At 71.7% G+C, this 110998-nt stretch carries 113 protein-coding genes (2 of these 113 running past the window's edge); 58 read left to right on the top strand and 55 right to left on the bottom strand.

The annotated features are described in order from the left end of the window. A protein-coding gene (locus O7614_RS12310) for a glycoside hydrolase family 9 protein (RefSeq protein ID WP_278138589.1) crosses the window boundary here: on the bottom strand, positions 1–1636 show its 5' portion. Its footprint begins 974 nt before the window's first position; the window shows 1636 of its 2610 coding nt (coding positions 1–1636); the start codon lies at positions 1634–1636; the stop codon falls past the left edge of the window. Between the two features lie 260 nt (positions 1637–1896). On the opposite strand from O7614_RS12310, the gene O7614_RS12315 reads away from it, so the two are divergent. Beyond that, positions 1897–2622, top strand: a complete 726-nt coding sequence (locus O7614_RS12315) for a protein phosphatase 2C domain-containing protein (RefSeq protein WP_278138590.1) — start codon at positions 1897–1899, stop codon at positions 2620–2622. A 67-nt stretch (positions 2623–2689) separates the two neighbouring features. Here the strand turns inward: O7614_RS12315 and hrpB are convergent, their stop codons facing one another. From hrpB to O7614_RS12330, 3 genes are read right to left on the bottom strand one after another with little or no spacing between them, the layout of a single operon-like run. Continuing rightward, positions 2690–5299 (bottom strand): ATP-dependent helicase HrpB, encoded by a 2610-nt coding sequence (gene hrpB / locus O7614_RS12320; RefSeq protein WP_278138591.1) that lies wholly within the window; start codon positions 5297–5299, stop codon positions 2690–2692. Positions 5300–5327: 28 nt separating this feature from the next. After that, positions 5328–5528: a DUF397 domain-containing protein gene (locus O7614_RS12325; protein ID WP_278138592.1), complete on the bottom strand. Its 201-nt coding sequence runs from the start codon at positions 5526–5528 to the stop codon at positions 5328–5330. 41 nt (positions 5529–5569) lie between these two features. Further along, on the bottom strand, positions 5570–6436 hold the full coding sequence (locus O7614_RS12330) for a helix-turn-helix transcriptional regulator (protein WP_278138593.1): 867 nt from the start codon (positions 6434–6436) through the stop codon (positions 5570–5572). A gap of 141 nt (positions 6437–6577) precedes the next feature. Here O7614_RS12330 and O7614_RS12335 point away from each other — a divergent pair, with 141 nt between their 5' ends. Genes O7614_RS12335 through O7614_RS12345 form a run of 3 tightly spaced genes read left to right on the top strand, consistent with a single transcriptional unit; the run spans position 6578 to position 9351 of the window. Next, complete coding sequence (locus O7614_RS12335) at positions 6578–7204, top strand: GPP34 family phosphoprotein (protein ID WP_278138594.1); 627 nt, start codon at positions 6578–6580, stop codon at positions 7202–7204. Positions 7205–7252: 48 nt separating this feature from the next. Then, positions 7253–8764: an APC family permease gene (locus O7614_RS12340; protein ID WP_278138595.1), complete on the top strand. Its 1512-nt coding sequence runs from the start codon at positions 7253–7255 to the stop codon at positions 8762–8764. Beyond that, positions 8761–9351, top strand: a complete 591-nt coding sequence (locus tag O7614_RS12345; RefSeq protein WP_278138596.1) for a GNAT family N-acetyltransferase — start codon at positions 8761–8763, stop codon at positions 9349–9351. Before O7614_RS12340 ends, O7614_RS12345 begins: the two co-directional genes overlap by 4 nt. Before the next feature lie 108 nt (positions 9352–9459). Here the strand turns inward: O7614_RS12345 and O7614_RS12350 are convergent, their stop codons facing one another. Continuing rightward, complete coding sequence (locus O7614_RS12350; RefSeq protein WP_278138598.1) at positions 9460–10284, bottom strand: SigB/SigF/SigG family RNA polymerase sigma factor; 825 nt, start codon at positions 10282–10284, stop codon at positions 9460–9462. Between the two features lie 379 nt (positions 10285–10663). Here O7614_RS12350 and O7614_RS12355 point away from each other — a divergent pair, with 379 nt between their 5' ends. Further along, complete coding sequence (locus O7614_RS12355; protein WP_278138599.1) at positions 10664–11413, top strand: hypothetical protein; 750 nt, start codon at positions 10664–10666, stop codon at positions 11411–11413. Here O7614_RS12355 and O7614_RS12360 read toward each other — a convergent pair. After that, positions 11362–12951: a phospholipase D-like domain-containing protein gene (locus O7614_RS12360; RefSeq protein ID WP_278142234.1), complete on the bottom strand. Its 1590-nt coding sequence runs from the start codon at positions 12949–12951 to the stop codon at positions 11362–11364. The genes O7614_RS12355 and O7614_RS12360 overlap by 52 nt on opposite strands. Positions 12952–13086: 135 nt before the next feature. On the opposite strand from O7614_RS12360, the gene O7614_RS12365 reads away from it, so the two are divergent. Further along, on the top strand, positions 13087–13215 hold the full coding sequence (locus O7614_RS12365; protein ID WP_269458274.1) for a hypothetical protein: 129 nt from the start codon (positions 13087–13089) through the stop codon (positions 13213–13215). A gap of 65 nt (positions 13216–13280) precedes the next feature. On the opposite strand, the gene O7614_RS12370 is transcribed toward O7614_RS12365, so the two are convergent. Together O7614_RS12370 and O7614_RS12375 are read right to left on the bottom strand one after the other, a co-directional pair. Next, complete coding sequence (locus O7614_RS12370) at positions 13281–14267, bottom strand: pirin family protein (protein WP_278138600.1); 987 nt, start codon at positions 14265–14267, stop codon at positions 13281–13283. Between the two features lie 9 nt (positions 14268–14276). Next, entirely contained in the window at positions 14277–14759 is a 483-nt protein-coding gene (locus O7614_RS12375; protein ID WP_278138601.1) for a MarR family transcriptional regulator, read from the bottom strand. Positions 14760–14917: 158 nt separating this feature from the next. Between O7614_RS12375 and O7614_RS12380 the strand changes: the two genes are divergently transcribed. Next, positions 14918–15451: a GNAT family protein gene (locus tag O7614_RS12380; protein WP_278138602.1), complete on the top strand. Its 534-nt coding sequence runs from the start codon at positions 14918–14920 to the stop codon at positions 15449–15451. Positions 15452–15507: 56 nt separating this feature from the next. Here O7614_RS12380 and O7614_RS12385 read toward each other — a convergent pair whose 3' ends face one another. Beyond that, a complete protein-coding gene (locus tag O7614_RS12385; protein WP_278138603.1) occupies positions 15508–15996 on the bottom strand; it encodes an FBP domain-containing protein in 489 nt (162 codons plus the stop codon). A gap of 75 nt (positions 15997–16071) precedes the next feature. On the opposite strand from O7614_RS12385, the gene O7614_RS12390 reads away from it, so the two are divergent. After that, positions 16072–16626, top strand: coding sequence for a WHG domain-containing protein (locus tag O7614_RS12390; RefSeq protein WP_347404345.1), 555 nt, complete (start codon positions 16072–16074; stop codon positions 16624–16626). Between the two features lie 54 nt (positions 16627–16680). Here O7614_RS12390 and O7614_RS12395 read toward each other — a convergent pair whose 3' ends face one another. Beyond that, positions 16681–17094, bottom strand: coding sequence for a VOC family protein (locus O7614_RS12395; protein WP_278138605.1), 414 nt, complete (start codon positions 17092–17094; stop codon positions 16681–16683). Next, a complete protein-coding gene (locus O7614_RS12400) occupies positions 17091–18095 on the bottom strand; it encodes a hypothetical protein (protein ID WP_278138606.1) in 1005 nt (334 codons plus the stop codon). The genes O7614_RS12395 and O7614_RS12400 overlap by 4 nt, the downstream gene beginning before the upstream one ends. A 94-nt stretch (positions 18096–18189) precedes the next feature. Here O7614_RS12400 and O7614_RS12405 point away from each other — a divergent pair, with 94 nt between their 5' ends. Both O7614_RS12405 and O7614_RS12410 read left to right on the top strand, forming a co-directional pair. Next, positions 18190–18594 carry a helix-turn-helix domain-containing protein gene (locus O7614_RS12405; RefSeq protein WP_278138607.1) on the top strand — a complete coding sequence of 135 codons (405 nt, stop codon included), beginning with the start codon at positions 18190–18192 and terminating at the stop codon, positions 18592–18594. Then, entirely contained in the window at positions 18591–19178 is a 588-nt protein-coding gene (locus O7614_RS12410; protein ID WP_278142235.1) for a DUF1684 domain-containing protein, read from the top strand. Before O7614_RS12405 ends, O7614_RS12410 begins: the two co-directional genes overlap by 4 nt. Positions 19179–19227: 49 nt before the next feature. Here the strand turns inward: O7614_RS12410 and O7614_RS12415 are convergent, their stop codons facing one another. Beyond that, positions 19228–19809: a general stress protein gene (locus O7614_RS12415; protein WP_278138608.1), complete on the bottom strand. Its 582-nt coding sequence runs from the start codon at positions 19807–19809 to the stop codon at positions 19228–19230. A gap of 119 nt (positions 19810–19928) precedes the next feature. On the opposite strand from O7614_RS12415, the gene O7614_RS12420 reads away from it, so the two are divergent. Next, positions 19929–21761 carry a glycoside hydrolase family 15 protein gene (locus O7614_RS12420; protein ID WP_278138609.1) on the top strand — a complete coding sequence of 611 codons (1833 nt, stop codon included), beginning with the start codon at positions 19929–19931 and terminating at the stop codon, positions 21759–21761. A 62-nt stretch (positions 21762–21823) separates the two neighbouring features. Next, complete coding sequence (locus O7614_RS12425; protein WP_278138610.1) at positions 21824–22324, top strand: YfcE family phosphodiesterase; 501 nt, start codon at positions 21824–21826, stop codon at positions 22322–22324. A gap of 125 nt (positions 22325–22449) precedes the next feature. Here O7614_RS12425 and O7614_RS12430 read toward each other — a convergent pair whose 3' ends face one another. Beyond that, positions 22450–22665 carry a DUF3072 domain-containing protein gene (locus tag O7614_RS12430; RefSeq protein WP_278138611.1) on the bottom strand — a complete coding sequence of 72 codons (216 nt, stop codon included), beginning with the start codon at positions 22663–22665 and terminating at the stop codon, positions 22450–22452. Positions 22666–22773: 108 nt separating this feature from the next. Here O7614_RS12430 and O7614_RS12435 point away from each other — a divergent pair, with 108 nt between their 5' ends. Then, a complete protein-coding gene (locus tag O7614_RS12435) occupies positions 22774–23712 on the top strand; it encodes an FAD-dependent oxidoreductase (RefSeq protein ID WP_278142236.1) in 939 nt (312 codons plus the stop codon). Positions 23713–23718: 6 nt separating this feature from the next. Here the strand turns inward: O7614_RS12435 and O7614_RS12440 are convergent, their stop codons facing one another. From O7614_RS12440 to O7614_RS12450, 3 genes are all read right to left on the bottom strand, one after another. Then, positions 23719–25014 (bottom strand): cation:proton antiporter, encoded by a 1296-nt coding sequence (locus O7614_RS12440; protein ID WP_278138612.1) that lies wholly within the window; start codon positions 25012–25014, stop codon positions 23719–23721. Positions 25015–25108: 94 nt separating this feature from the next. Next, positions 25109–25789 carry an HAD family hydrolase gene (locus O7614_RS12445; protein WP_278138613.1) on the bottom strand — a complete coding sequence of 227 codons (681 nt, stop codon included), beginning with the start codon at positions 25787–25789 and terminating at the stop codon, positions 25109–25111. Positions 25790–25818: 29 nt separating this feature from the next. Continuing rightward, on the bottom strand, positions 25819–27957 hold the full coding sequence (locus tag O7614_RS12450) for a SpoIIE family protein phosphatase (protein WP_278138614.1): 2139 nt from the start codon (positions 27955–27957) through the stop codon (positions 25819–25821). Positions 27958–28156: 199 nt separating this feature from the next. On the opposite strand from O7614_RS12450, the gene O7614_RS12455 reads away from it, so the two are divergent. Next, positions 28157–28966 (top strand): hypothetical protein, encoded by an 810-nt coding sequence (locus O7614_RS12455; protein ID WP_278138615.1) that lies wholly within the window; start codon positions 28157–28159, stop codon positions 28964–28966. 66 nt (positions 28967–29032) lie between these two features. On the opposite strand, the gene O7614_RS12460 is transcribed toward O7614_RS12455, so the two are convergent. Next, a complete protein-coding gene (locus O7614_RS12460) occupies positions 29033–29386 on the bottom strand; it encodes a DUF6401 family natural product biosynthesis protein (RefSeq protein WP_278138616.1) in 354 nt (117 codons plus the stop codon). 162 nt (positions 29387–29548) lie between these two features. On the opposite strand from O7614_RS12460, the gene O7614_RS12465 reads away from it, so the two are divergent. Next, positions 29549–29998: a hypothetical protein gene (locus O7614_RS12465; protein ID WP_278138617.1), complete on the top strand. Its 450-nt coding sequence runs from the start codon at positions 29549–29551 to the stop codon at positions 29996–29998. Between the two features lie 9 nt (positions 29999–30007). On the opposite strand, the gene O7614_RS12470 is transcribed toward O7614_RS12465, so the two are convergent. Then, positions 30008–30217, bottom strand: a complete 210-nt coding sequence (locus O7614_RS12470) for a hypothetical protein (RefSeq protein ID WP_278138618.1) — start codon at positions 30215–30217, stop codon at positions 30008–30010. A 157-nt stretch (positions 30218–30374) separates the two neighbouring features. Here O7614_RS12470 and O7614_RS12475 point away from each other — a divergent pair, with 157 nt between their 5' ends. Beyond that, entirely contained in the window at positions 30375–31676 is a 1302-nt protein-coding gene (locus tag O7614_RS12475) for an MFS transporter (protein ID WP_278138619.1), read from the top strand. Here O7614_RS12475 and O7614_RS12480 read toward each other — a convergent pair. The 4 genes from O7614_RS12480 to O7614_RS12495 all read right to left on the bottom strand — a co-directional run bounded on the left by O7614_RS12480 (position 31634) and on the right by O7614_RS12495 (position 34009). Beyond that, positions 31634–31894 carry a hypothetical protein gene (locus O7614_RS12480; RefSeq protein ID WP_278138620.1) on the bottom strand — a complete coding sequence of 87 codons (261 nt, stop codon included), beginning with the start codon at positions 31892–31894 and terminating at the stop codon, positions 31634–31636. The genes O7614_RS12475 and O7614_RS12480 overlap by 43 nt on opposite strands. 109 nt (positions 31895–32003) lie before the next feature. Beyond that, positions 32004–32465 (bottom strand): SRPBCC family protein, encoded by a 462-nt coding sequence (locus O7614_RS12485; RefSeq protein WP_278138621.1) that lies wholly within the window; start codon positions 32463–32465, stop codon positions 32004–32006. Positions 32466–32515: 50 nt separating this feature from the next. Continuing rightward, positions 32516–32932: a DUF2795 domain-containing protein gene (locus O7614_RS12490; protein WP_203149384.1), complete on the bottom strand. Its 417-nt coding sequence runs from the start codon at positions 32930–32932 to the stop codon at positions 32516–32518. Positions 32933–33022: 90 nt separating this feature from the next. Further along, on the bottom strand, positions 33023–34009 hold the full coding sequence (locus tag O7614_RS12495; RefSeq protein ID WP_278138622.1) for a YihY/virulence factor BrkB family protein: 987 nt from the start codon (positions 34007–34009) through the stop codon (positions 33023–33025). Between the two features lie 166 nt (positions 34010–34175). On the opposite strand from O7614_RS12495, the gene O7614_RS12500 reads away from it, so the two are divergent. After that, positions 34176–34577 carry a ChaB family protein gene (locus tag O7614_RS12500; RefSeq protein ID WP_278138623.1) on the top strand — a complete coding sequence of 134 codons (402 nt, stop codon included), beginning with the start codon at positions 34176–34178 and terminating at the stop codon, positions 34575–34577. A gap of 54 nt (positions 34578–34631) precedes the next feature. Here the strand turns inward: O7614_RS12500 and O7614_RS12505 are convergent, their stop codons facing one another. After that, positions 34632–36065: an aldehyde dehydrogenase family protein gene (locus tag O7614_RS12505; RefSeq protein WP_278138624.1), complete on the bottom strand. Its 1434-nt coding sequence runs from the start codon at positions 36063–36065 to the stop codon at positions 34632–34634. Positions 36066–36137: 72 nt separating this feature from the next. Here O7614_RS12505 and O7614_RS12510 point away from each other — a divergent pair, with 72 nt between their 5' ends. Further along, the gene (locus O7614_RS12510; RefSeq protein WP_278138625.1) at positions 36138–37745 is read left to right on the top strand and encodes an NAD(P)/FAD-dependent oxidoreductase; all 1608 of its coding nucleotides are present in this window, start codon (positions 36138–36140) and stop codon (positions 37743–37745) included. Between the two features lie 182 nt (positions 37746–37927). Here O7614_RS12510 and O7614_RS12515 read toward each other — a convergent pair whose 3' ends face one another. Further along, entirely contained in the window at positions 37928–38695 is a 768-nt protein-coding gene (locus O7614_RS12515) for a polyprenol monophosphomannose synthase (protein WP_278138626.1), read from the bottom strand. A gap of 294 nt (positions 38696–38989) precedes the next feature. Further along, positions 38990–39412: an SRPBCC family protein gene (locus O7614_RS12520; RefSeq protein ID WP_347404346.1), complete on the bottom strand. Its 423-nt coding sequence runs from the start codon at positions 39410–39412 to the stop codon at positions 38990–38992. A gap of 171 nt (positions 39413–39583) precedes the next feature. Between O7614_RS12520 and O7614_RS12525 the strand changes: the two genes are divergently transcribed. From O7614_RS12525 to O7614_RS12560, 8 genes are read left to right on the top strand one after another with little or no spacing between them, the layout of a single operon-like run. Next, entirely contained in the window at positions 39584–41275 is a 1692-nt protein-coding gene (locus O7614_RS12525) for an HAD-IIIA family hydrolase (protein WP_278138628.1), read from the top strand. Beyond that, on the top strand, positions 41272–42246 hold the full coding sequence (locus O7614_RS12530; RefSeq protein WP_278138629.1) for a glycosyltransferase: 975 nt from the start codon (positions 41272–41274) through the stop codon (positions 42244–42246). Before O7614_RS12525 ends, O7614_RS12530 begins: the two co-directional genes overlap by 4 nt. Further along, positions 42231–43448 (top strand): glycosyltransferase, encoded by a 1218-nt coding sequence (locus tag O7614_RS12535; protein ID WP_278138630.1) that lies wholly within the window; start codon positions 42231–42233, stop codon positions 43446–43448. The genes O7614_RS12530 and O7614_RS12535 overlap by 16 nt, the downstream gene beginning before the upstream one ends. Continuing rightward, positions 43445–44137 (top strand): SIS domain-containing protein, encoded by a 693-nt coding sequence (locus O7614_RS12540; RefSeq protein ID WP_278142237.1) that lies wholly within the window; start codon positions 43445–43447, stop codon positions 44135–44137. Before O7614_RS12535 ends, O7614_RS12540 begins: the two co-directional genes overlap by 4 nt. Positions 44138–44153: 16 nt before the next feature. Continuing rightward, on the top strand, positions 44154–45617 hold the full coding sequence (locus tag O7614_RS12545; protein ID WP_278138631.1) for a PfkB family carbohydrate kinase: 1464 nt from the start codon (positions 44154–44156) through the stop codon (positions 45615–45617). Further along, positions 45614–46315, top strand: coding sequence for an SDR family oxidoreductase (locus O7614_RS12550; RefSeq protein ID WP_278138632.1), 702 nt, complete (start codon positions 45614–45616; stop codon positions 46313–46315). The genes O7614_RS12545 and O7614_RS12550 overlap by 4 nt, the downstream gene beginning before the upstream one ends. Next, complete coding sequence (locus tag O7614_RS12555; RefSeq protein ID WP_278138633.1) at positions 46312–47265, top strand: glycosyltransferase family 9 protein; 954 nt, start codon at positions 46312–46314, stop codon at positions 47263–47265. Before O7614_RS12550 ends, O7614_RS12555 begins: the two co-directional genes overlap by 4 nt. Next, complete coding sequence (locus O7614_RS12560; RefSeq protein WP_278138634.1) at positions 47249–48232, top strand: DNA topoisomerase IB; 984 nt, start codon at positions 47249–47251, stop codon at positions 48230–48232. Before O7614_RS12555 ends, O7614_RS12560 begins: the two co-directional genes overlap by 17 nt. Before the next feature lie 155 nt (positions 48233–48387). On the opposite strand, the gene O7614_RS12565 is transcribed toward O7614_RS12560, so the two are convergent. Together O7614_RS12565 and O7614_RS12570 are read right to left on the bottom strand one after the other, a co-directional pair. Then, the gene (locus O7614_RS12565; RefSeq protein WP_278138635.1) at positions 48388–49422 is read right to left on the bottom strand and encodes a helix-turn-helix domain-containing protein; all 1035 of its coding nucleotides are present in this window, start codon (positions 49420–49422) and stop codon (positions 48388–48390) included. A 9-nt stretch (positions 49423–49431) separates the two neighbouring features. Then, the gene (locus O7614_RS12570; protein WP_278138636.1) at positions 49432–50193 is read right to left on the bottom strand and encodes a TetR/AcrR family transcriptional regulator; all 762 of its coding nucleotides are present in this window, start codon (positions 50191–50193) and stop codon (positions 49432–49434) included. Positions 50194–50275: 82 nt separating this feature from the next. Between O7614_RS12570 and O7614_RS12575 the strand changes: the two genes are divergently transcribed. Then, entirely contained in the window at positions 50276–51886 is a 1611-nt protein-coding gene (locus O7614_RS12575) for an MFS transporter (RefSeq protein WP_278138637.1), read from the top strand. Here the strand turns inward: O7614_RS12575 and O7614_RS12580 are convergent. From O7614_RS12580 to O7614_RS12595, 4 genes are all read right to left on the bottom strand, one after another. Further along, positions 51876–52379 (bottom strand): hypothetical protein, encoded by a 504-nt coding sequence (locus O7614_RS12580; protein ID WP_278138638.1) that lies wholly within the window; start codon positions 52377–52379, stop codon positions 51876–51878. The genes O7614_RS12575 and O7614_RS12580 overlap by 11 nt on opposite strands. A gap of 88 nt (positions 52380–52467) precedes the next feature. Next, positions 52468–54099, bottom strand: a complete 1632-nt coding sequence (locus tag O7614_RS12585; protein ID WP_278138639.1) for a RecQ family ATP-dependent DNA helicase — start codon at positions 54097–54099, stop codon at positions 52468–52470. A 71-nt stretch (positions 54100–54170) separates the two neighbouring features. Further along, positions 54171–55121, bottom strand: coding sequence for a TIGR03557 family F420-dependent LLM class oxidoreductase (locus O7614_RS12590; protein WP_278138640.1), 951 nt, complete (start codon positions 55119–55121; stop codon positions 54171–54173). An 87-nt stretch (positions 55122–55208) separates the two neighbouring features. Continuing rightward, complete coding sequence (locus O7614_RS12595; protein ID WP_255421242.1) at positions 55209–55334, bottom strand: hypothetical protein; 126 nt, start codon at positions 55332–55334, stop codon at positions 55209–55211. Positions 55335–55550: 216 nt separating this feature from the next. On the opposite strand from O7614_RS12595, the gene O7614_RS12600 reads away from it, so the two are divergent. Then, positions 55551–57038, top strand: coding sequence for a glycoside hydrolase family 3 N-terminal domain-containing protein (locus tag O7614_RS12600; protein ID WP_278138641.1), 1488 nt, complete (start codon positions 55551–55553; stop codon positions 57036–57038). A 24-nt stretch (positions 57039–57062) separates the two neighbouring features. On the opposite strand, the gene O7614_RS12605 is transcribed toward O7614_RS12600, so the two are convergent. Both O7614_RS12605 and O7614_RS12610 read right to left on the bottom strand, forming a co-directional pair. Continuing rightward, complete coding sequence (locus O7614_RS12605; protein ID WP_278138642.1) at positions 57063–57350, bottom strand: GNAT family N-acetyltransferase; 288 nt, start codon at positions 57348–57350, stop codon at positions 57063–57065. Next, positions 57347–58573 carry a cysteine desulfurase-like protein gene (locus O7614_RS12610; RefSeq protein ID WP_278138643.1) on the bottom strand — a complete coding sequence of 409 codons (1227 nt, stop codon included), beginning with the start codon at positions 58571–58573 and terminating at the stop codon, positions 57347–57349. The genes O7614_RS12605 and O7614_RS12610 overlap by 4 nt, the downstream gene beginning before the upstream one ends. 76 nt (positions 58574–58649) lie before the next feature. Between O7614_RS12610 and O7614_RS12615 the strand changes: the two genes are divergently transcribed. From O7614_RS12615 to O7614_RS12645, 7 genes are all read left to right on the top strand, one after another. Next, the gene (locus O7614_RS12615) at positions 58650–59015 is read left to right on the top strand and encodes a hypothetical protein (RefSeq protein ID WP_278138644.1); all 366 of its coding nucleotides are present in this window, start codon (positions 58650–58652) and stop codon (positions 59013–59015) included. Positions 59016–59074: 59 nt separating this feature from the next. Then, positions 59075–59896, top strand: coding sequence for a DUF1206 domain-containing protein (locus O7614_RS12620; RefSeq protein WP_278138645.1), 822 nt, complete (start codon positions 59075–59077; stop codon positions 59894–59896). An 83-nt stretch (positions 59897–59979) separates the two neighbouring features. Then, positions 59980–61167 (top strand): mechanosensitive ion channel domain-containing protein, encoded by a 1188-nt coding sequence (locus O7614_RS12625; protein WP_278138646.1) that lies wholly within the window; start codon positions 59980–59982, stop codon positions 61165–61167. A gap of 351 nt (positions 61168–61518) precedes the next feature. Then, complete coding sequence (locus O7614_RS12630) at positions 61519–61953, top strand: phage holin family protein (RefSeq protein ID WP_278138647.1); 435 nt, start codon at positions 61519–61521, stop codon at positions 61951–61953. Further along, entirely contained in the window at positions 61950–62324 is a 375-nt protein-coding gene (locus tag O7614_RS12635) for a DUF3618 domain-containing protein (RefSeq protein WP_278138648.1), read from the top strand. The genes O7614_RS12630 and O7614_RS12635 overlap by 4 nt, the downstream gene beginning before the upstream one ends. Continuing rightward, positions 62321–62593: a DUF4235 domain-containing protein gene (locus tag O7614_RS12640; protein ID WP_088990412.1), complete on the top strand. Its 273-nt coding sequence runs from the start codon at positions 62321–62323 to the stop codon at positions 62591–62593. The genes O7614_RS12635 and O7614_RS12640 overlap by 4 nt, the downstream gene beginning before the upstream one ends. Before the next feature lie 286 nt (positions 62594–62879). After that, entirely contained in the window at positions 62880–63083 is a 204-nt protein-coding gene (locus tag O7614_RS12645) for a cold-shock protein (protein ID WP_030338233.1), read from the top strand. Between the two features lie 121 nt (positions 63084–63204). Here O7614_RS12645 and O7614_RS12650 read toward each other — a convergent pair whose 3' ends face one another. Next, positions 63205–63402 carry a hypothetical protein gene (locus O7614_RS12650; protein WP_278138649.1) on the bottom strand — a complete coding sequence of 66 codons (198 nt, stop codon included), beginning with the start codon at positions 63400–63402 and terminating at the stop codon, positions 63205–63207. Between the two features lie 85 nt (positions 63403–63487). Then, on the bottom strand, positions 63488–64471 hold the full coding sequence (locus O7614_RS12655) for an aldo/keto reductase (RefSeq protein WP_278138650.1): 984 nt from the start codon (positions 64469–64471) through the stop codon (positions 63488–63490). A gap of 83 nt (positions 64472–64554) precedes the next feature. Between O7614_RS12655 and O7614_RS12660 the strand changes: the two genes are divergently transcribed. Then, the gene (locus O7614_RS12660; protein WP_278138651.1) at positions 64555–65376 is read left to right on the top strand and encodes a trans-aconitate 2-methyltransferase; all 822 of its coding nucleotides are present in this window, start codon (positions 64555–64557) and stop codon (positions 65374–65376) included. Then, positions 65373–66395: an adenosine deaminase gene (locus O7614_RS12665; RefSeq protein ID WP_278138652.1), complete on the top strand. Its 1023-nt coding sequence runs from the start codon at positions 65373–65375 to the stop codon at positions 66393–66395. Before O7614_RS12660 ends, O7614_RS12665 begins: the two co-directional genes overlap by 4 nt. Before the next feature lie 251 nt (positions 66396–66646). Here O7614_RS12665 and O7614_RS12670 read toward each other — a convergent pair whose 3' ends face one another. Both O7614_RS12670 and O7614_RS12675 read right to left on the bottom strand, forming a co-directional pair. Continuing rightward, positions 66647–68050, bottom strand: coding sequence for a HAMP domain-containing sensor histidine kinase (locus O7614_RS12670; RefSeq protein WP_278138653.1), 1404 nt, complete (start codon positions 68048–68050; stop codon positions 66647–66649). Positions 68051–68079: 29 nt separating this feature from the next. Further along, a complete protein-coding gene (locus O7614_RS12675) occupies positions 68080–68769 on the bottom strand; it encodes a response regulator transcription factor (RefSeq protein WP_030489108.1) in 690 nt (229 codons plus the stop codon). Positions 68770–68842: 73 nt separating this feature from the next. Here O7614_RS12675 and O7614_RS12680 point away from each other — a divergent pair, with 73 nt between their 5' ends. Next, positions 68843–69757, top strand: coding sequence for an ADP-ribosylglycohydrolase family protein (locus O7614_RS12680; RefSeq protein ID WP_278138654.1), 915 nt, complete (start codon positions 68843–68845; stop codon positions 69755–69757). Positions 69758–69878: 121 nt separating this feature from the next. On the opposite strand, the gene O7614_RS12685 is transcribed toward O7614_RS12680, so the two are convergent. Then, positions 69879–70865, bottom strand: coding sequence for a DUF1775 domain-containing protein (locus O7614_RS12685; RefSeq protein ID WP_278138656.1), 987 nt, complete (start codon positions 70863–70865; stop codon positions 69879–69881). 187 nt (positions 70866–71052) lie between these two features. Here O7614_RS12685 and thrS point away from each other — a divergent pair, with 187 nt between their 5' ends. Beyond that, the gene (gene thrS / locus O7614_RS12690) at positions 71053–73062 is read left to right on the top strand and encodes a threonine--tRNA ligase (protein WP_278138657.1); all 2010 of its coding nucleotides are present in this window, start codon (positions 71053–71055) and stop codon (positions 73060–73062) included. Between the two features lie 196 nt (positions 73063–73258). On the opposite strand, the gene O7614_RS12695 is transcribed toward thrS, so the two are convergent. After that, positions 73259–73987, bottom strand: a complete 729-nt coding sequence (locus O7614_RS12695) for a D-Ala-D-Ala carboxypeptidase family metallohydrolase (RefSeq protein WP_278138658.1) — start codon at positions 73985–73987, stop codon at positions 73259–73261. A 177-nt stretch (positions 73988–74164) separates the two neighbouring features. Here O7614_RS12695 and O7614_RS12700 point away from each other — a divergent pair, with 177 nt between their 5' ends. After that, a complete protein-coding gene (locus O7614_RS12700) occupies positions 74165–74677 on the top strand; it encodes an HIT domain-containing protein (RefSeq protein WP_278142238.1) in 513 nt (170 codons plus the stop codon). Positions 74678–74711: 34 nt separating this feature from the next. On the opposite strand, the gene O7614_RS12705 is transcribed toward O7614_RS12700, so the two are convergent. Then, positions 74712–75194: a hypothetical protein gene (locus O7614_RS12705; protein ID WP_278138659.1), complete on the bottom strand. Its 483-nt coding sequence runs from the start codon at positions 75192–75194 to the stop codon at positions 74712–74714. Positions 75195–75291: 97 nt separating this feature from the next. On the opposite strand from O7614_RS12705, the gene O7614_RS12710 reads away from it, so the two are divergent. Beyond that, positions 75292–76350 carry an aldo/keto reductase gene (locus tag O7614_RS12710; RefSeq protein ID WP_278138660.1) on the top strand — a complete coding sequence of 353 codons (1059 nt, stop codon included), beginning with the start codon at positions 75292–75294 and terminating at the stop codon, positions 76348–76350. A 159-nt stretch (positions 76351–76509) separates the two neighbouring features. On the opposite strand, the gene O7614_RS12715 is transcribed toward O7614_RS12710, so the two are convergent. Next, complete coding sequence (locus tag O7614_RS12715; RefSeq protein WP_278138661.1) at positions 76510–78666, bottom strand: elongation factor G-like protein EF-G2; 2157 nt, start codon at positions 78664–78666, stop codon at positions 76510–76512. A 250-nt stretch (positions 78667–78916) separates the two neighbouring features. Here O7614_RS12715 and pgsA point away from each other — a divergent pair, with 250 nt between their 5' ends. The 7 genes from pgsA to O7614_RS12750 all read left to right on the top strand — a co-directional run bounded on the left by pgsA (position 78917) and on the right by O7614_RS12750 (position 84965). Next, positions 78917–79546: a phosphatidylinositol phosphate synthase gene (gene pgsA / locus O7614_RS12720; protein ID WP_278138662.1), complete on the top strand. Its 630-nt coding sequence runs from the start codon at positions 78917–78919 to the stop codon at positions 79544–79546. A gap of 46 nt (positions 79547–79592) precedes the next feature. Beyond that, positions 79593–80525: a phosphatidylinositol mannoside acyltransferase gene (locus O7614_RS12725; RefSeq protein WP_278138663.1), complete on the top strand. Its 933-nt coding sequence runs from the start codon at positions 79593–79595 to the stop codon at positions 80523–80525. Positions 80526–80541: 16 nt separating this feature from the next. After that, positions 80542–81702, top strand: a complete 1161-nt coding sequence (locus tag O7614_RS12730; RefSeq protein WP_278138664.1) for a glycosyltransferase family 4 protein — start codon at positions 80542–80544, stop codon at positions 81700–81702. Positions 81703–81783: 81 nt separating this feature from the next. Further along, the gene (locus O7614_RS12735; RefSeq protein ID WP_278138665.1) at positions 81784–82287 is read left to right on the top strand and encodes a hypothetical protein; all 504 of its coding nucleotides are present in this window, start codon (positions 81784–81786) and stop codon (positions 82285–82287) included. A gap of 136 nt (positions 82288–82423) precedes the next feature. After that, a complete protein-coding gene (gene pdxS, locus O7614_RS12740) occupies positions 82424–83341 on the top strand; it encodes a pyridoxal 5'-phosphate synthase lyase subunit PdxS (protein ID WP_278138666.1) in 918 nt (305 codons plus the stop codon). A 7-nt stretch (positions 83342–83348) separates the two neighbouring features. Further along, a complete protein-coding gene (pdxT, locus tag O7614_RS12745) occupies positions 83349–83951 on the top strand; it encodes a pyridoxal 5'-phosphate synthase glutaminase subunit PdxT (RefSeq protein ID WP_278138667.1) in 603 nt (200 codons plus the stop codon). Positions 83952–84212: 261 nt separating this feature from the next. Next, positions 84213–84965 (top strand): YebC/PmpR family DNA-binding transcriptional regulator, encoded by a 753-nt coding sequence (locus O7614_RS12750; RefSeq protein WP_145783932.1) that lies wholly within the window; start codon positions 84213–84215, stop codon positions 84963–84965. Positions 84966–85779: 814 nt separating this feature from the next. Here O7614_RS12750 and O7614_RS12755 read toward each other — a convergent pair. Further along, on the bottom strand, positions 85780–85998 hold the full coding sequence (locus O7614_RS12755; RefSeq protein ID WP_278142239.1) for a hypothetical protein: 219 nt from the start codon (positions 85996–85998) through the stop codon (positions 85780–85782). A 755-nt stretch (positions 85999–86753) separates the two neighbouring features. Between O7614_RS12755 and O7614_RS12760 the strand changes: the two genes are divergently transcribed. Both O7614_RS12760 and O7614_RS12765 read left to right on the top strand, forming a co-directional pair. Then, positions 86754–87620: a helix-turn-helix transcriptional regulator gene (locus O7614_RS12760; RefSeq protein WP_278138668.1), complete on the top strand. Its 867-nt coding sequence runs from the start codon at positions 86754–86756 to the stop codon at positions 87618–87620. Beyond that, positions 87616–87813: a DUF397 domain-containing protein gene (locus O7614_RS12765; RefSeq protein ID WP_278142240.1), complete on the top strand. Its 198-nt coding sequence runs from the start codon at positions 87616–87618 to the stop codon at positions 87811–87813. The genes O7614_RS12760 and O7614_RS12765 overlap by 5 nt, the downstream gene beginning before the upstream one ends. Positions 87814–88003: 190 nt before the next feature. Here O7614_RS12765 and O7614_RS12770 read toward each other — a convergent pair whose 3' ends face one another. Next, positions 88004–88660: a TetR/AcrR family transcriptional regulator gene (locus O7614_RS12770; protein ID WP_278138669.1), complete on the bottom strand. Its 657-nt coding sequence runs from the start codon at positions 88658–88660 to the stop codon at positions 88004–88006. A 57-nt stretch (positions 88661–88717) separates the two neighbouring features. Here O7614_RS12770 and O7614_RS12775 point away from each other — a divergent pair, with 57 nt between their 5' ends. From O7614_RS12775 to O7614_RS12785, 3 genes are all read left to right on the top strand, one after another. Further along, entirely contained in the window at positions 88718–89548 is an 831-nt protein-coding gene (locus tag O7614_RS12775) for an SDR family NAD(P)-dependent oxidoreductase (RefSeq protein WP_278138670.1), read from the top strand. Between the two features lie 59 nt (positions 89549–89607). Beyond that, positions 89608–89931, top strand: coding sequence for a nuclear transport factor 2 family protein (locus tag O7614_RS12780; RefSeq protein WP_278138671.1), 324 nt, complete (start codon positions 89608–89610; stop codon positions 89929–89931). 75 nt (positions 89932–90006) lie between these two features. Beyond that, positions 90007–90624, top strand: a complete 618-nt coding sequence (locus O7614_RS12785; RefSeq protein ID WP_278138672.1) for a DUF402 domain-containing protein — start codon at positions 90007–90009, stop codon at positions 90622–90624. Positions 90625–90703: 79 nt separating this feature from the next. Here the strand turns inward: O7614_RS12785 and O7614_RS12790 are convergent, their stop codons facing one another. The 7 genes from O7614_RS12790 to O7614_RS12820 form a co-directional block, all read right to left on the bottom strand. Next, on the bottom strand, positions 90704–91765 hold the full coding sequence (locus O7614_RS12790; protein ID WP_278138673.1) for an ABC transporter permease: 1062 nt from the start codon (positions 91763–91765) through the stop codon (positions 90704–90706). Next, positions 91762–92655 carry an ATP-binding cassette domain-containing protein gene (locus O7614_RS12795; protein WP_278138674.1) on the bottom strand — a complete coding sequence of 298 codons (894 nt, stop codon included), beginning with the start codon at positions 92653–92655 and terminating at the stop codon, positions 91762–91764. Before O7614_RS12795 ends, O7614_RS12790 begins: the two co-directional genes overlap by 4 nt. A gap of 81 nt (positions 92656–92736) precedes the next feature. After that, on the bottom strand, positions 92737–93456 hold the full coding sequence (locus tag O7614_RS12800; RefSeq protein WP_278138675.1) for a response regulator transcription factor: 720 nt from the start codon (positions 93454–93456) through the stop codon (positions 92737–92739). After that, entirely contained in the window at positions 93453–94790 is a 1338-nt protein-coding gene (locus tag O7614_RS12805; protein ID WP_278138676.1) for a sensor histidine kinase, read from the bottom strand. Before O7614_RS12805 ends, O7614_RS12800 begins: the two co-directional genes overlap by 4 nt. A gap of 143 nt (positions 94791–94933) precedes the next feature. Then, complete coding sequence (locus O7614_RS12810; RefSeq protein ID WP_278138677.1) at positions 94934–95881, bottom strand: permease prefix domain 1-containing protein; 948 nt, start codon at positions 95879–95881, stop codon at positions 94934–94936. Beyond that, a complete protein-coding gene (locus O7614_RS12815) occupies positions 95878–96219 on the bottom strand; it encodes a PadR family transcriptional regulator (RefSeq protein WP_088990384.1) in 342 nt (113 codons plus the stop codon). The genes O7614_RS12810 and O7614_RS12815 overlap by 4 nt, the downstream gene beginning before the upstream one ends. Positions 96220–96507: 288 nt before the next feature. Further along, positions 96508–97128, bottom strand: a complete 621-nt coding sequence (locus tag O7614_RS12820) for an L-threonylcarbamoyladenylate synthase (RefSeq protein ID WP_278138678.1) — start codon at positions 97126–97128, stop codon at positions 96508–96510. A gap of 108 nt (positions 97129–97236) precedes the next feature. Here O7614_RS12820 and O7614_RS12825 point away from each other — a divergent pair, with 108 nt between their 5' ends. Both O7614_RS12825 and dnaE read left to right on the top strand, forming a co-directional pair. Next, complete coding sequence (locus O7614_RS12825) at positions 97237–97845, top strand: GNAT family N-acetyltransferase (RefSeq protein WP_278138679.1); 609 nt, start codon at positions 97237–97239, stop codon at positions 97843–97845. Positions 97846–97980: 135 nt separating this feature from the next. Then, complete coding sequence (dnaE, locus tag O7614_RS12830) at positions 97981–101511, top strand: DNA polymerase III subunit alpha (protein WP_278138680.1); 3531 nt, start codon at positions 97981–97983, stop codon at positions 101509–101511. Positions 101512–101568: 57 nt separating this feature from the next. On the opposite strand, the gene abc-f is transcribed toward dnaE, so the two are convergent. The 3 genes from abc-f to O7614_RS12845 form a co-directional block, all read right to left on the bottom strand. Further along, the gene (abc-f, locus tag O7614_RS12835; protein WP_278138681.1) at positions 101569–103206 is read right to left on the bottom strand and encodes a ribosomal protection-like ABC-F family protein; all 1638 of its coding nucleotides are present in this window, start codon (positions 103204–103206) and stop codon (positions 101569–101571) included. 364 nt (positions 103207–103570) lie between these two features. Beyond that, a complete protein-coding gene (locus O7614_RS12840) occupies positions 103571–104266 on the bottom strand; it encodes a response regulator (RefSeq protein WP_278138682.1) in 696 nt (231 codons plus the stop codon). Next, complete coding sequence (locus O7614_RS12845) at positions 104263–105843, bottom strand: sensor histidine kinase (RefSeq protein WP_278138683.1); 1581 nt, start codon at positions 105841–105843, stop codon at positions 104263–104265. The genes O7614_RS12840 and O7614_RS12845 overlap by 4 nt, the downstream gene beginning before the upstream one ends. Before the next feature lie 97 nt (positions 105844–105940). On the opposite strand from O7614_RS12845, the gene O7614_RS12850 reads away from it, so the two are divergent. Next, positions 105941–107323 carry a cation:dicarboxylase symporter family transporter gene (locus O7614_RS12850; protein WP_278138684.1) on the top strand — a complete coding sequence of 461 codons (1383 nt, stop codon included), beginning with the start codon at positions 105941–105943 and terminating at the stop codon, positions 107321–107323. Positions 107324–107519: 196 nt separating this feature from the next. Here the strand turns inward: O7614_RS12850 and O7614_RS12855 are convergent, their stop codons facing one another. Further along, positions 107520–108506 (bottom strand): helix-turn-helix domain-containing protein, encoded by a 987-nt coding sequence (locus O7614_RS12855; RefSeq protein WP_347404347.1) that lies wholly within the window; start codon positions 108504–108506, stop codon positions 107520–107522. Positions 108507–108650: 144 nt separating this feature from the next. Then, a complete protein-coding gene (locus O7614_RS12860) occupies positions 108651–109523 on the bottom strand; it encodes a DUF4231 domain-containing protein (protein WP_278138685.1) in 873 nt (290 codons plus the stop codon). Positions 109524–109700: 177 nt separating this feature from the next. Between O7614_RS12860 and O7614_RS12865 the strand changes: the two genes are divergently transcribed. Both O7614_RS12865 and O7614_RS12870 read left to right on the top strand, forming a co-directional pair. Further along, complete coding sequence (locus O7614_RS12865; RefSeq protein ID WP_278138686.1) at positions 109701–109823, top strand: hypothetical protein; 123 nt, start codon at positions 109701–109703, stop codon at positions 109821–109823. 73 nt (positions 109824–109896) lie between these two features. Beyond that, positions 109897–110998: the 5' portion of an FAD-dependent monooxygenase gene (locus O7614_RS12870; protein WP_278138687.1), read on the top strand. It continues 311 nt past the right edge of the window; 1102 of the gene's 1413 nt are visible here — the first part of the coding sequence; its start codon is at positions 109897–109899; the stop codon falls past the right edge of the window.

Below are 110998 nucleotides of genomic sequence, written 5' to 3' on the forward strand. Positions count from 1 at the left end.
GGTGCGGCGACGCGGTCAGGTCGGTCAGGTAGGTCTGTGCCCCGGTGGTCAGGTACAGCTCGGCCGCCGCCCAGTAGAACTCGTCGGAGACGTTGCTGTCGTCGTACGCGCCGCCGCCGGTGCCGTCGGTCGGGCTGGCGTACACCGCCGGGTGGGCCTTGGCCGCGCTGTAGGCCGTCTTCGCCGCGGTGGCGCAGCGGTTCGCGAACGCCGCGTCGTAGGGGGCGAACAGGCGCGCGCACTGGGCGGCGGTGGCGGCCATGTTGAGGGTGGCCGCGGTCGACGGCGGGTGCAGCTCGCGCGGCTGCGGGTCGTCCTGCGGCGCGAGCGGCAGCCCGGTCCAGTTCTGGTCGTGGATCTTGTGGTGGACCATTCCGGCGAGCGGCTTGCCGGCCGGCACCTGCATGCGCAGCAGGAACTCCAGCTCCCAGCGGGCCTCGTCGAGGATGTCCGGTACACCGTTGCCGCGCTCGGGCACCCGCAGGGTGCTGTCGCCCAACGCCGCGCCGCCATCGGCGGTGGCCGCCGTCTTGGTCCGCTCGAAGGTGTTCAACAGCTGGTAGGTGGCGATGCCGCCGTTGACCACGTACTTGCCGTGGTCGCCGGCGTCGTACCAGCCGCCGCGCACGTCCAGTGAGTAGTCGCAGACGCCCGGCTGGCAGGGCACGCTGGTGTCGCCCTGGTTGGGTGCCACGCCGAGGTGACCGGCGGGGCGGGCGTACTCGTCGCCGATCAGGTCACCGTCGATGGCGATGCCGCTGCGCTGGGCGTAGAAGAACTGCAACGAGTCGGAGCGCAGCTGGTCGTAGAGGGTGCCGGAGATGTCGAACGGGTGGCTGGTCTCGCCGTCCACGGTGAGGGTCAGCCCGCTGGCCGGGGTGCGGTAGCTGGAGAAGTCGACGGTGTGCACGTTCTGCCCGGAGGCGGCGTCGACGCCGCGCGCGGTGGTGGTGCCGCTGGCCACGACGGCCCCGGCGGCGGAGCGCAGCTGCCACGGCAGCGCCGCGGTGGCCTCGGTGAGGACAGTGGCGTTCTTCGGGCCGCCCGGCAGGTAGCCGACCTGGTTGACGCGGACCCGTGGCCCGGTGTCCGGCACGTACGGCTCGGGTGGCTCGCCGCCGCGCAGTGAGACGTCGTCCAGGCAGATCGTCTGCGCCTCGGCGGCGCCACCGACCTGGAAGATCAGTTGGGCGTTCGGGTTGGTGTCCGGCACGGTGAAGGTCTGCTCGACGCGCTGGGCGGTGCCGGTCGCGGTGGCGTCCACGGCCGCGTAGGTGGTGTAGGGGGCGCTGCCGAGCTGCAGCACGGCCTTGACGGCGGCGCCGGGGGTGGCGGAGACGGCGAAGCCGAGGGTGTATTCGGCGCCGGCGATCAGTGGTACGCCGTCCTGGCCGATGCCGGCGTCCCACGGGTTGGCGAGCCCACCCGCGACGGTGGTGCAGAGCCGGCCGTCGGTGACCGCGAGCGCGCCGGTGCCGAAGGAGAACCAGGGGCTCACTCCTTCGCTGAAGTCGCCGTTGTCGATCTGCTCGGGGGCGTCCGGTGGTGGGTCGGCGTGGGCGACGCCGGCGCCCACGGCGGTGAGGGCCAGAGTGGTCGCCGCTGCCAACAGGAGGCGGCGTCGGGATGACGTCACGGGGAGTCCTTCCGGGACGGAGACGGGGCGGTGGTGGCGAGAAGAAGCTGGGAGCGCTCCCAATATCAGTTCGATGTTTCCAGCGTCGGTTGCCGATGTCAATTGATCTGGTTGGATGGGTTGTGGCATCCGACGAGGGCCCTCGGCGCGATGGGCGTACCGACCCGCGGCGTCACCCGGACGTGAGATTGGCCGCGCCACGCCCCGTCGTCCTGATCTCCTAGAGACAACTGCGCCCTTCGCCTGGCAGGCTGCCTCCCATGACCCTGAAGCTGCGTTCCGTGGGAACGAGCGACCGTGGGCTGATCCGTAGCGGGAACCAGGACGCCCTGCACGCGGGCACCTGGCTCGTCGCCGTCGCCGACGGCATGGGCGGGATGGCCGCCGGGGACCTGGCCAGCGCCCTCACCATCGACGCGGTCGCCCCGCTGGACGTGGAGACACCCGAGGACGCCCTGGTGGCCGCGCTCGAAGGTGGCATCGCGCTGGCCACCTCCCGGATCCGGGCGGCGGTCGCCGAGGATCCCGAGCGTCAGGGCATGGGCACCACGCTGACCGCCCTGCTCTTCGCCCGTACCGGCAGTTGCCTGGCCCTCGCGCACGTCGGCGACTCCCGGGCCTACCTGTTCCGCGACGGCGTGCTCAAGCAGGTCACCCGGGACGACACGTTCGTCCAGATGCTGGTGGACCAGGGTGTGATCACCCCGGAGCAGGCCAGCAGCCACCCGCGACGTGCCGTGGTCACCCAGGCGTTGCAGGGCGACGAGGTCTCTCCGTCGTACGCGACGATGGTGCCCCGGGCCGGCGACCGGTGGTTGCTGTGCAGCGACGGGCTCTCCAACGTCGTCCGTCCGGACACCCTCACCGAGGTGCTGAGCGGTTATCCGGACCGGGCGGAGTGCGTCGGTAAGCTCATCGACCTGGCGCTGCACGCCGGCGCACCGGACAACGTCACGGTGGTGGTGGCCGACGTGTCGGAGGAGTAGGGCCGACGTTCAGCGTCAGCGATGAGTAGGGCCGACGTTCAGCGTCGGCGATGAGCAGGGCCGACGCTCAGCGTCGCCGTGGCGTGGCGTGCCGGGTGGGCGTCGCCGTGCCCGGGTCCTCCGGCCACGGGTGTCGCGGATAGCGTCCGCGCAACTCGGAACGGACCTGCGGGTAGCCGGTGCGCCAGAACGAGGCCAGATCGGCGGTGACCGCCACCGGCCGACCGGCGGGGGAGAGCAGGTGCAGGAGCACCGGCACCCGGCCGTCGCCGACGTGTGGTGCCACCGACCAGCCGAACGTCTCCTGGAGTTTCACCGCGAGCACCGGCGCGGCCGGGTCGGTGTAGTCCACCCGGATCCGTGAACCGCTGGGCACCTCGATCCGCTCCGGGGCCACCTCGTCCAGGCGGGCGGCCTGCGCCCAGGGCAGCAGCCGGCGCAGCGCCGACGTCACGTCCGCCCGGGCCAGGTCGGCGCGGCGCCGGGCGGCGGCCAGCTCCGGGCCCAACCAGGTCGGCGCCTCGTCGAGCAACGCCTCGTCGCCGACGTCCGGCCAGGGGGCGCCCAGGTGGTGCCGGAGGAACGCGAGCCGCTCGCGCAGCGCCCTGGCCGCCGGCGGCCAGGACAACAGCCCCAGGCCCTCCTGGCGCAGGCCGGTCAGCAACGCCGCGGCCACCTCGGCCCGGTCCGGTCGGTCCAGCCGCCGCTGGACCAGCTCGATCGCGCCCAGCCGGGTCACCTCCCGGGCCACCACGTCTCCGTCGGACCAGCCCACCTCCCGAACCGTGCGCAGCAGCGGGCCGGCCGCCTCCCGGGCCGTCGCCTCGTCCACCGGCGAGGCCCGGCGGATCCGCGCCGCCGGCGCGCCGGGCGTGCGGTCCGCGACGGCCACCGCCAGCCAGTCGGCACCGCTCAGGCCCGAGCCGACCGCCAGGTCCGCGGCGGTCCCGCCGGTCATCAGGTACGCCGAGCCGCCCGGCCGCCGCACCCGGGCCAACCGTTCCGGGTACGCCAGACCGACGAGCAGCCCGGCGGCGAGATCGTCGCTCAGCGCGCCTGCGGTGGCCCGTCCCACCGAGTCGGCGGTCGAACCGTGTCGCCCGTGGGCGTCGGTGCCGCCGACGTGGCCCGTCGGACCGGCTTCGGACCGGCCGTTGCGCGCGCGGCCCTCGGTAGTAGGCAGCGCGGTGCGCAGCCGACGTACCTCGGTACGCCAGCGGGCCGTCGCGCCCGCGTCGACACCGGCGCGTAGCCGCCGCCAGCCGGCTACCAGGTCGTCGCCGGGGCCGGCCACGCTCTCCTCGGCGAGCAGGGCGACCACCTCGGCCGCCCGGTCGGCGCCGACCCGTCCCGCGCCGTCGAGCAGCGCGCGGGCCAGCCGGGGGTGCGCTCCGGCGGCGGCGATCGCGCGTCCCCGCGCGGTGATCCGCCCCTCGGCGTCGACCGCGCCCAGGGTGTGCAGCGTGTCCCGGGCCACCGCCATCGCGGCGGCCGGCGGCGCGTCGGGCAGGGCGAGCCCGACGCCGTCCGGTCGACCCCAGGCGGCCAGTTCCAGCGCGAAGCCGGTCAGGTCGGCGGTGGCGATCTCCGGTTCGGGCCGCGCCGGCAGTCGCTCGTGGGTCGCGGCGGACCAGCACCGGTAGACGTACCCGGGCGCCTCCCGGCCGGCCCGGCCCGCGCGCTGGGTGGCGGCGGCTCGGGAGACCGGCACGGTGACCAGCGCGCCCAGCCCTCGGGCCAGGTCGATGCGGGGCACCCGGGACAGCCCCGCGTCCACCACGACCCGCACGCCCGGGACGGTCAGGCTGGTCTCGGCCAGCGCGGTGGCCAGCACGACCCGGCGTCGGTCAGCGGGACGTAGGGCGGCGTCCTGTTCGGTGCCGCGTTGACGGCCGTGCAGCGGCAGCAGCGCGACAGTGTCCCGTAGGTCGGCCAGTCGGCCGGTGACCGCGGCGATCTCGCCGGCTCCGGGCAGGAAGACCAGCACGTCGCCGTCGCGCTCGCGCAGCGCGCGCCGGATGGTGGCGGCCACGTGGTCGAGCAGGGCACGGTCCACCGGGCCGGCCCCGGGTGGCGCGATCGGGCGCGCCGGCGGGGACCAGATCCGCGTCACCGGGTGCAGTGCCGAGTCGGCTCGGACGACCGGGGCCGGGGTGGACCCGCCGAGCAGCGCGGCGAACCGGTCGGTGTCCGGGGTGGCGGACATCGCCAGCAACCACAGGTCCGGCCGGAGGGTGGCCCGCGCCTCCACGGTGAAGGCCAGCGCCAGGTCGGCGTCGAGTTGTCGTTCGTGGCACTCGTCGAGCAGCACGGCACCGGTGCCGGGCAGCTCGGGGTCGTGGTGCAGGCGCCGGAGCAGCAGGCCGGTGGTGACGACCTCCACCCGGGTGTCCGGCCCGACCCGGCGTTCGCCGCGGACCGCGTAGCCGACGCGTTCGCCCACCCGCTCGCCGAGCAGCTCGGCCATCCGCCGGGCGGCGGCGCGGGCCGCCACCCGACGGGGTTGGGCGATGACCACCCGGCCGGTGACCCGGTCGGCAACGGCCAGTGGCGCGAGGGTGGTCTTGCCGGTGCCCGGCGGGGCCACCAGGACGCCGGTGCCGGCCGCGTCGAGTTCCGCGACCAGCGCCGGCAGCACCGGCCGTACCGGCAGGTCCACTGTTACGTCGGAGAGCACGGCCCAGTCTCGCACCGGCGGGGACGCCTCAGTCGCGACGCACCTCGCCCACGCCGGACACGAAGGCCCGCCAGGCGGTCGGGCCGAAGGCGAGCACCGGGCCGGACCGGTCCTTGCTGTCGCGTACGGCGATCTGACCGTCGGCTGTCGCGACCTCCACGCAGTTGCCGTTGCCACTGCTGCGCATGCTGGTGCGCCAAGCCGCTCGGGTCAGGTCGTGCGCCGTCATCCGCGGTACCTCTCGTCTGCGTCGGCGTGCCGCCGAAGCGGTCACGCAAAGTTACGAGAAGCATGCTCAAGACGGGTCAAGGACGCCGTCGGATCGAGCGCCATCCGGCACAGCTCCTCGTGCAGAAGGCTATACCCGAGCACCTGGTCGGCCTCCTCCAGAGCCAGTCCCATCGTGAGGTTATCCAGGTAAACCACGGAAGCGTCGCCGGCATCGGCGAAGTTGAGGATCACGTACGGGGTGCTCATCGCGGGGTGGCCGCCGGCCGCGAAGGGAAGTACCTGAATTATTACGTTGGGTAACTGTGCGATCCGGCTCATGTGGACCAACTGTTCGGCCATCACCGCGGTGCCGCCGACCGGGCGCAGCAGCACGGCCTCGTTGAGTACCACCGAGAGTTGGACCGGGTTCTCGCGGCGCAGCACCTCCTGCCGGCGCAGCCGGGCCGCGACCTTGCGCTCCAGGCCGTCCTCGCCGGCGGTGCGCCGGAAGATCTCCCGGGCGTACGCCTCGGTCTGCAGCAGCCCTGGAACCGACTCGGCCTCGTACGTGCGCAACGCCGCCGCCTCGGCCTCCAGCCCCACGTAGAACTCGAACCACTCGGGTAGCACGTCGCTGTAGTTCTGCCACCAGCCGCGTTGCTGTGCCCCCCGGGCGATCTCGATCAGGGCCTCGGCGTCCGAACCGGTGACCTCGTACAGCGCGAGGGCGGCTCGTACGTCGCGCGGTTTGATGCCGATCTGCGCGGTCTCGATCCGGGAGAGGTTGCTCTTGGACATGTCGAGCTGGCGGGCGGCCACGTCGAGGGTCATGCCCGCGCGTTCCCGGAGCTGGCGAAGCTCCCGGGCGATGCGTCTGCGGCGGACGGTCGGGCTGGCGGCGGGTCGGTTGGTGGGGGTGGCGGTCACTGTCCGAGTCTGACAGAACAAGATCCGCAGGTCGTGCCTGCACGGAGTGCAACTTTCAAATCTGGGAGTTGCGTTGCAATAGCTCTCGGTGCATCCTTTCTCGGTCGCGATCACTGTGGACACACCTGTGCGGGAGGACCGTTGCTCATCGCCGACGAGTTCTTCCTGATCGCACACAACGACAGTCGCGGCAAGGCCAAGCTGCACCCGGCGGCGACCGGGCTCGGGCTGGCGGCGGGGCTGCTCGGCGAGCTGATCCTCTATGGACACATCACCGTGTCGGCCGGGCAGGTCACCGTCATCGACCGTCGCCCGCCAGCGGACGCGCTGGCGCACACCGTGCTCGACCAGTTGATCGGCGAGTCCCAGCACCAGGCGCTGCGGACCTGGCTCAGCTTCCTGGCGCAGAGCGCGACGACCTCGGTGGGGGAGCGGCTGGCCCGCGCCGGCGTGCTGCGTCGGCAGGAGAGTCGCCGGCTGCTGCGCACCTCAGTCAGCTACCTGCCGATCGATCTCAACGCGGTGGCCTGGCCGGCAACCCGGCTACGGGCACTGCTGGACCGGCCCGACCCGCCGAACGTGCCGGACGCGCTGCTGCTCGGCCTCGTCGTGGCCGCGGGACTGACCCGCGAGGTGCTGTGGAGCGCCGGCCCGCGCGCCCACCACCGACTGAACGTCCTCATCCCCGCACTGCCGGCACCGCTGAAGGAACTGGTCGGGCACACCGAGGCAGCCGTCGGCGCCGCCGTGCTGCGCGGCATTCCCTGATTTCCCCGGTAACCCCCTACCCCTCCCCTCTACGACCGGAGTAGTCGTATGCCCCCGACATCGACAGTCGACCGACCCAGCAACGTCTCCGACGCCCTGGCCCGAGGCCGCCTCGGCGTCCCCTCGGTGATCTTCTTCGTGCTCTCCGCAGCCGCGCCGTTGACAGTGGTGGCCGGCGTCGTCACCACCGGCTACGGCGTCATCGGGGTGACCGGCATCCCGCTGGCCTTCCTGCTGGTCGCCGCCGTGCTCGCCCTGTTCTCGGTGGGCTACGTCGCGATGTCGCGCCGGGTGGAGAACGCCGGCGCCTTCTACGCCTACATCTCCCGTGGTCTCGGCCGGCCGGCGGGAGTGGGCGCCGCCTGGGTCGCGCTGATCGCGTACAACGCGCTACAGGTCGGGCTGTACGGCACCATCGGCGCGGCGGCCGAGCCGGTCCTCGACCGGATCTTCGGTGGGCACCCGCACTGGGCCGTCGTGGCACTGGTGGCGTGGGCGCTGGTCGGCCTGCTCGGCCTGCTCCGGGTGGACATCAACGGCCTGGTTCTGGCCGCGCTGCTGGTCGCCGAGATCGTGGTGATCCTCGTCTTCGACCTGGGGCAGCTCGGCAACCCGGCCGGTGACCAGGTCAGCTTCGCCAGTTTCGCGCCGGACAACCTCTTCGTGCCGGGGGTCGGCGCGGTGCTGGTGCTGGCCATCCTGGGCTTCGTCGGCTTCGAGTCCGCGGTGGTCTTCAGCGAGGAGAGCAAGGACCCCAAGCGGACGGTGCCGCTCGCGACGTACCTGTCGGTGGCGATCATCGCCGGGCTGTACGCGCTGTCGTCCTGGACCATGGCGGTCGCCGTGGGGCCGGACCAGATCGTCGCGGAGGCCGGCGAGCAGAGTGTCGGTCTGATCTTCAACCTGGCTGCCGCGCAGCTCGGCGACACCGTGGTCACCATCGGGCAGGTGCTCTTCCTGACCTCGGTGCTCGCCGCGATGATCTCGTTCCACAACACGACGGCCCGCTACACCTTCGCGCTCGGCCGGGAGCGGGTGCTGCCGGCGGTGTTCGGGCAGACCTCGGCCCGTTCCGGGGCTCCCCGGGCGGCCTCGGTGGCACAGAGCGTCCTCGGCCTGGCGGTCATCCTGGTGTACGCGGTCAACGGCTGGGACCCGGTGGTCCAACTGTTCTTCTGGGGCGGCACGACCGGTGGGTTCGGCGTGCTGCTGCTGATCGCCGCCACCTCGGTGGCCGTGATCGCCTACTTCGCCCGCTCCGGGGGCGGTGAGAACGTCTGGCGGCGGGTCGTCGCCCCTGGCCTGGCCACCGTCGCGCTCTTCGTGATCATCTGGTTGGCGGTGTCGAACTTCGCCAACCTGCTCGGCGTCGCGCCGGACTCCACCCTGCGCTGGGCGTTGCCCGCCGTGTACCCGGTGGCCGCGCTGCTGGGCATCGGCTGGGCGCTGGTGCTGCGCGGCAACCGTCCGGACACGTACGCCCGGATCGGCCTGGGCGCGGCGAGCAGCGCCGCCGTCGTCAATCCGGCGGGGCAGGCCACCGCGGAGGCGACCCGATGAGCGTGGTCATCGAGCGCCTCGGGCCGGAGGAGACCACCCTCGTGGCGGGTCGGATCGCCGAGGCGTTCACCGTGCTGGAGGTGACGTACTGGCTGGTGCCCGACGCGAGTAAGCGGGAGGCCGTGCTGGCCGGGGACTTCGAGATCCTGGTCGGCCATGCCATGCGGTACGGCATGGTGCACGCCACCGAGGACCGGGCGTCGGTCGCGGTCTGGTTCCCGTCGGTCGGCGAGCCCGCGCCGCCGCCGGTGGACTACGACACCCGACTGGCCGCCGCCTGCGGTGAGTGGACCGACCGGTTCCAGCACCTCGACGACCTGTTCGCGGCGAACCACCCGCACCCGGACCACCACCACCTGGCCTTCCTGGCGACCCGGCCGGACCGACAGGGGCAGGGTTTGGGCAGCGCGTTGATGCGGCACCACCACGCCTGGCTGGACGCCAACGCGATGCCCGCGTACCTGGAGGCGAGCAGCCCGCGCAGCCGAGATCTATACGCCAGGCACGGTTACCTGGCGGGCGAGCCGTTCCGGGTGCCCGACGGCACGCCGTTCTGGCCGATGTGGCGGGAGCCGGCGGGAAACTGACCGCCCCCGGGCACTGTCAGAACCCGAACACTGTCACGTGAGTGGGACAGTGCAGACACGAGCGGAGGGCCGGGTCCACGGACCCGGCCCTCCGCTTTCGTCGACTGCTCAGTACGTGCCGTCCAGCTGCCCACGCAGCTTGGTCAGCGCCCGGGTCAACAGCCGGGAGACGTGCATCTGCGAGACGCCGATCTGGTCGGCGATCTGCGACTGGGTCAGGTTGCCGTAGAAGCGCAGCGTGAGGATCTTCTGCTCGCGCTCGTCGAGGGTGGCCAGCGCCGGGCCGAGGGCGACCCGCAGCTCGGCCAGCTCGAACTCGTTGTCCTCGCCGCCGAGCATGTCGCCCAGCTCGGTGGCCCGCTCGCCGTCGCCGGTCGGGGTGGACAGTGACACCGCGTTGTACGCGCGGGCGCCCTCCAGGCCCTCCAGGACCTCTTCCTCGGTGAGCTTGAGGTGCGCGGCGATGTCGGCGACCGTGGGCGAGCGGCCGAGGGTCTGCAGGAGCGAGCTGTTGGCGTCGGAGATGGCCAGCCGCAGCTCCTGAAGCCGGCGGGGGACGCGGATGTCCCAGGTGCGGTCCCGGAAGTGCCGCTTGAGCTCGCCGATGATGGTGGGGATCGCGTAGCCGGCGAAGTCGACACCGCGGGAGGGGTCGAACTTGTCGATCGCCTTGATCAGGCCGACTGCGGCGGTCTGGGCCAGGTCGTCGGTCGGCTCGCCGCGCCCGCTGTAGCGGTGGGCCAGGTGGTTGGCCAGCGGCAGCCAGGCCTCGATCGCGCGGTCCCGGAGGGCGGCGCGCGACGGGTGGTTGACGGGCAGTGCGGCCATGGCGTTGAGCAGGTCGGCGGCGCTGTCGGTGAGAGCGCGCGGGTCGAGCTTGGTGGTTGCCTTCACGGCGGTGCTCGGCTGCTCGGTGATCGTTGGCGCGGTCATGGGTGGTCCTCCCTGCACCTCGTCCGCGGACAAAAAAGGGTGTGACTCTTTGGTTTAGCTTCCTGTGGGCCGTTCGGGACTCACCTTAACCTGATCGTCTCGCGGAAATCTAGCCGAAAGGCTGATGTACTTAAGGTGTGCCGAGCAACGAAAGGTGCAAATCAGGCATGAATCGGGCCGCCTGTGGGGATCCGTACCGGTTCTACGTCAGGTTGCGTGCCCACCCGGTCATCCCGCCGGACTGACCGAGCGGTCCTTGTCCCGCGCCAACCGGTCAACATGAAATCCGACATCCGGGCAGGAGTGTCGCCTATCCGTCGTTGTCCCGCTGGCGGGACCGGCCGTAGCGTCGCGTGTACACACCCGGTTCGGAGGCACCGTGCTCGATCCAGCCGCTCCCCAGCTCGTCGTGAACAGTCGAACGCTCTACTTCAGTTGGCTGCCGGCGGACCCGGACGCGGTCGCCGCACTGGTTCCGCCGGGGCTGTGCCCCCGCCCCGACCGCCAGGTGTTCCTCAACCAGTACGTCGTGGATGACGAGACACAGACCAGCGGCTTCGGCGCGTACTCGCTGACCTACCTCGGCGTCTCACTCGTGGGCGTCGACGCTCCCGGCGGCCTCAACCCCGGTGGCTGGTGGAGCCACTACGTGGCCTCCAGCCGGCGGGTCCGTGAGTACGCTGCCGCCCGAGGCGCCCCGGTGCTCTCCGGGCGGACCAGGATCGAGGTGAGCGGCGAGGACCTGCTCTCCGAGACGGAGATCGACGGGAACCCGTTGATCCAGACGCGCTGCCGGGTGGGCGAGACCGGTCACGTGATCAGCAGCGGGCACCACCGCTACTTCACCCGTCGCGACGGCCAGTTCCTCAGCTCGGCCTACCCGTTCGTCGCCGAGCCGGTCTCCCCGTTCGAGATCGAGTCGGTGGAGTTCCTCCAGCCGCGGCACCCGATGTACGCGCTCCGCCCGGCCAACCCGCTGACCATCGGCTTCGGCTACTACTCTCCGCGCTCCTCGTTCGCCTACCCCGGCGGACTGACCGTCCACCCGGTCGCCGCGCCGGAGCCGGCCCGACCGGTTCACCAGGTGCCGGCCAGCCTCGCCCGCAGCGGCCGGCCGTCCGGGTCGTAGACCAGCCGGTACACCGGCACCGCCCAGGCCCGGGTGAACCACGGCAGCCGCTCGGGGCGGTGCGGGCGCAGCCGTCCGGGCGGCCGTTCGCCGACCTGACCGCCGTCGTACCACCGCTGGAGCGCGTCGGCGGCGGCGGTGACAGCCGCTACGGCGTCCGCCGGGTCGATCAGGTCGGCGTCGTCCGCACCGTCCGGGTCACGGTCCAGGTGTTCGCGCCAGAGCCGTAGCCGCATGTCCCGGGCGAAGACCCGAGCGCCGTCTCCCTGACCTGCGGGATCGGTGGGCTCTCGCTGATCGCGGGTGTCGTCGAGCACCGCGCAGGACAACTCGCTGTCGTGTGTCCAGGACCGGCGGTTGAAGTTGTCGCTGCCCACGCTGGCCCAGACGTCGTCGACGACGCACACCTTGGCGTGCACGTAGACCGGGTCGCCGGAGTGGTTCTCGACGTCGAACACGTGCACCCGGTCCGGTGCGGCGCGCTCGCACAGCGACAGCGCCTGTTCCCGCCCGACCATGTTCGGCGGTAGCGCCAGCCTGCCGTCCACGTCCGGGTGCCGCGGCACCACGGCGACCAGGTGCAGCTCCGGGTTGTCCCGCAGCGCGTGTGCGAACAGGTCCGCGACCTCGGTGGACCAGAGGTACTGGTCCTCCAGGTAGATGAGTCGGCGGGCGCGGCGTACCGCCTTGGTGTAACCCCGGGCCACGGTCCGCTCGCCGTCGGGCGCGAACGAGTAGCGGGGCCGCACGGCGGGGTAGGTGCGCAACACCTGGATCTGGTGCGGACCGCAGGGTGGGGGATCGGCCGGTTGCTCGGGCAGTGGGTCCGGGCGCAGGTCCGCGCCGCGCAGCCGATCCCGCAGGTAGGCGACCGGGTTCTCCGAGTCCAGCGGCATCGGGTCGGTCCAGCGTTCCCGGAACAGGGTGTCCAACGCGCCCACCACCGGGCCGCGTACCGCGAGCTGCACGTCGTGCCAGGGCGGGTTGGACCCGTAGCGGGGGGACATCTGCACCGGTTGCGGGTCACCATGATGATCGGCGTCGTCGCGGCGGCTGTGGCACAGGTCGATCCCGCCGGCGAACGCGATGTCCCGGTCCGGTGCGCCCAGGTGCCGCAACACCACGAGTTTCTGGTGGTGCGACCCGCCGCGCCGGACCCGCTGGTCGAGCAGCACCTCGCCACCGGCAGCCGAGATCGCCTCGCTGAGGTCGCGGTTCTCCGCCTCGCTGTAGGCCAGCACGTCGAGGTGCGAGCGCCAGATCAGCCCCTTGACCACCACGCCCCGCTGGGCGGCCTGGGCGAAGAGCTGGGCCACGGTCGGGCCGTCCGGGCGCAGCCGCTGGTCCGGGTCACCCCGCCAGTCGGTGAAGAACAGGTGGTCACCGGGACCGAGCGCCTGCACCTCGTCGACCAGCCGGTCGAAGTAGGCGGCACCGTGAATCAACGGCTCGGCGAGGTTTCCCGTGGTCCAGGTGGGTAACCCAGACACCGGGTTGGCGCGTTCCTCCGCGGTGAGAAACCAGTCCTGCAACGGCACCGTCCAGCCCTCCTGGAGGTCGGCAACGTCCTCACCGTAGGACGCCCGACCCGGGGCCGCACGCCAGGCCGACAGACCAGTGACCTGGTCAACGCCACCGAAGAGCGACGCGACGACAGCCGAGGAGGCCACACCATGCCCCGCGACACGACGAATCCCGTGACCGAGGACCGCGAGCCGGCGGTGGAGAGCGAACGGGGTGCGCTGGTAGCGGTGTTGCTGATGGTGATTCTGGGTGTCGCCGGGATCTTCGCGGTTTCCTGAGATCGGCGCCGACGCCTCGCGGGTGATGCGGAGGCGCCGGCGCCAGTCTCAGTCGTCACCAGTGGTCAGGGGCGGGTGCCCTGGTCGCCGGTGTGCGGCAGACGCTCGGTGGGGATCACGCCGAGCCTTCCGGCCTGGAAGTCCTCGAACGCCTGGATCAGCTCGTCCCGGGTGTTCATCACGAACGGGCCGTACTGCGCCACCGGCTCCCGGATCGGCTGGCCACCCATGATGTAGAGGTCCAGCGCCGGGGCGTTGCTGTCCTGCGCGGTGTCGGCGCCGAACCGCAGCGCGTCGCCCGGACCGTGCACCGCGAGCTGACCGGTGCGTACCGGCCGCCGGTCGGTGCCGACCGTGCCGCGCCCGCCGAGGACGTACACCAGGGCGTTGAACTCGGGCTGCCAGGGCAGGTCGACCTGCGCCCCCGGCTGCACGGTGACGTGCGTGATGGTGATCGGGGTGAAGGTCGAACCGGGGCCGCGGTGCCCGGCGATCTCACCGGCGATGACCCGGATCAGCGCGCCGCCGTCGGGCGTGGTGAGCAGTGCCGACTCCCCGCCTCGGATGTCCTGGTAGCGGGGCGGGTTCATCTTGGCCGACCGGGGCAGGTTGACCCAGAGTTGGGTGCCGTGGAAGAGCCCGCCGCTCATCACCAGGTGCTCCGGCGGCGCCTCGATGTGCAGCAGGCCGCTACCCGCCGTCATCCACTGCGTGTCGCCGTCGGTGATGGTGCCGCCACCGCCGTGCGAGTCCTGATGGTCGAAGACACCGTCGATGATGTAGGTGACGGTTTCGAAGCCGCGGTGCGGGTGCCACGGCGTGCCCTTAGGCTCGCCCGGCGCGTAGTCGACCTCGCCCATCTGGTCGAGGTGGATGAACGGGTCCAGGTCGGTGGTCGACACTCCGGCGAAGGCGCGACGGACCGGGAAGCCCTCGCCCTCGAAGCCGGTGGGAGCGGTGGTCACCGTGCGGACCGGACGGAAGGTGGTGGACTCCTCCAGCCGGGGCAGACGGGGGAGGACGAGAACGTTGTCGACGGTGATCGCGGGCATCGAAGGCTCCTAGCTCGTGGCAGGGGTTGTCGCACCGGACCGGGACGCCCGCAGGCGGTCCCCGATCCGGCCGAAGACCCGGGTGAGGCAGGCGACCTCGGCATCGTCGAGGTCGTCCATCAGGTGGGTGCGCACCGACGCCAGGTGGTGTGGTGCGGCGTCCCGTAGTGCGAGCAGCCCGGCGGCGGTGAGGACCGCCTCGCTGCCGCGTCGGTCGTCCGGACAGGGCTCCTTGCTGACCATGCCGCGGCGCTGCATGGAGGAGATCTGGTACGTCAGTCGGCTCGGCGAGAAGATGAGTCGGCTGGCCAGCTCGCCCATCCGCAGTCGCTGCCCCGGTGCCTCGGAGAGCAGGACCAGCACGTGGTAGTCGGCGAAGCTGAGATCGCTGTGGCCGCGCAGGTCTTCTTCCAGCTGGGTGTAGAGACGCTGGCTGGCCTCGATGTAGGCGCGCCAGGCGGCCTCTCGGGTGCTGTCCAGGCTCTCGGTCATGCGGTCGACGATAGCACTTGTTAAAAATTTAACTAGTGCTCTTCCGCGTTGCCTCGCTCACCTTTTCGGCGCACGATTCGGTGGTTCGTGCAGCTTTGAAGGAAGCGGACGCCAATTCGGCGGCGCCGCCGGGACGCGATGTGTCAGACTCCGGCCTCGTGGAACACGTGCAACTCACCGCCGCCGACCTGCTGCTGCGCCCCTGGCGGGACGAGGACGCCCCGGCGGTGCGCGACGCGCTGCGCGACCCGGCGATCGCCCAGTGGAACCCGCAGAGTGGCGGCCCGGTCGACGACGACGTCGCGCTGCAGTGGGTTCGTCGCCGGGCCGACTGGTCCACCGGCGGCCACGCCTCGATGGCGGTGACCTCGGCGACCGACGGTGACGTGCTCGGCTCGGTGTCGCTGCACCGCATCCACGACGGCGACGCGTCCATCGGCTACTGGACGGTGCCCGCCGCGCGCGGGCGTCAGGTGGCGGGGCGTGCCGTCGTCCGGCTCACCGCCTGGGCGTTCGCCGACCTCGGGCTGCACCGGGTGGAGTTGTGCCACGCGGTGGCCAACCCGGCCTCGTGTCGGGTGGCCGAGCGGGCCGGCTACCGGGCCGAGGGGACGCTGCGCGAGTCGTACCGGTACGGCGACGGCCGCCGCTACGACGAGCACCTGCACGCCCGCCTGGCCACCGACCGCTAGGGCGGCAGGGAACCGTTCACGCTTCGGCCCCCGGCCGCGCCGCTCGCCTCGACCCGTCAGTCGGTGACCTTGGCGAGAAATGTCGCGAGGGCGCTCCGCACGCGGTCGATCCGCTCCGGCAGGGGCAGCGGTTCGGGCGCGGGGGGCCCGGCGTGCTTCTTCCCCCGCACATACAGCGAGCAGGCCAGGTCGGAGCACAGGTACGTGCCCACGGAATCGCCCTGCCGTCCGCTCGGGCCGGCCTTGGGGGCGGTCATCAACGAGACGCCGCCGCCGAGGTGTGTGGTCAGGCAGAACGAGCACATGCTGTGCCGTACGCGCCCGGTCTGGTGCGTCGCGGCCCGCAGCACCACCCCGGCGAGCTTGCCGCCGGTCTCGGCGACCAGGTAGGCCCGCTGTGGCGCGGACGGATCCTGCCAGCCGAAGAAGTCGAGGTCGTCCCAGGGTCGCATTTCAAGATCGTTCGGTACGGCCAGCCGCTTCGCCTCGCCCTTGCTGCAGTTGACGAAGGATGTGCGGATGGCGGATTCGGTCAGGACCAACATAGGTAGTAGTCTAGCGCTCCTAGGCAAACGATTATTACGGCTAGGTTGGGAGTGTGCTGCGTGGCACGTGCCGGGGTGACTGTCGAGCGCCTGACGTTGGCCGCGGCCGAGCTGGCCGACGAGGTGGGCGTGGAGAACGTCACCGTCGCCGCGCTCGCCCGCCAGTTCGGGGTGAAGGACGCGAGTCTGTACTTCCACCTCAAGAACGCGCGGGACCTCCGGGTCCGGATCGCCCTGCTGGCGCTGGCGGAGCTGGCCGACCGGGTCGCCGCCGCGCTCGCCGGCCGGGCCGGCAAGGACGCGCTGGTGGCGTTCGCCAACGCGTACCGCGACTACGCGAGGCAGCACCCCGGCCGGTACGCCGCGATGCAGATCGACCTCGACCCGGAGACCGCCGCCGCGAGCGCCGGCCCCCGGCACGCCGAGATGACCCGGGCGATCCTGCGCGGCTACCGGCTCGCCGAGCCCGACCAGACCGACGCGGTGCGGATGATGCACAGCACGTTCCACGGGTTCGTGAGCCTGGAGAAGACCGGCGGATTCCGGCACACCCCGCGTACGACGGACGACTCGTGGGCCCGAACCTTGGACGCCCTCGACGCCGTCCTGAGCAACTGGCCGTCGCGCTGACGGCCGAGCGGGCATGCGGTGCCCACCCGGCCGGCGTCCATCGTTGTGTTCGGATCAGGGCGTCGCCGGTGCCGTGACGTTCACCAGCCAGTCGGTTCCGAATTTGTCGGTGCACCTGCCGTAGAGCGCACCCCACGGCGACCTGGCGAACGGCACGGTGACCGACCCACTCTCGGACAGCCGCTCCCAGTACGTGGCGAGTTCTGCCTCGTCGCCGCCGAGGGTGATCGACGTGCTGCCCCCGGCCACCTCGTCGCCCGGCGTTCGATCGGAGGCCATCAGCACCACCCCGGTCGTCCCTCGGAGCGTGGCGTGCGCGATCAGCTCGTCCTGCGCCGTGTCCGTCGACCCCTGGAGATCGCCGAACGTGGTGATGTCCAGGTCGCCCCCGAAGGCCGACTGGTAGAACCGCATCGCCTGTCGAGCGTTGCCGGCGAACGTGAGATAGGGACTGACCCGGGCGGTCATCGTCCCGCCTTGGCGGTGAGCGGGCGGCGTACGGCGGTCCGCTGTCGGAGCAGGACGAATCCGAGGCCCGCCAGGAACCAGGTGGTGAGGATGGCGAGGGGCGCCACTGTGTGCGCGCCGGAGAAGTAGCCGAAGCTGTTGACAGCTCGTACGGCTGCGCCCGGGGGAAGCTTTCCCGAGATCGCCTGCGCCCACTGCGGTAGCAGGTCGACCCCGATCGTGGCTCCGCTCGTCGCGTTGCCGATCGTCGTGAGGGTGAGGACGGCCAGGGCGATGCCGGCCGGCCCGAGCCATGCACCCAGAGCCTTCGTGGTGAAGGCGCTCGCGGCGGACAGGAGGATGAGCGAGAGGGCGAGCAGCGGGAACGGGGCCGTCAGCGAGCCGTAGAGCGGACCTGCGACGGTCGCCGCGATCACACCGATCGCGACGGCGAAGCCGCCCATCGCGTAGAGGCGGTGGCGCAGGCGGACCTTCGCGGCGGCGGCGGTGAGCCCCTGCGCGAGGACGAACGACGACAGGGTGACGCCGAACACCACGTAGAACGCGGACAGGCCTCGGCTGTCGTAGGTCGCCAGCGGCACGATGTCGTTCTCCTGGACTGTCGCCCCCGTCTTCGTGGCGAGGCCGGCCGCGAGTTGACGCGCGGCGCCGCTCTCGCTGAACCCGCTCGCGCCGGCGTAGTCGAGTGTCAACGTGGTGGGGGAGGACGCGCCGAGGACGGCGACGGCGTCGCCGTGTCGCACCATGGCCCGGCCGTCCGCGACGCTCGCGACCTCGGTAACGGCCACGGCGTTCCCGAACCCGGCCTGGGCGTTGTCCGACAGGTGCTCGCTGACCACGGCGATCGGCAGCCGGCTCGGCTCGGGGTGGCGTTGCAGTCCGACATAGATCGCGATGAAGGCGGTGCCGATGATCAGCCCGGTGATGACGAGTGTGGTCCAGGCTCGGCGTTGGTCGACGAGAGATCCGCCGTCGGTACGTGACTCGGGTGGCGATGTCATGGGTGCTTCCTCGGGTAGTGTGGTTTGAATGTCCAACCAAACGAACCGTAGCACCGACGGTTTGAAATCCAAACCAGAGCGGGATTCTCTCGCTGTGGCGCTGGACGCAGTCAACGACAGGTGGTCGCTGCACATCGTGCGAGCGCTCGCATTCGGCGCCTCGCGATACACCGAGATCCTTCGCGCCGTCGGCGCACCCAGGGACGTCCTCGCCGCTCGACTGCGCAAACTGGCCGAATCGGGCATCCTCCAGGCTCGTGCCATCGAAAACGGGAAGGCCGCGGGGTACGAACTCACCCAGAAGGGCAAGGACCTCGGGCAGGTCATCCTCGTGCTCAAGCGCTGGGGTGACACCTACAGCGAGGGCGACGTGCCCACTGTCGACCTCATCCACGACGTCTGCGGCCAGGTCTTCGTCGCCGAGGTGCGCTGCCGCGCGTGTGGCAAGCCCGTGCGGTCCGGAGAGCTGTCACTCGATCAGGAGGCTTCGGGATGCTGACCGACCTTGAGCTGGCCGACTGGCGGGAGCGGGTTGCCCGGCTGTACCTGTCCGACGTCGACCTGACCGGCTTCCGTGCCGGCCGCGACGAGCTGTTCGCCACCCACCCGCAGAGTCCGATCCCGCCGGCGGAGCGGGCCGACTTCACCGGGGTCCGCTATTTTCCCGCCAACCCGGAGGCCGTGGTGGAGGCGCCGCTGCGCCCGGCCAGCGGAGAACTGCGGATCGACACCGGCGGCCCGGACGGGGTGGTCGCGTACCGGCGGGTGGCGGTGGCCGAGACCCCGTGGGGGCCGCTGACCCTGTGGTGGATCGAGGCGTACGGGGGTGGACTGTTCGTGCCGTTGCGCGACGGCACCTGCGGGCAGGACACCTACGGTGGCGGGCGGTACCTCACCGACACGGTGAAGGGCACCTTCGGCCGGGGCGTCGAGCTGCTGCCCGGCGACCGGGTCCGGCTGGACGGCAACTATCTCTACAACCCGAGCTGCGCCTACGACGACCGCTGGGCCTGCCCGCTGGCGCCGCCGGAGAACCGGGTCGAGGTCGACATCCGGGCCGGCGAGCTGGCGTACCACGACTGACCGGCCGCCCCGGCGTGTTGCCGGGACGGCCGGTCGTGTCGATCGTGGCTCAGCGGGCGTTCGCGCCGGGCACCTGCATCCGGGCCAGCAGTTGGCGGGCCTGGTCGGCGAGTTGCGCGTCGACGGTCACCGCGTACTGGCCGGCGCGCAGTGAGCTGGCCGAGGTGAAGTCGCGCTGCCCGCCGGTCATGGCGTGGGCGACCGCGCCGAACACGGCACCCCAGATCGCACCGATGACCAGTCCGACCAGGATCACCGCCAGCCAGTTGCCGACGGTGAAGATGCCGAACAGCAGCCCGATGAAGAGCCCGAACCAGGCGCCGGTGCCCGCGCCGAGCAGGCCGGCGCGACCGGTGGTCATCCGCCCGAGCACCGTCTCCACGAGCGTGAGGTTGGTGCCGACGATGGCGCTGTGTTCCACCGGGAAACGGTTGTCGGCCAGATAGTCGACAACCCGCTGGGCGGCCGGATAGTCCGGGTACGAGCCGATCGTCACGGTTGGCGAGCCGGCCTCCGGCCCGTGGCCGTCACCGGCCGGTGTCGACAGGCGGCCGGCCGGACCGGACGGAAGCAGGTCGCCACCCTGTGTGCCCGGCCGCCATGCGGCGGTCGGTCCCGAAGCTGACGTCATGAGCATCCTCCCTCGTCAGCTTCCGGGGTTCCCGCCCACGGCCGGCGGTAACGCCGGCCGGCGTGCCTCGACGACCGCTGCATGTGGCATGGGTTCGACGCACCCGGGTAGGCACCCGGGTGCAGAGCGGACAGATCAGCGACTACGGCTTCCTCGCCGACGGCCGCAGCGCGGCGCTGGTGGACCACACCGGCTCGGTGAACTGGTGGTGCCCGGGCCGGTTCGACGCCCCGTCGGTGTTCGCGCGGCTGCTCGACGACGGCGCCGGGCACTGGTCGATCCGTCCGGAGGGCGACTACACAGTCGAACGCCGCTACCTCGACGACACCCTGGTGCTGCGGACGGTCTTCCGCACCCCACACGGGGACGTGGCGCTCATCGACGCGCTCGCCTTCGAGCCCGGTGCTCGTGGCCACGACATCGGGGTGGACTCACCGCAGGTGCTGGTCCGCTCGGTCCAAGGGCTGTCCGGTGAGGTGCCGATGCGGTCCTACTACCGGCCGCGCTTCGAGTACGGCCGCACCATCGCGTACCTGGTCGAGCGGGACGACATGCTGGAGGCCATCGCCGGCGCCGCCCGACTCACCCTGCGCTGCAGCACCGTGGGATTCACCCCCGGCGACGGCGAGGCCACTGCGACGTTCACCGTCCGCGCCGGCACGACACACAACTTCACCCTCGGGTACGCCCCGACCTACGACGCCCCGTTGCCCGAGGTGCCGGACGCCGACCAGACCATCGCCGACACCGTGGCCGGCTGGCGGTCCTGGGCCGACGAGCACGAGTACCAGGGCCTCTACGCCGAAGAGGTGCGGCGTAGCCGTCTGGTGGTGCAGGGCATGACGTACGGGCCCAGCGGCGCGGTGGTGGCCTCGGTGACCACCTCACTGCCGGAGGAACTCGGTGGGGACCGCAACTACGACTACCGCTATGTCTGGGTGCGGGACTTCACTCTCACCCTGCGGGCGCTGTGGCGTTCGACGTGCGTTGCCGAGGTGCAGCGGCAGTTCGCCTGGCTGGGCCGGGCAATGGGCCGGGTCGACGACAGGCCGGTGCCCATCATGTACGGGGTGCTGGGGGAGCGGGACCTCACCGAGCACCGTCTGGAGCAGCTCGGCGGGTACCGGGACAGCCCGCCGGTGGTGATCGGCAACGACGCCTGGCAGCAGCGGCAGACCGACATCTTCGGCGAGACGATGGACGCCGCCTGGTTGATGCGCGACAGGTTGGTGCCGCTGGACCAGGAGGTACGCCACGTTCTGCGGGTGCTCGCCGACCAGGCCGCGAGGGACTGGAATCTGCCCGACGCGGGGATGTGGGAGGAGCGTGGCGTCGAACACCACCACGTGTCGTCGAAGGTGCAGTGCTGGGTCGCGCTGGATCGGGCGGTCCGCTTCGGTGACCGGCTCGGCGATCCGCAGGACGTGGCCCGGTGGGCGGCCGCCCGCGACGAGGTCCGCGCGGAGGTGCTCGAGCGCGGGTGGAACGAGCGGATCCAGGCGTACACCGGACGTTTCGAATCCGCCGAACTGGACGCCTCGGTGCTGGTGATGCCGCTGGTGGGGTTCCTCCGGGCCGACGACCCGCGGATGCGCTCGACGATCCACGCGGTGGAGGACCGGCTGTCGCACGACGGCCTGTTGCGGCGCTGGGACGGCGACCCGGCCGGGTTTCTCATCTGCTCGTTCTGGCTGGTGAGCTGCCTGGCGCTGGCCGGCGAACGGGACCGGGCGCACACGCTGTTCAAGGAGTTGGCGGGGCGGGTCAACGACCTGGGCCTGTTCGCCGAGCAGATCGACCCGCTGACCGGCGAGCAGTTGGGCAACTTTCCCCAGGCGTTCTCCCACATCGGCCTGATCAACGCCGCCGGTGTGCTGACCGACGTCGAGCGGGATCCCGCGTTGCGCGGTCTCGGCATGCCGCCGGAGCACTTCAGTCCGGCGCGCTCCTGAACCGCCCGGCTGCCCGCGCGCGTCCCCGGGCGGACGGGCGGGGCGCGGGGAAGAATGCCGGCATGCGGTTGGTGCTCACGGCAGACACCCACGTACCGAAGCGGGCCCGGGACCTGCCCGGCCCGCTCTGGGCCGCGATCGAGGCGGCGGACGTGGTGGTGCACGCCGGCGACTGGGTGGACGAGACGCTGCTCGACGCGATGACCGCGCGTTCGCGCCGACTCGTCGGGGTGTACGGCAACAACGACGGGCCGGCGCTGCGCGCCCGGCTGCCGGAGGTGGCCCGGGTCGACCTCGACGGCCTGCGGGTCGCCGTGGTGCACGAGACCGGCCCTCGGACCGGTCGCGAGAAGCGGTGTGCGGCCCTCTTCCCCGACGTCGACCTGCTGGTCTTCGGGCACTCACACATTCCCTGGGACACCGAGGCGCCCGGTGGGCTGCGGTTGCTCAACCCCGGGTCACCGACCGACCGGCGCTCGCAGCCGCACGCCACCTACCTCAGCGCCACGATCAGCGCTGGCCGCCTGACCGAGGTGACCCTGCACCGGCTCACCCGCGACTGACCGCGCGATCGCCACCCGCCGTCGATCATGGAGTTGTGGTGGGTGACAAAGTGCTTGTATCACCTCAAGTCAGGCACCACCACTCCATGATCGACGCGGTCGGCCCGATGCTGCGGGGCCTTGCTCTACTGGCCTCGGCCGGTTCGGGCCTGGAGTTCGTCGATCTGCTTGGACGCCTCGGCCTTGGTCAGGTCGTCCGGGAGGTCGGCCTGCGCCTCGCGGGCGAGCGTGTGCAGGTAGGACTCCTGAGCTGCGGTGGGCGGCTCGTCACCAGTGACCCACTCGTCCGGGTCCTTGATCGCGGCGCTCTGGTCGGCCTGCTGGTTGTCGCGGTCGGTCATCGTCATCACCTTTCTTTCGAACAGGTGTGCCAGTACCCCGTTCGTCGGTGGTTCATGCGCCCCGGCCCCGCCGCCTACGATCACCAGATGACGGTGGACCGGTCGGGTGTGGTGGTGGTCGGAGCGGGCATCGCCGGGATGGCCTGCGCGGTGGAACTGGTTCGCGCGGGCGTGCCGGTGCGGGTCCGGGAGCGGGCGCACGTCTGCGGCGGCCGGATGGCCAGCAAGCGCTTCGGCGGGCGGCCCGCCGACATCGGCGCCGCGTACTTCACCGCCAGCGACCCGGACTTCACCGCCGTGGTCGAGCAGTGGCGCGCCGCCGGCCTGGTCCGCGAGTGGACCGACACCTTCCAGTCGTACGACCGCGACGGGCGTCGGGACGTGCCCGGACCGATGCGCTTCGCCGCACCGCGCGGTTTGCGTTCGTTGGTCGAGCACCTGGCCGGCGCGGTGCCGGTGACCGTCGACCGGCTGGTGCTCACCATCGAGCCCGGGCCGACGGTGGACGGCGAGTCGTGCGCGGCGGTCGCCCTGGCCATGCCCGGCCCGCAGGCCGCCCTGCTGCTCGACCCCGCGCTGGCCGACGCCACCCGGGTCGTGCAGGCGCAGCGCTGGTCGCCCACGATGGCCGCGGTGCTGCGTTTTCCGACCCGGCGGTGGCCGGAGTTCCGGGGCGCGTTCGTCAACGACCATCCGGTGCTCAGCCTCGTCTGCGACGACGGTGACCGGCGCGGAGACGGTGCTCCGGTGCTGGTCGCGCACACCGTCGCGGAATTCGCCGCCGGTCACCTGGCCCAGCCCAGCGGCGCCGGCCCGGCCATCGAGCAGGCCGTCCGCGACCTCCTGGGCCTCCCCGAGCCGGCCGTCGACGTGCACGTGCACCGCTGGACGTACGCGAAGCCGACCGCCCACACCGACGACGCCACCCATCACCTCGACGCCGACGGGATCGGCCTGGCCGGCGACGCGTTCGGTAAGCCGCAGGTGCAGACGGCCTGGCGCTCCGGGCGGGACCTCGGCCGTGCCCTGGCCGCCCGCCTGACCTGAAGGCGGTCAGGAGTGCCCGGCCGCCGCGACGGGCCGGGCATCGGTGTCCCGCTCGGGCGGGTCGGCGGTCCGCTCGCCCTCCCGGTCCAGTAGCTGCATCACCGGAGTCGCCGTGATGCCGTGCACCACCACGGACACCAGCACCACCAACCCGACGGTCGCCCAGAGCAGCTCGGCCTGCGGGAAGTCGGCCTTCGTGGTGGCGTACGCGAGGTAGTAGAACGATCCGACGCCACGGATGCCGAACGACGAGATGACCCAGTGCTCGGCCGGCCGCCCCGGTGCCCCGCGCAGCGACAACCAGCCGACCAGCGGCCGGATCAGGAACACCAGCGCCAGCCCGACGGCGGCCGCCGACCAGGTCAGCGGGATCAGCAGACCACCCACGATCGCGCCGCCGAGCAGCAGCAACAGCACCAGGGTGAGCAGCCGTTCGACCTGCTCGGCGAAGTCGTGCAGCACCGAGTGGAACTCGTGGGTCCGCTCGGCGGCCCGGATCGCGCGGGCGGCCACGAACACCGCCAGGAAGCCGTACCCGCCGACCACCTCCACCAGCCCGTACGCCAGGAACGTGGCAGCCAGGGCCAGGAAACCCTCGGCGTGCCGGGCCAGCCGCAGAGTGCTGGGCGCGCGGAAGAACAACTTGCCCAGCAGCCAGCCGATGAGAAGGCCACCGCCGACCCCGACACCCACCTTCCACAACACGTCCACGGTGAACCACTCGACGAACCACTCGCGAGGGGCCAGGCTGGTCGAGGCGATGGCGATGGCGGCGTAGACGAACGGGAACGCCAACCCGTCGTTGAGTCCGGCCTCGGAGGTCAACGCGAAGCGGACCTCGTCCTCGGAGTCCTCCACGTCGGTCGGCTCGCCGACCTGCACGTCGGCGGCGAGCACCGGATCGGTCGGGGCCAGCGCGGCGCCCAACAACAGGGCGGCGGCCGGCACCAACCCCGCCCACCACCAGCCGAGCAGTGCCACCGCGGCGATACACAGGGGCATCGCGATCGCCAGCAGCCGCCAGGTGGACGACCACTTCCGCCAACTCAACGGCCGGTCGATCTTGAGCCCGGCGCCCATCAGCGCGACGATCACCCCGATCTCGGTGAGGTGGGTGGCCAGTTCCGGGTGGGCCAGCGGATCCGGTGTCGGTAGCCCCACCGGGAGCAGGAACACCACCATGCCGAGGGCGAGGAAGGCGATCGGCATGGACAGTGGGCGGTACTCCAGGACCCGCGGGAGGATGCCCGCGAGCAGCGCGCCCACACCGACCAGCGCGAACGCCACATCAACCGGCTCCACGGCACCACCTCTCCGCCGCACCCGCGAGGCGCGGGCAGGTGGTGACAGACCTTGCCCCGCGGGGCCTCCCGCTATGCGCGAACCGGTGTGGAACTCACTCGCGGGCCCGGGTGAGCGGTGAGTCCGCCAATTCGCCCAGCAACGCGGCCGGGTCGTCGTACACCGCCACCGCGCCGGCGCCGGCCAACTCGCCTCGGCTGGTGCCGCCGCAGGTCAGCCCCACGCAGGGGATGTCCAACTTGCCGGCCGCGACGACGTCCCACACCGAGTCGCCGACGAAGACCACCCGCTCGGCGGCCAACCCGGACTGCTCCAACGCCGCGACCAGGATGTCCGGGGCCGGCTTGCTCTGCTCCGCGTCCGCAGAGGAGGTGATCGTGTCGATCACGTCGTCGGCGGCCAGCGCCCGGCGCAAGGCCCCGACCTCCGCTTCCGCCGCGGAGGTGGCGAGCACGATTCGCAAGCCTCGCTCGGCGCAGGCGCGCAGCAGATCGGCCGCCCGGGGCAGCGGCGTGAGCCGTTCCCAGTACTCGGCGTACAGGGTGTCGTGCGCGTCGCGCAGCTTGGAGTCGGCGTCGCGATCCCGCTCGGGCCCGAGCAGGTGGTCCAGGAGCTTGTCCGAACCCATCCCGATCGAGCGGTGCACCATCGCCATCGGCACCGGCTGGTCGGTCTGGCGCAACGCCTCCCACCAGCTCACGGTGTGCAGGTAGGTGGTGTCGACCAGGGTGCCGTCGACGTCGAAGAGGATTCCGGAGGGTTTGTCGGTACGCATGGGCGTCCTCCTACCCGTTCGGGCGGTCTTCAGGCGGCACTCGGGTTCCGGGTGCGGATCTCGAACCAGACCGTGGAGCCGCGGACCGACGGGTCGGTGCCCCAGGCGTCGCTGAGCTCCTCGATCAAACCGAGACCGCGCCCGCGACTGCTCAACGTGTCGGTGCGAGCCCGGGTCACGGTGCCCCGGGTGCCGGAATCGGCGACCGAGACCAGCAGCCGCTCGGGGCTGAGGTCGATCTCCACCCGGGCGGCCGTGCCGGCGTGCAGCAACGCGTTGGTCGTCAGCTCGCTGGTGCACAACACCGCAGCCCCGATCACCGACTCGGCCACCTGCCACTCGGTGAGCTGACCGGTCATCCAGTGCCGGACCCGGCTCGGCGCGGTCGGCTCCGCGGGCATCTCCATGCTCGCCGACCGGCTCGGCTTGAGGGCGTGCTCGACCGCCAACACGGCCACGTCGTCCTCGGTGCTGCCCGGCACCGCTGCGGTGGCCACCGCGCACAGTGCGCGTGGGTCGCCGCTGCCGGCCTTGGCGACGGCGTCGCCGAGGGTGGTCAGCCCGGCGTCGAGGCTGTGCCGGCGGCGTTCCACCACTCCGTCGCTGAACAGCAGCAGGGTGTCGCCGGGGCGGAACGGGACCGTCGTGGTGCCCGGTCGGCCGCCCAGACCCAGCGGAGGGCCGGCCGGGACGTCGAGGTATTCGGCGTGCGGGCGGCCGTCCGGGTCGCCGCGGCGGATCAGCGGCGCGGGGTGCCCGGCGCTGGCCAGGGTCAGCTCCCGCCGCTCCGCGTCGATCACCCCGAACACCACGGTGACGAAGAGTTCGTGGGTGCCGGCCTCCACGCCCAGGCTGGTCACCAACCGGTCCAGCCCGGCCAGCACGGCGTCCGGCGCGGGGTCGGCCAGAGCCAGCGCGCGCAGCGCGGCCCGGACCTGACCCATCCGTGCGGCGGCCTGCACGTCGTGGCCGGCGACGTCGCCCAGCACCACGCCCAGCGCGCCGTTGGGCAACAGGAAGGCGTCGTAGAAGTCGCCGCCGGCGGCGTTGCCGTCGACCCCCGGGTCGTAACGGGCCGCGATCCGCAGCCGGGGTAGGTCCGGCAAATGTTCCGGCAGCATGCTGCGCTGCAACAACTGGGCGGTGCCGTGCTGGGTCTCGAAGCGGCGGGCCCGCTCGGCGGCCTGACCGATCAGCTCGGCCGACGCGGCCAGCAGCGCCCGCTCGGCCGGCGACCAGGTGTGCGGAGCCTGGTAGCCGACCGCCAGCCCGCCGCGCACCACCGAGGTGCCCAGCGGCAGGGCCGCCATCGCCCGGACCTTCTGGTCGTGGCGGTCCACGGCGGTGTCCCGCAGCGGTTGCCCGTCACCGACGAACGACGGGCCGCCGGAGCGTGCCGCCTGCACCACCGGTGTCGACCAGTCCACCGGCGCGCGCCGCCAGAGCGGGGGGAGTCGTTCGTCGGCCTCGTCCAACAACTCGCCGCGGACCCTTCGCACCATGCGCCAACCGCCGCCGCCCTCGTCGACGACGAACGAGGTCTGGTCGGGGTCGAACGTGGTGATCGCGTACCGCAGCGCCACCCGGGCCACGTCGTCGAGGGTGAGCGTGCCGGCGAGCGCCGCGGCCACCTCGCTGAGACTCTGCAACTGCTCGGTGACGTGGGTGGTCTCGGCCGCGACCGTCAGCACTCCGACGATCTGCCCGATGCTGTCGCGCACCGGCGAGTAAGCCCGGGTGAAGACCGCCTGCTCCGCCGTCGGGGAGTGGCCACGGACCAGGGGCAGCGTCGACTCCTTCTCCAGGAATGGCACCCCCTGCTGGTAGCAGCGCTCGATCACCGCACCGACGCCCGGGAGCGCCCAGATCTCCGCGAACACCTCGGCGGCCGGCCGCCCGAGGGCACCCGGGTGTTTGGTGCCCAGCAGCTCGGCGTAGCCGGCGTTGTAGAGCAGCACGAGGTCGTCGCCGTACGCCAGGGCCATCGGCATCGGCGAGGCGAGGATCAGCTCGACGACGGCTCGGACCGTCACGTCCCAGCCGTCCGGCGGGCCCAGTGGCGTGCCGGCCCAGTCGTGGGCGAACACGGCGGCGACCGTACCGGACCCGGAGGACGCGCCGGAGCCGGGAGTTGCTGGCGTGGGGACTCGCCCGACCGTTCCTGGCATGTCCGCAGCCTAGTCCGCCGGTCGGAGAAGGCATCCGATCATGGCCGTGGGGCGTAGCCGGCACCGGGAGCGGTGGACGTTCGGGCAGTTCAGAGCCCCTGTTGGGCGGCTTGTCGCAAAAATGGCGGCGCTCTGCGCGGACTGCCACACCGGTTGCCGGGTATGCGCCCGGCGCAGTCCATGCGACAGGAGGGACATCATGCTGAAAACCCTCGCGGTCCGGCAGGCCGACATCGGCGATGCCATCGCCGACACCTGGAGGTCAGTGCTGCTCTTCATCCCGAAGGCAGTGGCCTTCATCGTCATCCTCGTGATCGGCTGGCTCATCGCCAGAGCCGTCCTCAAGATCGTGGATACGGTGCTGGAACGGGTGCGCTTCGACCAAGCGGTCGAACGCGGCGGTATCAAACGGGCCCTGGAGAGAACGAAGTACGACGCCAGCGACATCCTGGCCAGACTCGCGTACTACGCCGTACTGCTGTTCACGCTCCAGTTCGCCTTCGGAGTCTGGGGACCCAACGCGATCAGTGACCTGATCAGCGGCGTGGTGGCCTGGCTGCCGCGCGCGTTCATCGCGATCGTCATCGTGGTGGTGGCGGCCGCGATCGCCAACGCCGTCCGAGATCTGGTCACCGGCGCGCTGGGAGGGCTCTCGTACGGCAAGGTCCTGGCCGACCTGACGGCGATCTTCATCATCGCTCTCGGCGTGATCGCCGCGTTGAACCAGGTGGGTATCGCCACCACAGTGACGACCCCGGTGCTGATCGCGGTGCTCGCCACGGTCGCCGGCATCCTGATCGTCGGTGTCGGTGGTGGTCTGGTGAAGCCGATGCAGAACCGTTGGGACGGCTGGTTGCGTCGGGCGGCCGAGGAGGCTCGGGCGGTGCAGCAGCAGCGTCAGGCCAGCACGGCCGGGCGCAGCGACGTGGAGCGGCAGATGGCCGACCGCAGCGGGGACCGCACCCAGGCCATGCCTCGGGTGGACGAAGCCCAGCAGTACCGCTCGTAACACGCGGAACAGCACGGCTGGTGGGGAGGGTGTTCCGCGTCCGACGCGGGATGCCCTCCTCGCGTGTCAGGCCCGGTCGAGCGAGCGGGCCAGCGCGCAGACGGCGAGCAGTCGGGTGAGCAGCCAATCCGGGCGACTCCAGTCGACCGGACCACCCGGTGGGCTCCAGCCGTGCTCCAGGGCAGCCGCGCGCACCCCCTCGGCGTAACCGGCGAGCATCGCCGCGCTCAGCGGTTGGCGGTCCCCGTCGAGGCTGTCCCGGACGGCGGCCGCGTGCTGGTCGACGAGGGCCAGCAGCCCCGGTCGCGCCGCGGCGGCGGCCAGCCCGACGGTGCCGACGGAGACGGTGAGGGCGGCCAGGGTGGACCACGCCGAGTCGACGGCGGTACGGGGGGCGACCCGGGTGAACGGCACACGCATGGTGACCGAGGCTAACCGACCGGTGACCGCGTCGACCTCGGCCGCTCGGCGGATGTCGGCTGCGCCACCGGGCGACCAGTGCTGACCGTGGGGGTTGATCCGGCACAGACGGGGCAGCAGGAGAACTACCCGCGGATGGTGGCACACGGCACGGAGGCACGGATGGGACAGCTGGCGGACGGACCGGACGAGCAGCACCAACGGCCCGCCGGCGTGAGCGACGCGACGGTCGCCGCGCTCGGCAAGCTCAGCGAGGCGCTGGAGTGTGTGGAGCGGGCCCGGGGGCACCTGTACTCGATGCACCAGCTGATCGGGCACGCCGACCTGATGCTCGACGACGCGGTGGAACAGTTCCGCGCCGCCGGGCATCCACGGCTCGCCGAGCGGATCGGCACCGAGTTGCGGGGACGCAACGTCATCGCCGGGCGGTGGACGTTCCAGATCGTCGAGGACTTCGACGACGGTTACCACGCGCTGTTCCGGGAGGTGGACCAGCAGGCCCGGGACGAGCTGGTGGGCGGGCGACGCCATCTCTACGAGGCAGAGATGAAGGAACGCCGCCGCAGCCCGGGCCAGCCGGGGCACGAGGCCCGGCCGGGCCTCGCGCTCTAGCCTCGCGCCCTAGTCGCTTGTCGCGTTCGTGGGGCGTCGCCGGGCCGCGTCGTCGGCGATGATCACGGTGGCCACCATCAGCGCGACACAGAGGCTGAACAGCCACGACTCGTCGGCGACGAGCCAGGCGGACACGGGCGCCTGCAGCGCGGCGAGCAGGAAGCCGAGCCAGGCCAGCCGGCGCTGACGGGTCGAGAGGATCCCAGAGCCTTGATGCATCCCGAAATTCTTACGCGAACACGCCGGATTGCCGTCCCCCGATCGGCCGATTCTGGATGAGCTGTCCGTTTTCTCAACCGTCCGGACACGACTTCTTTGCGCCGCGAGCGATCCGGTGCCGTCGACACTAGGGTGCCCTGCGGCAGGATGCTGTCTCGTGTCCACCGCGCCCGCGCGCCCCCGCGCCTCGCTGCTCCTGCTGGCCTACCTCGCGTTCGTCAGTCTCGGCCTGCCCGACGGGCTGCTCGGCGTCAGCTGGCCCTCGATGCGGGGCGACTTCGACGTGCCGACCGAGGCGGTCGGGTGGGTACTCACCGCCGGCACCGTCGGTTATCTCACCTCCAGCGTGCTGGCCGGCTTCACGCTGGCCCGGGTCGGCGTGGGCGCGCTGCTCGCCGGCAGCACCCTGCTGGCCAGCCTGGCGCTGACCGGTTACTCGGTGAGCCCGGTGCTGGCCGTGCTGGTGGGTTGCGCGCTGCTCCTCGGGCTCGGCTCCGGCGCGATCGACTCCGGGCTCAACGCGTACGCCGCCGGGGCGTTCGGGCCACGCGAGATGAACTGGTTGCACGCCTTCTTCGGCCTGGGTGTGGCCATCGGCCCGCTGATCATGACCGGGGTGCTCAGCGCCGGGCTCGCCTGGCGGTGGGGTTACGGCATCGTGGCCGCCGCCCAACTCGCCCTCGCCACCGCGTTCGTGCTCACCGTGCGGGCCTGGCATCGTGGCGTTCCGGCCCACACCGCTGTCGCCCCCGCCACGGAATCCACCGGAGCGGGGTCCGCCGCGCCGCCGGTGGTGCGGGTCCCGGTCCGGGAGACGCTGCTGCTGCCGGCGGTGTGGTCGGGTGCGGTGGCCTTCGCGCTGTACGTGGCCATCGAGGTGTCCGCCGGTCTCTGGGCGTTCCTACTGCTCACCGAGGGGCGCGGGCTGAGCGCGGCGGTGGCCGGCGGCTGTGTGTCCGCGTACTGGGGCAGCCTCTTCGTCGGTCGGGTCGTGCAGGGGGTGGTGGCCGAGCGGTTGGGGGCGAGCCTGGTGCTGCGCGCCAGCCTGGCCGGAATGGCCGTGGGCGCGGCGCTGATCGCCGTCCCCGGGCCGGCCGCGCTGGCGGTGCTCGGTCTGGTCGTGGTCGGTTTCGCCGCCGCGCCGGTGTTCCCGCTGCTCACCCTCACCACCGCCGACCGGGTCGGTGCGGCGCACGCGGACCGGGCCATCGGACTGCAGATCGGTGCGTCCGGCATCGGCGCGGCGCTCGTCCCGGCCGGGCTCGGCGTGCTGATCGGCAACACGTCGGTGCAGGTGCTGGGATCGGCCCTGGTGGTGCTCGCGTTGGGGCTGATCGCGCTGTACGAGTGGGGTGCGCGCCGACCTGCCGCCGGGCGGCCCGCGCCGGTGGTGCCCGCCCAGCCGGACGGGGAGGATCAGACGTCCGGTCCGGTCCGGCCGGTGGTGGACGGGCGGTAGGCGCGCTCCGGGTCGGTGGCCTCCCGCGTGTTGCCCTGGGCCTGCCCTTCGCGGTCCGACGCGGCCGGCCCGTGCCCGAACGTGGCCTCTTCGCCCGCGTCGTTGCCGGTCACGTCGTCGGACTGCCCGTCGAGGCTGGAGCCCGACACGGCACGTTCCAGCTCCTCCAACGGAAGTCGTTCCTCGTCCCGCCACACCCTGATGTTGTCGTCGGTCATGTCCTCAGCCGTACCCGGGCGCGATGATCGCAAACTGTGTCTCGCTGGCCGGCTCGGACACGGCGATGGCCGCCGGAGATCCGGCGGCCATCGGTGCAGCTGTCCAGGGTCACGGCTGCGGGCGGTCCACCGACCCGCGCCAGGCACCGGTCTCCTGACCGCGCCGCTCGATGTAGGTCTTGAACCGCTGCAGGTCGCCCTTGGCCCGCCGGTCGACGATGCCGAGCTTGTCGCCGGCCTGCTCGACGACACCGTGCGGCTCGAACTCGAGCTGCAGGGTGACCCGGGTCTTGTCCGCGTCGAGTCGGTGGAAGGTCACCACACCGGCCTGCTGGGTGCCGCCGGTCGAACGCCAGGCGACCCGCTCGTCGGGGAGCTGTTCGGTGATCTCGGCGTCGAACTCGCGCTTCACCCCGGCGATGTCCACCGTCCAGTGGGTCATCGTGTCGGAGAGCTGCCGGACCTCCTGCACACCCTCCATGAACTCGGGGAACTCCTCGAACTGCGTCCACTGGTCGTACGCGGTGCGTACGGGCACGGAAACGTCGACATGTTCGGTAACGCCACTCATCAGAGAACCTCCTTCGGTCGCTAATGGTCGTCGGGTCGGGGGTGACCCGGTCACCAGCGAGTTGTCTCGTTCTTGTTGCCGAGCGCGGCCCACACCTCGGAAACGGTCTGGTAGACCGTGCCCTCGGGCAGTCGTTCGAGCGCCGCCACGATGTCGTCCGGCGCCTCGTTCTCGCGGGCGCTGGCGACGAGCACCAGGCGGTCGCCCGGCAGCGCGCTCATCGAGATGAACCGGCCGAGCCGGCTGCGCTGCTCGACGTCCGTGGAACTCATGCCCTGTGGGGTGCCGGTGCGCAGGTCGCCGGCCGGGGCGGTGGTCGTCTCCGGCTGGTCCTCGCCAGCCGGTTCCGGCACCCGTGACTCGTCGACCCGAGAGCCGCCGGTCCCCGGCCCCTGTACGAGGCCGCTGACCTCCTGACTCATCTGTTCGTCGATCCTCGGTCCGTGCTTGCTGTTGCCACGCTCCATGCCTTCTGCGCTACCCGGCACCCCGCCCGCTAAACCGTCACCCGGCCACGAACGGGCACTCGGGCCGGACATCCGGCGCGGAATCGGCTGTCAGTCGTCGGCCGGCCGGCGCGGCGGCAGCACCGGCTCCTCCGGGTCCGGGTCGCCGGCCTGCAACTGCCGCCCGCGCTGCACCTCGGCGTTGATCTGCACACCCAGCATCAGCGCCGAGTTGGACAGGTAGAGCCAGACCAGGAACGCGATGGCCGCGCCGAGGCTGCCGTAGGTGGTGCTGTACGAGCCGAAGTTGGCCACGTAGAGGCCGAAGCCGAACGAGGCCGCCGCCCAGGAGACCAGGGCCACCGCGCCGCCGGGGGTGAGCCAGCGGAAGCGGGGCTGGCGTACGTTCGGGGCGATCCAGAACAGCAGCGACAGCAGCACCATCATGATCATGGCGAGGGCCGGCCACTTTGCCACGCCCCACACCGTGCGGGCCAGACCACCGGCGTTGATCAGATCCCCGACCGCGTCGGTGACCGGGCCGCTGACGATCAAGCCGAGGGCGACCACCGCGAGCAGCACCAACGTGATCGCCGCGAGGCCGATCTGCAGCGGGCGAAGCTTCCAGACCGGGCGGCCCTCGGTCACCCCGTAGACGGCGTTGGAGGCCCGGGTGAACGCGCCGATGAAGCCCGACGCGGACCAGAGCGCGCCGAGCAGGCCGAAGCTCAGCAACAGCTTGGGGTTGCTCTGGTCGAGCACCACGGTCCGGATCACCCCGACCACGCCGCCGTCGTCGTCGGTCACCACCGACCCGGCACCCACCTGCTTCGCCAGGTCGACCACCGTGTCCAGGGTCCGCTCTCCGTCGGAGACCAGGCCGACGAGCGCTACCACCACGATGGCGGACGGAAACAGGGCCAGGACCCCGTAGTAGGTCAACGCGGCGGCCCAGTCCGAGCAGTTGTCGTTGACGAAGTTCTGCACACTGCGGACCAGCACCCCGCGCCAGGTGCGCCAGCTCAACTGCCGCATCCGTCGGGGAACCCGAGGGCGTCGTGCACCGTCGAGCGTCGTACCGGGCTCCGTGGTCGTCATGCCCGCTCCCTGCGCCCCGGCCACCGGATGACCGGTCGTCCGGTCGGGCCTGGCCCGCCGGTACCCACACCGGGAAATCGACAAACCCGGCCGCCGTGCGCCGGCCGTTTAGGCCGGGGCGCCGGGGGAACGTCAGGGGGATCCGACCGACACGGAGGAGGACGAGATGCCCGGGCGCGAAGACCTGCCCAGCACGCTGCGACGCTCCCCGGAGAAGGCGCAGCGCACCTGGGAGAAGACACACGACTCGGCGGTCGAGACCTACGGCGAGGGGGAGCGGTCGCACCGGACCGCCTTCGCCGCCGTGAAGCACCAGTTCGAGAAGGTGGGCGACCACTGGGAGCCGAAGGGCCGCAAGGGCCCGAGCGATCAGCAGGCGGCCGGCGGCGGGCCGGAACGGCGCGCACCCACCGCCGGTGGGGTGGACGCCAACGCCACCAAGGACCACCTGATGTCGGTGGCCCGCGAACTGGACGTCCCCGGCCGGTCCAGCATGAACAAACCGGACCTGGTCAAGGCGATCCAGAAGGCCAACGACAGGGCCACCCGCAAGGCCCGCGGAGACTGACCCGCCAGACGACGGTACGGGCGGACGCACCACCCCTGCGTCCGCTCGTGCCGTTCACCACTGCCCGCCGCCCGGCGCTTCGATGTGCACCGCCTTGGTGGCGGTGAACTCGTCCAGCAGCTCCGGGCCGTACCCGAAACCCTGCCCGCTGGCGCGGCGCGGGTGCGCGGCGCCACCCGGCGCTCCCCCGAACACCGCGTTGACCTTGACGGTGCCCACCGGCAACTCCCGCCAGGCCCGCTGCGCGTGGCTCATCGACGTGGTCAACACGGTGGCGGCGAGCCCGTACGGGGAGTCCGCCGCGCAGCGCAGCGCCTCGTCGAACGAGTCGACGACCACCACCGGCGCGACCGGCCCGAACGTCTCCTCCCGCACCAGCGGCATCTCGTGCCGGCAGTCCGTGACCACGGTGGCCGGGTAGAACGCCCCCGGCCCGTCCGGCACCTCGCCGCCGACCCGCACCCGCGCTCCGGCCGCCACCGCCGCCGTCACCTGCCCGTGCACGTGGTCCCGGTGCCGCCGGTCGACCAACGGCCCAAGCTCGGTGTCCGGGTCCCGGCCCGACCCGACCCGCAACGCCTCGGCGTGCCGCGCCAGGGCGGCCACGAAGTCCCCGGCCACCGCCCGGTGCACGTAGATCCGCTCGACCGCCACACAGATCTGCCCGGCGTTCGCGAACGCGCCGAGCGCCGCCTGACCGGCCGCCCACCCGGGGTCGACGCCCGCGTCGACGATCAACGGATCACTGCCCCCGTTCTCCAGCAGCACCTTCGCGCCGGTGCGGGCCGCGGCGGCGGCGATCGCCCGCCCGGTCGCTGTCGAACCCACGTGCGCCACCACGTCGACCTCCTGCGCGGCCAACGCCGCGCCGACCTCCGGCCCGCCGGTGAGCAGGGACAGGACACCGGCCGGCAGCGCCTGGTCCAGCGCCCGGGCCAGCAGCCAACCCGTCGCCGGTGTCCGTTCGCTCGGCTTGAAGAGCACCACGTTGCCGGTCACCAGGGCCGCGCCGAGCACACCACAGGCCACCGCCACCGGGTCGTTCCACGGAGTGATCGCGGCGACCACACCACGCGGCTCCGGTGTCAGGAAGTCCAGCGCGTCGGCTCCGCCGTTGAGGGTGCGTCCGCCCCGCAGCGGGGCCAGCTCCGCGTACTGTCGCAGGGTGCCGATGCCCGCCTCGACGCCTCCGCGGGCGTCCGCCAACGGCTTGCCCATCTCCGCCGTGACCGCCGCCGCCAGTTCCTCGGTGGCCGCCGCCACCGCGTCCGCGGCCCGGTGCACCGCCGCCGCCCGTTCGGCCGGCGCCGTCGCCGCCCACGCCGCCGCCGCGTTCCGTGCCGCCTGGGTCGCCTTGCCGACCTCGTCGGCGGTCGCCACCGGCACCGTGCTGACCGGCGACCCGTCCGCCGGATCACACACCACCAGTTCGCCGCCGTCGCCGCCCGCGCCCCACACCCCACCCACCAGCTGCGCAACCGTGTACATGCGGCGGTGGATGCCCGGGCCTCGGCGAGACAAACGCGTTTCGCCCGGTTGCGCGCCGGGTAGGCGGATCGGATGAGCACCGCCGCCGCGCAGAGCGCGGACGCCGTCGTCGTCGGGGCCGGCCACAACGGCCTGGTGGCGGCCAACCTGCTGGCCGACGCCGGCTGGGAGGTGGTGGTGCTGGAGGCCACCTCGGCACCAGGCGGCGCGGTCCGCTCCGCCGAGGTCACCGCGCCCGGCTATCTCAGCGACCTCTACAGCTCGTTCTACCCCCTGGGGTACGCGTCACCGGTGCTGGCCGGCCTCGACCTGGGTCGGCACGGGCTGTCCTGGCGGCACGCGCCGGACGTGCTGGCGCACCTGCTGCCGGACGGGCGGGCCGCGGTGATCAACCGGGACCCGGACCGCACGGCATCCTCGCTGGAGCAGTTCGCCCCCGGTGACGGCAAGCGCTGGCTCGATGCGTACACCGACTGGCTCGACGTGGCCGAGCCGATGCTGGACGCGATCACCTCGCCGTTCCCGCCGGTCCGTGGCGGGGTGGGCCTGTTGCGTCGGCTGCGGGTGGCCGGCGCGCTGCGACTGGCCCGGCGACTGGTGGTGCCGGTGCGCAAACTCGGCGACGAACTCTTCGACGGCCCCGGCGGCCCGGCCCTGCTGGCCGGCTGCGCCCTGCACACCGACCTGTCCCCGGAGGAGGCCGGCTCCGGCGTGTACGGCTGGTTGCTGGCCATGCTCGGTCAGCAGATCGGCTGGCCGGTGCCCGAAGGCGGCGCGCAGCAGATCACCAACGCGTTGGTGACCCGGCTGCAGGAGCGCGGTGGGGTGATCCTCTACGGCGCCCACGTCGACCGGGTGCTCACCGCCCGGGGTCGGGCGATGGGAGTCCGCACCGTCGGCGGCGCGCTGTGGCGGGCCCGACGGGCTGTCCTCGCCGACGTGCCGGCACCAGCGCTCTACCTCGACCTGGTCGGTGCGGCGGCGCTGCCGTCACGGCTGGTGGAGGACCTGGCGCACTTCCGCTGGGACGGTTCGACGCTCAAGGTGGACTGGGCGCTGTCCGCGCCGATGCCCTGGACGAACCGGGAAGTGGCCGGCGCCGGCACCGTGCACCTGGGCGCGGACGTGAACGGGTTGACCCGGTACGCGAGCGAGCTGGCCCGGGGCGAACTGCCCCGGGATCCGTTCCTGCTGCTCGGGCAGATGTCCGTCGCCGAACCGAGTCACTCCCCGCCGGGCACCGAGTCGCTCTGGTCGTACACCCATCTGCCGTTCCGCCACGACTGGCGGGCCGAGGACGTCGCCGGTCACGTGCAGCGCATGGAGGACGTGTTGGAAGCGGCGGCGCCGGGTTTCCGGCAGCTCGTCGTCGGCCGGCACGTGGCCGGGCCGGCCGAACTGGAGAAGAGCAACCCGAGCCTGGTCGGCGGCACCCTCGGCGGTGGCACCGCCGCCGCGTACCAGCAGCTGTTCCTGCGCCCGATCCCTGGCCTGGGCCGGGCGGACACCCCGGTGGACCGGCTCTTCCTGGCCAGTGCGTCGGCGCATCCCGGCGGCGGCGTGCACGGCGCGCCCGGCGCGAACGCGGCCCGTGCGGCGCTGGCCCGCGACCGCGCCCTGACCGGTCGGGCCTACGCCGCCACCATCGCCACCGCCCACCGAGCCATCTATCCCACGTAACCCCACCCCCTCCCGGCGCCCCGCGCGCCCCCCGCGCCCCCGCGCGTCGATCATGGAGTTGTGGTGGGTGACAAAGCGCCCGGATTTGGATAGAACGGGCACCACAACTCCATGATCGGCCGCGTCCGGCGGCTGCGGCCGGCGCGGGGCCGGGGGCCGGGGGGCCGGGGGCCGGGGGGGGGTTAGTTGGTGATGTTGCGGTGCTTGCTGCGGAGGCGGAAGGGCATCAGGGCGCTCTCCACCTTGGTCGCGGTGGTCATCTTGGAGGTGCCCTCCTGGCGCTCCTCGAAGCGGATCGGCACCTCCAGGATGGTGTGCCCCAGCTTGGTCGCGAGGTAGTGCATCTCCACCTGGAAGCTGTATCCGTTGGACTGCACCCGGTTCAGGTCGATGTTGCGCAGCGCGTCGGCTCGCCAGATCTTGAAGCCGGCGGTCAGGTCCCGGATGCGCACCCGCAGCAGGGTGTGCACGTAGAGGTTCGCCCAGCCACTGAGGGCCCGGCGGTACAGCGGCCAGTTCTCGTCCAGCTCGCCGCCCGGCACGTAGCGGGAACCGATCACCACGCTGGCCTGGGTGGAGAGCAACGCGCCGAGCATGCCCGGCAGCGCCTCCGGCGGGTGCGACAGGTCGGCGTCCATCTGCGCCACGTACTCGGCGCCGCCCTCGATCGCCCGCCCCATCCCGTCGACGTACGCCCGGCCGAGGCCCTCCTTGCCGGCGCGGTGGACGACCTCGATCCGCTCCGGGTGCTCGATGGCCAGCTTGTCGGCCACGTCACCGGTGCCGTCCGGGGAGTTGTCGTCGGCGACGAGGATGCGCAGGCCGGGCAGCGGCAGTGCGAGTAGCCGCTCCACAAGTGTGGGCAGGTTGCCCGCTTCGTTGTAGGTGGGCACGACGACGGTCAGACGTACGTCCCGCCACGGCGACGGCAGCTGCACAGGCTCGATCATGCGGACATCCTCGGTTTGCGGACAGGGGGCTCCCGGAAAGGGTATCCAGTTGTCACATTCGGGTTGAAGAGGCACCCCTTCCGCGCGTCGCGGAACCCGGCGGACCGAGGTGCCCGATCGTCGATCCGCTGGTCGCGGGGTTGCCAGGCCCAACACCCGCGAAGGCCGGGCAGCGCGGGAAGACCCGGTCAGCGCCTGCCGAGTTCGGTCAGCGCCCGACCCGTGCCGCGGCGGCGAGGGTCAGTGCGACGACGGTGCGCGCGACACCGGCCAGCGCCACGGTCTGCGGAACGGTCACCCCTTCTGTCGGGTGGCGATGTCGGCGAGCCGGTCCAGCGTCTCCCGGTTGCGCAGGTGCAGCACCAGGTCGTTGAGCTTGGTGTGGAGCCATCGCAGCGGGCCGGCGGCGAATTCCTCTCCGATGCGGACCCGGGTGGTGCCGTCGCCGGCCGGCTCCAGCGTGAAGGCCACGATCGCCTCACCCGCCGGCCAGAGCCCGGCCCTCAGCACGAGTCGGTGCGGCGGTTCGCAGACCAGCACAGTCGACGCGTCCTGCAGCGAGATCGGCCACGGCCCGGCCCGATGGTGCAGTCGGCTGCCCACCCGGGGCCAGGCGTCGTCGACATCACGCATGTGTGTCGTGCCGACGACCCAGTCGCTGTACGTCCACCCGTCGGCCAGCACGTCGAACACCCGCTGCGGGGGAGCCTGGATCACTTTCTCCACAATCGCCACTGGGCTCCCATACCCGCGCCACGGCGGGGCTAACGACCGGTGGGTTAGCTTCTCCGGCCCGGCGGGTAAGGCCGACCCGGGGTGCCGCTGGCGGCGCTGGCCACCCCCTCGGCGACGACGTTTACTCCTCGGGGCGCAGGGAACCCGCCGCCTGTGCGACAGGACCAGGAGGAGCCGTATCAGCGCAGGTCAGCCCGGGTGTATGCCGCTGCTGACCGCGCCGGTTCCGCCGGGTTGCGTCGCACCGTCGGTGGGAGCCCCCGCCCTGTCCTGTACGACGCGGTGTTGCTGGACCGGGACGGCACCCTGATCGAGGACGTTCCGTACAACGGCGATCCGGAGAAGGTGCGCCCGGTGCCGGGAGCGCGGGCCGCGCTGGACCGGTTGCGGGCGGCCGGGCTGCGGCTGGCGGTCGTCACGAACCAGTCGGGCCTGGCCCGGGGCTACTTCACCGGGGAGCAGATGCGGGCGGTGCACGCGCGCGTCGAGGAGTTGCTGGGTCGGTTCGACGCCTGGCTGGTCTGCCCACACGACGACGAGGACCGTTGCGGATGCCGCAAGCCGGCACCCGGTCTGGTGCATGCCGCCGCCCGGGAGTTGGCCACGTCCGCGTCCCGGTGCGTGCTGGTGGGTGACATCGGCCGGGACGTCGCCGCCGCACTGGCCGCCGGGGCGACGGGTGTCCTGGTCCCCACTCCGGTGACCCGACCGGAGGAGATCGCCGCCGCCGGCTGGACGGCCACCGACCTGCCGGCGGCGGTGGACGAGATCCTGCGCCGTCAACAGGCCGTGCAGCCGGCGACCCCATCCGGTGACCCGGTCCGGACCGCACTGGTGGTCCGGTCGGACTCGGCGGGGGACGTGCTGGTCACCGGGCCGGCGATCCGCGCCGTCGCGGCCGGGGCGCAGCGGGTGGTGCTGCTCTGCGGGCCACGGGGCCGCGCCGCCGCCGAGCTGCTGCCCGGCGTCGACGAGATCATCGAGCACCCACTGCCGTGGATCGACCCCACGCCGGCACCTGTCGACCCGCAGGACATGCGGAACCTGGTCGCCCGCCTGAGCGCCCTCGGCGCGGACCAGGCGGTGGTGTTCACCTCGTTCCACCAGTCCGCCCTTCCGCTGGCGCTGCTGCTGCGGATGGCGGGAATCGGCCGGATCGCGGCGATCAGCGACGACTACCCGGGCTCGCTGCTGGACATCCGGCACCGGGTGCCGGTGGGCGTTCCCGAACCCGAACGCGCCCTCTCCCTCGCCGCCGCCGCCGGCCATCGGCTGCCCGAGGGCGACGAGCCGGTGCTCCGGCTCCGCCGGGACGCCGTGGCGGCGCGCCCGGCTCATCTCGGCGACCCGGGATACGTGGTGCTGCACCCCGGGTCGGCCGCGTCGAGCCGGGCCTGCCCGCCCGAGCTGGCCACCCGGATCGCCGGAGCGCTGACCGCCGCCGGGCACCGGGTGCTGGTCACCGGCGGCCCGGACGAAAGTCCGGTCACCGCCCGGGTCGCGGCGGCCGGTGGCACCGACCTGGGTGGACGAACCGATCTGGCCGGGCTGGCCCGGATCGTGGCGGACGCCAGCGCGGTCGTGGTCGGCAACACCGGGCCGGCGCACCTGGCCGCCGCCGCCGGTGTGCCGGTGGTGAGCCTCTTCGCGCCGACCGTCCCGTTCGGTCAGTGGGGACCCTACCGGGTGCCCACCGTCCGGCTCGGCGACGCCGCCGCGCCGTGCCGGGACACCCGGGCCGCCAGTTGCCCGGTCCCCGGCCACCCCTGCCTCAGTCGCGTCGACCCGGACGAGGTGGTCGACGCGCTGCGGATGCTGGCCGTCGGTGGTGGTGGCGGCCGATGAACATCCTGCTCTGGCACGTGCACGGCTCCTGGACCACGTCGTTCGTGCACGGCGGCCACCGCTATCTGATCCCCACCACACCCGACCGCGGCCCCTACGGCCTCGGCCGGGCCCGCACCTACCCCTGGCCGGACAAGGCGGTCGAGGTCACCCCGGAGGACCTGCCCGGCACCGACGTCGACCTGGTCATCCTGCAACGACCGGAGGAGATCGACCGGGCCGAGGAGTGGTTGCGCCGCCGCCCCGGGCGCGACGTCCCCGCCATCTACGTCGAACACAACACCCCGAAGGGCGACGTACCCAACACGCGGCACCCGATGGCCGACCGCGACGACCTGCTCATCGCCCACGTCACCGGGTTCAACCAGATCTTCTGGGACACCGGCGCCACCCGCACCACGGTGGTCGACCACGGCATCGTCGCCCCCTCCGTCTCCTACACCGGGGAACTCGACCGGCTCGCCGTGGTGATCAACGAACCGGTCCGACGAGGCCGCGTCACCGGCACCGACCTGCTCCCCCGGTTCGCCGAGATCGCCCCGCTGGACGTCTTCGGGATGGGCGTCGCCGGTCTGGCCGACCACCTCGGACTGCCCGCCGACCGTCTCACTAGCCACGACGACGTGCCCCAGCACCGGATGCACGCCGAACTGGCCCGGCGGCGCGCGTACCTGCACCTGTGCCGGTGGACGTCGCTCGGGCTCAGCCTCATCGAGGCGATGGCGATCGGCATGCCGGTCGTCGCGCTCGCCACCACCGAGGCGGTGACGGCGGTGCCGCCGGAGGCGGGCGCCCTCGCCACCCGGACGGACACCCTGCTCGACGCCGCCCGCCGGTTCATCGCCGAACCGGCGGCCGCGCGTCAGGCCGGGGCGGTGGCGCGAACCGCCGCCCGCGACAGGTACGGCCTCGACCGTTTCCTCGCTGACTGGGACCGGCTGCTGGAGGAGGAAGTATGCGGATCGCGATGATCTCGGAGCACGCCAGCCCGCTCGCCGTCCTCGGAGGGGAGGACGCCGGCGGCCAGAACACGCACGTCGCGGAGCTGTCCGCCGCGCTCGCCGCCGCCGGGCACGAGGTGCGGGTCTACACGCGCCGGGACGCGCCCGACCTGCCGGTGACCGTCCGCAGCCCGGACGGTTACGACGTGGTGCACGTACCCGCCGGCCCGGCCGAGCCGGTGGCCAAGGACGCGTTGTTGCCGCACATGCGGGAGTTCAGTCGCTGGCTGACCGAGCGCTGGCGGGGCGGGGACTGGGTGCCCGAGGTGATCCACGCGCACTTCTGGATGAGCGGCCTCGCAGCGCTGACCGCCGGCCGGCAGACCGGCGTGCCGGTGGTGCAGACGTACCACGCGCTGGGCACTGTGAAGCGCCGCTACCAGGGTGTACAGGACACCAGCCCGGCCCGGCGGGTGTCCTACGAACGGGAGTTGGGCCGCTCGGTGGACCGGATCGTCGCGCAGTGCCGCGACGAGGTGGGCGAACTCGTCCGGATGGGTGTGCCCCGGTCCCGGATGACCGTCGTGCCCTCCGGGGTCAACCTGTCCACGTTCGCCCCGCTCGGGCCGGCCGCCGACCGTGAGCCGGGTCGGGCCCGGATCCTGACCGTGGGCCGGCTGGTCGAACGCAAGGGCTTCCAGACCGTGATCCGTGCGGTGGCGCTGGTCGCGGACGCCGAGTGCGTGGTCGTCGGCGGTCCGCCGGAAGGGCTGCTCGAAACCGACCCGTACGCGCGGCGGCTGCGGGCCCTCGCCGAGTCGTGCGGGGTGGCCGACCGGGTGCACCTGGTCGGCGCGGTGCCCCGGGAGGAGATGGGCCGCTGGTACCGCTCCGCGGACCTGCTGGTCGCCGCACCCTGGTACGAGCCGTTCGGCTTGACGCCGTTGGAGGCGATGGCCTGTGGGGTACCGGTCGTCGGTACCGCCGTCGGCGGCATCAGGGACACCGTGGTCGACGGGACGACCGGTGACCTCGTGCCGGCGCGGGACCCGCAGGCTCTGGCCGCCGCGATCCAGGGGCTGCTCGACGACCGGATCAGGCGCTTCGCGTACGCCACGGCGGCTCGCGAGCGGGCCCGGACGCGGTACTCGTGGGCGGCCACCGCCGAGCGGCTGGTCGAGGTCTACAGCGAGGTGGCCGCCGTGCGCCGGCCGACCCGGGTGGTGGCCTGATGCCGGCGGGCAGCCTGCTCGACACCCACCTGACGAATCTCGCGGCGGCGCTGGTCCCGTACCGGCGGTGTGAGTCGCAGCTGGCGCGCTGGGGCACCGACCTGGCCCACCGGCTGGCCAGCGGGGGTCGTCTGCTGGTCGCCGGCAACGGCGGCAGCGCTGCCGAGGCCCAGCACCTGACGGCCGAGCTGGTCGGCAAGCTCCACGACGACCGGCAGCCGCTGTCCGCGATCGCGCTGCACGCCGAGACGAGCGCGCTCACCGCCATCGCCAACGACTACGGCTACGCCGACGTCTACGCCCGGCAGGTGCGGGCACACGGTCGTCCCGGTGACGTCCTGCTGCTGCTCAGCACCAGCGGGACCAGCCCCAACCTGGTCAGCGCCGCGCAGGCTGCCCGCGCCGTGGGCGTGACCAGTTGGGCGCTCACCGGGGCTGTTCCCAATCCCCTCGCCGACGCCTGTGACGACGTGCTGGCGGTCGCGTCCGGAGACACCCAGGTCGTCCAGGAGCTGCACCTCGTGACCAGTCACCTGCTCTGCGAGTACCTGGAACAGGAGTTGCCCGCCGCGCTGGCCGCGGTCGCCGCGGCGGCGGCCGTCCACCACGTGCCGGGGGAGCCCGGTTCGGTGCGCGCCGGGGTCGACGTGGTGCTCGACGGTGGGGCCGCACAGCAGATCGACGCGTGAGGATGAGGAGGCAAGCGTGAGGGGACCCGTTGTGGTGCTCGGCGACACCCTGCTCGACCGGGACGTGGAGGGGGTGGTGAACCGGCTCTGCCCGGACTCCCCGGTGCCGGTGCTCGACGAGACCTCGGCCGTCGACCGGCCCGGTGGCGCCGGCCTGGCCGCGGTGTTCGCGGCCGCGCAGGGCGCCGAGGTGGTGCTGGTGACGGCGCTCGCCGACGACGCCGGCGGTGCCCGGCTGAGCGCGCTGCTCGCCGCCGCCGGCGTGCAGGTGTACCCCCTGGCCCTGCCCGGTGCGACGCCGGAGAAGATCCGGCTACGGGCCCGGGGTCGGGTGCTGCTGCGCCACGACCGAGGTGGCGCGTCCGGGGAGCCGGGCCAGCCCTCCGACGAGGTGCTGCGGGCGATCGGCTCGGCGTCGGCGGTGCTGGTCAGCGACTACGGTCGAGGGGTGGCCCGGCAGCCCGCGCTGCGCGACGCGTTGGCCGCGACCCGTGCGCCGGTGGTGTGGGACCCGCACCCGCGTGGCCCGGCGGCCGTGCCCGGTGTGCACCTGGCCACCCCGAACGAGTCGGAGGTGCGCGAGTTGGTCCCGGCGGTGCCCGGCGCGTCCCGGCTGGCGACCGCGTCGCGCGGTGCGCAGGGACTACGCAGACGTTGGCGGGCGGGTGCGGTCGCGGTGACGTTGGGCGGTGACGGCGCGCTGCTCTGCCACGCCGGGTCGACGCCGCTGGTGGTGCCGACCCCGGGCAGTGCCGAGGGGGACACCTGCGGGGCCGGCGACCGGTTCGCGGCCGCCGCCAGCCTCGCGTTGGCCGAGGGCGCGCTGGTCTCCGAGGCGGTGCAGGCGGCGGTCGCCGAGGCGTCCAGGTTCGTGGCCGGTGGGGGAGTGGCCGCGGCGCTACCGGCCGACCTGGCGCCCGCGAGGAGCGCGCCCGCCCGGAATGCCCCCCGGGCGCTACCGAGAGGTGTCGCGGTGAGCCCGGCCGGTGACCGGGTGGGCGTCGCCGCGGTCGCCACGCTCCTGCAGGAGGTACGCGCCGCAGGCGGCACGGTGGTGGCGACCGGCGGCTGCTTCGACCTCCTGCACGCCGGTCACGTGGCCACCCTGCAGGCCGCCCGGCAGCTCGGCGACTGCCTGATCGTGTGCCTGAACTCCGACGCCAGCGTGGCCGGGCTGAAGGGTCCGGAGCGCCCGGTGATGTCCGAGGGTGACCGCAGTCGGGTGCTCAGCGCGCTGAGCTGCGTCGACGCGGTACTCGTCTTCGACGAGCCGACCCCGGACGCGGCGCTGTCCTGGGTCCGTCCCGACGTCTGGGTGAAGGGCGGCGACTACGCCACCGGCGGCGGGGACGACGCCACCACCCTGCCGGAGGCGGAGGTCCTGCGCCGGTGGGGCGGGAACACCGTGGTGGTGCCCTACCTGGACGGTCGGTCCACCACCGACATGATCGTCCGTACGCTCGCGGAGCGGACCCGGTGACCGCCACGCGGCCCGGAGCCGGGCCGACGGTCCTGGTCACCGGTGGCGCCAGCGGGCTCGGCGCGGCGGTGGTCGCGGCGGTGGCCGCGTCCGGGGGGCGACCGGTCGTGCTGGACCGGCAGCCACCGGCCGACGGGGTGTCCTGGACCGAGTGCGACCTGGCCGACACGAGGGCCGCCGAGGTGGCCACCCAGCACCTCGCCGAGCAGGCCGGCGGCCTGGACGCGGTGGTCACCGCCGCCGGCACTGACACGCCGGGTCGACTCGTCGACGTGCCGGGTGAGACCTGGGACCGGATCGTCGCGGTCGACCTGTTGGCCACCGCGGCGGTGATCCGGGCCGCGTTGCCGTTCCTGCTGACGTCTCGGGGTCGCATCGTCACGGTCGCCTCCACGCTGGGGGTCAAGGCGGTCAGCGACGCTACCGCGTACTGCGCGGCGAAGTTCGGCGTGGTGGGCTTCACCCGGGCGCTCGCCGCCGAGCTCGCCGGTCAGGTCGGCGTCACCCTGCTCATCCCGGGCGGGATGCGCACGGCGTTCTTCGACGAGCGCGACCCGCAGTACAAACCCGGACCGGACGCGATCCTCAACGATCCCGCCGACACGGCCGCCGCGATCATGTTCGCGTTGAACCAGCCGCCCGGCTGCGCGGTGCGCGAGCTGGTGGTCTGCGCCGAGCAGGAGACGTCGTACCCGTGATCCTCGTGCTGCGCGCCCTCGGCGTCGGCGACCTGGTGACCGCGGTGCCCGCGTTGCGGGCGCTGCGGGCGGCGTACCCCGCACGGGAGCTGGCGCTCGCCGCGCCCGCCGGGCTGGCCCCGCTTGTCGACCTGGTCGGCGGCGTCGACCGGCTGGTGGACACCTCCGGGCTGGACCGGCCCATCCGGGTCCGATCGGCCCCGCAGGTCGCGGTCAACGTGCACGGGCGCGGCCCGCAGTCGCACCGGTTGCTCGCCGCCACCCGGCCCGACCGGCTGCTCGCCTTCGCCAACTCGGACGCCGGCTGCGCCGAGGGTCCGCAGTGGTCCGACGACGAGCACGAGGTGGACCGGTGGTGCCGGCTGCTGTCCTGGTACGGCATCCCGGCCGAACGCACCGACCTCGGCCTGCGCCGGCCCGGTTCAGCCGGGCTGCCCGCAGGTGTGACAGTGCTGCATCCCGGCAGCAAGGTGCCCGCCAAGCGGTGGCCGGCCGAGCGGTTCGCCGCGCTGGCCCGGGCGTTGACCGACCAGGGACACCGGGTGCTGCTCACCGGATCGGCCGACGAGCGGGCCCTGGCTGAGCGGGTGGCCGAGGCGGCCGGCCTGGGGTCCGACGCCGTGCTGGCCGGCCGGACCGACCTCGGCACGCTCGCCGCGCTGGTGGCCGACGCCCGGCTGGTGGTCAGCGGGGACACCGGGGTGGCTCATCTGGCCACCGGGTACGGCACCCCGTCGGTGGTCCTCTTCGGGCCGGTTTCGCCGGCGCGCTGGGGACCGCCACCGGACCGGCCCCGACACCGGGTGCTCTGGGCCGGCGAGGGAGATTGGCCCAGGTGGGACGGGGTAGGGAGCCATCCGACGATGGCGGCCCTGCGTCTCGACGAGGTGCTGGCCGCGGTGGCCGAGGTGGAGAGGGTGGTGCGGGTCTCCGGTGCGGTTGCGGCGTAGCGACCCGGGTCGACCGGGGTACGGACGGCGTCGGCGCGGCCGGGGCTGGCATTTCGTCGACCCGACCGGCGCTCCGGTCCGGGACAGAGATGTCCTGACCCGGCTGCGGGAGTTGGTCATCCCTCCGGCCTGGCAGGACGTCTGGATCTCGCCGTACCCGAACGGCCACATCCAGGCGATCGGCATCGACGCGGCCGGACGCAAGCAGTACGTCTACCACCCGCAGTGGCGGGAGAAGCAGGACGAGGCGAAGTTCGACCACATGCTGGAGGTGGCCCGCCGACTGCCGGCGTTGCGGGAGCGGGTGGGGCGCGACCTGGACGGCCGAGGGTTGAACCGGGACCGGGTGCTCGCCACCGTGGCCCGACTGCTGGACATGGGGATGTTCCGGGTCGGCAGCGACCAGTACGCGGCCGGTGACGACCCGACGTACGGGGTGTCCACCCTGCGCCCCGAGCATGCCCGGTCCCGGGGCGGCTGCGTGGTCCTGGTGTTCCCGGCCAAGGGTGGCATCGAGCAGGTGCGTCGGATCGAGGATCCGGAGTTGTGCCAGGTGCTGGTCGATCTGCGCCGTCGGCGGCGGCGGGCGGAGCGGCTGTTCGGCTACTGGGACGGCCGGGACTGGCGGGACGTGCGCAGCGACGAGGTGAACGGCTACCTGCGCGATGCCAGTGGTGGGGCGATGACCGCCAAGGACTTCCGCACCTGGCACGCGACGGTGCGCGCCGCCACCGAGCTGGCCACCGCCGGCCCGGCCCGCTCGGTGACCGCCCGGCGCAGGGCGGTGGTAGCCGTGATGCGCGAGGTGGCCGACCTGCTGGGCAACACACCCACGGTGGCTCGTGCCTCGTACGTGGATCCGCGGGTGGTCGACCTCTACCACGACGGGGTGGTGGCGTCGGTGGACCCGCTGGCGTCACGCGAGGAGGCCGAGCGGGTCGTCCTGGAGCTGTTGGAGAGGGCCTGACCGGCCCCGCCGACGGTCCTGGGGGGAAGTGGCGGGGCCGGAGACTCGGGCGTGGTGGGGCGGCCACCGGGCGGCCGCCCGCCGCGCGTACGCGCGGCGGGCGCCTCGCCACGGCCCCCGTTGGCGGCCCACCGCGAGCGGTCGGCCACGTGGTGTCAGTCTGCCCGCCCCGTGTTGACCACGGATGCCGCGCGGTTGACGATCCGCGCCGGATGCGAGCTGCCGTCGCGATGTTCCTGGGGGCTCACCCCGTACGCTGCCCGGAACGCCCGGCTGAAGTGGGCTTTGTCGGCAAACCCCCAGCGCGCCGCGACGGTCTGCACCGGCTGGTTGCGCAACGCCGGGTCGGACAGGTCGCGCCGACACCGGGCCAGCCGCAGATCACGGATGTACGAGGCCACTGTCGTCTCCTCGGCCTCGAACAACCGGTGCAGGGACCGCACCGAGATGTGGTGTGCGTCGGCGACGACCCGAGGACTGAGTGTCACGTCGCCCAGGTGCCGGTGGACGTACGCCTGCACCTGGGCGAGCAGTGCCCGGCGGCGTACCTCGGTGGGTACGGCGTCCTCGGCGACCAGGTGCCGGCCGAGCATGGTGGTGGCCAGGTCCAGACCCACCGCACCGAGCCGGCTCGCGTCGGCGGCATGGTACTGCTCGGGGTGCCTGGTCACCTGGAGCAGGAACTGCGCCAGCAACGCCCCGATCCCCTCGCTGCCGGACATCCGCCCGCCGTAGAGCGCGGCCATCCGCTGCGGTGGCAGCGGTAGCGCGGCGTGCGGGATCATCGTGATGATCGAGCTGGCCTGGTCCCGCTCCGGCTCCGTCGCCTGGTGCCCGAGGTCGTGCGGACGAGACGCGTTGTAGAAGGTGAACTCACCGGCCTGGATCTCGCTGCGGCGGCCGTCCTGGCTGGACGTGCCGACGCCGCCGGTGGTGAGGGCGAGAATGTACAGCTCCGGGTCCGATTGGCGAATCAACTTCGGGGTCCGGAAGGCGTCCAGAGACGGGTAGTCGTAGCTGATCAGCTGGATCGGCCCCAGGTCGACGAAGTCGGCCCGGGCGATGAAGTCCTCGTCGTGCTCGGACCGGACCTGCATCGGCGCCGAGGTGCGTGCGACCAGTTCCAGCCACATCCCGAATCGTTCAGCGGGTGGCAGGACGGTCGTGTCGAGGGTTTCTCTCGGCAGCATCGGGCTCCCTCAGGCCGCTCGTGTGTGGACCAGGGCCTCGACGCCGTCGAGGATCCGGTCCAGGCCGAAGGCAAACTCGTCGTCGGGGTCGTCGTCCTGGTAGAGCACGCCGGCGTCGAGCACCCGGTGCAGCGCGGGGAAGCGCGCGGGGTCGATGAGCCGGGCCACCAGCCGACCGTACGCGGGCATCATCTCGCTGGCTTCGACGCCGGCCGCTCGGCTGCCCTCGGCGATCTGCGAGGTGAGGGTGGCCTCGTTGCGGACGTACCCGGTGATCAGCAGGAGCACCGACATCTTCTCGCCCTCGCCGAGCGCGGTGCCGTCGAGGCAGCGCAGCCCGTCCTCCAGCCAGCCGAGCTGCTGCGGGGTGATCGGCGGGCCGCTGATCGGCACGTGCAGCAGCCAGGACCGTTGCCGCAGCACCCGGTGCTCGGCCCAGGCCCACCGGGTGAGGCCGGCGCGCCAGTCGTCCCCGGATGGGGGCGGGCCGGGGGACGGGCCGTACCCGCTGTCGACCATCAGCATCAGCAGCTCGTCCTTCGAGCCGACGTACCGGTAGAGGGCCATGGTGGCGGCGCCCAACTCCCTGGCCACCCGGCTCATCGAGACGGCGGCCAGTCCGTCGGCGTCGGCCACGCGTACGGCGGCGTCCACGATGGTGGGCACGCTCATGCCCGGGCGAGGCCCTTTCGGTGGGCGTTCCCGCAACCCCCAGGCGCTCTCGATAGCTGGCGGGAGCACTGGCCCGCTGTCGTCTGTCTGTGCCGCCACGTTTCCTCCTTGCCCCGCCATCCTAGTTCTGCGTATGGTCTACGCATAAAAGCGTACGCCATACGCAGAAAGGGGATCGATCATGACGACGACCGCGCCGACACCGCGGGCAGGCCGGCGGGAGTGGATCGGGTTCACGGTGCTGATGCTGCCGCTGCTCCTGGTCTCGATGGACGTCTCGGTGCTCTACTTCGCCGTTCCGTTCATCAGTGCGGAACTGCGCCCCACCGGCGCACAGCAGCTCTGGATCTTCGACATCTACGGCTTCGTGCTGGGCGGGCTGCTCATCACCATGGGGGCGCTGGGTGACCGGATCGGCCGACGGCGGCTCCTGCTGATCGGCGCCACCGCGTTCGGGGCGGCATCGCTGCTGGCCGCGTACGCCGACAGCGCCGCGACGCTGATCGCCGCGCGCGCCCTGCTCGGCGTCGGTGGGGCCACCCTGATGCCCTCCACGCTCGCCCTGGTGCGCAACCTGTTCCACGACGCCAGGCAGCGTGGCACCGCCATCGGCATCTGGACCGCCACGCTCACCGGCGGCATCGCGATCGGCCCGGTGCTCAGCGGCATCCTGCTGGAACACTTCTGGTGGGGTTCGATCTTCCTGATCAACATCCCGGCGATGCTGATGCTGCTCCTGCTCGCCCCGATGCTGGTGCCCGAGTCCCGCAATCCGGCGACCGGACGGTTCGACCTCGTCAGCGGGGCCCTGTCCCTCGGCGCGCTGCTCCCGGTGATCTACGGCATCAAGGAGATGGCCCGTGCCGGTGTCAGCCCGGTGCGGGTGCTCGCCATCGTCGCCGGCCTGCTGGTGGGCGCGCTGTTCCTGCACCGGCAGCGGACCCGCGCGTACCCGATGATCGACCTTGACCTGTTCCGTCGCCGCGGCTTCGCCGGGTCGCTCGCGGTCAACCTGCTGGCGATGTTCGCCCTGGTCGGCTTCGCCATCTTCACCACCCAGCACCTCCAGCTGGTGCTCGGCCTGAGCCCGCTGCGGGCGGCACTGTGGAGCCTGGTGCCGTCCCTCGCCGTGGGAGGAGTCGCGCCGGCGGCCGCCGCGCTCGCCCAGCGCATCGAGCGGGCGTACCTGATCGGCGCGGGTTTCGGGATCGCCGTGCTCGGCTTCGCGGTGCTGACCCGCGTCACACCGGAGTCACCGCTCTGGCTGCTCCTCGTCGGCGCCAGCGTCTACGCGGGTGGCCTGGTCATGGTGATGTCACTCGTCACCGAACTGGTCCTCGGTGCGGCGCCGGCCGAGCAGGCCGGTGTCGCCTCGGCGCTCACCGAGTCCAGCAGTGAGCTGGGCGGCGCGCTGGGGATGGCGATCCTCGGCAGCGTCGGCGCGGCGGTCTACCGTCGTGAGATCCTCGCCGGCCTGCCGGCCGGACTGCCCGCCGACAGCGGTGACGCTGCCCGGGAGACGCTGGGAGGCGCGCTCGCGGTGGCACAGGCCCTGCCGGTGGACCTGGCCGACGCGGTGCTGCACGCTGCCCGGGTCGCGTTCACCGACGGGCTGCACTTCGCGGCGGGCGCCGCCATGGTGGCGATGCTGGTGGGCGCGGTCACCGCGTTGACGACACTGCGCGGCGTCCGGCCGGCCGACCCGGCCGCGATCGAGGCGCTCCCGACGCCGGCCGGGCCGGCGTCGGCTCCCGCTGCGTCCCGGACGCTACCCGGGGCGGTCAGTCGTTGAGCACGTGCGCGAGCCGGTCGCGGAAGCGCCGCTCCGAGTCGCTGACGGATTCGCCGCCGATGCCCAGCAGCCCACCGCTGGACGCGGCACCCACCACCTGCTCGGCGATCTGCACGAGCCAGTGCTTGTACGCCCCGGCTTCGCCCTCGTCGACACGGCTGGCCAGCAGCGCCGCGGCCTCGCCGGCACGGAGCAGCACGTCGTCGATCAGTGCGCGCGGGTCGTCGGGCGCGATGACCGGCAGCTCGGCGCCGGCCTCCGGGTCACCGACCCGAGTGACGATCTCACCGGCCACGGCGGCGACCAACGGGCTGGCCGACTCCCGGCCGGCGGAGATGGTCTCCAGGCCGGCCGCGGTCTCCGCCATGGTCCGGCGGGTGCCGTCGGACTCGGCGGCGCTCGCCGCGGTCAGGATCGACTGCGGCAGGCCGACCAGCAGCCCCCACTCCCCGTCGGAGAAACCGAAACCTGTGTACGCCGGCTGCTCGATCACGGCAACGCCCCTTCCGCCCTGCTCTACTTGGTCAATCGGTGCTCTGGTCAGTCGATCCACCGGGCCCGACACGGGCGCCCGGGTCAGGCTAGTCCAGGGTCAGCAGGCCCTGTTCGGACACCACGCGCACCGACAGCGTCTTGTACCCGACCTCGTCGAAGAGAACCGTCATCTTGTCGTCCTCGTAGGAGAGCACCAGGCCCTGACCCCACTCCGGGTGCCGCACCCGGCTGTGCACCGGGAACGGGCCGACCGCGCCCTGGTCGGCGACGCTGGTGCCGTTGTGGCAGTTGTCGCAGTGGCCGCAGACCTCGGTCATCTGCTCGCCGAAGTACGCCAGCAGGGTCTGCCCCCGGCAGGCGGTGGTCTCGGCGAAGGCCCGCATCATGTCGGTGCGTGACCGGGTCACGGTCTGCTGGCGCTCCGCCTCGGCCAGCGCCGCCGTGGCGGCGTTCACCGGGGTGGGGGAGTAGCGCGGTGCGCCGATGCGCTGCCGAGCCCGCGGCTCGGCGGCCCCGACCTGCTCCAGCAGTGCCAGATACTGGCCCAGCTTGCGCGGCCCGAGGCCGGTGGCCTCGCGCAGCTCGGTCTTGGTGGCCGGCTTGCGGCGCAGCAACGCGGCCAGGTCACGCAGCTCGTCGGTGTCGGGTAGGCCGCCGCTGAAGAACCGTTGCAGGCCCACGTCCTCGGCCCGCCAGAGCAGGAGCACCCGGGCCGGTTGCCCGTCGCGCCCGGCCCGGCCGATCTCCTGGAAGTAGCTGTCCGGCGAGTCGGGCAGTGCCATGTGCACCACCCAGGCGATGTTCGGCTTGTCGATGCCCATCCCGAAGGCCGAGGTCGCCACCATGATGGGGACCTGGTCGGCGAGGAACGCCTCGTGCAGCTCCGCACGTGCGCCGGTGGGCATCCCACCGTGGTAGAACAGCGCCGGGAAGCCGGCGTCGGTCAGCCGGGCGGCCAACTCCTCGGAGGCGCGGCGGGTCGGCACGTAGATGATCCCCGGCCGCCCCTCGTCGCGCAGCAGCGTCATCAGTCGCCGCCACCGGTAGTCCTCGTCGGGGCAGTGCGCCACCTCGAGGAACAGGTTGGGCCGGTCCAGCCCGGAGATCACCACGTCCGGGTCGCGCAGCCGCAGACGGGCGATGATGTCGTCGCGCACCGGCGGGGAGGCGGTGGCGGTCAGCGCGACCACCGGCGGCCGACCGATGCCCTCGATGAGGTGACCGAGCGCGAGGTAGTCGGGGCGGAAGTCGTGCCCCCACGCGGAGATGCAGCGCGCCTCGTCGATCGCCACCAGGGCCGGCTTCAGTGCGGCGACCTCGGCCATCCGGTCCGGGTTGCTGAGCTGCTCCGGGGTGATGAACAGGAACTCCGCCCGACCCTCGCGGACCTCGTTGATCGCCTCGGCCTGCTGGGCGGCCGACTCGTTCGAGCTGATCCGCACCGCCCGCAGCTCCGGGCGTTGCCGCTCGTTGAGGGCGGCGATCTGGTCCTGTTGGAGCGCCAGCAGCGGGGAGATCACCACGGTGGGGCCGGGGATCAGGCTGGCCGGGATCTGGTAGATGGCCGACTTGCCGGCACCGGTGGGCAACACCACCAGGGCGTCACGTCGCTTCATCACCGCGCGCATGGCGGCCAACTGGTTGGGCCGCAGCGCCTTCCAGCCGAAGAGGCTCCGCGCCGCGCGGCGCAACGTCATCGAATGCGTGGACAGTTTCATCGAGGGCCGGAGGTACCCGAGCCCATGACCGCCGAAACGCGTTCGGACGATCATGGGCAGGGCGGGGTTGGTCAGCGCAGCCGGGGCAGGACCTCGCGCTGGTAGAGGTCGAACAGGCCCCGGTGGTGCGGGCCGGTGTTGGCCACGTAGACCTCGTCGAAGCCGGCCTTGGCGTACTGGTCGATCATCTCCAGGTGCGCCTCCGCGCTGTTGCCGCAGACGAACGCCTCCTTCAACATCTCCGGCTTGACCAGTTCGGAGGCCTGCTCGAAGTGTCGTGGTGAGGGCAGCACCTGGGACAGCTCACCCGGCACCCCCGCGTTCGGCCAGCGCTCGTACGCGATGCGCATCCCCTCGTCCTCGCTGTCCGCGTACGCCGCCTTGAAGCCGGCCTGGCACGGCTTGTCGCCGCCACCGTTCTCGCGGAAGCGCCGGACCATCTCGCCGTCGGGCATCGTGCTCACGTAGCCGTCACCGATGCGCGCGGCGAGGTCGATGGCCTTCGGACCGAAGCCGGAGACGTAGATCGGTGGAGGGGTGTCGGGCAGCGTGTAGATCCGGGCGTGCTCGACGGTGTAGTGCCTTCCGCGGTGGTTGACGAATCCGCCGCCCCACAGCTCGCGCAGCACCTCGACGGCCTCCTCCAGCATCTCCAGGCGGACGTCGGCCTGCGGCCAGGCGTCGCCGAAGATGTGCTCGTTGAGCGCCTCGCCGGTGCCGACGCCGAGCACGAACCGCCCGCCGTGCAGCACCGCGCTGGTCGCTGCCGCCTGCGCGATCACGGCCGGGTGGATCCGCACGGTCGGGCAGGTCACGGCGGTGGTCACCGGTAGTGAACAGACCTGGCTGAGCGCGCCGATCATCGACCAGACGAACGGGCTCTGGCCCTGTGCGTCCACCCAGGGGTGGTAGTGGTCGGAGATCCACAGCGCCTCGAAGCCGGCCCGTTCGGCACCCTGCGCCTGCTCCAGCAGCTCGGCTGGCGTGAACTCCTCACTGGACAGAAAGTATCCGATCTTCATGGTCTCCCCTTCGGCGCGCGGACCTGCTGATGGGAGAGCGGTACCCCGGGCGTGGTCGGCCACACCGGCCGGCTGCGGCCCGTTTGCTCAGCGTCGACCGAACATCGCCCGGATCGCGGCGAGCAGCAGCAGGGCGCCGACCACCAGGCCGAGCAGGCGTACGCCGGGGATGTCGGCCGGGCTCGTCGCGTCGGCCAGCAGGGCGGGATCCATCCCCGAACTCTCCCGGGGAGCGCGCCCTGAGGCAACTGTAAGGTTTATTGACTATTGAATCGCCCGGTGTGACCATGGCATGACCGCCTGCCGGTGGCGGTGCGCCGATGGCGCGCGAGAGATGGGGTACGGGGGCCGCATGAGCGAGCGCAACCAGCGGGTCGACGGGGGCGCACCGACGCCGGCGATCGAGACCGGTCGTCCTGAGGAGGCGGTGTGACCACGCCCGCCGGTCACCTTCCGGCGCTCGCCGCCGCCGTCCTGCAACCCGGGTTCGTCGGCACCACCCCGCCACCGTGGGTGTGCCGCTGGCTCGGTGCGGGCCTCGGCGGAGTGGTGCTCTTCGCCCGCAACGTCGTCGACCCGGCGCAGGTGGCGGCGCTCACCGCGACGCTGCGCGCCGAGCGGCCGGACGTCATCGTGGCGATCGACGAGGAGGCCGGCGACGTCACCCGGCTCGAGTCCACGCACGGCAGCTCCCGGCCCGGCAACTTCGCCCTCGGCGCGGTCGACGACCCGGAGCTGACCGAAGCGGTCGCCCGGGACCTCGGCGTCGAGCTGGCCGCGGCCGGCGTCACCCTCAACTACGCCCCGGACGCCGACGTCAACTCCAACCCGGACAACCCGGTGATCGGCGTGCGCTCCTTCGGCGCCGACCCGGCGCTGGTCGCCCGGCAGACCGCCGCCTGGGTGCGCGGGTTGCAGGCCGGCGGCGTGGCCGCCTGCGCCAAACACTTCCCGGGGCACGGTGACACCCGCGTCGACTCCCACCACGACCTGCCCCGGATCACCGCCGACCGGGACCGGCTGGACGCCTGCGAACTGGCCCCGTTCCGGGCCGCCGTGGCCGCCGGCGTGCAGGCGGTGATGACCGGCCACCTGCTGGTGCCGGCGCTCGACCCGCAGCTGCCGGCGACGTTGAGTCAGCGCATCCTGGGCGGGTTGCTCCGCGACGAGATGGGCTTCTCCGGCGTGGTGGTGACCGACGCGATCGAGATGCGCGCCGTCGCCGAGCGGTACGGCTTCGCCGGGGCGACCGTCCGCGCTCTGGCGGCCGGGGCCGACGCGATCTGCATCGGCGGCGAGCGGGCCGACGAGCAGGCGGCGCGCGAGCTGCGCGACGCCATCGTCGCCGCAGTCGTCTCCGGTGACCTCCCCGAGGAGCGGCTCGCCGAGGCGGCCAAGCGGGTCGGGCAGCTCGCCGCCTGGACGATGGCCGCCCGCACCGCCGGGTCGGCCGGGCGTGACTCCACCGACGTCGGTCTGGTCGCCGCCCGCCGCGCCGTGCGGGTCACCGCCTCCCGGACCGCGACGGACGCGCTGCCGCTGACCCGCGCGGCGTACGTCGTCGAGTTCGAGCCGCTGCGCAACATCGCCATCGGCGCGGAGACCCCGTGGGGGATCGGCGCGCCCCTGGGCGAGCTGCTGCCCGGCACCAGCACGGTCCGCTACGCCGAGCCCGACGTGCCGGTCGACCCGGGAGCCGGGGCGGGTGCCCGTCCCCTGGTCCTGGTGGTCCGTGACCTGCACCGGCACGACTGGATGCGGTCCGCCGTGCAGCGCGCGTTGGCCGCCCGGCCGGACGCGGTCGTGGTCGAGCTGGGCGTGCCGGAGTTGGTGACCGGGTCGGTGCACCTGGCCACCCACGGCGCCACCCGGGCCAGTGGGCGCGCCGCCGCCGAGGTGCTGGCCGGCGCCCGCTGACCCGCGCCCGCCGACCGACCCGCGTTACGGCAGGTCGGCCACCAGGTCGGCGTACTCCGGATGCTTGTCGATGAACGCGGCCATGAAGGGGCACTGCGGCACCACCTTGGTGCCCCGGGCACGGACCTCGTCGAGAGTGCCCCGGATCAGCGCGCCGCCCACGCCCTTGCCCTGGAAGCCCCGGTCCACCTCGGTGTGGGTGAAGACCAGCACCTCCCCACGCATCAGGTACGCGGTGAAGCCGGCCAACGCGTCGTCGACCAGGATCTCGAAGCGGCGCTTCGCCGGGTTGTCCTCGACCAGGGTGCTCATCCGGTCATTGTCCCCGCGGCACCGGCCAGCGCGTCGAGTTCGGCGAGCAACCGGTCCACCTCGTCGGCGGTGTTGTAGTGGTAGATGCTGGCCCGCACCGCGCCGCCGCTGTCGCGCAGACCCATCAGCTGGAAGTACTCGTAGGCGTAGTAGTCGCCGGCGGAGAGGCAGAACCCGGCGGCGCCCAACGCCTCCTGGGTGGCCACCGGCGTCATGCCGGCGACCCGGAACGACACCGTCGGGCAGCGTCGCGCCGGTGAACCGTAGACCGTGATCGCCGGCCGCTGCGCCAGCCCGGCGAGCAGCCGGTCCAGCAGTGCCTCCTCGTGCGCCTGCGCGGCGGCGAGCCCGGCCCGTAGCCGTGCCCGCCGGTCCCCCACCGCGTCCGGGTCCAGCCCCGCCAGGTGATCGACCGCCGCGGTCACGCCAGCGAGCAGCGGAAAGCTCGGCGTGCCGTACTCGAACCGGTCCGGCACCGCGTCGGACGACGGCACCAGCTTCGCCGGGCGCAGCGCCGCCCACCGGCTCGGGTCGGCCACCATCGCCGCCAGGTGTGGCCCGGACCACTTGTACGCGCTGGTCACCAGCACGTCGGCGCCGAGCGAGGCCAGGTCGGTCGGCCCGTGCGGCACCGAGTGCACCCCGTCGACGTAGACCAGCGCGCCGACCGCGTGCGCGATCTTGGCGATCGCCGGCACGTCCGGCACGGTGCCGATGGCGTTGCTGCCGGCGGTCACCGCGACCAGCCGGGTCCGCTCACTAACCAGGTCGTCGTACTGGGCGGCGGGCAGCTCGCCGGTGCTCGGGTCGACCTCGGCCCAGCGCACCGTCGCACCAGTCGCCTCGGCGGCCTGCACCCACGGCCGGACGTTCGCGTCGTGGTCGAGCCGGGACACCACCACCTCGTCACCCGGGCGCCAGCTCGCGCCGAGCGTGCGGGCCAGGGTGTACGTCAGCGCGGTGGCGCTCGGGCCGAGCACCACCCCGGCCGGGTCGGCGTCGAGCAGGTCGGCCACCGCCGAGCGCGCCTCGGCCACCAGCTCCAACGACCGGCGGCCCGGCACGAAGGCGGCGCTGCGGTTGCCGACCGCCGACCGCATGGCCTCGGTGACCGCGTCGATCACACCGGCCGCGGTCTGGGTGCCGCCGGCACCGTCGAAGTGGACGAAACCCTCGGTCAGGGCGGGGTACGCGGCCCGGGTGCGGGCGATGTCGAACGGCATGTCCCGGACCCTAGCCGGGGTGCTCCCAGCGCTCGTCGTCGCCTGGGCGTCGCGGGCGTCTCGTACTCTTGGCGGGGTGACGAACCGACCCGCCACCATGCCCATGCCCCCCGTCCGCCGCGCCGCCGGTCTCTTCGCCGGTCTGGCGCTCGGCCTCGCCGTGCTCACCGGTTGCAGTTCCCAGGGCGCCTCCACCGACTGTGCGGTGGACGCCTGCACTGTCACCTTCGAGCGGGGTGTCGACGCGAGGACCACCATCCTGGGCATCGAGGCCAAGCTCGTCGGTGCCGAGGGTGACCAGGTGACCGTCGAGGTCGCCGGTGAGCAGCTCACCCTCACCACCGGCCAGCAGGCCGCCGAGGCCGGGGGCTTCGCGGTCACCCTGGACAGCGTGACCGACCAGCAGGTCAAGATCCGCGTGTCGCGCAACCCGGGCAGCTGACCTGGGCGGGCGGCGGTGGCCGACGTTTGGGAATCTTCAGAATCGGAGATTGTGACGCCATGTCACTCACCCGTAGCGCCGAAGCCACCGCCTCCCGTACGGCGGACAGCCGGTGGCTGGAAATCCTCGCCCGGGCCGGCTTCATCGGCTACGGCATCGTCCACCTGCTCTTCGCCTGGCTGGCGTTGCAGATCGCGTTCGACAGGTCGGCCGCCGACGGCGACCAGTCCGGCGCGCTGCGCACCCTCTCCGCACAACCCCTCGGCAAGTTCCTGGTCATCGCCGTCGCGGTGGGCCTGCTCGCGATGGCGATCTGGCAGGCCCTGGAGGCGGCGGTCGGGCACCGCGCCGAGCGGGGCAAGGAGCGGGTCATGGAGCGGCTGGCCTCGGCCGGCCGGACCCTCGTCTACCTCTACTTCGCCTGGACCGCGTTCAAGGTCTTCCGAGACGCCGGTTCGAACAGCGCCGACAAGCAGGAGGCGCTCACCGGCAAGCTGATGACCTCCAGCGGTGGCCGCTGGCTGGTCGGCCTGGCCGGGCTGGTCGTCGCCGCGATCGGCATCGGCCTGGTGATCTACGGGGTGCTCAAGAAGTTCGAGAAGCACCTGAAGACCGGCGAGATGAGCCCGAAGACCCGCCAGCTCGCCCGCCGGCTGGGCATGGCCGGATACATCGCCAAGGGCGTCGCGTACGGCATCGCCGGGCTGCTGGTCATCGTGGCGGCCGTGAACTACGACCCGGAGAAGGCCCGTGGTCTGGACGCCGCGCTGCACACGCTGCGCGAGCAGTCGTACGGCGTGTTCCTGCTGACCCTGGTCGCCCTGGGCATCGCCGCCTTCGGCGTCTACTGCTTCCTCCAGTCCCGGTACCGCAAGGTCTGAGCTGGTCGATACCACGGAAGTCGGGCACTCTTGGGCTTTTGCCCGGAGTGCCTGACGGCTGGTCGAAGGGAAGCAACGGAGCTGTGCAGAACTATCTCGAAACGGCCGTTGCCGCGCTCGTCGCGGCGGCGGTCGCTCTCTTCCTGGTCGAGGTCGTCCACCGGCTGACCCGGCGGTTCGGCCGCCGGTCGCAGCTGCTGACCGAGCTGACCGACCACGCGCACCGCCCGTTCCAGGTCGCCGGGACGGTCCTCGCCGTGCAGTTCGCCGTCCGCTTCAGCACCGGGTACGCGGTCGGCGAGAGCTGGCGCCGCCTGCTGCTGCACGCGCTCGTCCTCGCCGTCATCGCCACGGTGGCCTGGTTGGTGGCCGCTCTGCTGGTCGTCGTGGAGGACACCGCGCTGGCCCGGTTCCGGGTCGACGTGCCGGACAACCGGCACGCCCGGCGGGTTCGCACACAGGTGGTGATGCTGCGCCGACTGACCATCGCGGTGATCGTCATCCTGACCGTCGGCGTGATGCTGATGACGTTCCCGAGCGTGCGGGGCATCGGCGCTGGTGTGCTGACCTCGGCCGGTGTGGTCGGTGTGGTGGCCGCGTTGGCCGCACAGAGCCTGCTCGGCAACGTCTTCGCCGGCCTCCAACTCGCCTTCAGCGATGCCGTCCGGCTCGACGACGTGGTGGTCGTCGAGGGGGAGTGGGGTCGGATCGAGGAGCTGACCCTGAGCTACGTGGTCGTGCAGATCTGGGACGACCGGCGGTTGATCCTGCCCACCTCGTACTTCACCAGCAAGCCGTTCCAGAACTGGACGCGTACCGAGTCGGCGGTGCTCGGCACCGCCGAGTTCGACGTGGACTGGGCGGTGCCGGTGCAGACCATGCGCGAGGAACTACGCCGCCTGGTCGAGGGCACCGAGCTGTGGGACGGCCGGGTGTGCGTCCTGCAGGTCACCGACGCCACCGGCGGGATGGTACGAATCCGCGCGTTGGTCAGCGCCGCCGACGCGGGCAGTCTGTGGGACCTGCGCTGTCTGGTGCGGGAGCATCTGGTGGTCTGGATCCGGGACAACCGCCCGACCGCGATGCCCCGACTGCGTACCGAACTGGGTGACTCCACCAGCAACCTGCCCTGGCAGTGGGTGCAGCCGAGGCGGCCGGTACGCCGCCTGTCCGACACCGAGGCACCCGACGACGCCCGCGTCTTCGGCGGCAGCGACGACGGCGACGCCCGCAGCGAAGCCTTCGTGGGCCCCGAAGAAACCCGCCCCTGACCCCCACCCCCACCCGGCCCTCGAAGGGGCCCGCGCACCCGGCCCCACGAAAGGGCCTGCGCAAGTTCGGTGATGTTGCTGCCTCCGAAGCGCTCGAGGCAGCAACATCGGTGATGTTGCGCGGATCTTGGGCGCGGGGCCGCGACACCCGGCTCTGGTCCGTTGCGGGAGGTTTGGTCGGGCTTGGGTAGGGGATGTGCTGCCGGACGTCTCTGCCTCGATCACGGCATCGGCCGGCGTATTCGCGGCGCGGCGTCCGGACAACGCGGACGGTCAGCTGCTCGGCGCGCTTTAGGATTGACGAGCGGCGACTCCGGGCATACAGCGCGGTGATGAGGAAAGGAGGACAGCATGGCTGACGTGGCGAACGCCCGCACATCCCACAATGGGAGCGAGCCCTCCACCGCCGAGTTGGTGCAACGGGCCACCGAACAGGTCTCCCGTCTCGTGCGGGACGAACTGGCGCTGGCCCGAGCGGAGTTGACCCAGAAGGGCAAGCACGCCGGCATCGGGATCGGCCTCTTCGGCGGCGGCGGTGCGCTGGCATTCTTCGGCCTGGGCGCGTTGGTCGCCACGGCGATCCTGCTGCTCGACCTGGTGTTGCCCGCCTGGGCCGCCGCGCTGATCGTGGCAGTGGCCTGTTTCCTGGTGGCCGGCGTTCTCGCCCTGGTGGGCAAGAAGCAGGTCAGCCGTGCCGTCCCGCCCGTCCCGGCGGCGACGGTCCGCAGCCTCCGGGCCGACATGGACACCGTCACCGCCGCGGTGAAGGACAGGGGGCGGCAATGACCGGCAACGGGACCGGCGACACGGAGGCGCTCCGCGAGGAGATCCGTCGCACCCGGGTCGAGTTGGGCGAGACGATGGAGGCGTTGGCCGCCAAGGCCGACGTCAAGGCGCGTCTGAAGGAATCCGCCGGGCAGGCGAAGGAGCGGATGCGCGAGCAGGCGGCGCAGACCGTCGCCCGGGTCCGCGGGCAGGCGGTGCGTGGCGCCGGGATGGCGCGGGCGCGGGCCCACGAGAAGGGCGAGCTGGTGCGCGCACAGGCGCACGACAGGGGCGAGTTGATGGGCCGCAACCCGGTGCCGTGGGCGGCCATCGCCGCCGGTGCGGTGGCCACCGTGGTGGTGCTGATGATCGTGCGGGGGAGGCGTAGGTGAGCAAGAGCATCAGTCGGGTCGCGTACCGGCCGGTCGGCGTGTTGTTGGGTATCGCCGCAGGCACGGTGGCCGGGGCGATCTTCCGGCAGGTCTGGAAGGTCACCGCGGGCGACGGTGAGGCGCCGAACGCGACCGACGAGGATCGTGGCTGGGGCGAGATCCTGGCCGCCGCGGCGTTGCAGGGCGCGATCTTCGCGGTCGTCCGGGCCGCCGTGGACCGGGGTGGCGCGGTCGGCGTCCGCCGGATGACCGGTTCCTGGCCGGACTGACCACAGCGACTTCGGCCCCCTTCCCGCATCGATGGGAAGGGGGCTTTCGCATGGGTTCGGACGCCGCCCAGCGGATCTCGGGCATCCGTCAGGTCACATGTCGGAGAAATTCGTCGGAGAGGTCGTGACAGACTTTTTGCGTACGTGATTTGCTGTTCCACGCTGTTGAGAGATGGCGTGGGTTGAGAGAAGTCTCCTTCGTGGGGCCACCTCAGGCGCCGCTGCTCGAAAACGGCCAATCGGCCGGACGGCGTGCACGGCCACCAGTTTTTAGAGGGAGATACACATGGCTCAGGGAACCGTGAAGTGGTTCAACGCTGACAAGGGCTTCGGCTTCATCACCGTCGATGGTGGGGGTGCTGACGTGTTCGTCCACTTCTCGGCCATCCAGACCAGCGGCTACCGCTCGCTGGAGGAGAACCAGCGGGTGGAGTTCGAGATCGCTCAGGGTCAGAAGGGCCCGCAGGCCGAGCAGGTTCGTCCCATCTGAGTGAGACGGCCGGCCCCCGCCGGCCAGTGGGACGATCCGGCCAGGGTCGTCGAAAGCCCTGCACCCCGTCAAGGGGTGCAGGGCTTTTCCACGTGCCCAGGGCATGTGGTGGACGGGCTGCTCAGCGTCGGCGGCGCGAGCGCAGGCCAAGCCAGAGCACCACCAGCCCGGCCAGCGCCACGAGTGGGCCGAGCACCGCCCAGATCTTCTCGCCGGTCATCACGCTGCCGCTGACGTAGCCGAGGCCCTGCACCGTCCACACCGCACCGATCACGATGGCCAACAGGCCGAGGGTGAGCGGAAGCCAGCCCCTCATCATGTCCCCTCTCCGCCACCCGAGGCAGCGCGCCGCGGTCCAGCATCGCCGACCGCGCGACGCGACGCGAGCACCCCGGGTGCGCGGGTCACCACCGGTCGTGCACCTGCGGGCGGATCAGCTCGTCGTAGGTCTCGCGTACGGCTGCCAACTGCGCGTCGGTCAGCGGCGACAGGGTCGCCGCCGCGGCATTGCGTCGGGCCTGGTCGGCGTCGCGGGCACCGGGGATGACCACTGTGACCCCCCACTGGTCCAGCACCCACCGCAGCGCGAACTGCGCCATCGTGCGGTCCGGGTCGACCAGCGGCGCGAGCCGGCGTACGGCGGCGAGCCCCTGCGCGAAGTCGACCCCGGAGAACGTCTCGCCGACGTCGAAGGCGGCACCGTGCCGGTTGTAGTTGCGGTGGTCGTCGGCGGGGAACTCGGTGTGCTCGTCGTAGCGGCCGGAGAGCAGACCACTGGCGAGCGGCACCCGGGCGATGATGCCGACGCCGGCCGCCGCCGCGGCGGGCAGCACCCGCTCCAGCGGCTTGTGGCGAACCGCGTTCAGGATGATCTGGACGCTCGCCACGCCCGGTCGGGCGATCGCGGTGAGGGCCTGGTCGCAGGTCTCGACGCTGACCCCGTACCCGGCGATGGCCTTCTCGGCGACCAGGGTGTCCAGCCCGTCGAAGACCTCGTCGGAGGAGAAGACCGCGGTGGGCGGGCAGTGCAACTGGACCAGGTCCAGGGTGTCCATTCCCAGGTTGGCCCGGGAGCGGTCGGTCCACTGCCGGAAGTTGGCCAGGGTGTACGCCTCCGGCTGCTGCTCGACGCGGCGGCCCATCTTGGTGGCGACGGTGAGCCCGGCGTCGGGTCGGGTGCGTAGGAACCGCCCGATGAGCTGCTCGCTGCGGCCGTCGCCGTACACGTCGGCGGTGTCGAGGAAGGTGACTCCGGAGTCAACGGCGGCGGTGAGTACCGCCATCGCGTCGGCCTCGCTGACGGTGCCCCAGTCGGCACCGAGTTGCCAGGCGCCGAGGCCGACCGCGCCGACGGTCCGGCCGAGCCGGGTGAAGCTGCGCTGTTCCATGCCCCGAGCCTAGTGATCGGGTTGCCAGCGTGCCACGCGAGCCGTACCGTAAAAAAAGACGAACGTACGGTTTGGGAGGCGCCATGTGGGATCCGACGGCCTACCTGCGCTACGGCGACGAGCGATCCCGGCCCTTCCACGACCTCGTCGCGCGGATCCCCGCCGCGCGCCCCCGGGCCGTGGTCGACCTCGGCTGCGGGCCCGGCCAGCTCACCGCCACCCTCGCCGGGCGCTGGCCGACGAGCCGGGTCGTCGGCCTGGACTCCTCACCCGAGATGATCGACCGCGCCGTCGCCCTGGGCGCTCCCGTCGACTTCGCGGTCGCCGACCTGCGCGACTGGCGTCCGACCGGCGACGAGGACGTGGTGGTCAGCAACGCCGCGCTGCAGTGGGTGCCCGGCCACCAGGAGCTGCTACGCCGCTGGGCCGCCGAGCTGCCCGCCGGAGCGTGGCTCGCCATGCAGGTCCCCGGCAACTTCGCCGCCCCGTCGCATCGCGCCCTGCGCGAGGTCGCCGACCGGCCGGCCTGGCGCGGTGAGGTCGCCCCGCTGCTGCGCGTGGACCCCGTCGACGAACCGACCGACTACGCGGCGCTGCTGACCACCGCCGGCTGCGCTGTGGACGCCTGGGAGACTACCTACGTGCACCTGCTGCCGGCTCGACCCGCCGCCGAGCACCCGGTCCTGACCTGGATGGAGGGCACCGCGCTGCGCCCGGTCCGGGCCGCGCTGGACGCCGCCGGCTGGTCGGCCTTCCGGGCCGAGCTGGGGGTACGGCTCACCGCCGCGTACCCGGTGCGGCAGGGTCAGGTGTACTTCCCGTTCCGCCGCGTCTTCGTCGTCGCCCGCACCGGCGACCATGCCCTCGTCGCCGGCACCGGCGACCATGCCCAGGAGAACCCGTGACCAACCTGTCCACCTTCATCGCCGGCCTGCCCAAGGTGGAGCTGCACGTGCACCACGTCGGCTCCGCCTCGCCCCGGATCGTCGCCGAGTTGGCCGCCCGCCACGAGGGGCGCACCCCGGTGCCGGCCGACCCGGACGCGCTCGCCGCCTACTTCGAGTTCCGCGACTTCGCGCACTTCATCGAGGTCTACCTGAGCGTGGTGGACCTCGTCCGCGACCCCGAGGACGTCTGGATCCTCACCCACGAGGTGGCCCGGGAGTTGGCCCGCCAACAGGTCCGGTACGCGGAGCTGACGATCACCCCGTACTCGCACGTCCGACGGGGCATCCCCGCGCCGGCGTTCTGCGAGGCCATCGAGGACGCCCGCAAGCGGGCCCTGGCCGACTTCGGCCTCGAACTGCGCTGGTGCTTCGACATCCCCGGCGAGGCGGGCCTGCCCGCCGCCGAGGAGACGCTGCGCATCGCCCTGGACGAGCGGCCCGACGGGCTGGTCAGCTTCGGTCTTGGCGGCCCGGAGATCGGCGTACCCCGGCCGCAGTTCCGGCCCTACTTCGACCAGGCCCGCGCAGCCGGTCTGCGCTCGGTGCCGCACGCGGGGGAGACCACCGGGCCGCAGACGATCTGGGACGCGCTCACCGAGCTGGGCGCCGAGCGGATCGGGCACGGCATCTCCGCCGCCCAGGACCCGGAGCTGCTGACCTACCTGGCCGAGCGGCAGATCGGGATGGAGGTCTGCCCGACGTCCAACCTGCGGACCCGGGCAGTGGCCAACCTCGACGAGCACCCGCTGCGTCAGCTCGTCGACGCCGGCCTGCTGGTGACCATCAACTCCGACGACCCGCCGATGTTCGGCACCACCCTGAACGACGAGTACGCGGTGGCGGCCCGCCTCCTCGGGGCCGATCGCGCGGGCGTGGCCGGGCTGGCCCGCAACGCGGTGACCGCGTCCTTCCTCGACGACACCGGCAAGCAGCGGATCACCGCCGAGATCGACGCGTACCTCGCCGCCGCGGGCTGAGCCGCCGGTCGCCCGGAGCGACGCGGGCCGGCTCGCTCGGGGGAGCAGGGCGCGCGGCGGGAGCGTGGGTGTGGGGGGACCTGAGACTCCCGCCGCGCGCGCGGCTTCACCGGCCGTGGGTGCGTGGTGCGCTCGACCGGTGAAACTGGTGGGTACGTGCTCTGATCCTGTCAGCCCGCGGCCGTCCCAGCTCGGTCGTTAACCGCGATCTAAGGAAGACTTGCGCCGGGGCACAACCCGGGCCGGCCCGGTCAATCGTCGGTGGGGCGCTGGCGGGGCCAGCGACGGCCGCTGGCCTTCGTGTCCCGGGCATCGCGCGCCATCCGGCCGACCAGGCCGAAACGGCTGACCTGCCGGGGCGTCGCCTCCGGGTCGGCCAGCAGCATCACCACGCTGGCCCCGCCCAGCCGGGCGCGGTCGATGCTCACCGAGCCGTTGGCCTGCAACGACACCCGCTTGGCGATGTCCAGGCCGAGCCCGGTCGAACCCTGGTCACTGGCTCCCCGACGCAGCGCCCGGTCCGGGTTGGCGATGCCTGGCCCGGCGTCGTCGACACGGATCGCCACATACCCGTCCCGCCGCGACACGGCCACCTCGAACGCGGTGCCCTGCGGGGTGTAGCGGAAGACGTTGCCGATCACCGCGTCCAGCGCGGCGGCCAGCTCGGCCCGTGGCACCGGGGCGGGGATGCGCAACTGTGCGCCGTTCACCCGGTGCGGCCGGTTCTGGTCGCCGGCCAGCGCCGCCCAGAACACCATCCGGTCCCGGACCACCTCGCTGACGTCGCACATCGCCGGTCCGGCCTCGTGCGCCACCGCCTTGCGGGTGGTCTTGATCAGCACGTCGATCTCACCCTCCAGGGTGACGATCGCCTGCCGGATCCGTCGGATGCCGCGGAGTCGGTCCAACTCCGCCGGGCTGAACGAACCCACGCTGGTGTCGTCGGACTCCAACGCCTCCGCGTCCAACCGCAGCACCGTCAACGGGGTACGCAGACGATGCGACAGGTCGGCGACCAGTTCCCGTTCGTCGGTGCGGGCCGCGTCGAGCCGGTCGGCCATCCGGTTGAAGGCGTACCCGGCCTCGGCCAGTTCACGGGGACCAGTCGGCTCGACCCGTACCCCCAGGTCACCGTCGCCGATCGAGAGCGCAGCCTTGACCAGACCCCGGGTCGAGTCCACCGCGCGGGCGGCGACCCGGTCGACCACCAGCACCGCCGCGCCGGCCATCGCCGCGCCGACCGCGAACAGGAGCAACCAGGTGCCGCCGGCTCCCTCGCCCAGCGTCGAGTCCGGAAGGAACACCTCGACCACGGCCGTCCGGTCACCGAGCACCACCGGGTCGAGCCGCACCACACCACCGTCGACGTCGACGACCAGCGACCGCCGGTCGGCTCGGGCCCGGTCCAGGTCGCTGCCGCTGGCCCGACCAGCAGACTCGTCAAGCCCCAACCCGTGCACCACGGCCCGGGTCGGGGCGCCCTCCGCGCTGGCCACCACGGCACGCTCGACGACCGCCGGGTCGGTGCTCACCGCCAGCGCGCCGGTCACCAGCGCGCTGCGCCGCGCCGCGTCGGCGATCGCCTCGTCCCGGCTCTGCTCACGCAGGCTGAGCCCGAGGGGGATCAGGAACGCGAGCGCGACGAGGCTGGACATGCCGGCCGTGAGGAGGGCGAGCGCCGTCCTCAGTCCGGCGCCACCAGCCGGAACCCGACCCCCCGCACGGTGCGCAGGTAGCGCGGCTTCGCCGCGGACTCGCCCATCTTTCTGCGAAGCCAGTACAGGTGAACGTCGATTGTCTGGTCCTCGCCGACCGATGGCTGCCGCCATACCTCCTCCAAGAGTTCCCGGCGGGACACTACCCGCCCAGGTCGCGCGGCGAGATACGCCAGCAGGTCGAATTCCTTACGGGTCAGCGCCAGTGGCTCGCCGTCGAGTTGGGCACTGCGCTCGCCCACGTCCACCCGGAGCCCACCGACGCTGTGCACCGCCGGCTGCACCGTCCGGCTGGCCCGCCCGGCCCGGCGCAGCACTGTGGTGATCCGTGCGTCCAGGTGCGCCCCGGTGAACGGTTTGACCATGTAGTCGTCGGCACCGGCGCGTAGCAGTTTGACCACCGACTGCTCGTCGTCGCGGGCGGTGGCGATGATGATCGGGACGTCGGTGATGCCGCGCAGCATCCGCAGCGCGTCCGAGCCGTCCAGGTCGGGCAGGCCCAGGTCGAGCACCACCAGGTCGGGTGTCTCCGCGGCGACCCGACGCAGCGCGTCCAACGCCGTACCCACGGCGTGCACGGCATGCCCCCGGTCGGTGAGGGACCGCAGCATCGCGCCGCGTACGACGTGATCGTCTTCGACCAGGAGCACGGAGGCCACGACAAGACCGTACTTGGCCTGGCAAGTTGATCGCGTTGCGACGTGCCTGGGGAGCGGGCAAGCTGGTACGACGATGTCGTTCACGCTGTTTGTCGATGCCCGCCTGGCGCTCGCCCGGGACAGCCTCGCCGGTCTCTCCACCGGCGACGCGCTCGGCGAGCAGGCCATGTCGTCGGCGTCCGTCGATCTCGCCGAGGGCGCGCTGCCACCGGCCCCCTGGGCATGGACCGACGACACCGAGATGGCCTGCTCGGTCCTCGCCGCCCTGGTCGACGCCGGCAGCATCGACCGGGACCGGCTGGCCCTGGCCTTCGCCGAGCGTCGCGACAGGCGCCGGGGCTACGGCGACGGCGCCACGCTGATCCTGCGGCTGATCCGCGATGGCACCCCGTGGCCGTTGGCCGCCGCCTCCGCCTTCGACGGCCAGGGCTCCTGCGGCAACGGCGCGGCGATGCGGGTCGGCCCGCTGGGCGCGTACTTCGCCGACTCGACAGCGCGTGCCGCGGCACAGGCCCGCGCCTCGGCCGAGGTGACGCACGCGCATCCGGAGGGGATCGCGGGAGCGGTCGCGGTCGCCGTCGCCGCGGCGTTGGCGGCCCGGGCCCGCCTGGACGGGCACCGGCCGGCCCCGCAGCGGCTGCTCGCCGGGATCGCCGCCGCGCTCGATCCGGGCACCGAGGTGCACCGGAGCGTGAACCGGGCGGCCGGGCTGCTCGGCCGGCCACTGCCCCGGGTGGTGACGACGCTCGGCAACGGCTCCCGGGTGACCGCCCAGGACACCGTCGGGTTCACCCTCTGGGTGGCCGCCAGCCACCTCGACGACTATCCGGCGGCGATCCAGACGTGCCTGCGGGCCGGCGGGGACGTGGACACCACGGCTGCCATCGCCGGGTCGGTCGTGGCGGCGTACACCGGTGTCGGCACCCCGGGCGGCGTGCCCGAGCCGTGGCTGGCCGCCCGCGAACCGCTACCCACCTGGCTGCCCTGACTGCGAGGCTGACCCGGCCCGGCCTGCGGGCGCTGGCCTGACCCTGGTCGTGATCTCCTCGGTCTCCTGCAAATCGGGGTGTCCGTGCGGTTGATGCCGCGTTCTCCGGAACCCGAGCGGATCACCGAGATGACGCGGAAAGGGCCGGCGTCGGGCGGGCCGGCGGCGTGGTGGCTCCGGCGGCGCTGGGCGGGGTCTCGGCGGGTGCGGTCTGGTCCTCGTCCGCGTGGCCGGTCACCTCGGTGGGCTTCGGGGTCTCGTCCGTGCGGCCGGTCACCTCGGCAAGCGTCGGGGTTGCGTCCTCGTCCGCGCCGCCGACCGCCTCGGCGAGCGCCAAGGGCTCGGCCGGGTCGCGTCGACGCCACCGGCTGACCAGCCAACCGATCGCCGCGCCGCCGCCGAGCCCGGCCAGCAGGCCGGCGGCCAGCATCCCGTCGGCGCTGCCGGACTCCTCGCCGGCACCGCCCGCACGAGCGGCCGGGTCGGCGTCGACACCGTTGCCCGGACCGGCCGGCGCGCCGGCGGCCGGGGCACCGTGGCTCCCGCCGTGAGCGGCCGCTCCGGCGGCGCCGGAGGCCGCCGGCAGCAGGGTCAGCACCGGGGCGCGGTGCGCGCCGGTGGCGTCCGCCCACCGGACCACGGTGCCGTCGGCGTACGTCTGGACCACCTCGAAGGTGAGCCGCTGGGCCTGCGGCATCGGCCCCATGGACAGCGCCAGCCGGGCCGGCCCGGGATCGCTCTCGCCGACCCGGACCCAGGTCACCGCTGTGGTCACCGTGCTCACTACGGAGGAGTGGATTCCGGCCAACGGCTTGTCCAGGGTGCGGGAGCTCAGCCGGGGCGCCCACCCGTCCACCGACATCGGGTAGACCTCGGCGATCGGCGCGTCAGCGGGCAAGCGGACCTCGATCTGGTTGGTCTTCGTGCCGGCTCGCTCCTCCGGCACAGTGAATTCGAGGCGTACGGCGTCGCCCTGCCGGGCCTCGGCCGGGGTGGTCGTCACGTCCGCCGCGGACGCCGCGCTGGGCCAGAACAGTAGGCCGGCGGCGGTCAGCGCGGTCACCGCCGCGATCCGCCGTCGCCGCTCGCCGCCGTGCGTGCTCACCATGTCGTGCCCCCATCCGTGTCCGCGCGGCCGGCACCGGTTTCCGGCCACACCCTGTAGTTCGGCTGCGCGGAGCGAAAGGTTCAACGTGGCCGCAGGAAGGTGCCCTTCCGGAGCCGGGGAGGGTGGACCGATAGCATCGGCAGGAGCCGAGGATCGGCGCCGTTTCGTACCACTTGGAGGAGTCACCGTGTCCGCACCCCGTACCCCCGCCGTGGCCGACCCCGTCGTCGTCGCCGCCGGGACGACGGCGGCCGACGCGGTGGCCGCGGCCGGACTGCCCGCGAACGGCCCGAAGGCGATCGTCGTGGTTCGTGACCCGCAGGGTCAGCTGCGTGACCTGGACTGGTCGCCGGCCGAGGAAACCGTCGTCGAGCCGGTCAGCCTGGACTCGCCGGACGGGCTCAACGTGCTGCGCCACTCCACCGCGCACGTGCTCGCCCAGGCCGTGCAGGACGTCTTCCCCGAGGCCAAGCTGGGCATCGGCCCGCCCATCGAGAACGGCTTCTACTACGACTTCGACGTCGACAAGCCGTTCCAGCCCGATGACCTCAGCAAGCTCGAGAAGCGCATGCAGGAGATCATCAAGTCCGGGCAGCGGTTCCGCCGCCGCCGTTTCGGCAGCCTGGACGAGGCGCGCTCCGAGCTGGCCGACGAGCCGTTCAAGCTGGAGTTGATCGAGGTCAAGGGCGAGGGCCTGGACACCGACGAGGTGATGGAGGTGGGCGGCGGCGAGCTGACCATCTACGACAACCTCGACGCCAAGGAGGACAAGGTCTGCTGGTCGGACCTGTGCCGGGGCCCGCACCTGCCGACCACCCGCCTGATCGGCGCGTTCAAGCTGATGCGCTCGGCCGCCGCCTACTGGCGGGGGTCGGAGAAGAACCCCCAACTGCAGCGGGTGTACGGCACCGCGTGGCCGACCCGTGACGAGCTCAAGGCGTACCTGAAGCTGCTGGAGGAGGCCGCCCGGCGCGACCACCGCAAGCTCGGCGCGGACCTCGACCTGTTCAGCTTCCCCGACGAGATCGGCTCCGGCCTGGCGGTCTTCCACCCCAAGGGCGGCATCATCCGCCGCGAGATGGAGCACTACTCGCGGCGGCGGCACGAGGAGGCGGGGTACGAGTTCGTCAACACCCCGCACATCACCAAGGCGCAGCTGTTCCAGACCTCCGGTCACCTGCCGTACTACGCGGACACCATGTTCCCGCCCATGCAGCTGGAGGGCGCGGACTACTACCTCAAGGCGATGAACTGCCCGATGCACAACCTGATCTTCAGGGCGCGCGGGCGGTCGTACCGGGAGCTGCCGCTGCGGCTGTTCGAGTTCGGCACCGTCTACCGGTACGAGAAGTCCGGCGTGGTGCACGGCCTGACCCGCGTTCGTGGCCTGACCCAGGACGACTCGCACATCTACTGCACCCGCGAGCAGATGGCGGGCGAGCTGTCCACGCTGCTCAGCTTCGTGCTCGACCTGCTGCGTGACTACGGCCTGGACGACTTCTACCTGGAGCTGTCGACCCGGGACGACTCGCCGAAGTTCATCGGGGCCGACGAGGACTGGGCGGAGGCCACCGAGGCGCTGCGGACCGCCGCCGCGACCTCCGGGCTGGACCTGGTGCCCGACCCGGGCGGCGCGGCGTTCTACGGGCCGAAGATCTCCGTGCAGGCGCGGGACGCGATCGGCCGGACCTGGCAGATGTCCACCATCCAGGTCGACTTCAACCAGCCGGAGCGGTTCGGGTTGGAGTACCAGGCCGCCGACGGCAGCCGCCAGCGACCCGTCATGATCCACCGGGCGTTGTTCGGGTCGATCGAGCGGTTCTTCGGGGTGCTCACCGAGCACTACGCGGGGGCGTTCCCGGCCTGGCTGGCACCGGTGCAGGTGGTGGGCATCCCGATCCGCGAGGACCACACCGACTACCTCCACGGCTTCGTGGCGGCGCTGCGTGCCGAGGGGATCCGCGCCCAGGTGGACGCGGGGGACGACCGGATGCAGAAGAAGATCCGTACGGCGCAGCAGCAGAAGATCCCGTTCATGGTGATCGCCGGTGACGACGACGTGGCCGCCGGCACGGTCTCCTTCCGCTACCGCGACGGCTCCCAGCGCAACGGGGTGCCGGTCGCCGAGGCGGTGACCCACGTGCTCGACGTGGTCAGCTCCCGCACCAACATCGGCCCCTCCGCCGCGGCGGAGTAGCGGGACCGCCCGGCCCGCGCTGGCCGCTGGCCGCCGCCCGCCCGCTGGCCGCTGGCCGCCCGCCCGCTGGCCGCTGGCCGCCCGCCTGCTGGCGGCATGATCGTGCTCGATCCAGGAAGTAGTGGCCTCCCGACCCGGGGAGGCCACTACTTCCATGTTCGAGCGCGAGCATCACCCGGGAGGCCGACCCCCGTCCTCAGATGCCGCAGTTCGGCGCCGACCAGCCCCCGGTCGACGACACATGGGTGTGATCGTTGTGGTCCGGGTAGCCGGGGCCGAGGATCTGCCCGAAGCCGTGGTAGCGAGCCTGCTGGGCCAGTCGGCACAACGACGGGGACCCGACCAGGTCCACCGCGTCGCCGTACAGGTGCCGGCTGTTCGACGCGCCGCCGACCGCGCTGTTGCAGGCGTAGCTGCGGAAGCTGCTGCTGATCGAGATCGACACGTCACCGAGGGCGTGCCGCATGGCCTGGAGCTTCCACATCGAGACGAGCGCGTTGAACCGCGCGGTGCTCGCCGAGACCGCGCCACCGGACCAGTCGCTGTTGCACTTGTTCAGCTCGGGGTAGCTGAAGTTGGCCGGTGTGCAGTCGTTGTCCTGGAGGGCGTAGATCCGGTTGAACGTCTGTGGGCCGGCGATCCCGTCCGCGGCCAGCCCGTACGCCTGCTGGAAGCGGATCACCGCCGACCGGGTGGCCGGGCCGAACGCGCCGTCGAGGCCGAGAACCGCGCCGTAGCCGGGGTAGCCGGCGACCCGGATCTGGAGTTGCCGGACGTCCTCGCCGGATGCCCCCTGGGACAGGGTGCGGCCCCAGGTGTAGCAGCCGTCCGCCTGTGCGGCGCCGGCGGTGAGGGTGATGCCGGCCACTGTGGTGGCGGCGGTCAGGGCGAGTGCCGCGAGGAGCCGGCCGAGCCGTCGGATCATGCAGTCCTCCATCAATGTATGGAAGTTTCTGGATGCATGGAATCTTCAGGCCTCGCTATTGATCCGTCAAGAAATTGCAGGGTGGAGTTTTCCCGTCGACAGGTGTCGCGGCACGCCTCCGGGGCTCCGTAGGATCGGCTCGTGACAGGGGCGGAACGGCACACGGACATCGGCGGCATGGCGGACGGCCTCGAGCGGCTCTGGACGCCGCACCGGATGACCTACATCTCCGGCGAGGACCGCCCGGTCGAGGGCTACGAGAAGCCGACCGGCTGCCCGTTCTGCCGGGCCCCCCAGCTGCCGCCGGAGGAGAGCCTGGTGGTGGCCCGCGGCGAGCACGTGTTCGTGGTGCTCAACCTCTACCCGTACAACCCAGGTCACCTGCTGGTCTGCCCCTACCGGCACGTCGCCGACTACACCGACCTGGACGTGCCGGAGACCACCGAGCTGGCGTCGTACACCCAGACGGCGATGCGGGTGATCCGCAAGGTGAGCAACGCGCACGGCTTCAACCTGGGCATGAACCAGGGCGGGGTGGCCGGCGCCGGCATCGCCGCGCACCTGCACCAGCACGTGGTGCCGCGCTGGGGCGGCGACGCGAACTTCATGCCGGTGATCGGCCGCACCAAGGTCCTGCCGCAACTGCTGCACGACACCCGCGACCTGCTCGCCCGCGCCTGGCCGTCCTGACCGTCGGCGCGACGCGAGGCCGGCGCCGGTCCCGCTAGCCGGCGCGCAGCAGCGGGGTCAGCTCCGGCCAGCTCTCCACCCGGTGTACGAGAGGCAGCAGCGCTGTGCGAGCGGCGACCTCCGCCGGGCGGGGCCGGAACAGGAATCGGTGCGGCACCGACGTCAGGTAGCCGAGCACCTCCAGCTTGTCGTCCACGAAGTGGGTCAGCCCGAGGCGCTCGGCGATCGGCGCCTTGTCCGGACGGGTACGGCAGAAGTGGAGCCGCTCGACCGGGATGCCGGTGCGCTCCGCGAAGTCGTGGTGGGCCAGCCACTCCCGGGTGCGGCGCTCGGTGGCCTCCCCGCACTTGGACACCAGGTGCACCTCGTCGAAATCCGGCCCGAGCGCCGCGAGCGCGTCGAACGCCCCGTCGACCACAGGTGTACGCAGGTAGTGCGCGCCGAAGAACGAGGTGTCGGCGTCCTCGTCGGCCGGCTCGATGATCACGCCACCGATGTCCACACCGAGCCTCCGCATGCGGCCGATCATGCCGCACCGGTCGGTCGGCTCGCCGCCGCGATTCCGGCCCCGGGATCTGCTACGCCCCGGCCCGTGGAGGTGGCACGATCGGCCGATGGCAGTCACGACACGGCCGTTGGGACGCAGCGGCATCGAGGTCAGCGCCCTCGGCATGGGGTGCTGGGCGATCGGCGGCCCCTGGGCGGAGGGCAGCCAACCGCTGGGCTGGGGTGCGGTCGACGACGACGAGTCGGTGCGGGCGATCCGCCGGGCCCTCGACGTGGGCGTCACCTTCTTCGACACCGCCGACACGTACGGCGCCGGGCACAGTGAGCGGGTCCTCGGCCGGGCACTCGCCGGCCGCCGGGACGAGGCCGTGATCGCCACCAAGTGGGGTTACACCTTCGACGAGGCGAGCCGACAGGCCACCGGGGAGGACGCGTCGCCCGCGTACCTGCGCAGGGCCGTTACCGACTCGCTGCGGCGGCTGGGCACCGACCGGATCGACCTCTACCAGCTGCACCTCGCCGACCTGTCGGTGCCGCGCGCGCAGGCACTGATCGGTGGCTGTGAGGACCTGGTCGCCGAGGGCCTGATCCGGGCGTACGGGTGGAGCACCGACCGTCCCGACCGGGCCACCGCGTTCGGGCACGCCGCCGCCGGTGCCACCGCCGTGCAGCACACCCTCTCCGTGCTGCGGGACGCTCCGGACTTGCTCGCGGTCTGCGACAAGTACGACCTGGCCAGCGTCAACCGGGGCCCGCTGGGCATGGGACTGCTCACCGGCAAGTACTCGGCCGGGTCGACGCTGCCGCCCGACGACGTACGCGGGTTGGCCCCGGGGTGGTTGGAGTGGTTCCGTGGTGGTCGGCCCGCGCCGGAGTGGTTGCGTCGGGTCGGTGCGGTCCGTGCGGCGCTCACCGCCGACGGGCGCACCCTCGCCCAGGGCGCGTTGGGCTGGATCTGGGCGCGCAGCGGCCGCACCATTCCGATCCCCGGATGTCGCACTGTCGCCCAGGTCGAGGAGAACGCCGCGGCGCTGCACCGGGGCCCCCTGCCGGCGGACCAGTTCGTCGAGGTCGAGCGCCAGTTGGCAGCGTTGCGCACGGCAGCCCTACGAGACGCCGACCGCCCCCACTGGCCCCCTCCCACCCACCCCACCGTCCACCCCTGACCGCCCCCACCCACGTCCCCGCCACCCCACCCATGTCCGCGTCGATCATGGAGTTGTGGTGGCTGAAAGATCAGGCATAAGCGGATATGTCACCCACCACAACTCCATGATCGACGCCAGGGGAGGGTGGGGTGGGCAGGGGTGGGGTGGGGTGGGGGGTTAGGGGGTGTGTTCTTTGCGGATCTGGTCGGCCAGGTGGGCGGGCATCGGGTCGTGGCGGACGAAGTGACGGCGGAAGGTGCCGGTGCCGGCCGTCATCGACCGCAGCTCGACGGCGTACCGCAGCAACTCGGTGGCCGGCACCTCGGCGCGGACGAGGGTCCGGCCCTCGGTGTCCGGGTCGGGTTCGGTGCCGAGTACCCGGCCTCGTCGGCCGGACAGGTCGCCCATCACGGTGCCCACCGAACCGTCGGGCACCCGGATGGTGACCTCGTCGATCGGCTCCAGCAGTGCCGGCTGGCCACGGTCGGCGGCGTCGCGCAGGGCCAGCGCGCCGGCGGTCTGGAAGGCCGCGTCGGAGGAGTCGACGCTGTGCGCCTTGCCGTCGACCAGGGTCACCCGCAGGTCCACCACCGGGTGACCGGCGACCAGGCCGCGTTCGAGTTGGGCGCGGACGCCCTTCTCCACGGACGGGATGTAGTTGTGCGGCACCGCGCCGCCGACGACCCGGTCGACGAACTCGAAGCCGCTGCCCGGGGGCAGGGGTTCGACCTCGATGTCGCAGACCGCGTACTGGCCGTGGCCGCCGGACTGCTTGACGTGCCGGCCGTGCCCGGTCGCGGGTACCGTCAGCGTCTCGCGCAGCGACACCTTGACCGGCTCGGTGTCCAGTGCGACGCCACCGGCACGTAGCCGGTCGAGAACCACGTCGGCGTGTGCCTCGCCCATGCACCAGAGGACCAGCTGGTGGGTCTCCGGGTTGCGCTCCAACCGCAGTGTGGGGTCGCCCGCGACCAGGCGGGCGAGGTTACGGGCCAGGGCGTCCTCGTCGGCGCGGCTGTGCGCGACGATCGCCACCGGCAGCAGCGGCTCCGGCATCTCCCAGGGGGCGATCAGCAGCGGGTCGGTCTTGGCCGAGATGGTGTCGCCGGTCTCGGCGCTGCCCGACTTGGTGATCGCGCAGAGGTCGCCGGCCACGCAGAACGGCACCTCGCGAAGGGCCGCGCCCAGCGGGGTGTAGATGTGCCCGACCCGCTCGTCGGCGTCGTGGTCGGGGTGCCCGCGTTCGGCCATGCCGTGCCCGGAGACGTGCACGGTCTGGTCGGGACGCAGCGTGCCGGAGAAGACCCGGACCAGCGAGACCCGGCCGACGTGGCGGTCGACGGTGGTCTTGACGACCTCCGCGACGAGCGGACCGGCCGGGTCGCAGGTCAACGGCGGACGCGGCGAGCCGTCCACGCCGGTCACCGCCGGCAACTCGTGCTCCAGCGGCGACGGGAACGCGGCGGTCAGCACCTCCAGCAGTACGTCCAACCCGACGCCGGTCTCGGCGCAGACCGGCACCACCGGGTAGAAGTGACCCCGGGCGACGGCCTTCTCCAGGTCGTCGATGAGCACCTCGTCGCTGATCTCCTCGCCGTCGAGGTAGCGGTCCATCAGGGTCTCGTCCTCGCTCTCGGCGATGATCCCCTCGATCAGCTCGTCGCGGGACTCGTCGATGGCCCGCTGGTGCTCCGGGTCGGGGGCGCGGACGTCGGCGGGAAGCCCGGCGCTGTAGTCGAAGACCCGACGGGTGATCAGGCCGAGCAGACCCTCGGTGGACACGCCGTCGTCGCCGAGCATCGGCAGGTAGAGCGGCATCACGTTGTCGCCGAACAGGCGCTGGCAGAGCGCCACCGTCTCGTCGACGTCGGCGCGGGGCTGGTCCAGTCGGGCCACCGCGACCGCGCGGGGCATGTCGACCGCCGCGCACTCCTCCCAGAGAGCGACGGTGGCGGCGTCCATGCCGCCCGCCGCCGAGACGACGAAGAGCGCGGCGTCGGCGGCTCGCAGCCCGGCCCGCAGCTCGCCGACGAAGTCGGCGTACCCGGGGGTGTCCAGCAGGTTGACCTTGATGCCGTTGTGCAGCAGCGGTGCGCAGGACAGGCTGACCGAGCGCTGCTGGCGCACGGCCGCCGGGTCGTGGTCGCCAACCGTGGTGCCGTCGACCACGGAGCCGGCTCGGCTGATCGTGCCCGTCGCCGCGAGCAGGGCCTCGACCAGTGTCGTCTTGCCCGCTCCGGAGTGCCCGACGAGCACGATGTTGCGTACCCGCTCGGGGTCGGTCACCACCGGCGTGCCGCCGGTGGAACCCTTCTCCTGATTTTTCTGCGCCATCGGGCGCACCTCCCTCAGCCGGTGGTGGGTGGCGACCGCCGCGCGACGGGTAGCGGCCCGGGGCGAGTGCGCGGCGATATCCTCCGGTGGTCTGCTGCACAGCGGGAACGGGACGGGTGGCCGGGTGAGCTGGCTCACCTCCTGGCTCGATCTCACACCCGTTGCCGGGTAGGCACAAGCCTCTCCCGGGCGGGTCGGCGGGACCGGCCGTATCGGCGGAGCTGGGCGGACCGTTATCGTGGGGACCGCCATGGCGAAGATCTTCCAAGTGTCGGCCCGCGCGGGGATGACCCGCGTCGTCGAGCCGATTGCCCGTGCCCTCCTGCGCGCGGGCGTCACCCCCAATGCCGTAACCGTCGCGGGCACCGTTGGTGTGCTCGTCGGCGCTCTCGGCTTCGGTGCTCGCGGCCACCTGGTCGCGGGCGCGTTGATCGTCACCCTGTTCGCGCTGACCGACCTGCTCGACGGGACGATGGCCCGGATGAGCGGTGGCTCCACGAAGTTCGGCGCGTTCCTCGATTCGAGCATGGACCGGGTCGCCGACAGCGCCGTCTTCGGTGCGGTCGCATACTGGCTCGCCACGCAGGGCAACCGCTCCGGGGTCGCCGCCGCGCTGATCTGCCTGGCCGCCGGCAGCCTGGTCTCCTACGTGAAGGCCCGCGCCGAGGGGCTCGGCATGACCTGCAACGTGGGCATCGCCGAGCGCACCGAGCGGCTGCTGATCGTCGGGGTCGGTGGAATCCTCACCGGCCTGAACGTGAAGCCGGCGCTGGAGATCGCGCTCTGGCTGCTCGCCGCAGTGTCGATCTTCACCGTGGGGCAGCGGATGGCGCACGTCTACCGCCAGGCCCAGCAGCTCCAGCCGGACGGTCAGGCGTGAGCGGCGCGGTGCCGACCCGGCGCCGGACGACCGGCGGCCGGGCCGCGTGAACCTCACCGAGCTGGGTTACATCGCCGGCTGGCGGGTGGTCCGCGCGCTACCCCGGCCGCTGGTCGCGGCGGCGTTCCAGGCGGGCGCGGACCGCGCCCACCGTCGCGGCGGCGGGGGTACGGCCCGACTGCGCGCGAACCTGCGCCGGGTGGTCGGCCCGGAGCTGCCCGACGCCGAGCTGGACGATCTCGTCAAGCGTGGGCTGCGCTCGTACGCCCGGTACTGGATGGAGGCGTTCCGGCTGCCGTCGTCGAGCCGGTCGCAGATCCTGTCCGGCTTCCGGCTCGACGGCGCCGAGCTGCTCGCCGCCGACGTGGCCGCGGGCCGGGGCGCCGTGGTGGCGTTGCCGCACGCCGGCAACTGGGACGCCGCGGGGGCCTGGGTGGCGGCCACCGGTTGGCCGATCACCACGGTCATGGAGCGACTCAAGCCGGAGGGCGTGTACGAGCGTTTCATCGCCTTCCGGGAGGGCCTGGGGATGGAGATCCTGCCGACCCACGGTGGGCCGCGCCCGGCGTTCGACGTGCTGCTGGACCGGGTACGCGCCGGTGCGGTGGTGCCGCTGCTGGCCGACCGGGACCTCTCCGCCCGTGGCGTGGAGGTGGACTTCTTCGGCGGGAAGACCCGGATGCCCGCCGGGCCGGCGCTGCTCGCCCTGCACACCGGAGCGCCGCTCTACGTGGCCTCGATGTGGTACGAACCGGACGCGGCCCGCGCGTCGCTCGCCGGGCCGCTGCCGGTGCCGGGGCCCGAGGTGGGGCCCCTGGACCAGCGGGTCCGGTCGCTGACCCAGCTGATCGCCGACGGTCTGGCGGCGGGTATCGCCCGGCATCCGGAAGACTGGCACATGTTGCAGCGGATGTGGCTGGACCAGCGGGGGGCGGGGGACGGCACGGTGCCGCGCTCGTCGGCCTCCGGTCCGGCCTGAGGAGGTGGGCTGACGCATGCGGATCGGCATCGTGTGCCCGTACTCCTTCGACGTCCCCGGCGGGGTGCAGAACCACGTGATGGACCTCGCCGAGGCGTTGATCGCGCTCGGCCACGAGGTCAGCGTGCTCGCCCCGGCCGACGAGGATTCGCCGTTGCCGGCGTACGTGGTGTCCGCCGGCCGTGCCGTGCCGCTGCCGTACAACGGGTCGGTGGCCCGGATCGCGTTCGGCCCGGTCTCGACCGCCCGGGTCCGGCGGTGGCTCACCAACGGTGACTTCGACGTGTTGCACGTGCACGAACCGCTCACGCTGAGCCTGTCGCTGCTGGCCGTGCTCTCCGCCCGCGGCCCGGTGGTGGCCACGTTCCACACCGCGATGACCCGTTCCCGGGTGTTGGCGGCGGCGCAGGGTGTGCTCCAGATCGTGTTGGAACGGATCACCGCCCGGATCGCGGTCAGCGCGCTGGCCCGCAAGGTGCAGGTGGAGCACATGGACGGCGGCGCGGTGGAGATCCCCAACGGGGTGGCGGTGGCCAAGTTCGCCGACGCCGAGCCGTTGCCCGGCTGGCCGGGGGAGTGCGCCCCGGGCACCGGCGGCACGCTGGGCTTCCTGGGCCGGTTCACCGAGGCCCGCAAGGGCTTCCCGGTGCTGCGCGACGCGTTCGTGGCGCTGGCCCCCACCCGGCCCGGGCTGCGGTTGCTCGTCGCCGGCCCGGGTGACCCCGACGACCTGTACGACCAGTTCCCGGCTGATCTGCACGAGCGCGTCACGTTCCTCGGCCTGGTCACCGAACCGGACAAGGCGCGCATGCTGCGTAGTGTGCACCTCTACGTGGCGCCGAACACCGGCGGCGAGTCGTTCGGCATGATCCTCACCGAGGCCCTGGCCGCGGGTACGACGGTGGTCGCCAGCGACCTGGACGCGTTCCGGAGGGTGCTCGACGGTGGGCGTGCCGGTCGGCTCTTTCCCACCGGCGACCCGGTGGGGCTGCGCGACGCGGTGACCGGGCTGTTGGACGACCCCGCCGCGCGGGCCACGCTGACCGCCTGCGGGGATCAGGTCGTGGCGAATTTCGACTGGCCGATGGTTGCCCGCCGTGTTCTGGAGGTATACGCAGCGGCGATCGAGGCAACCGACGGACGGGTCATCGACCAGGAATGGGTGGGGCTGGGCTGACCGGTGTGACGGACGGTGTGGCGGTGACCGGTCTTCCGGCGTGACCGCACCCACTCGGAGCTGAAACGGAGCAGCACTACGATGCCGCACATGTGGTGGGTGGTGGCCGCGAGCGTGGTCGTGGGGCTGGTCGCGGCGTACCTCATCTGGACGGCCGGTCGGGTCGACAGGTTGCAGGGCCGCGCGGAACTGGCGGCCCGGGCTCTCGACGCCCACCTGCTGCGCCGGGCGGCCGCGGCGGCGGTGCTGGCCGAGCGGCGCTTCGGCGTCGAGCTGTACGCGGCGGCCCGGATCGCCCTGGACGCCGGCCCGGACGAGCGTGAGGCGGCGGAGAACGACCTGACCCGGCAGTTGCGGGCCGTCCAGTTGGATCCGGACGATCCGGATTGCAGGGCGGTCATCGCGGCCAGTCGCCGGCTGGCGCTGTCCCGCCAGGTGCACACGGATCTGGTCCGGGACGCCCGCTCGGCGCGCAGCCGGCCGCTGGTGCGGTTGTTGCGGATGGGGCGGGGCCGGGAGTGGCCGCGCTACTTCGACATCGACGACCCGACCCTGACCGTGCCCGCGGACGTCCCCGCCACCTGACCCGGGTCGCGTGCGGGCCGGTGATCAGTGCCACAGGGCAGGCCACCGGGGGTCTGATTGGCTGTCGGTGCGGCGTTGACCCGCGCGTAGCATTTTTGCTGCCACCCCCCAGAGCCCGTCCAAGGAGCGATGACCCGTGCCCGAAAACACCGCCTCGAACACCGGTACCGCCCCCGTCGTCGGTTCTGCCCGCGTGAAGCGTGGCATGGCCGAGATGCTGAAGGGCGGCGTGATCATGGATGTGGTCAACGCCGAGCAGGCCAAGATCGCCGAAGACGCCGGCGCGGTGGCGGTGATGGCCCTGGAGCGGGTGCCCGCCGACATCCGCGCGCAGGGCGGCGTGTCCCGGATGAGCGACCCAGACATGATCGACGGGATCATCGAGGCGGTCTCCATCCCGGTGATGGCCAAGGCCCGCATCGGCCACTTCGTGGAGGCGCGGATCCTCCAGTCGCTCGGCGTGGACTACGTCGACGAGTCCGAGGTGCTGACCCCGGCCGACTACGCCAACCACATCGACAAGTGGGCGTTCACGGTGCCCTTCGTCTGTGGTGCGACCAACCTGGGCGAGGCGCTGCGCCGGATCACCGAGGGCGCGGCAATGATCCGCTCCAAGGGCGAGGCCGGCACCGGTGACGTCTCCAACGCCACCACCCACATGCGGAGGATCCGCCAGGAGATCCGCCGCCTCTCCTCGCTGCCGGCCGACGAGCTGTACGTCGCGGCCAAGGAGCTGCAGGCCCCGTACGAGCTGGTCAAGGAGGTCGCCGAGAGCGGCAAGCTGCCGGTGGTGCTGTTCACCGCCGGTGGGATCGCCACTCCGGCCGACGCCGCGATGATGATGCAGCTCGGCGCGGAGGGTGTCTTCGTCGGCTCCGGCATCTTCAAGGCCGGCAACCCGGCCCAGCGGGCCGCCGCGATCGTCAAGGCCACCACCTTCCACGACGACCCGGACGTGCTGGCGAAGGTCTCCCGCGGTCTCGGCGAGGCCATGGTCGGCATCAACGTCGACGAGATCCCGCAGCCGCACCGGCTGGCCGAGCGGGGCTGGTGACCGACGGATGGCCGTACCCGTGATCGGTGTTCTCGCTCTTCAGGGGGACGTCCGCGAGCACGTGGCGGCGCTGGCCGCGGCGGGTGCGGACGCCCGCCCGGTGCGTCGCCCGGCGGAGCTGGACGCGGTCGACGGCCTGGTCGTCCCCGGGGGCGAGTCCACCACGATCAGCAAGCTCACCGACATCTTCGAGATGCGCGAGCCGATCGACAAGCGGATCGCCGACGGCATGCCGGTCTACGGGTCCTGCGCCGGCATGATCATGCTGGCCACGGCGGTGCTGGACGGCCGACCCGACCAGCGGGGCTTCGCCGGCATCGACATGACCGTGCGGCGCAACGCGTTCGGCCGGCAGGTCGACTCGTTCGAGGCCCCGGTCGAGATCACCGGGGTGCCGGGGGAGCCGTTCCACGCGGTCTTCATCCGGGCGCCCTGGGTCGAGCGGGTCGGTGCCGGTGTCCAGGTCATCGGCACGGTGACCGGTGGCCCGGCCGCCGACCGGATCGTGGCGGTCCGACAGGGCAACCTGCTGGCCACCTCGTTCCACCCGGAGTTGACCGGTGACCTGCGGGTGCACGCGTACTTCGTGGATCTGGTGCGGGCCGCCTGAGCGGTCGGACGGGTCGCCGTCCGACCGGCGGGGCATGTTCTCCGGCCCCAGCTGGTTGTCCAGTGGGTCACCCGGCGGCACCCCGGCGGGTGCCGGATGTGACACGCCCGGGTGTGACCTCGGTAAGATTGCCGCGGTTCGGCAGGGCCGTCGCCCGGCGCGGCAATTCCCGCGGAGCCGACCGGCCGCCGGACCGCCCGATACGGCGCGTCATCGGTGCGGCAGTCGATGCAGGCGTGGAATGACAGACGGAGGTAGAAGATGTCCGGCCACTCAAAGTGGGCGACGACCAAGCACAAGAAGGCCGTCATCGACGCCAAGCGCGGCAAGATGTTCGCCAAGCTGATTAAGAACGTCGAGGTGGCCGCGCGCACCGGTGGCGGGGACCCCTCCGGTAACCCGACTCTCTTCGACGCGATCCAGAAGGCGAAGAAGAGCTCGGTGCCGAACGACAACATCGATCGCGCCGTCAAGCGCGGCTCCGGCCTGGAGGCCGGCGGCGCCGACTGGCAGACGATCATGTACGAGGGGTACGGCCCGAACGGCGTCGCGATGCTGATCGAGTGCCTCACCGACAACCGCAACCGGGCGGCGACCGAGGTGCGTACCGCGCTGACCCGCAACGGCGGCTCGCTGGCCGACGCCGGTTCGGTGTCGTACATGTTCTCCCGCAAGGGAGTGGTGATCGTCCCCAAGGAGGGCACCAGCGAGGACGACGTGATGATGGCCGTCCTCGACGCCGGCGCCGAGGAGGTCAACGACCTCGGTGAGGCGTACGAGGTGGTGTCCGAGCCGACCGACCTGATCGCGGTCCGCACCGCCCTGCAGGACGCCGGCATCGAGTACGAGTCGGCCGAGTCCTCCCTCATCCCCAGCATGAACATCCCGCTGGACGAGGAGGGCGCGCGCAAGGTCTTCAAGCTGATCGACGTGCTGGAAGACTGCGACGACGTGCAGAACGTCTACGCGAACTTCGACGTCAGCGACGACGTGATGGCGGCCGTCGACGCCTGAGGGCGCTGAACACCTTCAACGCGAGGTAATCGCGGCCACCGCAGCCGCCCGGAGACAGAGATCTTGGACAGTTTCCGTCATGTGCGAACGGAAACTGTCCAAGATCTCACGAGGTACGGCAGCGAGGCCAGAAAGCCGTAACGGAAGGGCCTTCACCGGGCCCCCTCCGTTTTGTGGTTCAGTCAGGAGGTCGGTTGTCCCGACCCGGGGCACGTGCCCCTGCTGCCCATCGCCTGGTGCGGCGGACAGCTCTTGCCTGGCGCAACGCCTACTCTCGCGCCGCAGACGGAACACTGACTCTGAGGGGCCATTCGCGGACTCCTTCGGGGATTCGGTAATCCGGGTGAGGATCCGCCTCCGGTTCACGGCCGGGGCCGGATGCCACTGTCACACGGAGGTAGATTTTCGTGCCATCCGCGCAGGTGATCCTTAGCGTGGACGGCGACAGGTGAACTCCGGGGTACGCGCACGTCTCCCATGTTTTGAAGATGGGTGGGCGCGCATAGTCGAGTAGCTGTGTGGCGAACGCGAGCATTCGGGTTGCCCGCTGCGTAGGCGGGGGCATCTCCGCCGGGAGTGGCTCCGGAGCCGGAACGGGGCGTGGCTCCTCGGCAGCCCACAGCAGGGCGGACGAGCCAGATCGATGCATGACCTTGACGCCGGGGGGTGACTGCCCACCCGGGCTGGTGTCCCCGCCGTAGCGCGTTACCGCCGTGACGTCGGGGTGCTCGCTGGCACTGATAAGTGCCGCGATCGCATCTAAGGCTTCGGTCACCTGCATGTATCGACTCCATTTTCCGCACGTCAGGGCAGCTCAGCCGGCTCGACTCAGTCTAGGTGTGAGCGAGGGCGGTGCCCTCGCCCGCCTCGCCTGGCCGGCTGACAGTCTTCGTAGCTCGGCCGGCTGCACGAAGATGGTTCGGCGGGCGACAGCGTCGCCCTTGCGGTTCACTTCGTAGCCGTCCAGCCAGGCCCATCCGTCGTAGGTGGGCCAGTCGAGCATCCTGATGACGCGGAAGGTGATGGGCCGCATGAACTGGACCGACGCGGCTCGGGTGACGTGGACAACCTCGCCCGCTTGGAGGTCAGGCACCGGCAACCGTCCCGAGGTCCACGGCGTCCGGTTCAAGCCGGACTGGCGGGCTGTCCCGGAGAGCCTGCACCCGGATCAATACCGCCCGTTCTTGGAACGCCCTACCGTCCGGCCACAGCTCGACGCCGTAGAGTTGCACCCACTCAAGGGCCAGTAGGTCGGCGTTTCTCGGAACATGAGTGACCCGCAAGTGGAGCCGGTCACTTCCAAAGCAGTAGTCGGCCGGGCTGATGCTCAAGACGTCACCAACAGCCACCAGGGGCCAACGTGCGGGTAGGGCAGCGGAAAGGTCATCGCTCACAGCGTGTTCCGTCGCATCCGCCACGTCCGGTGTTCCCCGGCCCGGGTAAGTAAGGGCCGCTCCCATAGGGCGGTTGTCGGTGCGTTCCACAGAGGGGCCGATTCACCTGAGGGCGAGGGTGGATGGTAGCCGTATGCGCCGGCCTGGTGCCCGTACACAGGTTGCTCGACCACGTCGACGGGATCGTTTTGCCGTTGGAACCATTTCCACCTTCGCATGTCCTACCTCCCGTGTCGCTGCCGTTGCTGACAGCCACGATCCGGGAGAGTCGATGGAGCATGCAACACTCCGCGTGAGACATTCATGGAGAGGCAAGCTTTACGAGTCATGATGCATGCGCCGTCTCAAGGCAAGTCGGATGACGGCTCAGGATGAGACAGGGAGGATGGTGCCGATGAGTGAAGCGGGATCGACGGTGCCGAGGCGGGAGTTGGGCCGGCTGCTACGGCAGACCCGGGAGCAAGCCGGCATCGGCCTTGAGGCTGCAGCCTCTGACCTTGAGTGGTCGCGCGCCAAGATGTACCGCATCGAGTCGGGGCAAACTCCCATCCGTGCCCTGGACGTCGATCAGATGTGCCGGCTCTACAAGGCTGCCCCGGACATGACGCAAGTCCTCGTCAGCCTCGCCAAGGAATCTAAGAGCAAGGGTTGGTACCACGCCTATGGCGAGGTGATCCCGCGTTGGTTTGAGCTGTATGTCGGCCTTGAGTCAGCGGCCAGCCGTATCCGTAGCTATGAACACGCTGTTGTGCCGGGGCTGTTGCAGACCCCCGAGTATGCCGCTCAGGTGGTTCGCACGCGCCCAGCCGTCTCCGACGACGAAGCGGCGAAGTTAGTTGAGCTGCGCATCGAGCGTCAGCGGTTGCTAGCCCGGAAGCGACCTGCCGCTCCCGCGCTGGACGTGATTATTGAGGAAGCTCTACTGCACAAAGACGTGCCGGGTATGTCGGCGCAAATAGACAAGCTTGTGGAGGCCAGTGACGCGTCCAACGTGTCTGTCAGGGTTCTTCCGCTCAAGGGCGCGATCACGCAAGTGGTGGTGTCTGGTGGGTTCGTCATCCTTGATTTCCCGACCAACGGGGCGAGGTCTGCCGAGCCGACGACGGTCTACAACGAAGGTCTTTCGGGTGCGCTCTACCTTGACCGGCTCGAAGAGGTCAGAACGTACGCGGAAGTTTGGAACGCCCTCACCGCCCAAGCGTTGAGCGTTGAGGAATCCCGGAAGCTGATGCATGGGATCAAGGAGAGGCACCATGATTGATCTGACCGGCGCTCGCTGGCGCAAGAGCACCCGGAGCGGGGCACAGGGCAACTGTGTGGAGGTCGCCGACAATCTCCCCGGCGTAGTCGCCGTCCGGGACAGTAAGAACCGGGACGGCGGAACGCTGGCCTTCGGGCAGGCATCGTGGCAGAGCTTTGTCAGCCTGGCGAAGGGGATAGGCACCGCGCGCTGACCACCGAGAAGCCCTGACACCATGAGTGTCGGGGCTTCGTCTTTGCTGGTAGTAGCCATACTCGCACTGCGACGTCGACTGACTGGATCGCGGTTTCCGGTGCCGATTCGACAAACTCGCCGTGCGCTATGAAGCCACCGTGCACGTCGCCGCGATCAACGAGTGGCTATGACCGACTTCGCCGCAGCCCCTAGCGGGCCAGGCGGTCCAGCAGCTCGCCGAGCAGCGCCTGTTCGCCAGGGGTGAGGTTTCCCGGGTCGTTGCCGACCAGCGCACGCAACGTCAGTGCGGCGCTCGCGCGGGTAGCGGGGGCGTCGCTGGAGGGCGTGTGCAGGACTCCGGCCAGTGCGGCCTCTCGGACGCGCACGGACAGCCCGAAGTCCGGCTCCGGCTGGCTGATCAAGGTGAGCGTGATGCCGACGTTGGCGGCGAGCACCTGTTCGGCGGCGTCGTCCGCGGGCACCGTGAGCAGGCCCTGGGCGGCGGCGTCGGTGAACCGCTCGCGCAACGCGGCGTGCGCGGGAGCGGTGACCGCGCAGGGCTTTCCCGGCTCGACGCGGCCGTAGAGCAGCCCGTAGAACGACGGGTGCTCCAGCCCGAACCGCACGTGTCTGTCCCAGCCCTCGCGCAGGTCGTTCAGCGGGTTGCCGGAGCTCTCGACAGTTGTGTACTGGGTGAAGCCGTGGTTGACCACGGCGTCGATCAGGCCCTGCTTGCTGCCGAAGTGGTGGTACAGCGTGGGGGCCTGCACCCCGGCGCGTTCGCACACCGCTCGCGTGGACACCGTGCCGCCGGCCTGCAACAACTCCGCCGCGGCGAGCAGGAGTCGATCCCGTGCGTTCTGCATGTTGCTATGGTAGCTCATGTAGCGCTACATTGGCCGATATAGCGAAGGGGGAAGTCCATGAGGACTTGGTTCATCACGGGTGGGACGCCCGGAGGGTTCGGCCTGGTCTACGCGGAGGCTGCCCTCAAGCAGGGCGATCAGGTGGTGGTGACCTCGCGTCGGCCCGCCGAACTGCGAGAGTGGGCTGAATCACACGGCGACCGTGCGCTGGTGCTCCAGCTCGACGTCACCGATGCCGACCAGGTGCGTGCGGCGGTCAAGGCGGCCGAGGAGCGGTTCGGCGGGATCGACGTGCTCGTCAACAGCGCGGGCCGTGGCTGGTACGGCTCGATCGAGGGTGCCCCTGACGAGACGATCCGCCGCACGTTCGACCTCAACCTGTTCGCCGTGGTCGAGATGGTGCGCGCCGTCCTGCCCGGTATGCGGGCACGCGGCAACGGCTGGATCGTGAACATGTCGTCGGTGGCAGGCCTCGTCGGCGCACTGGGGTTCGGCTACTACGCGGCGGCGAAGTTCGCCGTCGAAGGACTGTCGGAGACACTGCGCCAGGAAGTCGAGCCGTTCGGTGTGCGCGTGCTCGTCGTAGAGCCAGGGGCGTTCCGCACCAAGGCCTTCGCCTACTTCCAGAACGAGGACGTCGACGAGATCGTCGACGCCTACGTGCCGATGGTCGAGAGCGTCAAGGCGGCGTTCGTGGACCACAACGGCAAGCAGGCAGGAGACCCCGTTCGTGGGGTGCAGGCCGTGATCAGCGCGATGAACGCACCCGTTCCGCCGAAACGAATCGTGCTCGGCAACTCCGGCTACGACGTCGTCGTCGCGATGCACGAGAACGCACTAGCGGAGCTGCGCGCGAACGAGAAGCTCTCCCGCGGAGCGGACTTCTGACGCACGGTCCTACCAGCACGCGTCCGCGTCCTGGCAATCGAGAAAACTGGAGAACAGAAATGAGCGACATCACTCTACCCACGGCCGTCGACACCTTCATCACGGCCACCAACGCGCACGACGCGAACGCCCTGGCCGCGGTCTTCGGCGACGGGGCCACCGTACGCGATGACGGGCAGACCTGGGTCGGCGAGGGCGAGATCCGCGAGTGGATCCAGGGGCACCTGATCAACCCCAAGGTCGTGCTCACGCCGACCTCGTTCGCGGACGACCGGCTGGTGGCCTCCGGGGACGGTGACTTCCCCGGCGGGCCTCTGTCCTTCGCCCTCGTGTTTGATATCAAGGACGACCAGGTCACCGACCTCACGATCGAGCCCGTCTGACTCGTGACCGGCCGGGGCTGCCCGAGGGCTGCTCCGGCCTGAGACCTCGGTGGGGAGAGCGCGGAGGTGACAGTGGTGGCGGACCGGTTCGCGCCCGGTGACACCGTGGTACGGCGTGAGGTGCTGCGGGGCGAGGTGTGGTTCGCCTGCCCGACGATCTGCGTCGAGGACTCGCCCGACCTGCTCGCGCTCTACCTTCCACCGGGTGCCGAGTTCGGCTTCCCGGACACGGGTGTCTACCCGTGCGGCAGGCACCCGTGGGAGACCGCCGGGCACCGCTCCTGGTCGGGCCACGGCAAGTTGATGCTGCAACGCCCCGGTGAGGCGCACTCGATCGACGTGTTCTGGACGGGGCCGGGTCGCGACTTCGCCGGCTGGTACTTCAACCTCCAGGACCCGGTGCGGCGTACCCCGATCGGGGTGGACACCCTCGACCACGAGCTGGACCTGTGGTGGGGTGCGGACGCCGACCGGTACGTCTGGAAGGACGTGGAGCTGTTCGCCCAGCGCCTCGTCGAGGGGCGCTACCCGGGCATGGGTGACGCGATCCAGGCCGAGGGCGACCGGATCGCCGCGCTGCTCGACGCGGGTGAGCGGTGGTGGGACCCGGCGTGGGCGACATGGCAGCCCGACCCGGCCTGGTCCGCGCCGCGGCTGCCCACCGGCTGGGACCAGGTGCCGCCGGCCCTCTGACCCACGCGTGCGGTCCGTCGTACGGCAGCGGGCGCCGGTGTCCGACCAGGACACCGGCGCCCGCGCGCGAACCGTCGGCTCAGCCGATCGTCTCCCGCTCCCGCCACGCGGTACGCAGGGAGGTCCGGCCGTTGGTGCGCAGGAGCGACCCCTCGTACACCCGGGCACCGGCGGCGAGGAACGCACCGGCGGTGAGCACCAGGACGACCAGCGAGACGAACGGTTCCCACCCGGCCGCGTCACCGGTGAACAGCCGCAGCGGCATGGCCGTGGGCGACGAGAACGGCAGGTAGGACAGCACCCGCATCGCGGTGTCGTTGTCGTTGAGGAAGATCACCGCGAAGAACGGCAGCATCACGGCGAGTTGCACCGGCGTCGACACGGCGGCGATGTCCTCCTGCCGGTTGGCCAGTGCGCCGGCCGCCGCCCACATCGCCGCGAGCAACACGAAACCGATCACGAAGAACGGCACGAACCAGCCGATCGCCGGAGCGAGCAGGGTGAGCAGACCTCCGCTGTCGCCCATCTGCAGCCCGACCACCGCCACCACCGCGATCAACGCGATCTGCGCGAACGCCAGGATCGCGCCGGCCACCACCTTTCCGGCCAGCAGGGCCCGGACCGGCACGGCGGCGACCAGGATCTCCACGATCCGGGTCTGCTTCTCCTCGATGACGCTCTGCGCGATCTGCACACCGAACGTCTGCGAGGTGAGGAAGAAGACGAACGCGAAGACGAAGGGCACCAGGAACGCCACCACGGGGTCCACCGCGTCCGGGTCGAGCAGGCGTACCGTCGGCTGGCTGCTCAGGGCCCGCACCACGTCGTCGGGGGCGTCGTCCATGGCCAGGACGACCGGTCCGGAGACCACTGCGGCGTCCACGTCGTCGTCGCGGACGGCCTGCTCGGCGGCCCGGTCGTCGGGGACCACCCGGACCTCCAGGCCGGCGGCGCGCAGCGGACCGGCCGCGCTCTCGGTCACCGCGACGGTGGACGGCCCGCCGGAGAGCAGCGGCGGCAGGATGGTGCCGGCCGCGGCGATCAGCAGGAAGAACAGCGTGCCGAACAGGAAGGTGCGGTCGCGGAGCTTGACCCGGATCTCGCGTTCGGCGACCAGCCGGGTGGCCTGGGTGACGTTCACTGGGTGACCTCTCGGAAGATCTCGGTGAGCGAGGGGCTGACCGGGCGGAAGGCGCGGACCGGGCCGCGGCCGAGGGCCGCCTGCAACACGGGTTGTTCGTCGGCGCCGGCGGGCAGGTCGAAGACCACTCGCGGGCCGTCCAACTCGACCACTGTCACCCCGGGGTGGTCGCGGACCCAGCCGGCGTCGCTCGCCACCACCAGTTCGTAGCGGGGAACGGTGTACGAGTCGCGCAGCTGCTGCCGACTGCCGGCGGCCCGGATCTCCCCGGCTCCGATGATCACCAGGTCGTCGCAGAGGCGCTCGACGACGTCGAGCTGGTGGCTGGAGAAGAGCACCGGCGCCCCGGCCGAGGCCCGTTCCCGCAGCACGGTGACGACGGTGTCGACGGCCAGCGGGTCGAGGCCGGAGAACGGTTCGTCGAGCACCAGCACCTCGGGGTCGTGCACCAGCGCGGCGGCGATCTGGGCGCGTTGCTGGTTGCCCAGCGACAGCGTCTCCAGCAGGTCGTCGCCGCGTTCACCGAGCCCGACCCGTTCCAGTAGCGCGTCGGTGGAACGCCGGGCCGCTGCGGCGTCCAGGCCGTGCAGTCGGCCGAGGTAGGTCACCTGCTCGCGGGTGGTCATCTTCGGGTAGAGGCCCCGTTCCTCCGGCATGTAACCGAAGCGCCGGCGGTCCTGCCGGGTCAGCTTCGTGCCATCCCAGCTCACCTCGCCGGCGTCGGGTGCGAGCACACCCAGGATGATCCGCATGGTGGTGGTCTTGCCGGCGCCGTTGGCGCCCACGAAGCCGGTCATCCGGCCGGCGGCCACCTCGAAGGACACGTTCTTGAGCACCTGCCGGTCGCCGAAACTGCGGTCGACGCCGTCGAGGCGGAGCGTTCTGGTCACGGACCCACGCTAGATCGGATACGCCGGTCCGCCGTCCGCCCGGCGGCTGAGCCTGTGGGTCCGCCTCGCGGCGGACACCTGTCACCCGCCGGGTCGGACCACCCCGTTCTCGTAGGCGAACACCACCGCCTGCACCCGGTCACGCAGCCCGAGTTTGGCCAGGACCCGGCTCACGTGTGTCTTCACCGTCGCCTCGCCCAGGTGGATGCCTGCGGCGATCTCCGCGTTGCTCGATCCGGCGGCGAGCAGCACCAGCACCTCACGTTCGCGCGGGGTCAGCTCGGCCAGCGCGGCGTCGGCGTCCGGGCGCCGGTGGGCGGTGCCCGTCGGGTCACCGGGACGGGCGAACGTGGAGATCACCCGGCGGGTGATCTCCGGGGCGAGCAGTCCGTCGCCCCTGGCCAGCACGCGGATCGCCTCGACCAGCTCCTCGGGCGTGCCGTTCTTGAGCAGGAAGCCGCTGGCACCGGCCCGCAGCGCGGCGAACAGGTAGTCGTCCCGGTCGAACGTCGTGAGGATCAGCACCGCGGGCGCACCGGGCCCGTCGGCGGTGATCTGCCGGGTGGCCTCCAGGCCGTCCATCCCGGGCATTTCCACATCCATGAGTACGACGTCGGGGCTGGTGGCCCGGGTCATGCTGACGGCCCGCTCGCCGTCGGCGGCCTCACCGACCACCTCGATGTCGTCCTCCACCTCGAGGATGACCCGGAAGCCGGTGCGGACGAGGTGCTGGTCGTCGGCGAGAAGCACCCGGATCGGCCGCTCGGCTTCCGGTGTGTCGTGGGCTGGTCCGGCGCTCACGCTGAGCGATCCGCGCCGGCTGCCACCTGGTGACCGTCGCCGGACGCTCGTTGCGCGCCGACCGGTGGGTCCGCCGATGCTGCCAGCGGGAAGCGGGCGCGTACCCGCCAGCCGCCGCCGGCACGCGGCCCGGCCTCCAGGTCGCCGTCGTGCGCGGTGACCCGTTCGCGCATCCCGATCAGACCCAGCCCGACGGTGTTGGCCCGGCCGCCGCCCCGTCCGTCGTCGCTCACGTCGACCTCCACCTCCCGGGCCAGATACCGAACCCGCACGTCCACCAGATCCGCTCCGGCGTGCTTCAGGGTGTTGGTCACCGCTTCCTGCGTCACCCGGTAGGCCGCCTGCGAGACCGATTCGGGCAGCGCGACCCGGTCGCCGTACACCCCGAGGGTTGCCTTCAGGCCCGCGCTGCGGGCCCGCTCGACCAGTTCGCTGATCCGTTCGACGCCGCCGGCCGCCGGCGGCTCGCCGTCGGTGCCGTCGGGGGTCCGCAGCACGCCCAGCATCCGGCGCAGCTCGTCGACGGCGGTGCGGGCGCTCTGCTCGATGGCGGTGAGTGCCGTGCGGGCCTTGGCGGGGTCGCGGTCGAACACCCGTCGGCAGGCGGATGCCTGCACTCCCATCACCGACACGTGGTGGGCGACGACGTCGTGCAGCTCCCGGGCGATCCGGACCCGTTCGCCGAGCACCGCCCGTTCCCGGGACTCGGCCTGCGACCGGCGCAGGTCCTCGGCCTGGGCGCGCAGCTCGTGCTCGCGCCGCGCGGCCACCCAGGCGGTCTCGCCGAAGAAGTACGCAAATCCAAAGACCAGCACATTGACCAGTACGCCGGTGACCATCGCGGCGAGCACCGGTGGCACCGGCCCGACCGCGTCGGCGAAGGCACCGGGCGGGATGTGGTCGATCGTCACCGCGTAGTAGATCCCCAGCCAGGCGAACATGGTGGCGATCACGCCGATCCGCAGGCGGCGGGCCAGCCGATGGTCCTGCCCCCAGGCGCCCATGGTGTAGATGGCGCAGAACAACGCCCAGGCGGAGAACTGGGTCTCCGGGGCCGATCGCGCCTGCGCGGCGATGAACGCTATCGAGACGATCAGCAGGGTCGCGGCCGGCCGGCGTCGTCGCCAGATCAGCGGCAGGGTCACCGCGACGGTCCAGATCAGCTGTTCCGGCCCGGACGGCGGTGGACCCAGCAGGAACGCCCCGGTGCTGCGGGCCAGGGTCAGGCTCACCAGCGCCAGCCCGGTCACTCCCAGCCCGATCCACAGGTCGTTGCGGCGCTGTTCCGCCGTCGGACCTGGGCGGCGCCATTCCTCTCGCTGTGCCACGGTCATCCGGGAACGATGCCACGCCAACCGCCGTGGCCGCTAACGGACGGACCCGCGGCCCGGTCAGGACAGCGCAGGTCGGCGCCTTTCATGCCGTGGCGCGACGGCCCGGCGCGAGATCCGCGCCGGGCCGCCGCCTCGGGTGTCGCTTACGCCGTCTGCTGGCGCGTCTTGCGGGCGGTGTCGATCACGTCCCAGATCACGATCGCGGCGGTGATCAGCGCGATGGCCAGGCCGAGGGAGTCCCGGTTGCCCGCCTCCGCCACCCAGCTCAGCCGCTCGGCAAGGGCCGGGTTGAGCAGTCGGTCGGAGAGTGCCAGCCACACCAGCGGCACCGCGAAGGCCAGGCTGAGCAGCGCCTTGACGGCGAACAGGGGCCAGGTCCAGCGCCCGATCCGGTACTTGACGATCTCGAACACCACGCTGGCGACCAGCACCACGATCAACGCTGGCAGCCAGAACGACCAGAGGGCCGGGTCGAGGATCGGGATGTTCTCGCCGTCGGTGCCCCTGACCCAGGACTGGTAGTGCTGGAACGGCAGGTAGCCGATGGTCAGCAGCAGCATGATCACGGACGCGATGGTGTCGGCGAGGGGGATGCCCCGACGCGCCGGGGCGTCGGGCAGTTGGTCGACTGTCCACTCCGGCAGGTCCACGGCCGTCTGGGTGCGCTCGATGATGGCGAAGGTCAGGGTGAGCCAGAAGGTGATCTGCACGGCCACCTGCATGGCCACCACGAGGCCGGGTCCGATGGCGCCGAAACCCTGTCCTTCGGTGGCTTTCACGATGGTGACGATCGTGCCGACGATCGCCGGGATGAAGCTCAGCAGCAGCTTCAGTAGCCGCAGCCAGAGCAGGTAGTAGGTGGGGCCGATGAGTTGCAGTCGACGGTCGGCGTACCGGGCGGCCAGCACGTCGGGGTTGCCCAGCTCGGTGAGCACCTCCCGCTCGGCGGTGGTGGCGTCCTGGCCGCCGTCGGTCCGCCCCTCGATCATGTCGTCGATGGAGGCGCGCAGCTCGCTGGCGATCTCGTCGCGGCGCGGAGCGGGCACCGAGCGCAGGGTGGCGGCGAGGTAGCGGTCGGTCAGGGTGTTCATCGGTCCACTCCTTGGATCAGCCCGGTGACGGAGGTCTGCACGGCGGCGAGGTCGTCGAGGAGCCGGCTCAGCATCGACTCGCCCTCGTCGCTGGTCCGGTAGAACTTGCGCGGCCGGCTCTCCTCGGTGTTCCACTCGCTGGTCAGCAGCCCCTGGTCCTCCAGGCGGCGCAGCAGCGGATAGAGGGTGTTGGCGTCCACCGGGAAGCCGTGTTCGGTGAGCCGTTGCAGCAGTGCGTAGCCGTAGTCGGGTCGGCGTAGCGCGACCAGGCTGGCCACCACGACGGTGCCTCGACGCAACTCCTGTAGGTGCGTCCGTAGAACGTCCTCGCTAACCATGTGTCACACCATACTGTGTGGCACACACTGTTGTCTACGCCAATAACGTCGCGTCTGTTGGGGGTGTGCGGCGGCGGCCGGAAGTTCGGCCCGGCGACGGGGCCGCGCAGGCCCTCCGACCAGGCCTCTGGTCCTCCTTTGCTCTGCTGCTGCGGATGCGCCACCGAGGTCGCTGCCGGGCGGTGCGGATGTGGCAGCAGAGCAAAGGAGGGCGCACATGAGGGTGGCCCGGCGCCCAGGGGGCGTCGGGCCAGGTGGTCGAGCGACGCGCTCGCCGCGTCGTACGTGCTACTCGAAGCGGGACACGTCTCCCGCGCCCCGGCGCAGGATCTCCGGCTCCGACCCGGACAGGTCGATCACCGTCGTCGGCTCCTTGCCGCAGTCGCCGGCGTCCAGCACCGCGTCGAGCTGGTGGTCGAGCCGTTCCTTGATCTCCCAGCCCTGGGTCATCGGCTCGTCGTCGCCGGGAAGCACAAGCGTGCTCGACACCAGCGGCTCGGCCAGCTCGGCCAGCAGCGCCTGGGTCACCGTGTGCCGGGGTACGCGGACACCGACTGTGCGCTTTCTGGGGTGCAGCATCCGGCGGGGCACCTCACGGGTGGCCGGCAGGATGAACGTGTAACTGCCCGGGGTGGACGCCTTGACCAGTCGGAACACCGCATTGCTGATCTGGACGAACTGGCCGAGCTGCGCGAAGTCGCGGCAGACCAGGGTGAAGTGGTGCCTGTCGTCGAGGTGGCGGATCTGCCGGATCCGGTCCAACCCGTCCTGGTTGCCCAGCTGGATGCCGAACGCGTAACAGGAATCCGTCGGATAGGCGACCAGCCCTCCACCGCGGATCAGGTCGGCGACCTGGCCGATGATCCGGGGCTGCGGGTTCTCCGGGTGCACGTCGTAGTACCTCGCCATGCTGACGAGCCTAGGCTCATTAGCCGACGTCGAAGGGGCGCGGGCCCGACCGGGCCGGTGGGTCCTGCGGGACGCCCCGGCTGTCGCTCAACGGGTAGCGTCCACCCGATGGAGCACGGTGAGACTGTCGCGCGGTTCCGTCGGGCTGGATCGGGCGGGCGCGAAGGGGACGCGCCTCACCTGACAGGCCCTCTTCATGCCCGGTCCCTGGAGACTCCGCGGCTGCTGCTGCGCCGCTGGCACAGCGATGATCTGGACGGGTTCGCCGCCGTCAACGCGCAACCCGAGGTGATGCGCTACATCCATGACGGCCGCACCCTGGACCGGGCCGCGACCGCGGAGCGTCTGGCCACCTACCGGCGGCACTGGGACGAGCGGGGCTTCGGCCTGTACGCGGTGGAGATCAGAGAGACGGGCGAGCTGGCCGGTTTCACCGGACTGGCGGTGCCGACCTTCCTGCCCGAGATCATGCCGGCGGTGGAGATCGGCTGGCGGCTCGGCCGCGCGTACTGGGGCCGGGGTCTGGCCACCGAGGCGGCCCAGGCGGTCGTCGCCCACGCTCGTGCCGAGCTCGACCTGCGGCGACTGGTCAGCATCCACGTCGTCGGCAACGAGGCGTCCGCGCGGGTGATGATCAAGCTGGGGATGTCGCTGGAGCGCGAGACCGTACAGCCGGACACCGGCCGCCGGGTCCGGGTCTACGCGATGGACCTCTGAGCGGATCGTCGTGCCCAGGACCGAGGCCGCCGACACACGGGCGGCGCGGCCGGTGGAGCCGCCGAGATCACCTCGGTAGGGTAGGTCCCGGTCGGCTCCGACCAACAAGATCCACAATGCCGGGGGGCGCCACGCATGGCCGATTCGTTCGCGCATCTGCACGTGCACACGGAATACTCGATGCTCGACGGAGCGGCCCGCCTGAAGGACCTGTTCGCCGAGGCCAACCGGCTCGGCATGTCCGCCGTGGCGATCACCGACCACGGCAACATGCACGGCGCGAACGACTTCTACAACCAGGCGATGGCCGCCGGGATCACCCCGATCCTGGGCGTCGAGGCGTACGTGGCGCCGGAGTCGCGCTATCACAAGGCGCGGGTCAAGTGGGGTCGGCCGGAGCAGAAGAGCGACGACATCTCCGGTAACGGCGCGATCACCCACAAGACCATGTGGGCGAAGAACGCGCAGGGCCTGAAGAACCTGTTCACCCTCAACTCGCGCGCGTCCATCGAGGGGCACTACGTCAAGTGGCCCCGGATGGACATGGAGCTGATCGCCGAGCACGCCGAGGGGATCATGGCCACCACCGGCTGCCCGTCCGGCGCGGTGCAGACCCGGCTGCGGCTGGGTCAGTTCGACGAGGCGCTCAAGGTCGCCGCCAGCTACCAGGACATCTTCGGCAAGGACAACTACTTCCTGGAGATCATGGATCACGGCCTCTCCATCGAGAGCCGGGTCCGCGAGGGGCTCACCGAGATCGCCCGCAAGCTGGACATCCCGCCGGTCGTCACCAACGACTCGCACTACACCCACGAGGCCCAGGCCACCGCCCACGACGTGCTGCTCTGCGTGCAGACCGGCAGCAACATCGACGACCCGAACCGGTTCCGGTTCGAGGGTGGCGGCTACTTCATCAAGAGCGCCGACCAGATGCGCGCGGTGGACTCGTCGGAGCTGTGGCAGGAGGGCTGCCGCAACACGCTGCTGGTCGCCGAGAAGGTCGACCCGAAGGGCATGTTCGAGTTCCACAACCTGATGCCGCGCTTCCCGGTCCCCGAGGGGGAGACCGAGGAATCCTGGTTCCGCAAGGAGACCTTCGCCGGCCTGGGCCGCCGCTACCCGAACGGCATCCCGGAGGGGCACGTCGTCCAGGCGGAGTACGAGCTGGGTGTCATCAACCAGATGGGTTTCCCGTCGTACTTCCTCGTGGTCGCCGACTTCATCCAGTGGGCCAAGAGTCAGGGCATCTCGGTGGGCCCGGGCCGTGGTTCGGCCGCCGGCTCCCTGGTCGCGTACGCGCTGGGCATCACCGACCTGGACCCGATCCAGCACGGCCTGATCTTCGAGCGGTTCCTGAACCCCGAGCGGGTCTCGATGCCGGATGTCGACATCGACTTCGACGAGCGTCGGCGCGGTGAGGTGATCAAGTACGTTACCGACAAGTGGGGTGAGGACAAGGTCGCCCAGATCGCCACCTTCGGCACGATCAAGGCGAAGGCCGCGATCAAGGACTCGGCCCGGGTCCTCGGTTACCCGTACGCGGTCGGCGACCGGATCACCAAGGCGATGCCCCCGGCGGTGATGGGCAAGGACATCCCGCTCACCGGCATCTTCGACACCAAGCACCCCCGGTACGCCGAGGCCGGCGAGATCCGTGGCCTGTACGACTCCGACCCGGACGTCCGCAAGGTGATCGACACCGCGAAGGGCATCGAGGGGTTGATCCGGCAGACCGGTGTGCACGCCGCCGGCGTCATCATGTCCGCCGAGCCGATCATCGAGCACATCCCGTTGATGCGCCGCGACGCCGACGGGGCGATCATCACGCAGTTCGACTACCCGACCTGCGAGTCGCTCGGCCTGCTGAAGATGGACTTCCTCGGCCTGCGCAACCTGACGATCATCGACGACGCGGTCAAGAACATCGAGCTGAACCACGGCCTCAAGCTCGACCTGCTGGCCCTTCCGCTGGACGACCCGGCCGCGTACGAGCTGCTGGCCCGCGGTGACACCCTGGGTGTGTTCCAGCTCGACGGTGGGCCGATGCGCTCACTGCTGCGGTTGATGAAGCCGGACAACTTCGAGGACATCTCCGCCGTCCTGGCCCTGTACCGGCCCGGCCCGATGGGCGTCGACTCGCACACCAACTACGCGCTGCGCAAGAACGGCCTCCAGGAGATCACGCCGATCCACCCGGAGCTGGAGGAGCCGCTGCGGGAGATCCTGGCACCCACCCACGGCCTGATCGTCTACCAGGAGCAGGTGCAGCGCGCCGCGCAGATCCTCGCCGGCTACAGCCTCGGTCAGGCGGACCTGCTGCGCCGGGCCATGGGTAAGAAGAAGAAGGAGATCCTCGACAAGGAGTTCATCCCGTTCCGGGACGGCTGCCGCGAGCGCGGCTACTCCGACGAGGCGATCCAGGCGGTGTGGGACGTCCTGGTGCCGTTCGCCGGGTACGCCTTCAACAAGGCGCACTCCGCCGCGTACGGTCTGGTCTCCTACTGGACGGCGTACCTGAAGGCGCACTACCCGGCCGAGTACATGGCCGGGCTGCTGACCTCCGTCGGTGACGACAAGGACAAGATGGCGCTCTACCTGTCCGAGTGTCGCCGGATGCGCATCCAGGTGCTGCCGCCGGACGTGAACACCTCGGCCGGGCCGTTCACCCCGGTCGGCAAGGACATCCGTTTCGGCCTGGCCGCCGTCCGCAACGTCGGCGCGAACGTGGTCGCCTCGATCATGCGCTGCCGCGACGAGAAGGGCGACTACGCCGACTTCTACGACTTCCTGTCCAAGGTGGACGCGGTGGTCTGCAACAAGAAGACCATCGAATCCCTGATCAAGGCAGGCGCGTTCGACTCCCTCGGCCATCCCCGCAAGGGGCTGCTCGCGGTGCACGCCGACGCCATCGACGCGTACGCCGACGTCAAGCGCAAGGAGGCGGTCGGCCAGTACGACCTGTTCGGCGCGGGCTTCGGTGACGCCGACACCGGCAGTACGACGGTGATGCCGGTCATCGGTGACAGCGAGTGGGACAAGCGCGACAAGTTGGCCTTCGAGCGGGAGATGCTCGGCCTGTACGTCTCCGACCACCCGCTGTTCGGCCTGGAGCACATCCTCGGCGCGGCGGCCGACACCACCATCGCCGCCCTGGCCGAGGAGGGCGCGGTGCCCGACGGGGCGGTGGTCACCCTCGCCGGCATCCTCTCCGGGGTGCAGCGCCGGGTCACCAAGCAGGGCCGCGCCTGGGCGTCGGCCACCCTGGAGGATCTGGCCGGTGGGGTGGAGGCGCTGTTCTTCCCCAACACCTACGAGGTGATCGGGCAGTACATCGCCGAGGACGCCATCGTGGTGGTCAAGGGTCGGGTGGACCGCCGCGACGACACCCCCCGGATCATGGCGATGGACATGTCCATGCCGGACGTCAGCACCAGCGCCACCAACAAGCCGGTCACCCTCACCATCCCGGTGCACCGCTGCACGCCGCCGCTGATGGAGAAGCTCAAGGAAACCCTGGTGCTGCACCCCGGCGACACCGAGGTGCACGTCAAACTCCTCAACGGCGGGCGCACCACCACCCTGCGGCTGGGCCCGTTCCGGGTGGCGGCGACGACCGCGCTGATGGGTGACCTGAAGAGCGTCCTCGGCCCGGCCAACGTGAGCTGACCGGTCCGCGGCCCGTCCGGCGTCATCACCGGGCCGGGCCGCGGGCGGCCGCCGGGTTCAACCCCGGTCGGGGGCGGCGATCTCGCGCAGTTGGCCGTCGGCCAGCCGCAGCCAGCGCTGCACGCCGATCTCGGCGAGGAACCGTTCGTCGTGGCTGACCACCACGAACGCGCCCCGGTACGCGGACAGCGCGCTCTCCAACTGGGCGACGCTGACCAGGTCCAGGTTGTTGGTCGGCTCGTCGAGCAGCAGCAGTTGCGGGGCCGGCTCGGCGCAGAGCACACAGGCGAGGGTCGCGCGCAGCCGCTCACCGCCGGAGAGCACCCCGACGGGCAGGTTGACCCGGGTGCCCCGGAACAGGAACCGGGCGAGCAGGTTCATCCGCCGGGCGTCCGGCAGGCTCGGCGCGTACGCGGCGAAGTTCTCCGCCACCGTCCGGTCGAGGTCCAGCAGGTCCAGCCGCTGCGACAGGTACGCGATCCGCCCGTCGGCTCGTTTGACGTCCCCGCCGGCCGGTTCGAGGTCGCCGTTGACCAGGCGCAGCAGGGTCGACTTGCCGACGCCGTTCGCCCCGGTGAGAGCGATCCGTTCCGGACCTCGGATCACCAGGTCGGCGCCGTCGTCGCCGAACAGGTCCCGGTCGTCGAAGCGGGCGCGCATCCCCGTACCGGTGAAGACCGTCCGTCCGGTCGGGACGGTGGTGTCCGGCAGGTCCACGACGATGCGGTCCTCCTCGCGGACCGCCCGACCGGCCTCGTCCAGTCGGGCCTTGGCCTGACCGAGCCGGCTGGAGTGCGTTTCCTGGGCCTTGCCCGCCGACTCCTGCGCGCTGCGCTTGAGACCGCCGGCGACGATCCGGGCCAGGCCGGCGTTCTTCAGGTTCTTGGAGGCGTTGCTGGCCCTTCGGTCGGCGCGCTCCCGGGCCTGCTGCATCTCCCGCTTCTCCCGCTTCACCTCCTGCTCGGCGTTGCGCAGGTTGCTCTCGGCCACCTCCCGGGCCGCCTGCACCGCCTCGGTGTACGCGGTGAAGTTGCCCCCGTACCAGCGGATCTCGCCGCGCTCCAACTCGGCGATGCGGTCCATCCGGTCCAGCAGTTCCCGGTCGTGGCTGACCAGCAGCAGGCACCCGGACCAGTCGGTGAGCACGTCGTAGAGCTTGTGCCGGGCCTCCAGGTCCAGGTTGTTGGTCGGCTCGTCGAGCAGCAGCACGTCCGGGCGGCGCAGCAGCTGCGCCGCCAGCCCGAGGGAGACCACCTGGCCGCCGCTGAGCGTGTGCAGCGGCCGGTCGAGCGACAGGTCACCCAGACCGAGCCGGTCCAGTTCACCGCGGGTGCGCTCCTCGATGTCCCAGTCGTCGCCGATCGTGGCGAAGTGCTCCTCGCTGGCGTCGCCGGCCTCGATGGCGTGCAGTGCCGCGATCCGCTCGGCGACGCCGAGCACCTGCGCCACGGCCAGGTCGCCGGCCAGGGGGAGGGTCTGCGGGAGGTAACCGAGCAGGCCGTCGACGGTGACGCTGCCGCCGCTGGGCCGCAGCTCCCCGGCGATCAGCCGCAGCAGGGTGCTCTTGCCGGCGCCGTTGGGCGCGACCAGGCCGGTGCGACCGCCGGGAACGGTGAAAGACAGCTCCGAGAAGACCGGGGTGTCGTCCGGCCAGGAGAAGGACAGGTTCGAGCAGACGATGAACGCATCAGACATGCGAGTGACCTCAAAGGGTGGGTTGGGCGCGTTCGAGCACGCCCGACGACAAACGGGACCGGTGGAACGACGTCATGGCCACCGCGGCTGCGCGCAACGCGCCGAACCGATGGCCGCACACATCCGGTCTCACCCGGAGATGTCGTCGTCACCCGCCATGTCTGGTCTCCCTGGTCGTACCGCTGACCCAACGGACCCAGTCTAACAACGGATCTTCACCCCGCCACCGGGTTCCCGCGCTGCCCCGGCGCCGCTGCGCAAGATCCGCGCAACATCGGGGATGTTGCTGTGTCACGCGCCCCTGAGGCAGCAACATCGGGGAAGTTGCTCGGATCTTGACGCGGCCCGCGGCCCGCGGTTCTGCTCACCTGGGGCGGTACTCGACCTCGGGGCGGCCGGGGGTGCCGTAGCGGGGTTGGCGAACGGCGCGGTCGATGGTCACCAGGTACTCCAGGTAGCGGCGGGCGGTCACCCGGGAGATGCCGGTCGCCGCGCTCACCTCGGTCGCCGACAGTCCCACCTGGGTGCCGGTCCCGTCGCTGAGGGCGGCGCGTACCCGATTGAGGGTCTGCGCGTCCAGCCCCTTGGGCAGGCTGTGCCCGGCGGTGCCGCGCAGGGTGGCGAACATCCGGTCGACGTCGTGCTGGGCGGTCACCTCGCCGGCGGCGAGCGCCTGCGCGCGGTAGTCCGCGTACCGCTCCAGCTTGTCGCGGAACGCGGCGAACGTGAACGGTTTGAGCAGGTAGTGGGTCACCCCGAGGGACACCGCGGTGCGCACCACCGCCAGGTCCCGCGCGGAGGTCACCGCGAGCACGTCGACGCTGCTGCCGGCCGCGCGCAGCGCCCGGCAGACGTCCAGGCCGTGCAGGTCGGGCAGCCGAAAATCCAGGAGCACGAGGTCCACGTCGCCGCCGCCGCCCGCGCGCAGCGCCGCCATCGCCGCCCGCGCGGTGTGCGCCACGCCGACCACCACGAAACCGGGAACCCGTTCGGTGTACGCGCTGTGCGCCTCGGCCAGCAGCGGTTCGTCCTCGACGACCAGCACCCGGATGTCGGTCATGACCGCCCGCCCGGCAGCCGGACGGTGAACAGGCTGCCGCCTTCGTCCGAGCTGGTCACCTCGGCGTTACCGCCGTGCCGGCGGACCACCTGCCCGACCAGGGCCAGGCCGAGGCCCCGCCCGGTGCTCTTGGTGGACCAGCCTCGCCGGAACGCGTCCGCCACCCGCTCCGGGGCCAGCCCGGGACCGCTGTCGCCGACCCGGATCACCAGTTCGCCGTCGACAGTGCCGACGAAGACGCGCACCCGCCGGGGCGCAGGTGTGCCGGCCACCGCCTCCAGGGCGTTGTCGACCAGGTTGCCGACCACGGTGAGCAGGTCGCCGGTGGGCAGCGGGCTGTCGTCGAGGCGGCAGTCCGGCTCGACGACGAGGTCGACTCCGCGCTCGCCGGCCTGCGCGGACTTGCCCAGCAGCAGCGCGGCGAGCGCCGGCTCGGTCACCGCGCCGACCACCCGGTCGGTGAGTTGCTGGGCGAGGGCCAGGTCCCGGGTGCCGAGCCGGACGGCCTCGTCGGCGCGGCCCAGCTCCACCAGGGTCAGCACTGTGTGCAGCCGGTTGGCCGACTCGTGGGTCTGCGCCTGCAACGCCTCCGTCAACGCGCGCACCGAGTCCAGCTCACTGGCCAGGGTGCGCAGCTCGGTCTGGTCGCGCAGGGTCAGCACGGTGCCGAGCACCGCGCCCTCGAAGCGGGCGGGCCGCTGGTTGGCGACGAGCACCCGGTCACCGGCGAGGATCGGCTCGTCGCGGGCGTCGCGCCCGGATCCGAGCAACTCGGCCACCGCCGGCGGCAGGTCGATCCCGGCGACCGGCTGGTCGATCACCGAAGCGTCGGCGTCCAGACCCAGCAGGCGGCGACCCTCGTCGTTGACCAGCGCCACCCGCCGGTCGGTGGTCAGCACCACGAGACCCTCGCGGACCGAGTGCAGAACCGCGTCGTAGTACTCGTACATCCGGGTCATCTGCGCCGGGCCCAGACCGTGGGTCTGCCGCCGAAGCCGGCGACTGAGCAGCCAGGAGCCGGTCGCGGCGAGCGCCAGAGCCGGTGCGGCGACACCGAACAGCACCGGCAACTGGCGCAGCAGCTTACGGTCGATCGCCCGGGTGGTGATGCCCACCGAGACCAGGCCGACGATGCGCCGCTGCTCGTCGTACACCGGAACCACAGCGCGCACCGACTCGCCCAGCGTGCCGACGTTCGTGGTGGTGAACGGGCGGCCGGCCAGGGCGGGCCCGATGTCGCCGACGAACGGCTCACCGATCCGCTGCGGGGTGGGGTGCGAGAAACGGGTGCGGTCCGGGGCCATCACCACCACGAAGTCGGTGCCCGTCGCCGACCGGGTCGATTCGGCGTACGGCTGGAGGATGCTCGCCGGGTCGGCGGTGGTGAGGGCCGCGCGGACGTCGGGGGAGCGGGCCACGGTCTGCGCCACCGCGAGCACCTCCTCCTGGGCGGCCTGGCGGGAGTCGCTGCGGGCCAGCCAGACGGCGCCCGCCGCCCCGGCCAGCACGAGCAGCGTCACCACCACCGCCTGGAGGGCGAAGAGTTGCCCCGCGATGCTCCACTGGCGTCGGGCCACCCTCCACCACCTCCTCGTGCTCCGCTGTTGTTGCTGTCGCGGTGAACAGAATGACCGCAAGGCTGTCAACGGGTGAGAGGCACTTCACATTGTTGACATGGACACCGAATCCACCACCTCAGCGGCGCCTCCGGTCCGCCGGGACCGTACCCGTTACCTCTACCTGGCCGTCATCGTGGCCGTGCTCGCCGGCATCATGGTCGGCCTGGTCGCTCCCGATTTCGGCAAGGAACTCAAGCCGATCGGCACCGGCTTCGTCAACCTGATCAAGATGATGATCAGCCCGGTCATCTTCTGCACCATCGTGCTCGGCGTCGGCTCGGTGCGGCAGGCCGCGAAGGTCGGCAAGGTGGGCGGTCTCGCCCTCGGCTACTTCCTCACCATGTCGACGGTCGCGCTCGCCATCGGCCTGGTGGTCGGCAACCTCATCCATCCCGGCTCCGGCCTGGACCTCGGCCAGGACCTCGCCGGCGCGGGCAAGGCCACCGCCGGCGACGAGGCCGGCGGGACGGCGGACTTCCTGCTCGGGGTCATCCCGACCACCCTGCTCTCCGCGCTCACCGAGGGCGAGGTGCTCCAGACGCTGCTGGTGGCCTTGCTGGTCGGCTTCGCCGTGCAGGCCATGGGTCGACGCGGTGAGCCGGTGCTCGGCGCGATCGCCGCCATCCAGCGGGTCGTGTTCAAGGTGCTCGCCATGATCATGTGGCTGGCGCCGGTGGGCGCGTTCGGGGCCATGGCCGCCGTGGTCGGCGCCACCGGCCTGGACGCGCTCAAGAGCCTCGCCCAGATCATGCTCGGCTTCTACGCGACCTGCCTGATCTTCGTGTTGGTGGTCCTGGGCGCGCTGCTCTGGTTCGTGGCCCGGATCTCGATCTTCTCGCTGCTGCGTTACCTGGGCCGGGAGTTCCTGCTGATCCTGTCGACCTCGTCGTCGGAGTCGGCGTTGCCGCGGCTGATCGCGAAGATGGAGCACTTCGGGGTCAGCAAGCCGGTCGTCGGCATCACCGTGCCGACCGGGTACTCCTTCAACCTGGACGGCACGGCGATCTACCTGACGATGGCGTCGCTGTTCATCGCCGACGCGCTGGGCAAGCCGCTCTCGATCGGCGAGCAGATCTCGCTGCTGCTGTTCATGATCATCGCCTCGAAGGGTGCCGCCGGGGTCACCGGCGCCGGTCTGGCCACGCTGGCCGGTGGACTTCAGTCGCACCGGCCGGACCTCGTCGACGGGGTCGGTCTGATCGTCGGCATCGACCGGTTCATGTCCGAGGCCCGGGCGTTGACCAACTTCGCCGGTAACGCCGTGGCAACCGTGCTGGTGGGGACGTGGACCGGGGAGTTCGACCGCAACCGGGCCGCCGAGGTGCTGCGCGGCGACGACCCGTTCGACGAGGCCACGATGCTCGACGAGCACGACGACTCGGACGAGGACGAGACGGCACCACGGCGGTCCCCCGAGGAGGCTGGCGTCCCGGCCTGACATCGTCCGGGTGCCCCCGGCGGTGACCGTCGGTCACCTCCGAGGAGGCGGATGCGACAGGAAGCGGTATACCGCAGAGTCACAGTTGTGACTCTGCGGTATACCGCTCACCAGCACACCTGGTGAGCCGGCCGAAGCGGATGGCTGGCGCCCTTCGCGTCGCGCGCGGCCCGTCCTGAGTCAGCGCCGTCTCGGTCTACGGGTGGGCACGCGGGGCGTTGCGGAACGCTTGGGGAGACATCCCGAACGTCGCCGCGAAGACCCTGCTGAAGTGGGCCTGGGAGCGGAAACCCCAGCGGGCGGCGATGCTGTTGATGGGCCGCGCCCGCTGCAGGGGATCGCGCAGGTCCCGTGCGCACCGATCCAGGCGCTTCCTGCGGATGATCTCGGCGACCGTCTGGTCCTCGGCCTCGAACGCGCGGTGCAGGCTCCGGAGGGAGACGTGGTGCGCGGCGGCGACGGCGCCCGGCGACAGGTCCGGGTCGCCGAGGTGCTCGTCGATGAACGCCTTGACCAGCATGCGAAGGTTGTGCCCGCGTACCTCGGTCGGTAGTGCGTCGGTGAGGTCCAACTGCTGGGCGACCATCGCGGCGATCAGGTCCCGTACGACGGTGCTCAGGACCGGGGTGTCGCTCTCCTGGTACTGCTCGGGATGGGTCATCACCTGGTGGACGAACTGGCTGAGCAGCACGCCGATTCCCTCGGTGGCGGAGATGTTCGTGCCGAGCAGTCCCGAGATCTTGTTGGGGTGCACGGGCAGCAGGCCATGCGGGACGAGGATCGTCCGCGTGGTCAACAGCCCGTCGTGCGGCGACCGCCCCTGATGCGACGACTGATGCGGTCGCGACGTGTCGACGAAGGCGAAGTGCCCCGGGGTGAAGTGGTTCGCCCGCCGCTCCTGCTCCACCCCACCGTGCCCGGACAGCGGGAGTGCGAACTGGTACATCTCAGGATCACTGCGGCGGATGAAGGTGCCGGTCCGCTGCATTTCGAGGGACGGGTACCGCCAGGCCGACAGCACGACCTCGCCCAGGCTGATGACCTCGGCCCGGGCCTGGAAGTCCGCCGCGTGGGCACTGTGGATGCGCATCGGCACCGACTCCCGTGCCACCAGATCGTGCCAGAACCCGAACCGCTCACCCGCGGGCACTACGGCGGTGTCCGCCGAGCCTACGGTAAGCACGGGCTACCTCGATTCTTGTCGCTGTCATGACGGGGCCACGGTGGCACCACCGCATGAGCTTACAAGATCATCTGGGTGCCGGCTTCGGTCCGCCCTGGCAGCGCCACCGGGGCCAGCCAGCGTGTCCCTGTGCCGGCCCGCCCGTCAGCGTCGGCGTGCCCGCCACATCGTGTGCTCCCGGGAGATCGCCGTCTCCGTGTCACTCACGAACTGCGACAGCTCAGCCTCCGAGCTGACCCGGGTGGCGAGCGACCCCATGGCGGCAAGTTCCTGGCTGGCCAGCGCGTAGGCGGTCGCCACCGCACCGTGTTGCCGCGTCTGCGTCCACGCCGCACCCGCCGCGACCGCTGCGGCGGCTACTCCCAGCAGGTCTATCTCGGTCAGCCCGGCGACCCTTGCGATGGCCAGGGTCAACCCCACGATCTCCAGTACGAGCATGCTGACCGACCAACGGTTGGCCCGCGCGCGGTTCGACAACGAGCGCTCGGCGTACCAGACCCGCTGGCCCTCCAGGCGGCCGGTCAGATAAGCCCTTCGGCGGTCCTCGATCGGGGCGGCGCGAAGTGCCCGCATTCCTTCCGTGATCTGCTGACCCGTCACGGCGGGGGCCGCCAGTCCGGCGGCTGCCATGTCCTTGGTCAGGCCCAGTAGGAGGCCGGTGAATTCCGCGAAACATTCCGAATCGCTTCGCGATCGGGGAAAGGGGTGTGCAGCTATGGCGAATCGCCACGTCAAGGACTTGGTGGACTCCGAGAGGGCCCTTCCGACATACCACCGTTCGCTGGGGCGGTTGGTGAGCAGAAAGACCTCGACGATCGAGGTGGCCGCGAAGGCGCCGGCGGCAACCGCCGGACCCAGGACGAAGCCGTCGAGCTTCCAGGTGGCGACCCCCGCGAGCGCGGCCAGCAGGAGCAGGGACAGTCGCAGCGCGATCAGGGTCGCGTAGACGCGTTGGCCACGTTGCGACTCGTGGGACACGGCCCGCTGGAACGGCGGAAAGTCCTCGGCGTTCAGCATGTCGTCGACCTCTCGGCAGGATGGGCACGGTGCCGGCGAGCTAGTCGGTACGCAGCATGTAGACAGTAGACGGTGGTGTCCACCGGGCGGCCCTCGAATCGGGCCCGGACCGCCGGCGTCGAGGTCGAGGTCGAGCCGGGCCCGCCGGCTGTCCGGCACGGTCCGTTCGATGGGTGAGTGCCTGGATATGTCGCCGGCCACTGGACTGCGGACGGGCCTGCCGTCCTCCTGGCCCGGTCGCAGATCTGGCAGTGCACCGGCGACGCCAACCAGAACTGGCGGGCCGACCGGGAGCGCTGAGCGCTGACGGCGGGCGCTCGGATGGTTACGGTCGTGGATGCCCTGGTTCCCGGACCGTCCGAGGAGTGATCGCATGTCCCCCTCTCCGTCCCGGCTGTTCTCGCAGATAGCGACTGCCGAACGACCGGCCGAGACACGTGTGGTCATGCGACGTGCGGTGGTGCTCGGCGGCAGCATCGCCGGGCTGATGGCCGCCCGGGTGTTGAGCGACCACGCCGAGGAAGTGCTGATCATCGAACGGGACCCGTCCGACGTCGATGCCGGGCCTCGGCCGGGGGTGCCGCAGGGCAGTCAGGTGCACGCGCTGCTGCCCGCCGGGCAGGTCCAGCTGGAACGCTGGTTTCCCGGCATCGCCGACGAGGCGCTCGCGCTCGGTGCCCCTCCACCGCCGAGCGACCAGGGCACAGCGAAGGTCTTCGTCAACGGCGTGCTCGGGCTGCCGCCGGCGGCGACCGGCACCGGGCCGGCGCTGATCACCACCCGTCCGTTCCTGGAGGCGTTGGTCCGGCGGCGGACCCTCGCCGTGGACAACATCCGCATGGTGTACGGCCGGGCGGAGGGCCTGCTCTTCGACGAACGGCGCGTCACCGCCGCGCGGTACGTACCCGAGGGCGGCGGCGAGGCGGTCGTCGCACCGGCGGACCTGGTGGTCGACGCGATGGGACGGTCCAGCCGGCTCGGTGACTGGCTGGCCGGGCACGGGTGGCCCCGCCCGCCGATGCAACGGATGCCGATCAAACTGAACTACGCGACGGCGCTGTACCGGCGTGACGAGAAGGTCAGCGACGCGTGGGTCGCGGTCTTCCACACCATGGCCGGTAAGGGGCGTACCGCCCGGATCGGCGGGATCAACTCGGTCGAGGGAGACCGCTGGATCATGCTGGTGGCCGGTTACGACGAGGACCGGCCCAGCCGCGACGTCGCGGACTTCACCGCACGCTGCCGGGAGCACTACCCGCAGATGTTCGGCGACATCGCCGAGCACGGGGAGATGCTGGGCGGGGTGGTCACGTACCACCAGGCGGACAGCCGACGCCGCGACTTCCACAAGCTCGACCGGCTGCCGGCCGGGTTGGTCGCGGCCGGCGACGCGGTCGCGTCCTTCAACCCGGTGTACGGCCAGGGCATGACCTCCGCGACGCTGCACGCCTCCTGCCTGTCGGCGTACCTGCGGT

The sequence above is a fragment of the Micromonospora sp. WMMD961 genome (genome assembly GCF_029626145.1).
GTDB lineage: Bacteria > Actinomycetota > Actinomycetes > Mycobacteriales > Micromonosporaceae > Micromonospora.

What these genes read in the sequence shown, in the direction of transcription:
- O7614_RS12860 (WP_278138685.1), bottom strand. Translation starts at nt 109,523, where the DNA reads ATGCTGAACGCCGAGGACTTTCCGCCGTTCCAGCGGGCCGTGTCCCAC.
- pdxT (WP_278138667.1), top strand. Translation starts at nt 83,349, where the DNA reads ATGGCCGTACCCGTGATCGGTGTTCTCGCTCTTCAGGGGGACGTCCGC.
- O7614_RS12470 (WP_278138618.1), bottom strand. Translation starts at nt 30,217, where the DNA reads ATGCATCAAGGCTCTGGGATCCTCTCGACCCGTCAGCGCCGGCTGGCC.
- O7614_RS12590 (WP_278138640.1), bottom strand. Translation starts at nt 55,121, where the DNA reads ATGAAGATCGGATACTTTCTGTCCAGTGAGGAGTTCACGCCAGCCGAG.
- O7614_RS12565 (WP_278138635.1), bottom strand. Translation starts at nt 49,422, where the DNA reads ATGCTGCCGAGAGAAACCCTCGACACGACCGTCCTGCCACCCGCTGAA.
- O7614_RS12495 (WP_278138622.1), bottom strand. Translation starts at nt 34,009, where the DNA reads ATGACGACCACGGAGCCCGGTACGACGCTCGACGGTGCACGACGCCCT.
- O7614_RS12575 (WP_278138637.1), top strand. Translation starts at nt 50,276, where the DNA reads ATGACGACGACCGCGCCGACACCGCGGGCAGGCCGGCGGGAGTGGATC.
- O7614_RS12700 (WP_278142238.1), top strand. Translation starts at nt 74,165, where the DNA reads ATGGCGGACGGCCTCGAGCGGCTCTGGACGCCGCACCGGATGACCTAC.
- O7614_RS12595 (WP_255421242.1), bottom strand. Translation starts at nt 55,334, where the DNA reads ATGGATCCCGCCCTGCTGGCCGACGCGACGAGCCCGGCCGACATCCCC.
- O7614_RS12735 (WP_278138665.1), top strand. Translation starts at nt 81,784, where the DNA reads ATGCCGCACATGTGGTGGGTGGTGGCCGCGAGCGTGGTCGTGGGGCTG.
- O7614_RS12850 (WP_278138684.1), top strand. Translation starts at nt 105,941, where the DNA reads ATGGACACCGAATCCACCACCTCAGCGGCGCCTCCGGTCCGCCGGGAC.
- O7614_RS12645 (WP_030338233.1), top strand. Translation starts at nt 62,880, where the DNA reads ATGGCTCAGGGAACCGTGAAGTGGTTCAACGCTGACAAGGGCTTCGGC.
- O7614_RS12730 (WP_278138664.1), top strand. Translation starts at nt 80,542, where the DNA reads ATGCGGATCGGCATCGTGTGCCCGTACTCCTTCGACGTCCCCGGCGGG.
- O7614_RS12620 (WP_278138645.1), top strand. Translation starts at nt 59,075, where the DNA reads ATGTCACTCACCCGTAGCGCCGAAGCCACCGCCTCCCGTACGGCGGAC.
- O7614_RS12445 (WP_278138613.1), bottom strand. Translation starts at nt 25,789, where the DNA reads ATGCGTACCGACAAACCCTCCGGAATCCTCTTCGACGTCGACGGCACC.
- O7614_RS12490 (WP_203149384.1), bottom strand. Translation starts at nt 32,932, where the DNA reads ATGGAGCGTGGCAACAGCAAGCACGGACCGAGGATCGACGAACAGATG.
- O7614_RS12315 (WP_278138590.1), top strand. Translation starts at nt 1,897, where the DNA reads ATGACCCTGAAGCTGCGTTCCGTGGGAACGAGCGACCGTGGGCTGATC.
- abc-f (WP_278138681.1), bottom strand. Translation starts at nt 103,206, where the DNA reads ATGTCTGATGCGTTCATCGTCTGCTCGAACCTGTCCTTCTCCTGGCCG.
- O7614_RS12630 (WP_278138647.1), top strand. Translation starts at nt 61,519, where the DNA reads ATGGCTGACGTGGCGAACGCCCGCACATCCCACAATGGGAGCGAGCCC.
- O7614_RS12650 (WP_278138649.1), bottom strand. Translation starts at nt 63,402, where the DNA reads ATGATGAGGGGCTGGCTTCCGCTCACCCTCGGCCTGTTGGCCATCGTG.
- O7614_RS12750 (WP_145783932.1), top strand. Translation starts at nt 84,213, where the DNA reads ATGTCCGGCCACTCAAAGTGGGCGACGACCAAGCACAAGAAGGCCGTC.
- O7614_RS12325 (WP_278138592.1), bottom strand. Translation starts at nt 5,528, where the DNA reads ATGACGGCGCACGACCTGACCCGAGCGGCTTGGCGCACCAGCATGCGC.
- O7614_RS12825 (WP_278138679.1), top strand. Translation starts at nt 97,237, where the DNA reads ATGGAGCACGGTGAGACTGTCGCGCGGTTCCGTCGGGCTGGATCGGGC.
- O7614_RS12635 (WP_278138648.1), top strand. Translation starts at nt 61,950, where the DNA reads ATGACCGGCAACGGGACCGGCGACACGGAGGCGCTCCGCGAGGAGATC.
- O7614_RS12375 (WP_278138601.1), bottom strand. Translation starts at nt 14,759, where the DNA reads ATGACCGAGAGCCTGGACAGCACCCGAGAGGCCGCCTGGCGCGCCTAC.
- O7614_RS12775 (WP_278138670.1), top strand. Translation starts at nt 88,718, where the DNA reads ATGAGGACTTGGTTCATCACGGGTGGGACGCCCGGAGGGTTCGGCCTG.
- O7614_RS12535 (WP_278138630.1), top strand. Translation starts at nt 42,231, where the DNA reads ATGCGGATCGCGATGATCTCGGAGCACGCCAGCCCGCTCGCCGTCCTC.
- O7614_RS12655 (WP_278138650.1), bottom strand. Translation starts at nt 64,471, where the DNA reads ATGGAACAGCGCAGCTTCACCCGGCTCGGCCGGACCGTCGGCGCGGTC.
- O7614_RS12780 (WP_278138671.1), top strand. Translation starts at nt 89,608, where the DNA reads ATGAGCGACATCACTCTACCCACGGCCGTCGACACCTTCATCACGGCC.
- dnaE (WP_278138680.1), top strand. Translation starts at nt 97,981, where the DNA reads ATGGCCGATTCGTTCGCGCATCTGCACGTGCACACGGAATACTCGATG.
- O7614_RS12480 (WP_278138620.1), bottom strand. Translation starts at nt 31,894, where the DNA reads ATGACCGACGACAACATCAGGGTGTGGCGGGACGAGGAACGACTTCCG.
- O7614_RS12370 (WP_278138600.1), bottom strand. Translation starts at nt 14,267, where the DNA reads ATGCCCGCGATCACCGTCGACAACGTTCTCGTCCTCCCCCGTCTGCCC.
- O7614_RS12450 (WP_278138614.1), bottom strand. Translation starts at nt 27,957, where the DNA reads ATGCCAGGAACGGTCGGGCGAGTCCCCACGCCAGCAACTCCCGGCTCC.
- pgsA (WP_278138662.1), top strand. Translation starts at nt 78,917, where the DNA reads ATGGCGAAGATCTTCCAAGTGTCGGCCCGCGCGGGGATGACCCGCGTC.
- O7614_RS12400 (WP_278138606.1), bottom strand. Translation starts at nt 18,095, where the DNA reads ATGACATCGCCACCCGAGTCACGTACCGACGGCGGATCTCTCGTCGAC.
- O7614_RS12465 (WP_278138617.1), top strand. Translation starts at nt 29,549, where the DNA reads ATGGGACAGCTGGCGGACGGACCGGACGAGCAGCACCAACGGCCCGCC.
- O7614_RS12385 (WP_278138603.1), bottom strand. Translation starts at nt 15,996, where the DNA reads ATGTTGGTCCTGACCGAATCCGCCATCCGCACATCCTTCGTCAACTGC.
- O7614_RS12500 (WP_278138623.1), top strand. Translation starts at nt 34,176, where the DNA reads ATGCCCGGGCGCGAAGACCTGCCCAGCACGCTGCGACGCTCCCCGGAG.
- O7614_RS12820 (WP_278138678.1), bottom strand. Translation starts at nt 97,128, where the DNA reads ATGGCGAGGTACTACGACGTGCACCCGGAGAACCCGCAGCCCCGGATC.
- O7614_RS12345 (WP_278138596.1), top strand. Translation starts at nt 8,761, where the DNA reads ATGAGCGTGGTCATCGAGCGCCTCGGGCCGGAGGAGACCACCCTCGTG.
- O7614_RS12505 (WP_278138624.1), bottom strand. Translation starts at nt 36,065, where the DNA reads ATGTACACGGTTGCGCAGCTGGTGGGTGGGGTGTGGGGCGCGGGCGGC.
- O7614_RS12760 (WP_278138668.1), top strand. Translation starts at nt 86,754, where the DNA reads ATGAGTGAAGCGGGATCGACGGTGCCGAGGCGGGAGTTGGGCCGGCTG.
- O7614_RS12770 (WP_278138669.1), bottom strand. Translation starts at nt 88,660, where the DNA reads ATGCAGAACGCACGGGATCGACTCCTGCTCGCCGCGGCGGAGTTGTTG.
- O7614_RS12815 (WP_088990384.1), bottom strand. Translation starts at nt 96,219, where the DNA reads ATGGTTAGCGAGGACGTTCTACGGACGCACCTACAGGAGTTGCGTCGA.
- O7614_RS12705 (WP_278138659.1), bottom strand. Translation starts at nt 75,194, where the DNA reads ATGCGGAGGCTCGGTGTGGACATCGGTGGCGTGATCATCGAGCCGGCC.
- O7614_RS12460 (WP_278138616.1), bottom strand. Translation starts at nt 29,386, where the DNA reads ATGCGTGTGCCGTTCACCCGGGTCGCCCCCCGTACCGCCGTCGACTCG.
- O7614_RS12805 (WP_278138676.1), bottom strand. Translation starts at nt 94,790, where the DNA reads ATGACCGTGGCACAGCGAGAGGAATGGCGCCGCCCAGGTCCGACGGCG.
- O7614_RS12840 (WP_278138682.1), bottom strand. Translation starts at nt 104,266, where the DNA reads ATGACCGACATCCGGGTGCTGGTCGTCGAGGACGAACCGCTGCTGGCC.
- O7614_RS12510 (WP_278138625.1), top strand. Translation starts at nt 36,138, where the DNA reads ATGAGCACCGCCGCCGCGCAGAGCGCGGACGCCGTCGTCGTCGGGGCC.
- O7614_RS12430 (WP_278138611.1), bottom strand. Translation starts at nt 22,665, where the DNA reads ATGACCGACCGCGACAACCAGCAGGCCGACCAGAGCGCCGCGATCAAG.
- O7614_RS12340 (WP_278138595.1), top strand. Translation starts at nt 7,253, where the DNA reads ATGCCCCCGACATCGACAGTCGACCGACCCAGCAACGTCTCCGACGCC.
- O7614_RS12755 (WP_278142239.1), bottom strand. Translation starts at nt 85,998, where the DNA reads ATGCGGCCCATCACCTTCCGCGTCATCAGGATGCTCGACTGGCCCACC.
- O7614_RS12485 (WP_278138621.1), bottom strand. Translation starts at nt 32,465, where the DNA reads ATGAGTGGCGTTACCGAACATGTCGACGTTTCCGTGCCCGTACGCACC.
- O7614_RS12715 (WP_278138661.1), bottom strand. Translation starts at nt 78,666, where the DNA reads ATGGCGCAGAAAAATCAGGAGAAGGGTTCCACCGGCGGCACGCCGGTG.
- O7614_RS12710 (WP_278138660.1), top strand. Translation starts at nt 75,292, where the DNA reads ATGGCAGTCACGACACGGCCGTTGGGACGCAGCGGCATCGAGGTCAGC.
- O7614_RS12680 (WP_278138654.1), top strand. Translation starts at nt 68,843, where the DNA reads ATGTCGTTCACGCTGTTTGTCGATGCCCGCCTGGCGCTCGCCCGGGAC.
- O7614_RS12350 (WP_278138598.1), bottom strand. Translation starts at nt 10,284, where the DNA reads ATGACCGCGCCAACGATCACCGAGCAGCCGAGCACCGCCGTGAAGGCA.
- O7614_RS12530 (WP_278138629.1), top strand. Translation starts at nt 41,272, where the DNA reads ATGAACATCCTGCTCTGGCACGTGCACGGCTCCTGGACCACGTCGTTC.
- O7614_RS12810 (WP_278138677.1), bottom strand. Translation starts at nt 95,881, where the DNA reads ATGAACACCCTGACCGACCGCTACCTCGCCGCCACCCTGCGCTCGGTG.
- O7614_RS12605 (WP_278138642.1), bottom strand. Translation starts at nt 57,350, where the DNA reads ATGAGCACCCTGGTCGAGGACAACCCGGCGAAGCGCCGCTTCGAGATC.
- O7614_RS12395 (WP_278138605.1), bottom strand. Translation starts at nt 17,094, where the DNA reads ATGACCGCCCGGGTCAGTCCCTATCTCACGTTCGCCGGCAACGCTCGA.
- O7614_RS12415 (WP_278138608.1), bottom strand. Translation starts at nt 19,809, where the DNA reads ATGACGTCAGCTTCGGGACCGACCGCCGCATGGCGGCCGGGCACACAG.
- O7614_RS12670 (WP_278138653.1), bottom strand. Translation starts at nt 68,050, where the DNA reads ATGTCCAGCCTCGTCGCGCTCGCGTTCCTGATCCCCCTCGGGCTCAGC.
- O7614_RS12660 (WP_278138651.1), top strand. Translation starts at nt 64,555, where the DNA reads ATGTGGGATCCGACGGCCTACCTGCGCTACGGCGACGAGCGATCCCGG.
- O7614_RS12455 (WP_278138615.1), top strand. Translation starts at nt 28,157, where the DNA reads ATGCTGAAAACCCTCGCGGTCCGGCAGGCCGACATCGGCGATGCCATC.
- O7614_RS12685 (WP_278138656.1), bottom strand. Translation starts at nt 70,865, where the DNA reads ATGGTGAGCACGCACGGCGGCGAGCGGCGACGGCGGATCGCGGCGGTG.
- O7614_RS12610 (WP_278138643.1), bottom strand. Translation starts at nt 58,573, where the DNA reads ATGCCGTTCGACATCGCCCGCACCCGGGCCGCGTACCCCGCCCTGACC.
- O7614_RS12365 (WP_269458274.1), top strand. Translation starts at nt 13,087, where the DNA reads ATGCCCCGCGACACGACGAATCCCGTGACCGAGGACCGCGAGCCGGCG.
- O7614_RS12695 (WP_278138658.1), bottom strand. Translation starts at nt 73,987, where the DNA reads ATGATCCGACGGCTCGGCCGGCTCCTCGCGGCACTCGCCCTGACCGCC.
- O7614_RS12425 (WP_278138610.1), top strand. Translation starts at nt 21,824, where the DNA reads ATGCGGTTGGTGCTCACGGCAGACACCCACGTACCGAAGCGGGCCCGG.
- O7614_RS12515 (WP_278138626.1), bottom strand. Translation starts at nt 38,695, where the DNA reads ATGATCGAGCCTGTGCAGCTGCCGTCGCCGTGGCGGGACGTACGTCTG.
- O7614_RS12585 (WP_278138639.1), bottom strand. Translation starts at nt 54,099, where the DNA reads ATGAAACTGTCCACGCATTCGATGACGTTGCGCCGCGCGGCGCGGAGC.